Here is a 115,343-nt window from a genome sequence, read left to right on the forward strand (position 1 = left end):
CAGTAGAACCGGCACGTAAGGGTTATGCAGGAACTATGTTTTTGTATAAAGAAGATTTAAAACCCTCTGTTTCATTTCCAACTATCGATGCTCCTGATACTATGGATTCAGAGGGAAGGATTATAACTTTGGAGTTTGAAAATTTTTATTTGACACAGGTTTATACGCCTAACGCAGGTGATGGTTTAAATAGGTTAGAGGAAAGACAAGAATGGGATATTAAATATGCAGACTACTTGGCAAAACTGGATAGGGAAAAGTATGTTATAGCAACAGGTGACTTTAACGTGGCACATAAAGAAATAGATTTAGCCCATCCTAAGAATAATATTCAGTCTGCTGGTTTTACTCAAGAAGAGCGACAGGGTTTTACTAATCTTTTAGCTAGGGGGTTCACAGATACTTTTAGGTACATTCACGGCGATGTTGAAGGGGTGTATTCCTGGTGGGCTCAACGTGCTAAGACGAGTAAAGTAAATAATTCCGGTTGGAGAATTGACTACTGGTTAGTCAGTGACCGGATCGCAGATAAAGTTATAAAATCGGAGATGGTGGATTCAGGACCGAGACAGGACCATGCTCCCATCTTATTGGAAATTGATCTATAGTAGATATAAAGTCAGTTTAAAAAGCAATTTTAGCTAATTATTAAAAAGGAGACTTACTTCTTTAATAAATCGACAAAATTATAGCCTAGTATGATTATATGTAATAGAGTTTAAAATTGAAATTGTATAAGGTCAAGATGCTATATATAAAAGTATTTTGACCTTATTTTGATATAATGGAGTAAATTAGAGCAAGTGGAGGTATCTGCAAATATGAAAAGATATACAGCCTTCTTAAGAGGTATAAACATAAGTGGAAGAAATAAAGTACCAATGGCAGATTTAAAAAAAGAATTTGAAAAACTTGGTTTTAAAGAGGTTAAAACATATTTAAACAGTGGCAATGTTGCTTTTTCAAGTAATGAAAATGATGTTGAGAAGTCTACAAGGCTAATTGAGACAATGATAAAAAGTCAGTTTGGCTTTGATATTCCCGTTTTTATAATATCTAAAGAGAAACTTGAAGATATTTTACTTAATGCACCTGACTGGTGGGGAAATGACAATAAAGAAATCTATGATAATTTAATTTTTATTATGCCACCAGCTACATTTTCTGATGTATATGGTGAAATTGGAGAACCTAAAGAAGGTTTAGAAAAGATTAGTAACTATAAAGAAATTATATTTTGGTCTTTTAATAGAAAAAATTATCAAAAAACAAATTGGTGGTCAAAGACAGCAAGTGCAGAAATAAGTGCTAAATTAACAATAAGAACTGCCAATACAGTTAGGAAGATAGTGGGAATATAATTGTTTGCAAATTTCAGTTTGTAGGTCATAATTGAATTGTTTTCAAGATGTCAAAAATATAAACATTTAAAGGTTGTATAATTATTTAGGATGTGTTCAAATGAAAAATTTTAAAAGAAACAATGCTTATTTTTCTTTATGTGGTCTAAATTGCGGATTGTGTAATATGAGACTTGGTGGATATTGTCCAGGATGTGGTCAAGGGGAACACCACTCGTGTTCTATTGCCAAATGTAGCTTAAATTATGAAGGAATTGAATATTGTTTTCAGTGTGATAATTTTCCTTGTGAAAAATACAAAGACGCAGATAAGTATGATTCATTTATTACACATCTACATCAATTTAAGGATATTAATAAATTTCAAGAAATAGGTGAAGTAGTCTATACCAATGAGCAAATAGAAAAGCTTAAACTGTTAAATTTTCTTCTGGAGAATTACAATGCAGGAAGACAAAAAACTTTTTTTGCTTAGCTGTAAATCTTTTAGAATTAGAAAATATAAAAGAAATAGTGAACCATTTAGAAACAAATGAAGATATCAAAAGGATGGAAATAAAAGGAAAGGCTGTATATGCAGTAAATGAATTTAAAAGAATGGCAGATGATTATGGAATAATCTTGAAATTAAGAAAAAAATAAATGCTCTTATTTATGGATAAGAGCTGAAAATATTTTCTTCAGTACTGATTATAACTTTGCCAGATAGAGTGGATTGTTGAAGATACTGGAATTTAAGGGGTTTGAGATATTTAAGTTGGTGAAGTATGGAATAAAAAGTTATAAGAGATAATTGGCTTAAGTCTATCTTGATATAATTTGTGAATAAATAGAGAAAAAAATTGAGTATATGAAAAGCAATTAATCTAAAATAGGTAATAGTGGTGGTTTTTGATTAAAAGAGATGAACAGGTTTTTTAATAAATTGGACTTATTTTATATGGAATTCAGAAGTAAAATATTTAATCTATACGACTATATTGTGCATAGATAGTCAGATTAGTATATTGGTACTTTGGTAATATCAATTCTGAAAGGGGGTTGTTTTATGGATTCTTTAATTTATATGAATAATGCTATGGCATATATTGAAGAGCATCTTCAAGAAGATATTGACTATAGTCAGGTATCTAAAATAGCATGTTGTTCAGAATATCATTTTAGACGAATGTTTTCTTTCTTGTCAGGGGTAAGCTTGTCTGAATATATTCGCAGAAGAAGGTTGACGCTTTCTGCACTTGATTTAAAAAACAGTAGTGCAAGAATTATAGATATTGCAGTTAAATATGGTTATACTTCAGCAGATTCATTTGCAAGAGCATTTTTTAATATGCATGGCGTACTTCCCTCGGAAGCAAGGAGCGACAATGTAAAGTTAAAAGCATATCCTAAAATAACTTTTCAACTTTCAATTAAAGGAGGGGTAGAATTGAATTACCGAATTTTAGAAAAAGATTCTTTCAATTTAGTTGGATTTAAAAGGAGAGTTCCCATTGTTTTTGAAGGAGTTAATCCTGAAATTGTAAAAATGAATGAACTTTTGACAGTGGAAGCGGTTAAAAAATTAAAGGAAATGTCCAATGTTGAACCATTGGGTATTATTAGCGCTTCTACTAATTTTTCAGAAGAAAGAATGGAAGAAAAAGGAGAGCTGGACCATTACATTGGAGTAGCTACTAGGAATAATGATGTAGCGGATTTTGATGTACTAAAAATTGGTGCCGGCACTTGGGCAGTATTTGAGTCTACAGGACCGTTTCCGGAAACACTGCAAAGTGTTTGGGGTAGAATATATTCTGAATGGCTTCCGGTTTCAGGATACGAGGTAGTTGAAGGCCCGGAGATATTATGGAATGAAAGCACTGATACCTCAAAGTCTGATTATAAAAGCGAGATTTGGATTCCTGTAAAAAAGAAATAGTTTGAATAAACTAGAAAATTTATAATGAACAATTGTGTTCAAATTTGTAAATGCGACTAAGTATAAATTCTTGGTCGTATTTTTATGTAAATGAAAGGGGAGGTATAAATTATTTATAGGGTTCAGAAAATTAAATTGTTGATAGGTTAACTGAGTTTTATTGAATAGATAATTTCATACTTAATAAAATTATATAAATGAATAACCATAAACTTTATATAAAAGGAATCATAATAGTGGTAGGTATTGTTTGTCAGTATTGATATGAAGTTGAAAGAGAAATCTTATGAGAATTATAATATTTAAAAGTTAAAGGGGATTTATATTTAATAAAGTGAAAAATTATGGAAAAGTTGGAAGCTTATCTATAATATATAAGCTTTATTTAAGTACTTTCATAATTATTAACTTATTAATATTAATATGATATTCTATTATATATAATTTAGAATGGGAGATTTTAAAATGGAAGAGAAAGAGTTTGAATTAACTGTTGATGAACTTAAGAAAGATAAAAAGATTCTAAAGCAATTTGAAAAAAACAAATCTAAAGCAGAGGATTTGTTAAAAGATAAAGATAAAATGGATAAATTTTTAGAGCGTTTAGAGAGAAAGTTATCCTCAGTTCCAAAGATAGGTGAATATTTATCGGATATTCCTATTTTTATATCTTTAGTAAGGTCTTATATAAGTGGAGAGTATAGGGTAGTTCCAATGGGTTCTTTAATAGCAGTAGTAAGTGCTTTAATATATTTTCTAAGTCCGGTGGATGTAATTCCGGATATAATTCCCGGAATGGGTTTAGTAGACGATGCAGCAGTTATCAGTCTTGCTTATTTTTTAGTTCATGATGATATAGAGGAGTATAAATTATGGCGAGATAAAAATAAGAATCAAGATAGAGAAAGTAATTAATTTCTCGAAAGTTTTAAAAATAATAGGCATTGGATAAAGAGAGTGGGAAGTCTATATAATTATATATATTTGTACAAAATCATTATAAGTTATACTTATAAAAAAGGAATGCTTTGTTATATAGTTTATATTTAATATGTTTTTAGGAGATAGTTCAAATTTAAGAAATTTAAAATTAATTTTATTGACTTCAACTATATTTGTATCAAAAATTTTTAAATTTAAAAGGCTGTTGACTTTCAATGGTCAACAGCCTTTTAGGTAAACTTATGCTGTTTCTCTTAGTTTAAATTTATTTTTTAATGAGTTAAATATTATCTTAACGAGTAGTCCGTAAAGCGGCGCTGAATAAGATTGTTTAATTGCAGCTTTAATCATACTTGGTATGAATAGATGCTTACCATAAAGTATAGAAATAAAGTATGGTACCATAAAAACCGATGTTGTAAATTGTCCAACAACAATTCCAACAATAATTTTCCATAATTTAAACTCCGGATATTTATCTCCAAGCATTTGGGTAACGATAACCGGAATAGCACCGGTTAATGCCGATGTTAAAATGAATACCGGATTAAATCCTCCAGTTGCAGATGGCCTGACAATGTAGGCCAGTACATCTGTTATTGCACCGATAATAAATCCCATAACCGGTCCCAAAGCGTATCCGGATAGAATTATTGGAAATCCTCCAAAACTTAAAAAACTTCCGATTCTTAGACTGTTTACTATTATGCCAAGTGCAATGAACATTGCAGCATAGGCAATTTGTCTTGTACTAAACTTACTATTTTTTTGCATTAAAAAAACTCCTTTCTTATATGACAATTCTGTCCACAAGGAAGAAGCCTATGGTACAGTGAACGCAATGATAAATCGCAAATATAACTTTTCGTTTTAAGACAACGTCCCATTCTTAAACACTTAACGTTTACCATTTACTCTGTCATATTTTATTTTAACAACAAGTAAATTATAACACAGTATTAAAAACAATTAAGAACTAAAAAAATTCTTTATTTAAATGTTATAATGTATTAAAGGAAAATTACTTTAGAGTGTTCTAAAAATATTTATTGAATTAGGAGGATTAATATGAAGGGTTTTGGTGTTATTAAAACAGGTACTGCAGGTTGGATGGAAAAGGAAAAACCTGTTGCAGGCCCCTTAGATGCAATTGTAAAGCCTGTGGTTTTGGCTCCTTGTACCAGTGATGTTCATAATTACCATGGTGGAGCCGGTCCAAAGGAAAATTTAATTCTAGGGCATGAAGTAGTGGGCGAAGTTGTAGAAGTGGGCGAAATGGTTAAAAGATTTAAGCCGGGAGATACTGTAGTGGTGGCAACGACTACGCCCGATTGGCTGGCACTGGGGGTACAGGAAAAGTATACTGCTCATGACACGGGACCTTTAAAGAGTTTTAAGTTTACATCATCTAGAGATGGAGTATTTTCGGAATATTTTCTTGTAAATCAAGCGGATGCAAATATGGCCTTCCTGCCTGAAAATGTTAAGCCTGAGGCGGGTCTTATGGTTGTGGATATGATGTCAACGGGATTTCACGGAGTTGAATTGGCGGAAATCGGATTTGGAGAAAATGTAGTGGTTATAGGAATTGGACCTGTGGGATTAATGGCGGTAGCAGGTTCAGCACTACGAGGAGCAGGAAAAATTATGGCTGTAGGAACTCGTCCTGATTGTGTTAAAATAGCAAGGGAATATGGAGCTACAGATATAATTAGTTATAAAGAAGGAGACATCTTAGATCAGGTTATGGAACTGACAAAGGGAGAAGGTGCAGATAAGGTAATTATTGCCGGGGGTACTCCTGAATCTTTTACTAAAGCGGTGCAGATGACAAGGGCGGGAGGTATTGTATCTAACTTGGTATTCTGGGATATTAGTGATGTACTGACTATTCCTGCGCCTGTTTGGGGACTTGGAATGAAAAATGTGGACATTAGAGGTGGTTTCTGCCCTGGAGGCGGACTTAGAATGGAAAGACTTTTAAATGTATTGGCAAATGGACGATTGGATAGTACTAAGTTAATTAGTCATCGCTACCATGGATTTGAAAAAATTGAAGATGCCTTTTATTTAATGGATGAAAAGCCAAGAGATTTAATTAAACCTGTAGTATTTGTGGAATAAATTATATTTAAAATATTAACCCCTAAATTTTAGTGAATTTGGGGGTTAATTATAATGTGAAATTTAAAATGTTTCTGGAATTTTTGAAAGTATTAAAAATTTTAAACCGTATAAAGCGGAATAAAATCCTTTTGTTAGATTGTTTTAATTTTTTATAAAAAGCAAAAGTTTTAATTGATTAATTTGATTAAATTGGAGTTTTAATCTATGTTATAATAAAAAATATGAGAAGATAAATGTTGAGTAAATTTATTAGAGTAAATAAAATTAAAAAATTTATTTTAAATAAATAGGGGAGTAAATAATTAAGGTCCTATAAGAAAATTAGAGAGGGAATGTAGTACATTTGAATAGTATGAGTGAATTTTCAAAGATTAAAACGAAATTGCTGGCTGAGCAGGTAGAAGAAGATATATACAACTATATAATTAAAACCGATTTAAATGTAGGAGACAAGCTTCCCAATGAATTTGAGTTGGCGGAGAAATTCGGCGTAGGCAGAAGTACCATAAGAGAGGCAGTGAAGTTACTGGAGTCTGACGGTATACTTGAAGTTCGACGAGGCTCGGGAACTTACGTTGTAAATAAGATGCCCAAGGATATAGATCCCTTAGGTCTTAGTGCAATTGAAGATAAAATGGCACTGGCAATGGACTTGGCAGACCTTAGAATATTATTGGAGCCGGGAATTGCGGAGATGGCTGCTTTAAATGCCACAGAGGAAGATATTAAGGTTTTATATGAGCTTTGTGACATTATTGAAGAGAAAATTGCAAAGGATGAAAACTACATAGAGTATGATATAAAGTTTCACACCTATGTGGCTAAAAGTTCCAAGAATATGGTTGTGGAACAGCTAATTCCAATTATTGACACTGCTGTTATGATGTTTGTAAATGTAACTCATAAACAGCTTACAGAGGAAACTATGATGACCCATAGGGCAGTAGTAGATGCCATTGCGGAAAGGGATATAGTTGGGGCAAAGACTGCAATGATGATGCATATGACCTATAATCGAAATTTAATAAAAAAATTGATGAAGGAAAGTAAAAATCAATAATATAGAAGTCCGTTAATAGGGCTTCTTTTTTTGGAGAAATAAATCATCTGATGTATTGCTATTTATTCAAAGAAATGGTATAGTATTTTACAAAGACATCTGATGACTAGGAAAACGTTATAACAAAAGGGGGTTAATTATGAAACTACACAGTCAAGAGGTAAGAGCTTTAGCTCCGGAAAATGATCCGTTGAAAATGGGAATGGGCTGGACAGTGGAGGACTTGGAGAAACCACAGGTTCTAGTGGAAAGTTCCTTTGGAGACAGTCATCCCGGAAGTGCACATTTAGACCAACTTATTGAGGAAGTTAGAAGGGGAATAGTAGAAGAGGGCGGAAAACCTGCAAGATATTTTGCAACTGACATTTGTGACGGGATAGCGCAGGGCCATGACGGAATAAATTATTCTTTAGTAAGTCGTGAGATGATTGCAAATATGATAGAAATTCATGGAAATTCAACGGGCTTTGATGGGGGAGTGTTTATTGCAAGTTGTGATAAGTCAATGCCCGGGGCACTTATGGGATTGGCAAGATTAAATATGCCGTCAATTGTAGTTGCAGGGGGAGTAATGGATGCGGGACCGGACTTACTTACCTTGGAGCAAATTGGAATGTACTCTGCAATGGAACAAAGAGGAGAGATTACGAAGGAAAAACTTACATATTATAAACACCATGCCTGTCCTTCTTGTGGAGCCTGTTCTTTTATGGGAACGGCTTCAACTATGCAGATTATGGCGGAGGCTTTAGGGCTGGCCCTACCGGGTTCCACACTTATGCCTGCAACTTCTAAAGATTTAAAGGAGCAAGCTTATCTTGCGGGAAAGCAGGCGATGAAGCTTATTGAAATGAATTTAAAGGTATCGGACATTGTAACTATGAGGTCCTTTGAAAATGCAATAATGGTTCATGCGGCTATATCGGGTTCAACAAATTCACTGCTCCATATTCCGGCCATGGCTTATGAAATGGGCTTTGAAATTGATTCGGATACCTTTGATAAAATGCACAGAGGAGCCCATTATCTTTTGGATATTAGACCGGCCGGCAGATGGCCTGCACAGTTTTTCTACTATGCGGGGGGAGTACCTGCAGTTATGGAGGAAATTAAATCTCAATTGCACTTAGATGTTATGACAGTTACAGGAAAGACCTTAGGTGAAAATTTAGAGGACTTAAGGGAGAAGGGATTTTATGAAAAGGCGGAAAAGTATTTGGAGCCTTGGGAGATTAAAAGGACAGATGTAATTAGAACCTTTGACAATCCTATTGGAAAGGATGGAACAGTTGCCATACTAAAGGGTAATTTAGCTCCTGAGGGTTCTGTAGTAAAGCACTCTGCAGTTCCTAAGGAGATGTTTAAGGCGGTATTAAGGGCAAGACCTTTTGACAGTGAGGAAGAGGCTTTATCAGCTGTGTTAAAAAAGGAAATTCAACCGGGAGATGCTGTTTTTATAAGGTATGAAGGACCTAAGGGTTCGGGAATGCCAGAAATGTTTTATACTACAGAGGCCATTTCCTCCGATGAAGAATTAAGCAGGTCTATTGCGTTAATTACCGACGGGAGATTTTCCGGAGCTTCAAAAGGACCGGCAATCGGTCACGTTTCTCCGGAAGCTGCTGATGGAGGACCGATTGCTTTAGTAGAAGAAAATGACTTAATAAAAATAGACATAGAAGAGAGACTTTTGGAAATAGTAGGCGTTAAAGGTGAGGAAATGTCCAAGGAAGAAGTTAGTAAGATACTTGAGGATAGAAGAAAAAATTGGAAACCTAAAGAAGCTAAGTATAAAAAGGGAGTTTTAAAAATTTATGCTGATCATGCAGTTTCACCAATGAAGGGTGGATACATGGTTTAACCTAATAGGACAAGGAGGACAATATGAATATGAATTTAGTTTTAGCAGCGGCTGTTCCGCCGGAACCACTGCAATTAGATCCCACCAGATTGGTTATAGCTGCAGTAATAGGGTTGTTGTTACTGCTGGTACTGATTATAAAGTTTAAAGTTCAGGCAATGATTGCCATATTAATAGGCGCTGTTGCAATTGGATTGGTGGCAGGAATGCCCTTTAAGGAGATTATCAATTCGGTAAATCAAGGTATAGGGGAAACCTTAAAGGGAATTGCACTGCTTGTAGGCTTGGGTTCAATGTTCGGGGCCATACTTGAGGTTTCAGGAGGAGCTCAAACCTTGGCAATTACTATGGTAAATAGATTTGGAGATGAGAAAGCGGCATGGGCCTTGGGAATTACAGGACTTATTATTGCCATACCTGTGTTTTTTGATGCGGGTTTGATAATATTAATACCTTTGGCTTTTTCTCTTGCAAGAAGGACAAAGCGCTCCTCTCTTTACTATGCAATACCTTTATTGGCGGGACTTGCTGTAGGACACGCTTTTATTCCGCCAACGCCCGGACCGGTTTTAGTTGCAAAGATGTTAAATGTGGAGCTGGGATGGGTTATTATGATAGGTGTTCTTTGTGGTACTTTGGCAATGATATTAGCCGGCCCCCTATTCGGTTCCTATGCCGGAAAGAAATACTATGTAGAACCGCCTGAGCAATTGTCAATAGACGATGATTTTGATGAATCAAAATTACCTAAATTCGGTACCATAGTTGGAATTATTATGATTCCGCTTTTACTTATAATTTTAAATTCCATAGCTAAAGTTGTAGAAGCGATGGAGCCTTTACAGGGTGTACTGGGTTTTTTGGGAGAACCCTTTATAGCACTTACAATTGCTGTGTTGGTGGCAATGGTATTACTGGGATATAAACACGGATACTCTAAAGAAGAGCTGGAGGAGGTAATGACAAAATCTCTTGAGCCTACAGGGATGATACTCTTAGTTACTGCTTGCGGTGGCTCTTTAAGATATATATTACAGAACTCGGGAATAGGAACGGTAATAGGCGATGCAGTTGCCTCGGCAAATCTTCCAATAGTAGTGGTGGCTTTTATAATAGCGGCCTTGGTGAGAATTTCCGTAGGTTCGGCAACGGTGGCAATGACAATGGCTGCGGGAATAGTTGCTACAATGCCTATAATAGCAACGCTACCTCCATTGCAGTTGGCTTGTATTACAATGGCAATTGCAGGTGGAGCAACGGCCTTTTCACACTTTAATGACTCGGGATTTTGGCTGGTAAAATCCCTACTTAGAATAGATGAAAAGACCACCTTAAAGACCTGGACAGTAATGGAGACCATAGTGGGAGTTACAGGATTTGTAGTGGCATTAGTACTGTCACTTATATTTTAGGAAAAAATTATTAAATATAGTAAGGATTGTGTACTGTGGTGCATAATCCTTATTTATTTCACCTTAAGTCTTAGTTTAAATACGAAAGTGTTAATATATAATGGAATTAGATAAGATATAAAATAATTTTGCTGGAGGATATAGTGGTAAAATATGAATATAAATTTATTTCCCTAGAAAAAGCTAAGGGATTAAAGGTTAAAAGAGACGAAACTTTTGAAAAATGTAAGGAGATAATTGCTGAGGAAGGGGAAAAGGCTGGAGCTTTAAGGAAATAGCTCTGATTCCCAATGTAAGATTCGGAACCTATATAGTAACAAACTATGAACTGATTTTTGAAAGGGAAATGGGATAATTGAAAAACATATCCCTATTCTTTCAAGTTAAATGTAATATTAAATAAAATTGGAGGCAGTGGGAAAACTGCCTTTATTTTTGTTTAATGTTACTTATATAATTATGGTTAAATATAGATAAATATTTCCGATTTAGAAATATAAAACCAATTAATTAAACTAATAGTTTTTATTTTAGTATAATGGAGGAAAGAAGCGGGAGGTATGTTATGAGAGTATTAATAGTTGAGGATGATATAAATTTAAATAAAGGTATTGGCATAGTATTGGAAGAATTAACAGATGAAATTTGCAGCGCCCATACTTTAGAGGAAGCTAAAGAAATAGTATTAAATGAAGAAATAGACCTAATGGTTCTGGACTTAAATCTTCCCGACGGTGATGGATTGGACTTTATAAAGTATTTAAGGAACAGTTTATATAGTTTTCCCATTATAATTTTAAGCGCAAGAAGTCTTGAATCGGATATGATTTTAGGACTTAAATTGGGAGCTGATGATTATTTAATTAAGCCCTTTAGTTTAATAGTTTTAAAGGAAAAGATAAGGGCTATTATGAAGCGGATAAATAAAGAGGAACATTTTACCTATGAAGATGAGCATTTAAATTTTAATTTTGATAAATTGAAATTCTTCGTAGATGGAAGGGAAGTGGATTTAAGTAAGACGGAAATAAAAATACTGCAGAAGTTAATAGCTAACAGAGATATTATAGTTAAGAGGGAAAATTTAATAGATGCAGTTTGGGGATTGGAGGGAGAGTTTGTAGATACAAATGCTCTGTCTGTAGCTATAAATCGATTAAGAAAAAAGATAGTATACAAGGAAAAAATTCACAATGAATACGGAGTTGGATATATATGGAAATCCTAGTGTTATTTTTAGTAATTATAATTATAGGACTTATTGGATTTATAATAAAAGAAAGAATTGGCATTAGGAAAATTACCGATGGAATGGACAGTATATTTGAATTGAAAAGTGCAAGTGACGTTTTAAATTATGATGAGACTATGCTTTCCAAGTTGGAAGTTAAGGCTTTAAGATTTGTAAAAGACAATTTAGATGTGAAATCAAAGCTAGAAGTGGAACAAGAAATGATTCAATCATTAATTGGAGACATCTCTCATCAAACGAAAACTCCCATTTCAAATATCTCGATTTATACGGAATTGTTAGCCGAAAAATATGATGATGAATATATAGATATTTTAAAATTTGAAATAGAAAAGCTTTCTTTTTTAATCGAGTCCTTAGTAAAGGCATCTCAGCTTGAAGCAAACTTAATTCAATTAAATTTTGAAGAAGTAAATATTAAAGAGATGCTTGAAAATCTGATTAAAAAATCCAAGGCTAATTTGAACGAAAAATCTATAAATATAAAGTACAATACGGCTTTTAAAACTTTAAATATTGATAGAAAGTGGACGGAAGAGGCTGTTTTTAATTTAATAGACAATGGAATTAAGTATTCCAAGGCTGAAAGTGATATTGACATAGTGGTTTCAGATACAACAAATTATCTAAAAATAGATATTGTCTCCACAGGTGATAAGATAGCTGAAGGTGAATACAATAAACTTTTTCAAAGGTTTTATAGAGGGCGTAATGCCGGGTCTAAACAGGGAGTGGGAATAGGACTTTTTTTAAGCCGTAAGATAATAGAGCTTCAAGGGGGCTACATTATAGTAAATTCAAGAGAGCAAAATGTTTTTTCAGTATTTTTACCACTGTAATTCTTTCAACTCTGTAAGTTTTAAGAAAGTATTATGAAACTTTTAGTGACTATACTTATATTAAGAGGTGAAAGAGATGAGAATTTTAGAAGGTAAAAATTTAGTTAGACATTATAATACCGGTGTATTAGTAAAAGCTCTGGACGACGTAAGTATATCCGTAGATAGAGGAGAATTCGTAGCAGTGGTGGGAACGTCGGGAAGTGGAAAAACCACACTCTTGCAATTATTAGGAGGACTGGACAGACCTACCTCGGGAAAAGTATATATAGAGGGAAAGGATATATTTGCTTTAAAGGATGATGAACTTTCCATCTTTCGCAGAAGACATATTGGATTTATTTTTCAGTCTTACAATTTAATTCCCGTACTAAATGTAAGACAGAACATCGTTTTTCCCCTTGCCTTAGATGGAAATGATATAGATGAAGACTTCTTTAAGGATATTGTAAATACATTGGGAATTGAAGATAAATTAGCTTCTATGCCAAATGAACTTTCGGGAGGCCAACAGCAAAGAGTTGCCATAGCTCGAGCAATTGTAACTAAACCTGCTATAATTTTAGCTGATGAGCCTACAGGAAATTTAGACAGCCGAACGACAATGGATGTAATGGGACTGATTAAAGCCAGTAGTAAAAAATATAATCAAACCGTTGTGCTTATTACACACAATGAGTCCATTGCCCAAATGGCGGATCGAATCATCCGAATAGAAGACGGAAAAATATTCGGTGGTGAGCTTTATGATTAAAGTAAAAAATAAAAAGGTCATCAATGAGACGACACTGGCACTATTAAAATACAATAAAAAGCGAAATATTGTGGCGACGATTGCCATCGTCCTTACGGCTTTAATGTTTACCACTATTTTTACCGTTGGTTTCGGACTTAATGAATCCATGGAACTCGAGCGAATGAGAATGGTGGGAGGAGATTTTCATATAGGTTTTAAAGAGCTTACCTTAGAGGAGCTGAACAAACTAAAAGACCATGAATTGGTAGAAGATTATGGCATAAGGGAATTTGTTGGAGTGGGAACCGGCCCGGAATTTTATGGGGAACAGGTGGAAATTTCCTATGGAGATGAAAGTTATTTAGAACATTCCTTTATTGAATTGACAAAAGGAGAGATGCCCAAAGAGCCCAAAGAAATTTTAATAGAAACTCAAGTCTTAGATATGCTTGGGAAACCCCGTGAAATAGGACAGGAGCTCACCCTTAACTATAATATTACAGATGTTAGGGATTGGTCCAATGCAGAAGGAAAAACCGATACATTTACAGTTTCCGGAATTTTTGAAGGGGATGAACTTTCCCAAGCTCATTTTATTTATTTAAGTAAGGAATATGTGGACAGTTTAAGAATACCGGAAAATAATTACTCCTTAAATATAATGACAAAAAACTCCCGTAATTTAGAGGGAAAAGCAGAAACCATTATAAAGGACTCCGGCTATATACCCAGAGATGAGGGTACGGACAGAACAGGAGAGGATATTATAAAATTCGGAAGAAACTGGGCTTATACGGCAATGGAAGTGGAAGGTATGGATTTCAGTGTCGTAATTGCCATGGCAGTTTTGCTGGGAATAATAATTTTGACGGGCTATTTAATTATCTACAACACCTTTAACATATCTTCTCACTTGGACATTAAAATTTATGGTCTGATGAAGGCCATAGGAAGTTCCTATAAACAGTTAAAGGGAATGATACTTAGACAGGCTTTTATAATTTCCCTGTGGAGCATTCCCATAGGCTTGGTAGTGGGCTATCTCTTGGGAAATAAATTACTTCCTGTCGTTACAGAACAGAGTATTATAGGAAGCAATTTTAAGGTTTCAAGTAATCCTTTCATTTTTGTCTTTACAATTTGCATGACCTTGTTTACTGTCTATATTTCAGCTAGTAAACCCGGCAGAAAAGTGGGAAAGGTTTCTCCCTTAGTTGCCATTCATGCAGAGGATATGGATAAAAATATCAAGCGAAATAAAAATAAAACTTTAAATATTCAAAGTCTTGGTAAGGTAAATGCCAAAAGAAATAAATCCAAACTGATTTTAGTGGTACTTTCACTATCTCTTTCTACAGTGATTTTAAACTCTACAATGATACTCTTAAAAAGTCCTGATTTAAATAAATATTTAGAAGATTTTATTAATACAGACTTTGTACTGGCAGAAAAAGCATTTTTTAACTATAGATATTCAACTCCCATTGAGGATGAAGTCATTGAATATATTGAATCCCAACCTTCCTTTAAAGAAGGAGGCTCTATTTACTATAATCCGGGCACAGCTTTGGAGGTAGAGACGGATCAAAGAATGTCTATTTACGGCTTTGATGATGAAATTCTTAAAAAACAGAAACTTTTACTTGGCAATCCCAATGTGGATATAAATAATTTAAAATCTGGAGAAATTATAGTGGGAGTTCTTGGGGAATCAGATTTAGAAAATGTAAAAGCAGGTGTAGGGACAGATAAATATAAACTAAATGATACCATTGAAATAGAAGTGGAAGGAAATATTCATCAATATAGGGTGGTAGGCTTTATTCAAACAGACAATACAAACACTGCAAGATTTTATGGTTTCAGTTTATCTACTAATGAAAGTGGAGAGGAAGTTTCAGTTTCTGACACCATAGTGTTTATGAATATGGAGGAGTTTGGCAAGCTTTACAAAGAACCTAGCAGAATGGTATATCAATTTGATGCCAATGATGTAGATGATATGGCTGAAAAATTAAATAGGTTGACAGAAACTAAACCAACTTATAAATATGATTCCAGAGAAATACAAAAGGACAGTTTGAAAAGCCTTGAAAACTTAGTCTTGCTAGTAGGAGGACTGTTGAGCCTTATTATTGGATTTATTGGGATATTGAATTTCATTAACGTAACAATGACCAATATCATCTCCAGAGAACGAGAACTTTCCCTAATGGAATCCATTGGAATGACAAAGACGGAAGTTATAAAGATGTTAAACTCGGAGTCCTTACACTATGTAATATATACGGGAATCATCGGTACGATTTTTTCCATCGCAGTAGCAGAATTTTTATTGCAGCCCGTAATGGATAATCTGCACTTTACTGTATATAAGTTGTCATTGACAGGAGTGTTTATTGTACTGCCAATATTTCTATTCTTGGCATTAATATTGCCAAAGTTTGTCTACAGTAAACTTAGAAAAAAATAGAAAAGCAAAGTGTCCTTTATTAAATTAAGGGGCACTTTTTAATAGTTTTTAAAAATATAAATGAATTTCATTGATTTTATAATAGTATGTAGGAACAAGTGGGAAAATAAATTAACTTTTTATATTATGATTTAATACTTAAAAATGATATTAAAGGCATTGCTTATACTTGGAAAGTATAGAAAAAGACATGGTAATATGCTAAGATAATTGGGGAGTAATTATTATTCCCGGGAAAATTATTTAGGAGATGTCTTATGAAAAAGAATAAAATGTTTGAGATTGTTTGCTAGCCGGAAGGTTTGCGTAAAACAATCGACAAGCCTTCCAAAAGTTTAGATTTTACTTTTAGGAGGACTTAAATGAAACGAGAAAACAAGAAAAAATCATTTGAAAAAGGTTACTATAAAAAACATGCATGTGATGAAACTTTTAAATGCAAAGTCTGTGGAAGAATAGTAACTCCAATGGGAGCAGGCAGTAAACATAGAAATCACTGTCCAAACTGTCTATCCAGTCAGCATTTAGATAATGAACCCGGCGATAGAGAAGCTAGTTGTGGCGGAGTTATGGAGCCAATAGCAGTCTGGGTCAGAAAAAATGGCGAGTGGGCGATTATTCATCGTTGTCGTATCTGTGGGAAATTAAGCTCAAATAGAATTGCAGCAGATGACAACCCTATGAAATTAATGTCCTTGGCAATGAAACCCATAGGATTTCCACCCTTTCCCTTAGAAAAAATCGAGGAAATGACGGATTTAATGGGTGGAGAAGGAAGATTAAAATAAATAAAGACTGAAAGGACTTGGTGTTAAGTCTGTTATATAAAATATTTAAACCTAGCGAGATACTCGTTAGGTTTTTTATATGTTGATAATTTATTAAGAGTTTGGAAAATTTATTTTCTTTTGTTGGAAGATTATTTCAATAGGAATTTTCCAAGGGAATTACTTCAACATGCGACAGAGAAAGTTAATTTCGGAGGAGAACTTAATTTAAAGAAAATGAGTTTTATAGATAGAAAATTAGTTAAGATGGCGGAAAAGTTAGAAGTGCGGGAAATGGGAATTTCATATAAAAATATTGATAAAATAGCAAGTGAGGTTTTAGATAAATAGAAATAAAATAATACCGACTTATAGAGCTTGTTTATTAATCGGTGAGATAGTATAATATTAATAATTAAGGGAATGAGGTTCTCCCGTGGAAATATCCAAAACTGCTTTTAAGCTGATGACTTCTGTGAAAAAAATTACACAGATGGCGTCAGCTTTTCTGTGTTTGGAGGTAAAATATGTTAGTATCTTTAGCGCTTGTTTTTTTAATGGGACTTTTAATGTCCTCTATCAGTCAATATTTAAAACTGCCGAGAATAGTGGGTATGCTAATTACGGGAATAGTATTAGGGCCCTATATGTTAAACGTATTAGATGAATCCATACTTTTAATTTCATCGGATTTGAGAAAGATGGCACTTGTAATTATATTAATTAAGGCGGGTCTATCTTTAGATATAGGGGCACTTAAAAAAGTGGGACGACCTGCTTTTGCAATGTCATTTATTCCCGCAACCTTTGAAATAATAGCTTATACACTAATAGCACCAAGTGTTTTTAAAATCTCCGCTTTGGAGGGAGCAATAATGGGAACGGTCTTAGGAGCCGTATCGCCGGCAGTTGTAGTTCCTAAAATGGTAGAGCTAATGGAAGATGGTTATGGAAATAAGAAGGGGATACCGCAACTTATATTGGCTGGAGCATCTTTAGATGATATATATGTAATATTATTGTTTACAACTTTTCTTAGAGTGAGTTCGGGAGAGGGCTTTTCAATTTTAAATATGTCTTCACTGCCACTTTCAATAATACTTGGAGTGGGTTTGGGAATATTGGCGGGATGTATTTTATATTATATTTTTGAGTGGAGATATTTTAAACATTCTTATATTAGAAATAGCACAAAGGTAATAATTATTTTGGGAGTTTCATTTTTATTTGTAGCTATGGAAGATTTATTAAAGGATGGTGTTCCTTTCTCCGGCTACTTAGCAGTAATTAGTATGGCTTGTACAATTCAATTTAAAAGTTCGGAAATTGTAAAGAATCGGTTGGGCGAAAAATTTGGGAAACTTTGGATTGCAGCGGAGCTTATATTATTTGTATTAGTGGGAGCAGCAGTTGACATTCGGTATGCAGTGGAAGGAGGCATTTATTCTGTATTTATGATTTTCATAGCCTTATTTTTCCGCTCTCTTGGTGTGAGCTTAGCTTTAGTTGGAACAAAATTAAATGCTAAAGAAAGAATATTTTGTGTAATTGCCTACTTACCAAAGGCAACAGTTCAAGCGGCCATAGGTTCCATACCACTGTCTATGGGATTGGCCTGTGGGAAATTAGTTCTTTCAGTTGCAGTAACGGCAATTTTAATAACAGCACCTTTGGGAGCGTTGGGAATGGAATCATCTTATAAAAAATTACTGGAGAAAGACTAAATATTTATTTTGTTTTTAGCATAGTAACTTAAGGCTGAAAGGATTTACAATAAATATTATTAAAAAATTAATTACTTTAGTTTTAAAAACGAATTGAAAATATATGAAGTTAAAATAATTTTAAAGTAAAAAACTAACCGCAAAGCTATTTATATTAGGAGATAAGAGCTATTATAAAATGTATTTGCGGTTTTTCATATAAGTAAAGTAAAGAGTTTAAGCTTTAATCAGTAATCTATTATACGAAGATTTTTAAAACTTATTGACATTAGATTTTATAAATAGTACACTATAAATAATAGTGATTATCAATTTCGTTTATTTAAATTAATATAAGGAAATTGATGACCATTTTTTTAATGAGAAGGAGGAATGTAGTCAGTAGTTTTATCTAGTAATAATTTTTAATATATAGTCGGTACATAGGAAAATTGATTTATCAATTTAGTTATTTGTTAATAGATTAAGGAGAGGAAATGAAAAATAATAAATTTATTAAAATTACTTTTTTAGTTTTGGCTTTTGCCATGATGTTAACGGGTTGTGCTAAATCAAATAATGGAGATAACAGCGGTGAAGAAGTAAGTGAGGAAAAAGCGACAGAGACAACAGTTGAGATTACAGATGTAGATGGAACTGTAACAGTACCTGTAAATCCAAAAAGAGTTATTTCTTTAGATAATAGAACTTATGAGACATTGTCTGATTGGGGTATAGAATTGGCGGCTGTACCTAAGGAAGTAATGCCTTCAGATTCCCCCTACGTAAAGGATGAAAATGTTCAAGATATAGGGAATCACCGTGAGCCTAATTTGGAAATTATAGCTGCAATAGATCCTGAACTTGTAATAATAGGTCAGAGATTCGGAAGTTTTTATGAAGATATTAAAGCTTTGGTTCCAAATGCAACTATTATTAATTTAAATTTTGATGTTTCAGGAGAAGATGGAGCGCCTGGAGAAAGTTTAGTAGAGGGTCTTAAAAATTCCACTGTTGCCCTAGGCAAAATCTTTGATAAAAATGAAGAGGCTGAAAAGTTAATAGCTGATTTTGAAAAATCCATAGAAGATGCAAAGGTTTCATATAATAGTGAAGAAACAGTTATGAGTATAGTGGTTTCAGGTGGAGAAATAGGTTTTTCAGCTCCTGGAGTTGGACGTGTATGGGGACCTATGTATGAAATCTTCGGTTGGAAGTCAGCTTTGGAAATTGACGGTTCTACTACTGACCATAAAGGTGATGATATTTCAGTGGAGGCTATTGCAGAGAGTAATCCTGATTGGATTTTTGTACTTGACCGTGATGCGGCAACGTCTTCCGGGGAAGATTCAGTTCCTGCTCAAGACGTTGTAGATAATTCCCCTGCCCTTAAAAATACAACAGCTATTTCAAAAGGACAGATAATATATGCACCTAAGGATACTTATACTAATGAATCTATTCAAACTTACATTGAACTATTTGAAAATATGGCTAGCTCTTTAGCTAAGTAAGGAGTATTGGAAAAGTAATGAAAAAAATTACCGGGGCTGAGATTTCTCAGCCCTTATTTAATAAAAATAAAATATGGACTAAACCTTTTATAGTTGCAGTAGTAGTTGTTTTTATTTTAGGGCTGCTATCACTTTTTACGGGAGCTTATGACATACAAGGTAGTGAAGATGGAATGGAGATGTTTTTTATAACAAGAGTTCCAAGGACAGCGGCCTTAATGTTAACGGGTGCGGCAATGTCAATGTCAGGTCTTGTAACTCAGCTTATTACACAAAATCGTCTTGTAGAACCGACTACTACCGGAACTATTGAATGGGCTGGGTTGGGATTGATTTTTATCTATCTTGTATTTCCTGCTCCCTCATTGGTATTGAGAATGACAGGAGCCATAATATTTTCCTTTATAGGAACTATGATTTTCTTTTTATTTTTAAGAAGGGTAAAACTTCGCTCCTCGTTAATAGTACCGATTATAGGTATGATGTTAGGAGCTGTAATTTCAGCTATATCCACATTTATAGGACTTATATTTCAAATGACACAAAATATTGAAACGTGGTTTGTAGGCTCCTTTGCACCTGTTCAAATTGGAAGGTATGAGTATCTGTGGCTAATAGTATTGGCGACTTTTCTTATATTTATATATGCAGATAGGTTGACTTTAGCAGGACTGGGTGAAGATGTGGCAACGAGTCTTGGAGCAAATTATAATAAAATTGTTTTGTTTGGAACAGGTCTTATTTCCTTTACAGTGGGAATAGTTGCCGCAGTAATTGGGAATTTACCTTTTTTAGGCTTAATTGTTCCCAATATTGTATCTATGTATAGGGGAGATGACCTTAGAAGTAACCTGCCTTGGGTATGTGTTTTGGGAATGGGTACTATAACACTTTGCGATATTATTTCCAGAACTATTATTATGCCTTTTGAAGTACCGGTTTCGTTAATACTGGGTACTGTGGGTTCAATTGTATTTATAGTTATTTTAATGAAACAGAGGAGGATGAGATGAATAATTTAGCTTATTGCGAACTGGGAAACATCAAGTCTGACTTAAAAGTTTATAAAAAGGAAAGAAGAACCGGTTCTTTTCGCTCCAAAAGAGAAGAAAGGAGGTATTGGATATTACTTATAGTTTTAATAGCTTTGGGAATTCTCTTTTCCTATGGTCTATTGGTTTATAACAATCCTGTTCCCGTAAATTCGCCTTCTTTTATACCCGTGGTGAAAAGGAGAATGGTTGCTCTTGGTGCCATGGTTATTGCGGCAATCTGTCAAAGTTTAGCTACAATTGCTTTTCAATCCAGTACTAATAACAGAATTATAACACCATCACTTCTAGGTTTTGAAGCACTATACTCAACTATCCATACTGCTACTATGTTTTTTGGAGGCGCAGGAGCATTTTTGGAGTTTAGCGGAACAGGTTCATTTTTATTTCAAATAGTAGCAATGGTTGTAATGTGTTTAATATTATATGGATGGTTGCTTACAGGCAAGTACGGAAATTTACAGTTAATGCTTTTAATAGGAGTAATCTTCGGAACGGGTTTAAAATCTTTGTCATCTTTTATGCGAAGACTTCTTGCACCTTCTGAGTTTGATATATTGCAGGCGAAATTATTTGGCTCGGTAAATAATGCTGATCCCGATTACTTTCCCATTGCAATTCCAATAGTTTTAATTACATCAATATTGTTACTTGCCAATTCAAAGAAATTAAATGTAATATCTCTAGGTCAAAATACCAGTATACCCTTGGGAGTAAATCATAAAGGAGGAGTTATCTATACTCTTATTTTAGTTTCCATTTTAATGTCAATTACGACTGCATTAGTCGGTCCATTAACTTTTTACGGCTTTTTAGTGGCAACTATGACCTATCAGGCAGCGCCTACCTATGACCATAGATACCTTTTTCCAATGGGGCTTGCAATAGGTTTCTTAGTAATAACTGGGGCATATTTCTTTATGTACCACGTATTTAATGCGCAAGGAGTAGTCTCGGTAATTATTGAGATGTTTGGAGGATTGGTCTTTTTAATAGTTATGTTAAGGAAGGGAAGTTTATGATAGCAATAGATAATGCAAGAAAGTCCTACAGTAAAGAAGTTAAAATAGGACCGTTAAATATTGAAATTCCAAATGCAGGTATAACTTCTTTAATTGGGCCCAATGGAGCGGGAAAATCCACAACACTTTTAATGATTGGAAGACTTTTAAATATGGATGGAGGTCAAATTAAAGTAGGTAATATGGACGTTTTGGAATCCAAGTCAGAGGACTTGGCAAAGGTTCTGACTATTTTAAGACAGGAAAACCACTTTGTAACGCGTCTTACAGTTAGACAACTAGTCGGTTTTGGAAGATTTCCCCATTCAAAGGGAAGATTGACAAGAGAAGATGACGTAGTAATTTCCAAGTACATTGACTTTTTAGATTTGACGGAGTTGGAAGACAGATATTTAGATGAACTTTCAGGAGGACAAAGACAAAGAGCTTATGTGGCAATGGTACTGTGTCAGGAAACGGAATATGTGCTTTTAGACGAGCCGCTTAACAACTTGGATGTTGCCCGATCAGTTCAAATGATGTCTCATTTAAGACAGGCTGCCAATGAATTAGGAAGAACGATACTAATGGTTATGCATGACATAAATTTTGCAGCTCAGTACTCTGATAGAATTTGTGCAATGAAAGAGGGTAGAATTGTTGCCTTTGGAACTGTAGAGGAAATTATGAATTCGGAACTTTTGACGGATATTTTTGAAACGGAAATAAAAATTATAAAGGGTCCGCAAGGTCCCTTGGCTGTATTTTAATAAATAGGACCTTAAGAAATTTTAAAATCTTATTTATTATAAATCAAATATGGAGTAGAAAAACTTGCTCTGATATATGAAATTATAAAAGTAAGAATTTCTATTAAATAATAATGGGGATGCAAATCTTCAATTATAATAAAGTATTAAATTCTATAGATAAACCATAAAATCTGAGTAGGGAATTTCCTATTCAGATTTTTAAGTTTATGATTAGTGTATTTAAAATATTATTTTTTGGTTTCCACCAAATTTTATGTTGATAAATTTTTATTCTTTAGAAATTGCATAAAGTTAGAATTTACCCTTTAATGAAAATAAAATAAGTATTGTAAAATATTTCTAAAATAGAAAAGCTCTGGAAACTAATAGGATTTGGACCTCGTAGCTTTAATATTATTTAAATAGTTTTAACAAGTATCCGTACCCCTCAGCTTCCATTTCTTCCCTAGGTATAAATTTAAGAGAAGCGCCGTTTATGCAATACCTCAATCCTCCAAGCTCCTTAGGTCCGTCATTAAATACATGGCCAAGGTGTGAATCACCAAGCTTGGATTTAACTTCGGTTCTGCGGTAGCCGTAACTTAAATCTTCTTTTTCTTCTATTAATTCATCGCTTATAGGCTTTGAAAAACTGGGCCAACCGCAACCTGCATCAAACTTTTCATTAGAGGAGAAAAGAGGCTGACCTGTAGTAATATCTACATAAATTCCCTCTTGGAAACTTTTATCATAGTTGCTGGAAAAAGGTTTTTCTGTAGCTGAATTTTGAGTTACCTCATACTGGAGTATTGAAAGCTCTTTTTGCAAAGTATCATCGTCTTTTTTATAGTAGTCGTCGCTCCAAAGAGGATCTTCTGTAAGGAGATGGTCTCCTTTTTTAGGTAATGAATTAAAGCTTATGTGACAATATCCGCCGGGATTTTTCTCCAAATATTTTTGATGGTATTCCTCAGCAACACTTAAATTTTTTAAAGGTAAAACTTCAGTTACTATTTTGTTATTGTATCTTAACTGTTCCCTTTCAATAAATCTTTCAATAATATCTTTATCTTTTTCGTCAATGTAATAGATACCGCTTCTATACTGGCTGCCAATGTCATTGCCCTGTTTATTAAAGGAAGTGGGGTCAATAATTTTAAAGAAGTATTTTAAGATATGGTTTAAGTCTATTATCTCTGGATTATACTCTATAAATACAGCTTCAACGTGATTGGTATTTTCATTACATACTTGTTCATAACTTGGATTTAAAAAATCTCCGTTACCATATCCTACAAAGGTTCTAACAATTCCGGGCATTTTCATAAAGTAAGCTTCCACTCCCCAAAAACACCCGCCGCCAAGGACGATTCTTTCATTACCATTGGAAACTTCAATATCTGTTCCACTGGAAAGTAATATATCTTTCATACTTACACTCCTAACAATAATTATTTAAACTTGCTCTATATCAAATACCCAAATTATATTAATATATTCTATATTGAAATTGATATTTAACTATTTATTAAAAAAATAAGTTTGTAATATGAAAGAGCTTAGGTATATGGTAAAGTTGTGATAATGAATAAAAAAGAGATTACAATATGGTGCACTTAGTCTATTGTGACAATGTAGGAAAAAAAGGCCAAAGAGTCTTGGATAAAATTTTAAGTGGAAATAAGACCATGGTTGTACGAGGAGCGGCGGGAAGGAAAATACCTCATAGTAGAGTATTTGAGGGAGAAGTCCTTTACTTTATGGAAAAGGGAAGTGCGGAGATTTCTGCCAAAGCGGTTGTAAAAGACGTACAAAACTATGTAGAACTTACAGATGAAGAAATAACAAAAGTCTTGGAAGAAAATCAATCTAAGTTAAATTTATCAGATAAACAAAAAACCAGATGGCATAAAAAATGTCTGTGTTTAGTTGAATTTGAAAATGTAGAGGAAATTACACCCTTGGATTTTGATCATCAGAGAAATATGGATGATTGGTTAATTATAGAAAAAATTGAAGATGTTCTAGTAGGTACAAGTATTCCCTATAACTATGACAAGTCAAAATTTTAGGCGGGGAAAATATGGCAATGTGGAATCCTTGGAGAGGTTGCAGAAGATATAGTGAAGGCTGTAAATATTGCTACATCCACAAGGGAGATATTAAAAGAAATATAAAGACCGATGAAATTATAAAGACTAAGGATTTTTATAAACCCATAGAGAAATTTAAAAACGGAAATTATAAAATTAAATCAGGTACAGTATATTTATGCTTTTCAACTGACTTTTTAATTGAAGATGCGGATAAATGGAGAAGGGAATGTTGGGATATTATTAAAGAGCGTTCAGATTTATCTTTTCTATTTTTAACTAAGAGAATTGACAGATTTTTAAAATGTATTCCCAAGGATTGGGGAGAGGGATATGAGAACGTAACAGTATGTTGTACTGTGGAAAATCAGGAGACTGCTGATTATAGACTGTCCATATTTAAAGAACTTCCCATTAAACACAAATGTATTACAGCTCAACCTTTAATTGAGAAAATAGATATATCTAAATACCTAAAGGGTGTTGAACATGTAGTAGTAGGCGGAGAATCGGATAATAATGCAAGACCTTTAAATTACCAATGGGTTTTGGACATTAGGGAGCAGTGTATTAAAGAAAAAGTCAACTTTGAATTTAGACAGTGCGGTACATATTTTATAAAGGATGGAAGAGGATATAAGTTGCAGACTAAGGATTTAACCTCTCAAGCACGAAAGGCAAATATTAACTACTATATTAAGTAGTAGTTAGAAGTAAATTTAAAGAGTAGGGAAAATTTTTAACTATAAAATTTTAAAAATGGCTAAAGAACATTGGTACAGTATTTTAACCGAGATTTACAAACTTAAACAATAGGCAGGGGAATTATAAAGTGTGAATTAATTGAAGATATAACAAAGCTGCATACTACGAAATTGGGAGTGGAGCGAATAAAAAGAAATCTTTACTTGGAGAATGAAAATATTGTAAATTGGTTTATAGAGCAGATATTAAAAGATGAGGTTGAAATTTCAAGAAAAGGTAAAAACTATTATGTAACTGTTAACAACGCCATAATAACTGTAAATGCAAGTAGCTACACCATTATTACAGCCCATATAATAAAGAGATGAGATATTATTAAACAATTGAGGAGGCTTAATGTATTATCCTATTCAAATACCTTATAAACTTGATGAAAATTTTTTAAAACACATTAAATATAATGAAGAAAAAGTTAAAGAACTATCGAATTTTGTAATTTGCTATTGGGAAATGATTCCCAGAACAAAAGAGAATATTCATATTAACAATATTATTATAACTGACGGCTGTATAGACTTGGTAGTAGATTTTGACAATAAAGTTGTGGGCTTTTCTGGAATGAGCACTACTGATTTTAACTTTACTGTAAGTCTTCCAGGTAGGTTTATGGGACTAAGGTTCTTGCCTGGTGCTTTTTATCAGTTGACGGGAATTTCAGCCTCTATAGCTATGGATAATTTTTTAAATATTCAAGAAGTCTATGAAGATTTTGATTGTCAAAGATTTTTAAATTTAAGTTTTAATGAGGCAAAGACTTACTTACTTGATTTTATAAAAATTAAATTTGAAAGTTTAAATCCAAGCACTTATACGCTTTTATTTAACAAGTTATGTGAAAATCCTCCCTCTACTGCTAGGGAATTACATATGCTATTAAATTTAAGCGCAAGTCAATGTCAAAGGAATTTTATAAAACACTATGGCATTGGACCTAAGAAAGTTCTTTCTATTTTACGATTTCAAAAATGTCTTAGAATTTTAACCTCTACTGAATCAAAACCGATAGATATATTGGAATTGGTTCAATACTACGATCAATCTCATTTTATTAATGACTTTAAAGGAAATATTGGGATCACCCCCTTTGAACTTCTTTCAAAATATAGAGATGACTGATTTTTCCAATACACTTAGTAGTGAATTTGATATTTTATTATTGAGGGGTGATAAAATGTTTAAAAGTATGGTAACTAATTTAATGGTGGAAGATGTTAAAGAGACAATTGATTTTTATGAGGATGTGCTGGGATTTACTCTTATTACTTCCGTTCCCAATAAAAAAGATGGATTCCAATTTGCAATAATGTCAAAGGATGAGTTTAATTTAATGGTACAGGAAAGAACAAATTTTATTGAAGAGTATCCGTCTTTAGGGATAGAGAAAGTTCAGCCTTCTGTCAGTTTGTACATTCAAGTTGACAATTTAGAGGAGCTTTACTTGGAATTAAAGTCCAAGCATAAACTTCTCTTGGATATGCATACTACTTTTTACGGTTTAAAGGAATTTGCCATAGTAGACAATAGTGGATATGTTCTGACCTTTACCGAATTTATTGCTAATTAGCAAAGTGTAGTTTACTTAAGTTAGTGAAAATAAAAATATATCAGTAAATATTTACTGAAAATTAAGGTGGAATTTATGTTAATATGTCAAAGCTGTGGAATGAATATTTCAAGTGATGAGCATAAGGGTGTAAATTCAAATGGATCTCTTTCTTATGAATACTGCGCCTATTGTTATAAAGATGGAAAGTTTAACAATAATTTAACTTTAGAAGAATATGTGGAAATAGGTTTAGAATATTCACCTGAATATCAAAAGGCGAAGACGGAAGCTGAAAGAGAGATAATAAGGGAACAAACGAGAGAATATCTTTCAAAATTAAAAAGATGGAAATAAAGATAAAAGTCCTGCTGAGATTATAGCAGGATTTTATATTATATAGAAAGCTAAATTTTATGTTTACTATAGATGATTTAGAGTATTTTTAATAATTTAATGTCAAATTATAATTGTCATTATATTTAACACGATGCAACACTAGAAATTAAATTTGGCAAATAAATTTTTATCTAAGTGATTGATAATTTCTTTAGTTAAAATTAAATATTCTTAGAACAAGCTAGGATTGTAGCTGTTTTGTTGTGTGATTTTTGCTTGTTTAATTTCAAACCGCCTTTGCTTTTCAAATTCGTTTTTTTGGCGTGATTTTATTTTTCTCTCAATTTTATTTGCTTCATATTGAATTTGTAAAGCCTGTTGAGCCTTTGTTCCAATACCGATTTCTTTCATTTGCTTGCTTATTTCTCTTTGTTTTCTTTTGGGGTTAATGATTTGTTCATCTTTTAGCTCTCCTTTAAAGGTTTTACTAAACTGAAGATTTTTCTAGTTTTTTTATTATAAGATAAAAGAAAGGGAAAGGGAAAATAAATCTTATAAGTTTGGCGGTGGAGTACCTTTTATCTCCCGAGTATCCTTTATAGAAAAGGTTAAGTGGATTTAAAGCTAAGGTATAGTTATAATAATAGACAGGGTAAGCCCTTAATATAAATTAGGAGAATGCTGTTTGAAAAAGAATAAGACATTGGAGATTGTAGTACTCTAGAGGTTGAGATAATTTCAAGAACCTCTAATATATTAAAATCAAATTATTTTAGGAGGACTACAATGAAAAATATAGTACGTTTGGAAAATTGTAATGATTACAGTGAAGTGGAAAATTTAACGAGAGAGGCATTTTGGAATGTCTACCGTCCCGGCTGTACGGAGCATTATATTTTGCACCGTTACAGAAAATTGCCGGAGTTTATTCCACAGCTTAGCTTTTTAATTGAAGATGAAGGAAAAATTGTGGCTCATATTATGTACAGTAAGGGAGAGATAATTTGTGATAATGGTAAAATAATTCCCATAATTATCTTCGGACCTATTTCCGTCTTGCCTGGCTATCAGGGTAGGGGCTATGGAAGTGAGCTGATAAATTACAGTTTGAATAAAGCTAAAGATATGGGCTTCGGAGCTGTTGTAATAACAGGAGATCCAAAGTATTATCAGCGTTTCGGTTTTGAAAATGCAAGGTCAAGGGGTATATATTATTCTGATTTGCCAAGAGATGAGGAGATGCCCTTTCTTATGGTGAAAGAATTAAAAAAGGGATATTTAAAAGAGGTTATAGGAACTTACAAAGACCCCTCAGGTTACCTTGTAGATAATAGTGAAGTTGCTGAATTTGATTTAAAATTTCCCATAAAGGAAAAGTTAAAATTACCGGGACAATTGATTTAAATTTAAGAAGAGCAGTCCTACTTAAAATAGTGGAACTGCTCTTTAAATAAATATTAAAAAGGTTTTGAAGTGATGTAATGTTTATGTAGAGACTAAATAAATATGAACTTTAGATTTTATTAAATTTATTAAAATAAAGACAAAATTGCATAGTAATAAAAACTTTAGGGTATAAAAATTTAGACAAAGTTCACTAAACCTTTTAGAACAATAGAAATAAAAAGGAGGTTTTTATGAAATTTGATGTTTTAAGGAATAAGTATCCGTCAAGGCGTAGTGTAGTATATGGTAGAAAGGGAATGGTCTGTACTTCTCAACCTTTGGCAGCTCAAGCAGGTCTTGATATGTTGAAAAAAGGTGGCAATGCCATAGATGCGGCAATAGCAACGGCAGCAGCTATGACTGTACTTGAGCCTACTTCCAACGGTATAGGGGGAGATGCCTTTGCTTTGGTATGGGTTGACGGAAAGTTACATGGATTAAATGCAAGCGGAGTAACTCCTAAACTTTTAAATGAGGATTTAGTACGCAGTCTTGGATATGATGAAATGCCAAAAAGAGGTTGGCTACCTGTAATGGTACCCGGTGCTCCATCAGCTTGGGCGGAGTTATCTGAAAAATTTGGCAAATTGCCTTTTGAAGTGGTTTTGGAACCGGCAATTGAATATGCAGAGGAAGGATATGCAGTAAGTCCTATAATATCAAAATTGTGGGAAGATGCCTACGTTGAGTTTAAGGCAAGTTTTAAAGGAGATTGTTTTAAACCTTGGTTTGATACATTTGCGCCTAAGGGCAGAGCGCCTGAAGCAGGAGAAGTTTGGTGTTCAAAAGAGCTTGCCAACACTTTAAGAGCTATTGCTAAAACAAAATCTCAAGATTTTTATAAAGGAGGTTTGGCAACTGAAATTGATAAATTTTCCAAGGGAACTAATGGATATTTGCGTAAAGAAGATTTAGAAAACTATTGGTGTGAATGGGTTGAACCTATATGTACAGACTATAGAGGTTATGAGGTTTGGGAAATTCCGCCTAACGGTGATGGAATTGTGGCTTTAATGGCATTAAATATATTAAAGGGTTTTGATTTTACTGAAAGAGATACAGTGGAAACTATACATAAGCAAGTGGAATCAATGAAGTTAGCCTTTGTTGACGGAAAGAAATACGTTTCGGATAAAAATTCCATGAAGGTTACAGTGGACCAATTGCTCTCTGAAGAATATGCTTTGGAGCGAAGAAATTTAATAGGTGATAAGGCATTGATGCCTGAACCGGGAGAGCCTCACAGCGGAGGGACTATATACTTATGTACTGCTGACGGTGAAGGAAATATGGTGTCCTTTATTCAAAGTAATTATTTGGGCTTTGGCTCGGGAGTAGTAGTTCCGGGAACGGGTATAAGTTTACAAAATCGAGGGATTGCCTTTAACTTAAATAAGGGTGATGAAAATTATTTGGAACCCTGTAAGAAGGCCTTCCATACTCTTATTCCCGCATTTTTAACTAAGGATAAAAAGGCAATAGGACCTTTTGGAGTTATGGGTGGCTATATGCAACCGCAAGGGCACCTTCAGGTAGTTTCCAACACTATAGATTTTAATATGAATCCGCAAGAGGCTTTGGATGCTCCAAGATGGCAGTGGATAGGAGGAAAGGAAATTCAAGTGGAAAGGGGATTCTCCTATAGTTTGACAGAGGAATTAGTTAGACGAGGTCATAAGGTAAGTGTACTTCCGGAATCTATATCCTTTGGTAGGGGTCAAATAATATGGAGAGATGAAAATGGAGTTTTAATGGGCGCAACAGAACCGCGAACAGACGGTACAGTTGCTGCCTGGTAATATAAGCGATGGGTTGCCATCGCTTTTTATATTTGTATATTAAAATGCTTTTAGCAATAGTATTAAAACTCCATTTTATAGTTATGAAATTTATAAATATAATGATTAAATTAAAACTTTTAAATTTTTAAGGCCTTTAAATTTTCAATTTAAAAGCTTTTTTCAGTTTAAACTTTTAAAACTGAATGTTTTTGTTTAAAGTTTATTATATTCTTTTAAAACAGCTGAATTTATAACCTTTCGGGGTATGTATTAGATAATATGATACATATGAGGTTTGGATTTAAAAAAATGGGAAGTGGGTTTTGAATAGTATTTCCCGAGAAGTTTGGAAGTTTAAAGGAGGAGAGAAATTTGATAGGTGCAATTATTGGAGATATTGTAGGTTCACGCTTTCAATTTGATAATTTTAAAAATAAGGACTTTGAGTTTTTTACTGAGGAGTGTACAATAACCGATGATAGCATTATGACCTTTGCCGTAGCCAAGACTATTATGGACACTACTAATATGATGAAAATCACTTTAGAGGAAGGGAACAGTGACAGATATTATTTTCTAATTGAAAATATGGTAGTGGAATATATGCAAAACTTTGGTAAAAGGTATCCCTACTATGGCTATGGACAGATGTTTGGAGAATGGCTCTTCAGTGAAAATCCAAAACCTTATAAGAGCTATGGAAATGGAGCGGCAATGAGAATAGTGCCTGCAGGTTTTATTGTAGGCTCCGAAGAGGAAGTGCGTAAGTTATCCGGTGTTATAACCGGTGTAACACACAACCACCCTGAGGGCTTAAAAGGAGCTGAAGCAGTGGTAATGGCAATGTTTTTATCAAGGCAGGGTTGCAGTAAAAGTGAAATAAAATCTAAAATTGAAAAAGATTACTACACTTTAGATTTTTCCCTAGATGAATTAAGAGAAACCTATACCTTTGATTACACCTGTCAAGGAACGGTTCCACCGTCTATAGTGGCCTTTTTAGAGTCCACCTCCTACGAGGATGCAATTAGAAATGCCGTTTCACTGGGAGGCTACAGCGATATTGTAGCAAGTATTACAGGCGGAATTGCGGAGGCTTACTATACAGTTCCCGGAGAATTTAAGGAGGAAGCTTTAACTTACTTAGATGGATATTTAAAAAAGATATATTCTGATTGGACTTCTTTTACAGAAGAAAACTCCGAAGTTTAAGGGTTTGTTGTTTAAGGAAATAATATTAAGTCTTTAGACAATTTAAATCAAAAAAGATTTGGTTAATAAACTTTAAATTAGCAGTTTAAAATTAATTTAGACTGTTAATTTTTTTTGTTGTATAATAAATTGAATGAATATTTAAAATAGAATTATTGGAGCTGATTTTTTGAGTAATAAGAAATATAATGTATACTTATTTTCTTTTGCACTTGCTTTATTAATTACAGTGAGCTCTTTATTTATTAGTAGTTACGGTTATGGGGAAGGATTATTTACAAATTACTTTAAGGAATTTGAAATATTTTTATATAATTTTATACCTATTTTTATTTTAATAGTTATATTTAGCTTTTTATTTAAGTCGCTTCGACTTTCTTTTTTGTTATGGTCTTTGGCCCTAAATATAATGGCCTATATTAACTATATCAAAATAATTTATAGGGAAGAGCCTTTTTTGGCAAGAGATGTAGCTTTAATAAATGAAGCCTATACTATGTCCAAGCAGTATGATTTAAATCTGAACTCGCCTAATTTTATGGTCTTGTTGGGAGTAATTGTACTTACTGTTGTAATTTTTATACTTCTCGGAAGGGCTTCTTTTAATTATGAGCTTAGATTTAGAAAAGCAACTGTATTTACTTTGATTTTAATTTTAATTACCAATATATTTGTATTTGATTTTGAAAAATACCATGCACTGGGCGTTGGAAGTAAGTTGAATATGTGGATTGAAATAGAAAGCTACCAATCAAAGGGTTTTTTATATCCCTTTATCTATTCAATAAAATCTTCAAAGGCCTATAAGTATCCTGAATATAATGAGAAAAAAGCGGAGGAACTTTATAATTCCTATAGTTATGAAAATATTTCCGAAGATAAAAAGGTAAATGTCGTTGTGATTATGTTAGAGTCCTATAAGGATTTTTATAAATTTCAAAATGAATCTTTTGAATTTGAAAGAAATCCCTACGAGTATTTTCAAAAGCTGCAAGGTGAATCTATTGCAGGAAATCTAGTAGTTAACTCCTTTGGCGGGGGGACATTTTTAACTGAGACGAATTTCCTAACGGGCTATAAGCACAATCCTCCTTTTAATAAGGAAACGCAGTCCTATGTAAGGTATTTAAATGAGCAGGGTTATACATGCTACGGTTTTCATCCAAATGTGGGTAGTTTCTACAATCGAAACAACATCTATCCTAAATTGGGATTTCACGGGTTTTATGAATATTACAATGCCTTTCAAAATATTTCAGGTGGATTGGCCATGGACAACTCCTTCTATCCTTTTTTAAATGAAAAGTTTGATGAGGAGACGGCGAAGGGGCCTTACTTTTCCTTTGGAGTAACCTATCAAAATCACGGTCCCTACTCTACAAATGCAGGAGAGGGTACCTATATTAAGTGGAAGGATCACTATGAGGAGAAATGGTACAATTATTTTAACAACTACTTAAGAGGTATTGATGAAGCCACTCAGGCTATGGAGATTTTAGTGGAGCATCTGAGAAGTTCCGATGAGCCGACGGTACTTGTAATGTTTGGCGACCATTGTCCTTCAATGGGAGATAACAAGGTGCTTTTTGATATGTTTAATATAGAGCACAGTCTTGACCAATCTACAGGTATTAGAAATATGTATGAAACACCTTACATTATTTGGGCTAACAATGCGGCAAAGGCAACATTGGAAAATGATTTTGTGGGAGTGGGAAGAGATTTGGAGCCGGCTTTTTTAATGAGTGAGGTATTTAAGTATATTGGCTGGAAGGGAAATCAATACAACCAATTTTTACAGGATTTTACTGAAAGTGTGTCCATTTTAAAGGAAACCTGGTTCGTAATAGATGAAGAGGCGACAAATGCGCCAAGTGAGGAACAGGAAAAGAAAATAGAAGAATTTAAAAATATTGAATATTATACATCTCATATGTTGGATTAAAAATTTAAACCGGCGCTTAGGCGTTGGTTTTTTATTTTACAGTTGAATTTGTGGGACTGGAAATTAACTTTAAAATCAATAAGGCAAAGTATAAGTAAAAGTTATAAACAACTTTAAAATTAAATAAATAAGAAAAGTGGATTTGATTATTTTACATAGTAGAAATATAATAAAATTACAAATTTACAGGGGGTACAGTATGGAAAACAAGATACTTCTTTTGGAAGATGATTTAAGTTTAATAGATGGACTTGAATATTCATTAAGGAAAAATGAATATAGTGTGGATGTTGTGCGCTCAGTAAGCGAGGCTAAAAAGAGTTTGGATTTAAAGGAATATAATTTATTACTTTTGGATATAGGACTTCCTGACGGTACGGGATTTGAAGTATGTGAATATGTTAGAGCAAAGGGAAACAATGTACCGATAATTTTTTTAACTGCTTTTGATGAGGAAATAAATGTAATCAGAGGTTTGGACAGCGGCGGTGATGATTATATTACCAAGCCCTTTAAAATGGGAGAATTATTTTCCAGAATAAGGGCGCTGTTAAGAAGGACAAAGAGTTTAAAGGAAGAGGAAGTTAAAAAGACTGTCCATGGAGATATTACTATAGACTATCTTAATTCGGAGATAAAATTAAAAGATGAGGTACTTGATTTAACAAGTGCGGAATATAAATTGTTAAGTTTGTTGGTTCAAAATTCAGGGCAGACTGTAATGCGTGAGACCATCTTAAATAGACTTTGGGATGAGGGAGGAAACTTTGTAGACGACAATACTCTTTCAGTATATATACGAAGACTTAGAGAAAAGTTGGAAGAAAATCCTTCAAAACCGAGACGTATAATAACCGTAAGAGGTTTCGGATATAGGTATGACGAGGTGGATGAATGAATTATTTAGAAGATGAAAGAGCTAAAAAACTTTTAATTAAAATAGTGGGCATATCCCTACTGTTAATGATATTAACGGTTTTTATTAGTTACGGTATTTCAAACTCTCTAAAGAACTTTTTAATTGAAGATAGAGCTGCAATGGCAGGTTCTCTTTTAGAGCAGGGAGTGTCGGAAGAAATTGTGGCAAAATCCCTAATGAATGATTTGGGAAACAGTGAAGAGGGGATGAAATTACTTAGTAAATTGGGATTAAAGGAAAGTACCAACATTCTTTTTGTAAAGGGACTTTCCAAATTTAATCTTATATTGACAGCTAAGCTTTTAATTGTCGTCCTTATATTTTCTGCCATTATGGGAATTTTTATTACGAGTTTTTTAAAGGAACGGGAAAGGACTTATGAAGATGCCGGTAGAATAATAGGTCAATTTAAAAAAGGAAATTTCGGGGAACATCTGCCTCGTAAGGAAAGAGGGGCACTTTTCCAACTGTTTTCTGAAGTAGATGACCTATCTATGATTTTGAAAACTAAAATTGAAAGGGAAGTAGAGGGAAAAAGATTTATAAGAGATACGGTTTCCGACATTTCTCATCAGCTAAAGACTCCTCTCTCGGCAATTAGCATTTACAATGAAATTATTATAGAAGAAAGGGAAAATCCTGAAAAGGTTGTGGAATTTTCTGAAAAGATAAGGACTTCAATTACAAGAGTTCAGGATTTAATAGTACTCTTGTTAAAGATTACAAGGCTGGATTCGGGGAGTATTGAATTTGAAAAGCAGGAGTACTATATTGGAGATTTAGTAAGTAAGTCTATAGACCAGCTAAGGGATAGGGCGATTAAGGAAGGTAAAAACCTGATTGTCAAGGGAGATGAAAATGAAAAAATAATATGTGATTTGCAGTGGACAAGTGAAGCAATAGGAAATATTGTAAAAAACGCAATAGATTATTCCAAGGGAGGCGATGAAATAAGTATTAGCTGGAGTAAGTCACCGACAGCTACTGAAATAATAATTTCCGATAATGGAAGGGGAATAGGGGAAGAGGATATACACCATATATTTAAAAGATTTTATCGTGGTAAGAACTCTGAAGACTTTCAAAGTGTAGGTTTAGGTTTGCCTCTTGCCAAATCCATAGTGGAAGGTCAGAATGGAATTTTAACAGTTGAAAGTACAATTGGAGCGGGAACTGCTTTTACTTTATCATTCCTTACAAAATTGTAAGGTAAAATTCATCTGGCAGTAAGCTTTAGATGGTACTATTTCTACAGAGGTGAAAATATGGAAATTTTAAAAGTTGAAAATTTATATAAAACCTATGGCAAGGGAGTTAATAAGGTGGAGGCGCTAAAGGACGTATCCTTTGCTGTGGATAAGGGAGAGTTTGTTGCAGTAATAGGAGAGTCGGGTTCAGGTAAGAGTACTCTTTTAAACTGTATAGGAGCTTTAGATAATCCAACATCGGGAAAGATTTATTTAGATGGTGAGGATATATTTGCCTTAAAGGAAAAATCCAGAACTATTTTTAGAAGGAGAAATATAGGTTTTGTATTTCAAAACTTTCAATTGATTTCAGAGTTGACTGTGGAGCAAAATATAATATTTCCCATACTCTTAGATCATAAAAAACCTAAAAGCGAAGATGTAGAGGAGATTTTAGAGGTATTGAATTTAAGAGACAGGAGAAATCATCTTCCAAGTGAACTTTCAGGGGGGCAACAACAAAGAGTAGCTATAGGACGTGCTCTTATTACCAAGCCTATGTTAATATTAGCCGATGAGCCTACGGGAAATTTAGACACCAAGAACAGCAGAGAAGTGGTGGACCTTTTAATTAGAGCTTCAAGGGAATTTCAACAAACTATAGTAATGATAACTCATAATATCAATTTAACTTCTTCTGTAGATAGAGTGCTTAAAATTACAGACGGCACTTTAACTGATTTAGGGGGAAAGACAGATGAAAAGTTATCTTGATTTAGTAAAGATATCCGCCAAAGAAAACAAGCGAAAGTATAGAATGACTATAATCTGTATAGTCCTAGCTGTATTTTTAGTATCTTCCATATTTGGAATGGCTGAAATGGAAATTAGAAGTCAAAAAATGCAAATTACTAAAGACGCAGGAAATTGGCACTACGGCTTTGAAATAAATAGAGAAGATGCTGAAATGATAGGATTAAGACCTGAGATAAAAGTATCGGGATGGTATTCTCAAATAAATGCAAATCAGGGCTATACTCTTAGAGATACAGGTGTTGCAATAGTGGGAATGGATGAAGGACCCTTTAATGAAATTTTCAAAATAGAAATTTTAGAGGGAACTTATCCCAAAGCCGAAAGGGAAATTCTACTGTCTGAAAATGCAAAGAGAGATTTAAAACTTTCACTAGGAGATGAGGTTACTTTAAAATCTCCAAGTGGTGAGGAATTAAATTTTAAGGTTTCAGGATTTTCAGAAGGGAATTCAAGAATATTAGCTGAAGGACATATAGGAGCGTTCTTAACTGACAGCTCCTATGGGAAAAACATTACAGAAGGAAATGATTTCAGCAGTTTCCTAGTTAGATTTTCTCCTTACAGCAATATGTCTAAAATTCTTGGAGAAATAAAGGCGGACTATGGTATTTCTTCAGAACAGGTTATGTCTAATAGCAAGTTACTGGGAGTTTTAGGACAGAGTAGAATGAGCTATATGATGCAACTTTACTATATAGCTTTTATCCTTTTTATATTGGTAATGCTTGCGGGGATATTAATGATAGCCAGCAGTTTAAACTCAAATGTAATACAGAGAGTTGAATTTTTTGGAATGATGCGCTGCTTGGGTGCTACTGAAAAACAGGTTATGAAATTTGTCAGAAGAGAAGCCCTAAGTTGGTGTAAGGTGGGAATTCCCATAGGTATAGCTTTAAGCGTGGTAGTTGTTTGGATATTGTGTGCCATACTTAGATTTGCAAGTCCACATTATTTTGCGGAACTGCCCGTGTTTGGAGTGAGTTTAGTAGGTGTGGTCTTTGGAGCAATCGTGGGAATTTTAACGGTTTTACTGGCTGCTCAGTCCCCTGCTAAAAAGGCCTCAAAGGTATCTCCCTTAGCTGCAGTAAGCGGGAATGCCAACGGAATTAAGGCGGTAAAAAAAGCTGCCAACACCAAAGTTTTAAAGGTGGAATGGGCTTTGGGTATAGAGCATGCAAAATCGAGTAAGAAGAACTTTCTTTTAATGGTTAGTTCCTTTGCCTTAAGTATAGTCTTGTTCTTGGGTTTCTCCGTAATGATTGACTTTATGGACCATGGAGTTCAGCCTCTTCAACCCTATGCTCCGGACTTTACAATAGAAGCGGAGGATATATTAATCAGTAGAGATAAGGCAGAAAAAATCAGGGGAAAAGATGGCGTGAAGTTTAGTTATAAAACTATGACTATGGATTCAATTGAAGGAGAATCTAAGGGAGAAAACTTTAAATTAAATTTAATTTCCCATGATGAAGCTCAATTTAACTGGGCAAAAGAAAACTTGCTGGAAGGCTCTATGGAAGATGTTAAAAAGGGAGAAGGAGTTTTAATAGTAAAAGATTCCCTGTATAATAATTCTGTAGAAATGGGAGATATTATTAATATAAATTTAGAGGGTGAGATTAAAAGTGTAGAAGTAGTGGGAATTTTATCTACTTCACCCTATATGAACCTTGGAAATTTAAATGTAGTTACCTCAGAAGAAACCTTTGAAAACCTAACAGGACAAAGTGATTACAGTACTTTATATCTTCAATTTGAAAAGGACATTACTGAAGAGGACATTGAGGAGATAAAAGCTTTTGCAGGAAGTGAATTTAACTATGGAGATATGAGAATGGGAAATAAGGAAGTAAGGGGAATTTATTATTCCTTTGCCCTCTTTGTCTATGGTTTTATAGCTGTAATAGCTTTAATTACAGTATTTAATATAAGTAACAGCGTATCTATGAGCGTATCTGCAAATATGAAACAGTACGGATTTATGAGAGCCATTGGAATGAACGATGAGCAACTGGTAAAAATGATACTTGCTGAAACGCTGACCTATTCAATAGCGGGAGCAGCAGTGGGATGTTTAATCGGGATTCCTTTAAATAGATTTATTTTCAATGGAATGGTAACTTCCTACTGGGGGGCACAGTGGACAGTGCCGATTTTTGAAATAGTTATTATACTTGTCTTGGTAATAGTGACATCTATAATTGCAGTATACAGTCCGACAAAGCGAATTAAAAATATGTCCATTGTAGAAACTATAAGGTCAAATTAAAAAGCCGGAGTTATAAAGACTCCGGTTTCTCTTATAAAATAATTAAATATTGCTTAGATAACAGTGCAGCTTTATATAAGTCTGTACTTTTTTAATTTAACTAATATTGAATTTCTTTTTTATAAATTCTATAGATAATATCTCTTTTAGCTCCGAATTTTTCCACATCTGTAATCATGGCTTTATTATATTCCCAAATTGTAGAGCCCTCCAGTTGGGAATAATTTTTATTAATAGCATTGGCAAAACACTTAAAATAAATTGCAGCTGAAACGCCTTTTTTTCTATATTCGGGAACTACGAACAAAACAAACATTCTGATTTTTTTAATTTTCTTTCTATAGTAAAGGAATTTAACTAAGCCTGCAAGTCCCATTTTCCCCTTTAATTTAATTAAAATTTCATTGTAATCGGGGAGAGCTATGTTAAAACCTATGGGTTTTTCTTCACTATTTCTAGCGATGCAGATAAAGTCAGTGTCCATAAAGGGTCTTAGCAGTTGAAAAGTTTCGTGAATTTCTTCAAGGCTAAGAGGTTTAAAGTCCTTCCACTCACGAGGAAGTGCAAGGTTTAAAACTTCATATATATCTGATAGATCCTTATCTAAATCTTTTAAATTAATAGTATCAATTCTGTAGTTAAACCTCTTTACAATTTTAGGCAGAATTTCTTTTATCCTGTGAACATTATCTCTTAAATCCTCTTTATCAGCCCTATAGGCATAGCAGTCATAGTATTTTGTAAAACCGTAATCCATCCAATAATCATTGTAGTACTTAAAGTTATATATGTTCATTACAGTGGGAGGGGTATTGAATTTATTTACTACAAATCCCCTGTGGTCTTCGCCGCCCGGTAGGGAAACCGGCCCTTTAATAAAATCCATACCATGCTCCTTACAAAATTCAAGGGCCTTATCTAAAAGTAAATTTGAAACTTCTACATCTTCAATAGATTCAAATTCCGCGATATATCCGTTTTTTTCACTATGGTAGCTATTAAGTTCTATATCTATAAAAACTAAAAGTCTTCCAACTACTTTAAAATCTTTAATAGCTAGAAACAACTTGTGGGGACATGATGAAAGAGAATTATTTTTTCCCTTTAAGTATAAGAGGTAGTCCTTTTTAATGGGAGGAACCCAGTAGGGATTATCTCTATATAGCAAAAAGGGCAATTCTATAAAATCCAAGTAATCACTATGGCTGTTAACTTCTTTAATGGTATAACTGTGTATTTTTATCACCTCACATAATAGTGTAAACAATTGTATTGTAACATAAAAAAATAACAGAATTTATAAGAAAGATAGAAAACTTAATGAAGTCAATATAATTAGACGAAGGGACAGGTTTAAATATTACTAAATCAACGATAATTAATATCAAAATTGATTAAATAAATTTAAAAGGGGGTATAATTTTTTTGGAGGTAGATTATGGAAAATTTAATTGGAAAAAAATTGGAAGAATTTAAAACACCTATGTACCATCAGAATGCCTTTGGAGAATTGGAAACCGAAGACTTAAGAGGGAAATGGTCAGTATTTTTCTTCTACCCAGGAGATTTTACTTTTGTATGTCCTACAGAGTTGGAAGATATAGCTAAAATATATGATAAATTTGAAGAGATTGACTGTGAAATTTATGCAGTTTCAACAGATTCCGAGTTTACTCATAAGGAATGGCATGAATCTTCAGAGGCAGTGGGCAAGGCAAAGTATCCAATGGTGGCAGATAGGAACTTTTACCTATCTAAATTTTTTGGCGTTTTAATTGAGGAAGAGGGACAAGCCTTAAGGGGTACCTTTATAGTAAATCCTGAACTGGAAATAGTTGCCTATGAGGTTCACTCACCTGGTATCGGAAGAAACGCCAAGGAGTTATTAAGAAAAGTACAGGCAGCTCAATTTGTGGCCAAGTTTGGAGATAAGGTATGTCCTGCAGGATGGGAACCGGGAGATGAAGCTTTAACACCGGGAATTGATCTTGTTGGTAAAATTTAAGACATTAAAATAGACCTAAAATTTAGGTCTATATTTTTTTGCCACATTCAGGGCAGTATTTATAATCTTTTTCCAAAGGAGTACCACACTCTGTACAGTATTTTTTAAATTGAAAGCCCGGGCTTGTATTTTCAAAGTCCATATGTTTGTAATCCTCTTCATATATTGGATCTCTGTCTCTTTCTTTTTGAGATTTTTTATTTTTAGAAAATAGAGTGAAGGTATCGTCTTCTTCATCATCTTCTACAATGTCATATTCTGAAAATCTTTTTTTGGATACGGCATTTCTATAATTATAAATGGCTTCGAATATTCCCATTAAAATAAATACTATTCCAAAAAGAGGAAAGGCATAACCTATTAATTTTAAAGTCCCCTCGCTACTGCGTAAGTTGGTAGTCAAACTAAAGGCCAGTACAGTCCAAAATATTCCGAATATTATAGCTGCAATTGATCCTAAAAATCTCAAAAAGGAAGGACCTCTACCTTTTTTAATTTTTTTCATAATCAGCCTCCTTCAAGGACTGAGATAATAATAACAGAAAATTGTGAATATTAAATGAATTATTTAATTGCATTTAAGTAGGCTATAAAGTCCTTTGAGTTTAAAAGCTGAACTTCCTTGGGAAGAGTTTGGGAACTTAAATTTTCAGTATTTATTTCAAAAGCACTTTTTCCATCTTCATATTTTATATTATATTCACCTTCCAGCCCTATAAAGAAATTGGAATAAAGGCCTTGGTAATTTGAATTTGACGGCTGTATCTGAATATAATCATTATCCAGATACTTAGGTACAATTATATAATTTCCCTTTTCCTCTTCACCATAGTTTTGAAATTTAACCAATTTACTGGCAGACTTTAAATCTTCTTCAACAGGTATTATTAAAATTTTTGTTTTATCATCAGAGGATAGGTCGGTGAAAATTTTATTTATAATTCTATCCTCCTCAATTTTTAAATCTTCAACAGTCTTTAATTTACTGTTATACATCAGGGCGCTATTAAGGGCCAGTATGTTTCCCTCCGGTTTAAATAGAAAGTAAAGTTCCAAAAAAGTTCCCTTTCCACTCATAGATAGAGCCTCTAAGTATAGATTATTAGTGGCAATAAAAGTAGACTTGTCGTCGGAAAGATTAAAATGTTCCTGAATTAAGGAAAGATATTCCTCTGTAGCAGGTGAATATTTATTTATATTGTCTGATACAAGATAGGTATCTCCAACTTTTTCCAACAATATGGTCTGATCTGTATAGGATTTTTTCCGTACGCCTGAATTTATTTTTTTATAATTTACTACCATTAAATTATCTTTTTCAGTAATAAGGTTTAAGGTATCAATATTAGGTCTTAGACTTTGGATTTCCTCGGGAAGATTAATGTAGTAATCAGAAACGTATAATTTATTATCAAAACTTCTAATTATGCTATTTTCATCATTAAGCTGCTCTAAAACTTCCTTAGCGCGTTTTGGAGTGAAAGTATTTTGTAGGGCATCTTCATAGGTACTTAGATTTTCAAAAATATTACCTTGTACTCTTGAATATTCGTTACCATTAAAATTCTTTTTATCTTCAAGCTCAAAAGTTACACCTTCACCAAAGATATGTCTTGTTAAATCATAACTTTCAATGGTATCCAGCAACAGCTGTTTGGTTTTTTCATCTGCATTTCCCGTTAAATCTTCACTACCGCCGCATCCTGTTAAAAATAAGGAAAGAGATAGGGTAAGTGTTAGTAGTAATAAAATTTTTCTCATAATTCACTCCTGTGCATCAATAAAATCAACTAATTATAAACTTTAAGATTATCTATTTTGCAGATAGTCTGTAAAGCTTTTTAATTCAATAACTTTCACTTCCTCAGGGAGTTTATAAGCCGACTTAATATCCTGAGTTTTAAAATGGGAACTTACATCTTTTAATACTATATTGTAATTGCCATATAGGGCATTATAAAAATCATTTAAGCAGTAAGTTATTTCTCCGTCTTCAAGATAGGTATTTTCATCTAGGTACTTGGGTATTATGATGTAGCTGTCTTCCCTAAGTTCGGAAGAATTAAAGGAGCCATAGGAGCTGAAGTTAATTCCCGCATCTTCAATTAAATTATCATCACTGTCTTTTACATAGGCTACAAGCAGCAGCACCTGATCATCCTCAGGGTAGAGTTCTGTAAAAACACTATTTAAAACTTTCCCTTCAACTACAGTTAAATCTTCGATTGAAATAATGGGATTGCTTCTTTTACCAATGGTATATTCCTTACTTACCTTGGCAGCCTTTGTAAGTATAAATTCCGAATTTTCATAGACGTATACCCTGTAGAGAAAAAATTCTTTAACACCGTCAAAATTAATGCGATTGCTCTTAGTAATTAAAAAGCTACTGTCTTCGGATAAATTAAAGTGTTCTCTTATAAGTTTGTTATCTTCATAATCGGCAATTATCCCTAGGCTATCAATATTTTTTTGATTAGCTACTAGATATTTTCCACCTTGATTTACAAGGGATAGATATCTGGGCTCAGATACCGAGTCGCTAAAGAAAAACTTTTCAACAGTCCTATAGCTTACAATTAAAAGTTCATTGCTTTTAAATAAGGTGTCAAAAGTATCTAATGCGATTTGAGAAGGAGAGTTATGTTCCTTAAAGAAATTTGAATATTCCTTTTCAACATAGATATAATCTCCAATGGCTTTAAAGTGTTCATTGGGATAGTTTGAGAATGTTAAAATTCTTTCAGCTTCTTCTTTTACAAAAGTATTTTCTACAATGGATTTATAATTTTCATAACTGTTGTAACCGTAGCCCTTTTTGATTCTCACATATTCTTTTCCCTCTAACTCTTTTACATCTGACCTATCAAGTTCAATGGCAGGAGTAAAGGAGTTTATAACTTCATAATTGACAATTAAGTCTTGAATTTCAGTTTTTGTTTCTTCATCCATACTGCCCTTATATTCCGAAATGTCAGTGGAACATCCTGTGAAGATTAAAGTCAGAGTTAAAAACAGTGTGAGTATTGATTTTTTCATAACTTCTCCTATTTATAATTCTTTTCCAAGTACCTATATAGCTCAATGGAGTTAATATTTTTTACTCCCATAGGTAATTCTTGAACTTCTTTAATGGCTGCAGTGGTAAATTCAAATTCAACTTTGGTATCATCGCTATTTAATTTAATAAAAACGGTTCCCTCCTTATTAGTGGGGTTTATAGAAGTCATTGAAATATAGGAGTTTCCACTTTCTGAACTTATAAGTGTGTTGTAGTAATCTAAATATTTCGGAATAAAAACATAGACATCAGCAGGAACGATGACATTTTCCTTATTTTGATTTAGATATACATATTTTAAAGGATCAACTATTTCTTTATACTCAGGGCTGTTAGTATCTAAATGAGAAACTAAGAGCGTGGTATCAGGAAAACTGTTCAACTCCGTAAAAAGAGGATTTATAATCTTATTGTCCTCTATTTCCAGTTGCTCTATTTTTTCATTTTTATTGTCAATACGGCAGATGAATTTTAATTTCAATTCAGAGCCTTCTACTTCAAAGATTTTGTAAATTTTCTGTTGCAGGGCAAAATCAAAAAGACGATTATCTTCAACTATAAGAGTTGTCTTGTCATCTGTAATTTCAAAATATTTTCGGATTTTGCTCAAAGTTTCCGCATTAACAGAAAATAAACCTCGGTCGTATAAATTTTTATCAACTAGGTACTTTCCCTTTTCTTCCACTAATACCAGTGAATTGGATCTGGAGTACTTATCTGATTTTTGATTTGTCTCAGTGGGAATTTTTTCATAGCTTATAACCACTACATTATCTTTTTTTACTATTACTTTAATATTCTCAAAATTTATTTTATATTCCTTATTAAGCTCTTCAACATGGTTCTTATAATTAGAATCCATATAGAGTTTTCCGTTAATTATCTTTAAAGGAGACGTTTGGCTTTTAATATTATTTAATTTTTTGTCATATTCTTCTTTAGTGAGGGTGTTTTTTAACAATTTTCTATATTCCTCATAACTGTTTACGTTATTACCTGAAACGGGAATATAGGTGCTGTGATCCTCACGTATTAAATTATCGGTATCAAAGTCAATATCCTCACTATAAAAGTTTTCGGCTAATTCATAATTTGAAATTAAATTTGTAATTTTCTCCATTTCAGAGCGATTGAAATAGTTATAGAGATTGTCCGGATCTTTAGATTTATTTGAACAAGCCGGTAGGATAATTAGAGAAAAAGATGCTATTAACAAAAATATTTTTTTCATTTTTGCCTCCTAAATAAAAACTTACATAGCTACCTGTTATTCTATTATAAAATGAGAATAAGTGAATGTAAACGTAAGAAGTGATTAAATTAAATATATATCTAGTATTGGTTATTATAACATAGTATTATGGTATAATATTTATGTAAAAGCTATTTAGAATGGAGATTGGAGTTTGGAAAATCAATTAATTGAAAAACCTTTAAAGGATATAGAGCGTTCAATTATAAAAACCTACAGAAAAAACATTTGGGTAAAGTTTATAAGGGCGATTAATGAATTTGAAATGGTGGAAGAGGGAGATAAAATAGCTGTGGCAATTTCAGGAGGTAAAGATTCTCTCACCCTTGCAAAACTGTTTCAGGAACTGCAAAGACATGGTAAGATGAACTTTGAAGTTGAATTCATTGCCATGGATCCGGGCTTTAAAAGGGAGAATAGAAAGCTTTTGGAATATAATTGCAACTATTTAAACATACCTGTTAAAATTCACGATTCAGATGTATTTGAAGTGGCAAATAGAGTTGCAGGAGACAGCCCCTGTTATATGTGTGCAAGAATGAGAAGGGGAAATCTTTATGCAAAGGCACAAGAGCTGGGTTGTAATAAGCTTGCATTGGGACACCATTTTAATGATGTAATTGAAACTATTATGTTAAATATACTTTTTGCCGGAAATTTTAAAACTATGATGCCAAAGCTTCATTCTGATAATTTTAAGGGGTTGGAGCTTATAAGACCGATGTACTATGTGGAAGAGGAGGCCATAATTAGATTTATGAGATCCACAGGTTTAAAGGCCCTTGACTGTGCTTGTACTATTGCTGAAAAAAGAGAGGGCAATATGAGGTTTTATGTCAAGGATTTAATAAGAGAAATTAAAGATTTTCATAACAATGCAGATATTAATATTCTCAGATCTGCTGAAAATATAAATATGGGTGCAATAGTAGGGTGGAAGAACAGAAATGAAAAACATTCATTTTTAGAAAATTACAATCAGGAGGACATAGATAATATATGAAGCTTATTTCATGGAATGTAAACGGACTTAGAGCAGCAGTGAGAAAAGGGTTTGTTGACACTTTCAATGATTTTAATTCAGATATTTTTGCCTTACAGGAAATAAAACTTTCAGAGGGTCAACTGGATCTTAAATTAGACGGATATGAAATGTTCTATAATTATGCTGAAAGAAAAGGATATTCAGGAACGGCGGTTTTCACTAGAGAAAAGCCTTTAAATGTAACCTATGGAATGGGTATAGAGGAACATGACAGCGAAGGTAGAATTATAAATTTAGAGTATGATGATTTTTATTTTATAACCTGTTATACGCCGAACTCCAAGCGTAAGCTGGAAAGGCTTGAATATAGAATGGTATGGGAAGATGATTTTAGAAATTATTTAAACAATTTAAATGGTAAGAAACCAATAATTTTATGCGGAGATTTAAACGTTGCTCATAGGGAGATTGACCTTGCCAATCCTAAGACCAATAGGAAAAGTGCCGGTTTCACCGATGAGGAACGAAATAAATTTACAGAGTTGTTAAATGCGGGTTACGTTGACACCTTTAGACATTTCTATCCTGAACAGCCGGAAGAATATTCATGGTGGAGTAATTTCGCCAACTCAAGGGAGCGAAACATAGGTTGGAGGATTGATTATTTTGTAGTGTCTAATGGAATAACCAAGGATTTAAAAGACGCTAAAATTCATCAATCTGTAATGGGTTCAGATCACTGCCCGGTGGAGTTATTGTTAAAATAGGAGGAAAAATGGAAAACTTATTAACAGAACGAATTAAGGATCACTTATACTACATTGGAGTTAATGACCGTGAGACTCAACTTTTTGAAAATATGTGGCCATTGCCCGACGGTGTAGCATATAATTCATTTTTAATGACTGGAGAAAAAAATATTATAATTGATTTGGTAAAGGTAAATACTGTTAGCAGCTATATAGAAAAAGTTCAGGAGATTTTAAAGGAAGATAGTCTGGATTATATAGTTATAAATCACGTAGAACCTGACCATTCATCGGGGATTTTAAATATTTTAGAACTTTATCCCGATGTAAAATTAATATGTAATAAAAAAACGGTACCCTTTTTAAAAACCTACTATGGAATTGAGGACAATTTAATAGTAGTTTCAGAGGGAGAGACTTTGGAATTAGGTAACAGGAAACTTACTTTCTATATGACTCCAATGGTTCATTGGCCTGAGTCCATGGTTACCTATGAAGAAGAGAGTAAAACTCTATTCTCTCAAGACATATTCGGAGGATTTGGAACCTTAAACGGTGCGATTTTTGACGATCAGGTAAAGTTTGACGACAATTACTATTCCGAAACTACAAGGTACTTTATAAATATAGTTGGGAAATATGCCTCTCAAGCTCTAAAGGCCTTAAACAAGTTAAAGGATTTGGAAATAAGTACTATCTGTCCTGTACACGGTCCTATATGGAGAAAGGAACCTGAGAGAATTGTAAAGCTATACACAGATTTAGCTCAACAAAAAGTAAAGGACGCAGTGCTGATAATATATGGCTCAATGTATGGAAATACGGAGAGAATGGCTGAAGCTGTGGCAAGAGGCGTGGCAAAAGGTGGAATAACCGACATTAGAATTAGAGATGTGGGAAAAACTCCCTTCTCTTACCTATTGGCGGAAGCTTGGGAGACAAAGGGAATAATTTTAGGCTCTTGCTCCTATAACAATAATATATTTCCTCCAATGAGCTTTCTAATGGAAGAGCTAAAACAGCAAAAGATGAAAAACAATATTTGGGGAATTTTCGGTTCCTATTCCTGGAGTGGGGGTGCTCTTAAAAGGTTAAGAGAGTTTACTGAGGGAAATAAATGTGAAGTATTGGAAAGACAACCTGAAATTCAAGGTGCGGCAAATGAAGAGGAACTTAGAGAGTTGATTCAACTTGGAGAAGATATGGCAAGGGCAATTCTTGAAAGTTAATATAGCTTAGGAAAAGATGGGATAATTATCTCATCTTTTTTCTTTATAAATCTTTAACTCTTTGGTAGAATATTGATGAGGTGAAGTTATGAAGAAGACTTTAAGTATATTTTTGGCAGTACTTATGCTCTTGTTTCCTGCAAGTGGTTTTGCAAATTCACAGACAAGTGAAAATGGGGACAAGGAAATAAGGAACCAAAATATATTTGTACCAACTAAGGATGGAGTTCAAAGGGCCACCTATGAAGAAGCCCTGAAAATTGAAGAGTTAAATCAAAAATCTCTTATGGATCTTTGTGAATCCTACTTATTGGGAGATTATAAAAGCGGAAGAATTTTGGAATCCTATAATATAGATGAAATCAGGCCCATTGCTTCAATGTCAAAACTGGTAAGTTTGTTTGTAGTAATGGATAAGATTAAAGACGGAACTATCAGCAAGGATGAAAGTGTAACTATAGATAGTGAAAGCGCAAGCTTGTCGGGCTCCAGCTTTAAACTAAAGGAAAATGATGAATTTCCCCTTTGGGATTTGGTAAAGGCCTCTGTAGTAGTTTCGGGAAACGACGCGATTACAGCTTTGGCAAAACATATTTCAGGTTCTCAGGAGGCATTTGTGGGCTTGATGAACGAAAAGTGTAGGGAGTTGGGATTGGAAAATGCTAAAATGATAAATCCTACAGGACTTACAGATTATTCTTCTACTGTAGAAGATAAATCTTCAAAGGGAGAATATAATGAAATGACCACAAGGGAATTGTTTATACTTACAAGGGAAATTATCAGACAGTATCCGGAACTTTTGGAGATATCTTCAATGGACAAATTAGAAGATGAGGAAAGAGATTTTTCAGAGTACAACACCAATCCTATTTTGGGAATAGTGGAAGGTGTAGATGGTTTAAAAACCGGATATACTAACGCTTCAGGCAGATGTTTAGTTGCTACGGGACAGAGAAAGGGCGTGGAAGGCGTATCTCTTGATACAAGATTAATTGGAATTACAACGGGCTCAAGGGGAGACTGGGAAAGATATGTGGCGGCAAAAAGGCTTTTAAGTGACGGTTTTGAAAAGTATAAATATGTTGTAGTAGGTAACTTAGATAGATCTGTCACAACGGTGAAAGTTGAAAATGCCAGTGAAGTAGATGTTGAAGTATTTGAAAAAGATACCGGTTCAGTTCTTTGGGATGGAGAAAGCGAAATAAAAAAACAAATTACTATAAAACCGAATTTAAAGGCACCTATTCCTGCAGGAGAGGCTGTGGGTTCAATTACTTATAGAATGAATGGGGAACAGATTTTAACCAGTGACTTAATAGTTAAGGAAAAGGTAAATGAAAGAGGTATCTTCTTTAAACTTAGAAGTCTCTATGAGGATATTTTTACTAATATAAAAAATGCAATTTAAAAAAGACCAATATTGTGTAACTAAAATTACATAATATTGGTTTTCTTATTAGAATATAAAAACTAATAGGGTTAATTAATAGGGTTAATATTAAAAAATTTTTATTTATATTTATAGGTAAGAACGGCAATAAATATATTTATTATTAAAAATATGGCTATTGGCAGGAAAAAAATTAATACTTCAATGCCATCTCTGCTTCCCATTGCTACACCAATAAAGGATATTAAGGTGTTAATTATAAATAATACTAAAACATATAAATATAAGGTTATATATTTATATAAAGAAAATGCAATTAGCATAAGAATTAACATTATATACGGTCCCACAATAAATGGACCTGAGGGAAATATTAATTGGATAATTTCTCCCGTTGGGAAAAGCAATAGCCCTAAAAACACAACTGCAATGAGAATTCCATAATAAAATCCGCTCTGTTTAAATATCAAGTAAAACTTTCTTATTTTATTTTCTGTTTTCTTTGAAATTATTTTTTTATTCATAGCTCCTATAACCACACAAGACTGTAATATTTAAAAATTATATGGTTTTTGAACCAACTATATCAATTATACTTCTAAATAATTCTATTGAGTAATATGAAATAGTCCAGCTAAAATATACTCTCTTGAAAGCACGTTTCCTAAAATACTGATTTACTTGTCAATTTATAAATATGAATTCCAAATTATATATTGAGATTCTCTTTCCCTCAGCTTAAATAGTTTGATAGAAAGAATTTAAGTGTAGAAGAGTTTGTTTTATAATTAATATTCTTATAAAGTTGCATTTAAAAGATTATTTTAAGAACTTATTATCAACAAAGGATGACCTTAAGACATGGTTCTTGCACAAAAAACAGTAATCAGTAAAATATTGATTTCTGTTTAGACGCAAAACGAAGGGATACATATTTCATCTTAAGTTCAGCATTTTGTAATTTAAGAGAGAATAATAAAATAGGGCTACTTTGAAGTGCACCCCAAATGTTAGACATTTATGATACCATAAACAAAAACATAAGGGTATTTTTCTATGCATTAAAAAATTGCTATCGGATTGACTTTCCCTTATGTGTTTTCAACTTAATTAAAACGGTGGATCAAGTGATAAATCTCTTTGTCTATTTATCGTGGACTATGAGTTCCAAGATGTCAGGGCGTGAGTAATGACCTGCCGGATCAAAGTCCATGCGACTTAAGATGACTTGTCCCATATCTAAATCTGCATAGATTATCTCTTCTTTGTTCCAAAGTGGTTCAACTACGTACTGGCCAAAAGGATCCACAATACAGCTGCCACCTGGACACAACTCTTCGGGCAACGAGTTTAGTTCATCCTGATAGTTAAATATGTTTGGATACATGGACTTATTCACGTATTGATTACAGCCTATGACATAGCAACGACCTTCAAGAGCAATATGCCTCATGGTAATCTGCCACTCATCCCTATTATCTGCAGTGGGTGCAAGATAAAGGGTAACTCCTCTATCGTATAGGGCTGCTCTGGCTAGAGGCATGTAGTTTTCCCAGCAGATTAGGGTTCCCATAGTTCCAAATTCAGTGTCTAAGGTAGTTATGGAGTTGCTGTGTCCATCTCCCCAGATGAGCCGTTCTGTACCTGTGGGTTTCATTTTACGGTGTTTAGCCACCAGCTGTCCATCAGGAGAAAATATTAAAAAGGAACAGTATAGGGTTGTGTTATGTAGGTCTCTTTCCGAAACTCCTATGCCTACATAGGCGCCAACCTTTTTTACCGCTTCTCCAATCCTATCCGTATCTTGACTGGGTACGAGAAGTGAATTGTCATAGAAGACCTTCCAGTCTTCTCTTCCCTCCATAGTTCTGCTGCCCACTATGTAACCATAGGAGAAACCCCTTGGATAGCAGGGAATATAAGACTCGGGAAATATAATTAGATCCGCTCCACCGCTACCCGCTTCTTCTATTAGTTCAATAGTTTTATCGATAGTGGCTTCTTTATTAAAAAGTATGGGTGACGCCTGTACGACTGCGACTTTACAACTATCTTCTAAGCTCTTCATCATATTACCTCCTCATAACTAAATTTTACCAACTTACATTAATTACATTCTATCAAATAAAAGTGGATTTGAATATAGTATGTTAAAAGCATTCAAAAAATCAAGACTAACATGATTACGATTAGATTTTTGATTAAGCCTTTAAAAATATTCCTATTTATTAAAGTGTTCAAAAATTTTTTTTGCACTTACTTTAGAGTCTTCATTTTCCATAGTCAATTTAAAGTTGGACTTTTTAATACTGTAATTTTGATCATAGTATTTTTTAATTAGGTCTTCAATAACTATATCATATTCATCTTTTTCAATTAGATTTTTATAATTTTCAAATCTTTTATCATTTATATATTTATGAAGTTCGTCAAGGGATTGTAAAATTTCTCTTTGAAAGCCCCCGTCTTCCAAGTGGACGTACTCCTCTTTAATTCTTCGCACTCTCGTTTCAATAGAAGAATTTATCAATACCTGATTTGGAGAAAGGGAGTAGGCGTCATATAAATATTTGGGAAGGGACAATTTTCCTATTTTTATACTTTCGCTTTCTGTAAAAACCAACTTTTCTTTAAAGCTGTATAATTTTTCAAATAGAAGACTTTCAAACATTTTTTGGGAGGGTTGATCCTTTAAACCCACTCCGCCGAATATGGAACCTCTATGAGATGCCAATTTTTCTAAATTTAAAACCTGCGCACCCAGATTTTCCAATTCATCTAAAATTTCAGTTTTTCCAGATCCCGTATATCCGTTTAAGTTAACAAATGTAAATTGCTTAACTAATTTGGGAAGCTCATCTATTATAAAATGTCTATAGCCCTTGTATCCAAAGTTTAACTTATAAACTCTCTCATCTAAACTCTTTAAAAAATTAAAAAGCACAGTGCTTCTGTAGCCTCCTCTTGAACAAAAAAGTACTATGTCTCTTTCATGTCCCAAGTTGGAAACCAGATTAAAGTAGTCATTTAACTTAGACAGGGCATATTGAACTCCCACTGCTTTGGATTTTTCTATTTCTCCTTTTACATAGAGTATGCTTACCTCTTCTCGCTGGCTGTCGTTTAATATGGGCATATTAACGGAGTTTGGAATAGTAAATGCAAAAAACTCCCCTTCACTTCTAAGGTCAATGTATAGGGGATTTTTAAAATTCAACGTTTCTTTATAATCTATTGCTTTAAACATAATTACCTCTTTTCAAAGATATTATACTAAATAGAAAAATATTTTAAAAGGTAGTTAATATCAGATGCAAGTGCTAAAATAGAAATGAGGTGGATTATGAAACTTGATGTTTGTGGAGGCTGTAACGCAAAAATCGGAGCAGGCTCTTTAGATGATATTTTAAAAGGTATGGATATTTTTAAAAGACCCGATATTTTAATTGGGTTTGAAGGTAAGGAAGATGCCTCGGTAATAAAAATTACAGATGATGTGGCAATGGTCTTTACTGTGGATTTCTTTCCTCCAATGGTTGACGATCCCTATGTTTTCGGTCAAATTGCTGCTGCTAATGCTCTTAGTGATTGCTATGCTATGGGAGCGGAGCCGGTGTCCTGTTTAAATATAGTTTGTTTTCCGGAGGAAGAAGATAAAAATATTTTAAAGGAAATACTAAGAGGTGGAGCTGACAAGGTAAAAGAGGCAGGAGCTACTTTAAGCGGAGGTCACTCCATTCATGATCCCAGAATTAAGTACGGTCTATGTGTAGTTGGAAAAGTAAATCCTAAGAATATTTATAGAAATAACACTCCCAGAGTGGGAGATAGGTTAATTCTTACAAAGCCCTTAGGAGTATCTCTTTTGGCCAGCGGTTATTCCGTTGGAGAAGTTACGGAAGAAAACTTTAAAGGGGCTTTAGAGAGTATGGTTAATTTAAATAAATATGCCTTTGAAATTTTAAAAAACTATGATGTAAGTGCTATAACTGACGTTACAGGATTCGGTTTATTGGGTCATTTAAGTGAAATGGCAGGAGAAAGTTTCAGTGCCACGTTGTACTCCGGAGAGATTAATATATTAAAGGGAGCAAAAGAAGCGGCTGAAGATTTTTTATTTACTGCTGGCGGTCAGAGAAATCGAAATGGATATGGAAGTAATATAGAGTTTTTAATAGATGACTTTGCAATGGAAGAAGTGCTTTTTGATCCTCAGACTTCAGGCGGTTTACTATGTGCTGTAAGTGGGGAAGATACAGATAAGCTATTAAAGGAATTAAAGGAAAAGAACATTGACGCATCTGTTATAGGAGAAATAACAAGTAAGAGAAAAAAGACGATTTATGTGAGGTAGATATGAAAATTATTGATGCCAGAGGTTTGGCTTGTCCCAGACCTGTAATTCTATCAAAGAAAGCCATAAGGGACGAAAATTTAACGGAGCTGTTAGTAAAAGTGGACAATGAAATAGCGACGCAAAATCTTTCAAAAATGGGAACACAGTTGGGATTTACAGCAAAGGTAGAAAAAGAATCAGAGGGAAATTATGAAGTAACTTTGTCTAAAAGAGATGAATCTCTATGTGAAATTATGTTTGAAGGGGACAAAAGTGAATATATAGTGGCAATTTCCTCTGATGAAATGGGAAGAGGAGATGAGGTTTTCTCCAAGACTTTACTTGAAGGATTTATTTATGCCCTAAGGGAGCAGGATATACTTCCAAAGTATGTAGTACTTTATAATTTAGGAGTTAAACTAACTACGATAAATAAAAGCACTGTGGAAGATTTAAAGTACTTGGAGGAGCAGGGGACTGAAGTGGTTTCCTGTGGACTTTGTTTAGATAATTACAATTTAAAAGAGGAATTAAAAGTGGGAAGTATTACCAATATGTATAGAATTTGTGAGTTGCTTAGATTGTACAAGGTAGTAAGTCCATGTTAGATTATTATCTTTTTACCTTTGAATCTTCCAATAAAGCTATGGCAGCCAAGTTTGCCATAGGGGATTTAGAAGATATGCGAATTATTCCTTTAATACCGGAAATTTCAGCGGGATGTGGTTTGGCTTTAAAGTATTCCGGAAGTAAGTTAAAGGACGTTGAAAAATCTTTAAGGGAGAAAAAAGTGGAATATAGTGAGATTTACTTAGTTAGTAAGGGTGAAATAGAGAGGTTGAAATGATTTATTTTGACAATAGTGCCACTACGGTGAAAAAACCTGACAGCGTTTCAATGGCAGTTTATAAAGCCATAGCTAGTGGGAATTACGGAAATCCTTCAAGAGGTTCCCATGATTTTTCTCTAAATGCTCTTGAGGGATTATATAAAACCAGAAGTGTTATTGCTGATTTTTTTGGAGTAGAAGATCCCTTAAAAGTAGTATTAGTAAGTAATGTTACAACGGGATTAAATTTGGCTATAAGGGGTCTGTTAAGTGACAGGGATCATGTAATAACCAGCGATGCTGAGCATAACAGCGTTTTAAGACCACTATATCAGCTGGAAAATTTGGGAGCTGAAATTTCTTTTTTACCTCTTGATAAAAGGGGAAATATTGAAATTGAGAAGTTGGAAGAGAGCTTAAGACCAAGTACCAAGGCTGTAGTCATTACTCAAGCTTCAAATGTCTCAGGAATAGCCACTGATTTAGATTATGTATTTGACTTTTGCATAAAAAACAATTTGATTTTAATAGTAGATGGAGCTCAGGGTGCAGGAACTTTAAATTTTAAATTAAGGGGAAGGAAATTTCCCGACATGGTTTACGCATTTACAGGTCATAAGTCACTTTATGGACCTCAAGGTACGGGCGGACTAATATTTGTAGGTGATTTAAGCCCTAAGGCAGTATTTAGCGGTGGAAGTGGAATTGATTCTTTCAATAGAGAACAGCCAAATATGCTTCCTGATATTTTTGAATACGGGACTCAAAATATCCACAGTAATTTGGGACTTTTAGAGGGAATAAAATATTTAAATGATTTAGGGATGGAGAAAGTTGAAGACAAATTACATTCTCTTGCCAATTATTTTTATAATGAGGTATCGAAAAACAAAAATGTGACCCTATATAATGAATTTCATAGAAGCTGTGCTCCCATAGTATCTTTAAATGTTAAAGATTATTCTTCAGGCAAGACATCGGACATACTTTGGAATAAATATAAGGTAGCAACACGAGGAGGTTCCCACTGCGCCCAAAGATATCACGAAAGCATGGGAACTAAGGAAAGGGGAATGGTTAGATTTTCCTTTTCCACCTTTAATACTTTTAAAGAACTGGACTATGTTTTGGAAGTATTGGAGATAATTTAGAAAGGCCTTCAATTCTTAGATATTAGCTAAGGATTGAAGGCTTTTAATATAAGGAAGTTTTATACAGATAAGTATTAAAGAGAGGTTTTAAAATTAATGTTAAGATTTTTATTTTAAAAAGCGAAAAAAGCAGATAGCATATAAATGATGGAGTAAGGAAGAAAATTTTAAAAAATAAATATGTAAGAGATTAAAATTTTTCTTATTTATGGTTTAAGAAAGATTTCATTGATGAGAAAATATGCAAAAATTTAATTGGTAAATAAATTCCATAAAACTTGTAAATGAATTAAATAATGGTGTAAATATATTGCTTAGTTAAAGCCTTTAGTATCTTATTTTGGGTATAAAATAAATAGAATAGTTTTAAGTGTGTTCTTATTTTCATTTTTAATATTTTATGGCAAATTTAAAATATGATTCTCAATCTATTTTTAACTTATGGCTTAAAATGAGTTTTAAATAATTAAGTATTTATATATCTGAAAGATAAAAAATCAATTTAAAATAATTTTGTTGGGATTAATATAAATTTAATATTTGAAACCTTATGTTTTACATAAATTGTAAAGTGTATTTGAGATAGTAGTTTAGTTTCTATTGTGAAGATGGAGGTATAAAAAATGTTGAATTTAAGTTCTAGTGAAAAGTCAAAAGTAATTTCTGCAGTATCAATGGCATCGGTTTCAAATGTTTCAAATTTAACTGCAGATAGAGTTGTTGCATTGACAGGCGGACATGGAATGGTAAATATGGCAATACATACTGTTGCAAATGTAATAACTGAAGAATTGTTAAAGGGAGAAAGCTTGACTATTGAATTTGCAGATGCACGAAGGCTACCTATTGATGATTTAATGGGGAAAGCTATAAGAGTAGCTAAGAAGTCAGGTGCTGACAGTGCAAATGCGGCCTTAATAGTGGCTTGTATTATGTATTTGGCGGGTTCAAAAGCTCAAGTAGGAATACCTGCAGGGAATCGAAAATTAGGTGCTACTGCAAGAATGTTAGCAGGAGCAGATAGGGTAGGGGTTGCCAATGTCCCAACAGCTAAGATGAATAATAAAATCTCAGGTTTTCCTGCAGTTATGGCGATTTATCAAGCGATAATGAGAGGAGAACTTACAAGTTATGATGGTAGAAATGTACCTGAATTTGTAGCGGGGGGTCCACTATATGGCCATAGTGCTCTAGGAGAGGATTATATATGGCCTGAGATGGCTGAAAATGGAGCGAGGATTGGAACTCAAGCTATGTTAGATGCAATGGCGGGAGCTGGAATGAGACCTCATGGTTTTACTGCAGCAGTTCTTGGGGCCGCGGCAATTTTAGAAATAATTCACCCAGATGCTGAAGTTCCTGAGGAAAGTGGAGTATATGGAAGAACGAGTTCTGCCTATTTAGTAGGTAAGGCTGCAGCAACTACGGCGGGATTACCTGAAAAACTACATATGAAGGTGACAGGTGAAGTTTATAATACAGCTCAAGTAATAGGTGATGTAGGACTAATTTTGAAAGATATAGGAGGACCTTCAGTAATAGGAATGATGGCCTTTGATGAAATTTTCGCAGCTTTTAGTGAAATGATTTCAGGCTTTTCAGGTTCACCTATAAATGCGCCTATTGGACACGTGGGAGCCTATGCTGTTATAGGAATGAAAGCTTTATTGGAAAATGAAGGGCAATTTGATAAAGTAGCTGAATTAATTGCAAAGGAACGTGGAGAGACTTCCTTTGATCCCGAAGTGGCTTTAATAAGTATAAATACAATTTGTAGGAAAGCAAATGAGCTACATTCAGGTCCTGTAACTAAGATGCTTATAGAAGCTACAGAGCCGGCAAGAGCAAGTGCCATATATAGACGAGCGGAATTTGTAGTGGACGAACTTAGCTCGGGTAAAGAATTATCAGAAGTAGTTAAAATATTAGAAGATGAACGTATAGCTAATGTGGAAAATAATGCAAACAGGATACTTGGCGCAATGGCAGGGGAAAAAGTAGAGGTAAAGGTTTTAAAAATTGAACCAGGAGCAAGAAGGACTACGAAGGTGGCTAAAAAATATTTAGCCTTTGATCCTCTTGTAGATATAAGTGTAACTATCGGAGATAAAAGTGCCACTTTGGAAAACTTTGTCCATGAATTACTTCCTGAAATTAGTAGGGGAGAAAGAGACGATATTGCTTGGGCTGCTCCCTTTGCAGCAACTGTAGTAAGTGAGTTAATTCTTGCATCAGTATGTATACTAAATATAGTAATACCGGCGGCAATAGCAACGGCATTAGAACTACATTCACCTAAAGATGCCGGTACTATTGCTGAAAAGGCAGCATATATTACAGGGGCAATACCTGGAGGTAAAGCTGCGGCAACTGATGTAGGAAAGTTGGCATTGAGGATAATGAGGTATTAATATAATTGGGACTTAGTCCCAATTATATTAATAAAGGAGTTAAAGATGAATTTATATTCAAAGGAAGGATTGCTTTTATTAGTACAGGTAGATCATTTAAATGGTGAACTTCTAGGTTCGATTATTGAATATTTGTACAAGGCAGGAGCCTTTAATGTTCAATGTATTCAAACCATCACTAAAAAGAACAGACCAGGAATAATTTTTTTAATAGATACTTCACAAAATAATTTAGAAAAAGTTGAAGCAACAATAATAAATGAGATAGGGTCTACTGGATGGCATCTTTTAAATACTGAACATAGACATACTGCAGTGGAAGTAATATCGAGAGAAGTAGTTGTAAAAGTTAATTCTATTGAGTTTCCATTTGAAATTCAAGGGAAAAAAATGAAAGATGGAAAGGCAAATATTAGACCTGAGCATAGTAGTTGTACTATGTTAAAGGATAAAATAGAAAAAATTAGTAAAAAGAACATACCGCTTAAAGAAATTTATGATAAAGTTGGAAGAGTGTTAGATGAAGAGATAAATACACTTTTATTTTAAAGTTAGGAGCTATGAGTTGAGAGGACTTTATTTTCAATGTGATTCAGGAATAAGTGGAGATATGACAGTGGCTGCACTTTTAGATTTAGGCGCTGACCAGAGAATATTGCTGGAGGGACTTAAAAGCTTAAATGTCAAAGGTTTTGAAGTTGAAATTAAGAAAATACAAAAAAACAATATGGTAGTAAGTGACTACAATGTTGTAATTGGCAGAGGAATAGAGCAGAATGCCTTAAAAGTAAATAGAAATATTTATGATATTATCAATATAATAGATAATTCTTCGTTGACTTACAACGCAAAAAACATTGCAAAAAACATATTTAAAATTAAAGCTGCTGCAGGAGCCGAAGCTCATAAAAAATCTGTTGAAGAGTATTATTTTCACGAAGGAGGAGCTTTAGATTCCATTGCGGATATTGTAGCTACTGCAATATGTATAGATGATTTAGAAGTATCTGAATTTATAGTAGGTACAGTAAATGATGGTTATGGAAATATAATTTATAATGGTATTGTGCTACCTGTTCCAGTTCCAGCTACAAGCATAATAGCAAAAGAGCATAATCTTAATTTAAGACAGATAAATATTAAGGGGGAAATGGTTACACCTACGGGAGCTGCAATACTTGCTGGACTTAAAACAAGGGATAGATTACCGAGTGATTATATTGTTATTAAAACAGGATATGGTAACGGGAAGAGAGATTATAAAGGAGGAAGTATATTAAAAATACATCTAATTGAATGGGAAAATGATTGAGGTGAAAGATGAGAGACATTTGCTTGGCAAAGAAAATATTTAAAAATGAGAATCTTTCTTTGGTAGTGGTGAAAAATGGGAAGGTTTTGTTTAAAAGTAAAGACAGGGGAATAAAGCCATTATATCTTGCAGTTACAGAAAGAAGAGAGGTTTTGGAAGGAGCAAGTGTTGTAGATAAAGTAATAGGAAAAGCTGCTGCTATGCTCTGTGTTTATGGGAAATTTCATGAAATTCATACAGAGGTGATTTCTAAAGAGGCTAAAGAGATTTTAAGGGAAAATGAAATAAAACATACATATGAAGAGTTAACTTTTAGGATAATGAATAGATCTGGAGCAGATCTATGTCCTATGGAGAAAATTTCAATGAAGTTAAATGATGTCGAAAAATTATTAAATGAAATTGATATGTTTTTAAAAAATAGTAGTTAATTAAAAACAGGAGGTGTATTATGAATTCAAAAGTATCAACTAGGGAAATGGTGCTGAGTGCAATTTTAATTTCTGTGGGCTTGATACTACCAATAATATTCCACAGTTTTGGAATAGCAGGTCAAATTTTCTTGCCAATGCATATTCCAATATTAATAGGAGCGATGTTGTTACCGCCTGTTCTAGCTTTGACAATAGGTATAATTACTCCTATTTTAAGTAGTCTTTTAACTGGAATGCCTGTATTGTTTCCAATTGCAATTATTATGGTTGCTGAATTAGGTACATATGGTTTTATTGGCTCTGTGATGGTTAGAAAGTTTAATTTATCAAACCTAGTTTCTCTAATTATTGCCATGATTTTGGGTAGGATTTCTGCGGGACTTATGGTTGCCATTCTAGCGAAGTTTTTTTCAATTAATTTGAATCCAATAATCTATGTGAAAACAGCTATTGTAACAGGGATTCCTGGAATTGTATTACAAATTGTAATAGTACCAACACTGGCGTATTCAATAAATCAATTTTATAGATTGGCAGTTCGCAAATAGAGTTAAGATTTAGTTTTTAGAAGGAAGGTGAATTATGACGAGAGTATTAAAATCAGAGGAGTTTGCTGAAAGGTTAAAGGAGAGATTAAAAAGTAGTGTAGAGGAAAAAAATCTTAATCCAATATTATCGGTAATAAGATTTGGAGAAAATCCTGCGGATCTTGCCTATGAAAGGGGTATTAAGAAAAGTGCAGAGAGTATAGGTATTGAGGTTCAAGTTAATGAATTAGCGTTAGATAATGGTGAGGAGGAAGTATTAAGTTTAATTGAAGAATTAAATAATAGAGAAGATGTGGGTGGTATTTTAATATTTAAACCTCTTCCTGAACATTTAGATGAGTATAGGATAAACGAAGCCATAGATCCTTTAAAGGATGTGGACTGTATGACATCTTTAAATAAGTCAAAGGTCTATTCGGGTGATGTTACGGGATTAATACCGCTTGCACCTAAGGCGGCAGTACTTTTACTGGAAGAGTATGGTTATGAATTAAAGGGAAAGAACTGTGTTATTATAAATCACTCAAATGTAGTGGGCAAACCGCTTGCAATGATTCTTTTAGACAGATGGGCAACTGTAACTATATGCCATGTGGAAACCAGAGATTTAAGAGAGCATACGAAAGGTGCCGATTATGTATTTACAGCTATGGGAAGAGCTGAAAGTCTTGATGAAAGTTATTTTAATGAGGACTCTATAATAATTGATATTGGGCTATCTAAAAATGCTGAAGGTAAAATGAGAGGGGACTTAGATGCAAAGAGCGTTGAGGGAAAAGTAAAGGCCTATAGCCCTGTTCCGGGAGGCGTTGGAAAGATGACTAATTTACTCCTTCTGGAAAATGTAATCAATTATTATTTAAGATAGGTCTTAAAGATTTAGTAATAATAATTATTTTTAAATAGTTATTATTATTAGACGTTTAATAGATAGAGCTTTGATATTCTTCTTACAAGAGGAAGTAGTACATAGTATTTAGGAGGTAAAAGAACAATGAAAAAAGTAATGTGTATCCCAAATTATTCAGAAGGTAGAGACCTTGATAAAATTGACAAAATAGTTGAGTGTTTTAGAGCTAAAGAAGGAGTTAAGTTAATTGACTATCAACCGGACAAGGACCACAACAGAACTGTTGTTGAGTTAATAGGTGATCCTGATGCGATTATTGACGCTGTTGTTGAGTCAGTTAAAGTAGCTCAAGAAGTTATTGATATGACTAAACATGAAGGTGGACACCCAAGAATGGGAGCAGTGGACGTTATCCCTTTCGTACCTGTAAAAGATGTTACAACTGAAGATTGTGTAGAGTATGCTAATAGAGTTGGTAAAGCTGTTGGAGAATTAGGAATTCCTGTATATCTATATGAAGATGCTGCTACTACTCCTGAAAGAAAGAACCTTGCGAAAGTTAGAAAAGGACAATATGAAGGATTCTTTGAAAAGATTAAAGAAGCAGAGTGGAAACCAGATTACGGTCCACAAGAAATGAATGCAAAAAGTGGTGTAACTGGAGTTAGTGCGAGATTCCACTTAGTAGCTTTTAACGTTAACTTAAATACTGATAAAGTTGAAATAGCTGATGCAATAGCTAAAAAAGTTCGTCACGTTGGCGGAGGATTAAGATTTGTAAAGGCAATAGGCCTACCTCTTGAAGAAAGAAATCAAGTACAAGTATCTATGAACTTAGTAAACTTTGAAAAAACTGCTGTTTACCAAGCTCTTGAAATGATTAAGTTTGAAGCTCAAAGATATGGTGTATCTGTGTATGGAACTGAATTAATCGGTTTAATTCCGCTACAAGCATTAATTGACTCAGCTCAATACTATATGCAAATTGAAAACTTCGAATACGACCAAGTATTAGAAACACTGTTAATCGGTGAATAATAAAAAATTATAAGGAATAAGGAGAAAAGAAATGGCAGAGTTTAAAACTGATATTGAAATAGCTAATGAAGTTGAGATGGAGCCCATAGTTGAAATTGCTAAAAAATGTGGCTTACATGAAGATGAAATAGAAAATTACGGTAAGTATAAGGCGAAAATTTCCTTTGATGCAATTGAAAGATTAAGTAAAAATGAAGATGGAAAATTGGTACTTGTTACAGCTATAACTCCAACACCAGCTGGAGAAGGAAAGTCAACTGTATCAATTGGACTTACTCAAGGTTTAAATAAAATTGGTAAAAATTCAATAGTTGCTCTTAGAGAGCCATCTCTAGGACCGGTTTTCGGAGTTAAGGGTGGAGCTGCAGGTGGCGGTTATTCACAAGTAGTTCCTATGGAAGATATAAACCTTCACTTCACAGGTGACCTACACGCTATGACAGCTGCTAACAACTTACTTGCAGCATTAGTAGACAACCATATTCACCAAGGAAATGAATTGAGAATTGACTCAAGAAACATTACTTGGAAGAGAGTTCTTGACATGAACGATAGAAGTTTAAGAAATATAGTAATCGGTCTTGGTGGAAAAGCTGAAGGTTTCGTAAGAGAAGACCACTTTATGATTACAGTTGCATCTGAAATTATGGCAGCTCTTTGTCTATCTCATGACCTGGAAGACTTAAAAGCTAGACTTGCTAGAATGATAGTTGCTTATAATTTAGACGGTGAGCCAGTAACAGCAGGAGATTTAAATGCACAAGGTGCAATGGCAATGCTTCTTAAAGATGCTATTAAACCTAACTTAGTTCAAACTTTAGAGCATACTCCGGCTTTAATTCACGGTGGACCATTTGCTAATATAGCTCACGGATGTAACTCATTAGTAGCTACTAAATTAGGTTTAAAAATGGGAGATTACCTAGTAACTGAGGCAGGATTCGGTGCTGACCTTGGAGCTGAAAAATTCCTTGATATCAAATGTAGACTTGGCGGTTTAAATCCTGATGCAGTAGTTATAGTTGCTACTATTAAAGCACTTAAGATGCACGGTGGAGTTGCTAAGACTGACCTTAAAGAGGAAAATGTAGAAGCTCTTGAAGCAGGATTTGCAAACCTTGGAAGACACATTGAAAACCTTAAAAAATTCGGTATGCCAGTAGTTGTAGCAGTTAACAGATTTGCTCAAGATACTGATGCAGAAGTTAATAAATTAATTGAAAAATGTGAAGAGTACGGCGTAGAAGTTTCTCTATGTGAAGTTTGGGCTAAGGGTGGCGAAGGTGCAATTGACCTTGCTAACAAAGTTGTAAACTTAATTGAAACTCAAAAGAGCAATTACAAACCAATTTACGATGTAGAAGATACTATAGAAGGAAAATTAAATACTATAGTTAAAGAAATCTACAGAGGTGGAAAGGTTACAATTACTCCAGCTGCTAGAAGACAAATTAAGAAGTTGGAAGAATTGGGATTGGATAAGATGCCGATTTGTATGGCTAAGACACAATTCTCTTTCTCAGATGATCCAAAATCAGTAGGAGCGCCGGAAGGATTTGAAATTACAATCCAGGACGTAAGAGTTTCTGCAGGAGCAGGTTTTATAGTATGTCAAACATCTAACATTATGATTATGCCGGGACTTCCAAAAGTACCAGCTGCTAATAACATGGATGTTGATGCAGATGGACATATGACAGGATTATTCTAAGGAGGAAATATGTTAAAGGATTTAAGTGTAAAGGATTTTGTAGCTGAAACAGCTTCTGATTCACCGGCACCAGGTGGCGGTTCAGTATCAGCGCTTGGAGCAGCTCAAGCGGCAGCTTTACTTGGAATGGTTGCAAATTTAACTGTTAAAAGTAAAAAATACGAAGAACTTCATGAAGAAATGGCTGAGATAGCAAAAAAATGTAAAAAATATGAAGAAGACTTTGTAGAAGATATAGATAGAGATGCTAACTCATTTAACGGTGTTATGAAAGCATTTAAAATGCCAAAGGAAACAGATGAGGAAAAAGCTGCAAGAAGCGCAAAAATTCAAGAAGAATATAAAAATGCAGCTAACGTTCCACTATCAGTAGGACTTAAGACAATTGAGCTTTTAGATATTGCTGAAGTTCTTGCAGAAAAGGGAAACCCAAATGCAATTACTGACGTGGGAGTTGGAGTATTAAATATTAAACTTGCAGTTACTGGAGCATTTTACAATGTTAAAATCAACTTAGGTTCAATAAAAGATGAAGCTTATGTAGCTGATTTAAAAAATCAAATGAGCGAAGCTCTAGCAACAGTTGATGAAAGAGCGGATAAAATTTTAAAGACTGTTGAATCAATGATTGAATAATTTGTTAGGGACTTGGTATCAAGTCCCTTAATTATTTTGACAATATTTATTTTGGAGATATGAAATGAAAGCTTACTTACTATTAGATTTCGGAAGTACTTATACAAAACTCACTTGTGTAGATGTGGAAGCAGAGGAAATAGTTGCCAGAGAAAAGGTCATAACTACAGTTCAAACGGGTTTAATGGACGGTTTTTACCAAGGACTTGAAAAAATAAAAGAAAAACTTCCAAGGGATATAAAGTTTGAAAAAACCTTGGCCTGTTCCTCCGCGGCAGGTGGTCTTAAAATGGTGGCAGTGGGTCTGGCCAAGGACTTGACTGCTGAGGCGGCAAAACGTGCAGCTTTGGGAGCAGGTGCTCGAATTTTAAAGACCTATAGTTTGGAATTGTCTGATGAGGACATTGAAGAAATGGAAAGCTTAAATTGCGATATAATTCTTCTATCAGGGGGAACGGAAAATGGCAACAAGGTATATATAAGTCACAATGCAAGAAAACTTACACAACTTAAAAGAGAGATTCCAATTGTAGTGGCGGGAAACAGTGCAGTAAATGAAGAAATAGCTAGGTTGTTTGATGAAAATAAAATGGACTATGTAATTACTGAAAATGTAATGCCCAAGGTAAATACCTTAAATGCCGAACCTGCACGTGAGTGTATTAGAAAGATATTTATGGAAAAAATTGCTCTTGCCAGAGGTATTAATACCATAGAGGGTTTTATTGACGGCGTAATTATGCCCACTCCCGGAGCAGTTTTAAAGGGGGCTGAACTTTTATCTCTAGGTACAGAAACAGAAGAAGGTCTTGGAGATTTAATGGTTGTTGATGTGGGAGGAGCAACTACTGACATTCATTCTGTTGGAAAGGGAAGTTCAATAGAAGAAAATGTGAGATTTGAAGGTTTACAGGAACCCTTTGCCAAGAGAACAGTTGAAGGCGACTTAGGGATGAGGTATTCAGCTTTAAGCCTGTATGAATCAGTGGGCGAAGAGAAAATAAAGGCAAATCTTGATGAGGATTATGACATAAAAGGCGAATGTATTAGAAGAAGTCAAGATATAATGATGGTTCCTAAGACACCTTCGGAATTTAAATTTGACGAGGCCTTGGCAAAATGTGCCGTTGAGTTTGCAACTGACAGACATGTGGGACATATGAGGAAGGAATATTCCTATACAAGGTATATTTACTATCAAAGCGGAAAGGACCTTAGAGATTTAAAGACAGTAATTGGCACGGGAGGTGTAATAGTGCACTCAAAAACACCTGAAAATATTTTAAGCTGCACTAACTACAATGAAGACAGACCTTACACACTTTCTCCCGAAAATCCGAATTATTATGTGGATATTGAATATATTCTTTCCGCAATGGGTATTTTAGGTACAGTGAGACCTGATGAGGCTATTAGGATAATGAAGAAGTATTTAAAGAAAGTAGGTTGACATATGAAAGAGAGAACATTTGACTTTGTAAAGGCCGATCCGGCTGGAAATATTACGGGCTTTGTAGTTTGGCCGGTAGATCCCAATCAAAGAGCTGCCTATGCAAATGCGATTATGGAGCAAATAGATTCCAGTATTGAGCAAGTGGGTTTTATTAGTCCAAGTTATGATGGACCGCCTTTGAGAATGGATATGATGGGTTCTGAATTTTGCGGTAATGCAACTAGAAGTTACGGCTTATATGCTGCAAGCTTTGAAGACTTTCAAGGCGAAGGTGAAATAGAGGTTTATGTAAGTGGAGTAAAGGGTCCTATAACTGTAAAGGTGGACAAGGAAAAATCCACTGCCTCTGTGGAAATACCAAAAGCTAAAGCTGTTTCAGAAATAGAGCTTGAAGGAACTGACTATAAAGTAATTGAACTTGAGGGGATAGTTCACACCATAATTGATAATAGAGAAGAAGATGAAAAGTTTGTCAAAGCTGCTTTGGAAAAAATTCAGCAAAAATTTGAAGAAGAGGCCTATGGAGTTTTATTTTTAAATAAAGACACCTTTGAAATGGTTCCCTATGTATATGTAAAGGGTTCAGATACTTTAATCAGAGAAGGCTCTTGCGGTTCGGGAACAGTTGCAACGGCAACTTACCTTACTTTAAATTCCAAGGAAGAAACCTTTGAACAGGAAATTAAACAGCCGAAGGGAAGTATAGTAGCTACGGGAAGAAGAGATGAAGAGGGAGATTTTGTATTTTCCATTGGAGGATATGTAGAGCTATCCGACGTTGAAAAAGTAACAATAAAACTATAATAAAATATTTGGGGTGCTGTAAAGGCTGAGATGACAAAAAGTCAAACCCTTGAACCTGTACAGATAATGCTGGCGTAGGAAAGAACTTTAGTTAAAGCGGGTTGTGTTAAACATAATCCGCTTATTTTTAAACCTGCTTAGTTAAATCTAAGTGGGTATTTTTTTATTAAAAGTTTATAAAATAATGGAGGTTAAAATGAGTAAAGATAATTTAAATTCAATGGGAAATAAAATTAAAAATCGTAGATTAACTGTGGCAAGTTTACTAATTGCTTTGGGATTTGTACTGTCTCCAATTTTAAGAGTACCCGGCATGGCTCCAATGCAACACTTTATAAACGTTATATGCTCAGTTCTTTTAGGGCCTTGGTATTCTCTGGTCTGTGCATTTTTAATCGCCCTACTTAGAATGATGTTACTGGGAGTAAATTTACTTGCCGTAACAGGAGGAATTTTCGGAGCGGTTCTTTCAGGAATTTTTTATAGGAGGACAGGAAAACTTATAGCAGCAACAATCGGAGAAATGATTGGAACTGGCATAATAGGGGCAATAGCCTCTTGGCCTGTTATGAAGTATATTTACGGAGCTCATGAAGTAGTATGGCTAACTTATTTGCCTTCTTTTATAATGGGAACGCTAATAGGCGGAGGGCTGGGATTGTTATTTCTAGTAGCATTAAAGAAGAGAAATTTACTTGAAGATATTCAAAGGAAACTGGGCACCTATAGTGAAAAAAATAATCTCTAAAGTTATAGAGATTATAAAGGTGAAGAATTTAAATTTTGGATTTTAATAGGAAATTAATAACTCTTTTATTAAAATCCCTTGCTTCTTCATAGGCACCATGACCGAGATTATCATAGATAAAAAGTTCGTTATTATTAACTTTTTTAGCTATTTCAAAGGAAGAATTGCTTCCTAAAATTTTGTCCTGTCCTCCGCCTATAATTAAAGTGGGACAGCTTATCCTATGTAGTTCATTATGGGAATTGTGATTTAAACAGGAATTAGCTTGAACTAAAAATCTGTTGAAGTCTTTTGGCTTTTTAAATCTGCCTAAAAGGGGATAGAAAGGTCGTATTTTTCTAAGATAATTTTCCGAATAGGACTTTTCCGAAGTGTCAATTACTATATCCATATAGTTTTCTGCTTCTGCCATTTCCATCCAATTACTAACTACTTGTTTTACAGTTTCATTTTGTTTTGAAAGAGTAACAGCTAATATTAATATCTTAAGTAATTGAGGGTAGTCAATAGCAAGGTATTGTGCAATCATTCCGCCTTGAGAAATTCCCATAATATTTGCCTTAGTAATATTTAAAATCTTCATGGCCTCAGCTTGGTCTTCTGCCATATCTCTTGTAGTATAACCATCTTTTAAAGGAGACTTTCTGCTAAAAATATAAACTTTAAATCTTTTAGCATAGTTTCTATAAGTAAGGGCAAGGGGAAGAGCCATACCTTTAACAGTAATAAATCCGTCGCCTAAACCGGGAAGTATTATTAAAACTTCACTTCCCTTGCCGAAGGAAATATAATCCATATGTCCTTCTGAAAGTTTGAGACTACTATTCTTTGCATTTAACAATTTAATTCTCCTTAACTATTTTTTAAAATTTTTAATTTCAGGAATATTTAATATTTTCTCAAGTAAATTCGTCTTTGTTTTAAAGTAATGATACTTGGTTTCGCCTTTTTTAGAATAAAAATAATTGTAATAATAATTGTATTCCCAATAATCGCTTGAATCTATGGAAAATATATAATTATCATCAATGTTAATCTGGAGTTCGCCGATATTTTCAAGGTAAACTTCACTCATCCAAATAATTTTAGCTTTTGTCATAATGCTCTTAAAGCTTTTAGGGGAATTTTTATCGGTAATTTTTATTGAATTACCATTTGTTTCGGATTAATGAATAGGTATTTAAATATTAATGTGTATTACTTTTTTCATATAATCTATTTGTTAGCCTTACTTAATTATACTTCATAGAAAATATTTGTTAAATATATTAGTGGTTTTATGCTATCATAGTAGTGGGTAATTTTTATAGAAAAGAGATAAAAATGGAGAGATATTCAATAATTAAAGAAAAATTTCCTAGGGAAATAGTGCTTTTAAAGGCGAAACCCTGTAGTTGGGGGAAATGTACTTTTTGTGATTATATTTTAGATAACTCCACAGATGAAGAGGAGATAAATGCCTTAAATGATGAAGTCTTAAAAAGAGTTACAGGAATTTACAAACGACTTGAGGTAATAGATTCAGCTTCTGTATTTGAACTTACTGAGCACACTATGGAAACTATTAGGGAAGTGGTAAGGGAAAAGGGAATTGAGGAATTGGTATTTGAAGCTCATTACCTTTATAAAAACCGACTTGAGGAAATTAGAAATTATTTCAAAGTACCTGTATTTTTTAAAACGGGAATTGAAACCTTTGACAATGACTTTAGAAATAAGGTTTTAAAAAAAGGTGCAGTTTTTAATGATTATAGTGATGTGGAGAAGTATTTTGATTCTCCCTGTATTATGGTGGGAATTAAGGGACAGACCAGGGAAATGATTGACAGAGATATGGATATAGTGCAAAAGCACTTTAAAAGAGCCACTGTTAACATATTTATAAATAACGGTACTGAAATAAAACGAGATGAAGAATTAGTTAAATGGTTTAGTGAAAAATATTATTATCTAAAGGATGACCCTCGAATTGAAATCCTTTTTGAAAATACGGATTTTGGCGTAGGTTAAATTTAAGCTTGTCACTTTTAAAGTGGTAAGCTTTTTTAATTAAATAACTATTGACAAAATGGTCTACTAGCATTAGACTTTAATTAGGTCTACTAATATTAGACTAAAAGGGAGGTTTATATATGGATTATAAAATAGGCGAAATGGAAATGAGGTTTGCGGAACTTATTTGGGAAAATGAACCGGTGGGCTCGGGAGAATTAGTTAAGCTCTGTCAAAGTGAATTTAATTGGAAAAAATCTACTACCTACACTATGTTGAAAAGGTTAATTGAAAAGGGAATATTTAAAAATGAAAAAAGTGTGGTTTCCGCTTTAATCAGTAAAGAAGAATTTAAAGCTAATCAAAGTGAACAGTTTATAGAGGAAACTTTTGAAGGTTCACTTCCTAAGTTTCTTACTGCCTTTACATCTAAAAATAAATTAACGGAAAGAGAAATAGCGGAAATTCAAAAATTTATAGATGAAAGTAGGTCTTAATATGAATTTGGAATACGCATTTTTAAAAGTACTAAGTATGAGTTTTACAGCTTCCTTTGTAATTTTAATTGTTTTATTGGGAAGATTGTTGCTTAAAAAATCGCCTAAAATATTTTCCTATATACTTTGGGCTCCCGTTTTATTTCAACTATTAGTGCCTGTTACATTTAGTAGTTTATTCAGTTTAATTCCAAGGGAAGTAAGCAATGTAGAAAGTAGGGTGGTAGTCTATGAAAAGCCTCCAATAGTAGCAGAGAAAACAGATGTTGTGGAGTCTGTAACTAGGCCTGCAAGTCTGCAAATTAAAGAAGAAAATTCCTTTAATCCAATGCAGTTGTTATTACTTGCGGGAAGTTTAATATGGATTATAGTTTTATTTGGAATGATTTTGAAAATGCTATATTCTCTATGGAAATTAAAGAGAAGATTAGCAGGTTCCATTGGGATAGGGAATAATATTTATATTTCCGATGAAATAGAAAGTCCCTTTGTATTGGGACTTTTTAAACCTAAAGTTTACATTCCTTCCACAGTGGAAAGTGGAGATTATATAATACTTCATGAGCAGGTACACATAGAAAGAGGAGATAATATTATAAAATTTCTAGGGTATATTGCACTTTGTGTTCACTGGTTTAATCCTTTTGTGTGGCTGTCCTTCATCCTTTCTACAAAGGATATGGAAATGTCTTGTGATGAAGCGGTTCTAAGAAAATCAAAAGGGGATATAAGAGCAGATTATTCACAGTCTCTTTTAAATATTTCTCTAGGCAGAAGGTTTAAAGCTGTTAATGCAATTCATTTCAGTGGAAATGATGTTAAAGGCAGGGTGAGGAATATTATGAATTATCGTAGTAATAAAGTTTGGAAGTCTGTTTTATCTCTAATACTTACTCTGGTAATTTTAGTGGGTTGTACTACGGCACCGCCAAAAGAAGAAAAAGAGTTGCCTTTTAAAAATGTAACCCTTTCGGATATTACTGATAAAATGATAGATGACCCAAGTACAAAATGGGTGGATACGCATTTAATCTATGGTGATGAGGATAAAGTTCTTTTAAAAGGAGGATTTGGAGTGTTGGCCTATTCTCTTAAAGAATCTAAAGTAATGGATAGAGTTCCTCGTAGAACATTGGATAACATGTATTATTTAGGACAGATGGGGCAAAAATTAAGAGAAGAGAATCCTGATTATTTGGTTCTTGCTTCTAAATACGGAAATAAACTATATATTCCCGTATTTGAAGACGAGGTATTTAATCTTAAAGAAGGTAAGGCATATATCTACGATATTGCCAAGGGAACTTTTGAAGAGGGAAAGTTTGTCAAAAAAGATTTATTTAATGATTTAGTTGAATTTACATGGGAGGAAAAGAGACTTTATACAAAGGAAAAATCTCCCGATGATTTATGGGAAAATTCAAAGTCTGTGCAGTTAAAAGACAATGTGATATATTCTTTTATTCCCAAAGATTCACCTCCAAGGGAACTGGAAGTTAGAGTTAGAAATAATAAAAGCGGCGAGGAGAAAATCTACAAACCCTTTATAATAAATTAAGTGTCTGGTGAAACAAATAGGGCTAAGAAAGTACAATTTTCAGAAATTTAAATTTACAGTACCATACCAGCTTATATTATGATGATAGAGAAAAATAATATTTGAAAATAGAGACGGAATGTTTGTTTATAATTTTAAAAATCTGAGGTTATAATATGATTGTCATTTGATACACTTAGCAAAATTGATATTAAAAAAGCCCTGTCATAGACGGGGCTTAAATATTTTCCTTTTCCAAGTCAATTAAAGCTTGTTTTACACTAAGGCCTCCTGCAAATCCTGTTAACTTACCGTCACTTCCCACCACTCTGTGGCAGGGAACTACAATGGGTAAATTGTTTTTATGATTTGCAAGTCCTACGGCTCTATAAGCTTTATCGTGACCTATTTCAATAGCTATGTCCCTATAGGTTTTTAATTCTCCATAGGGAATATTTAAAAGGGCCTTGTAGACTTTTTTCTCAAAGGCCGTCCCTCTGATTTCAAAGGGAAAGTCGAAGTGTTTTCGTCTTCCATCCATGTATTCAAGGATTTCCTCATAGGCACTTTTAATTAATTGTGTTTCAAGATAGTCACTGTCTTTTTCACAGTGGCCGAATTCTATTTTTACTATTTTTCCTTCCTCTTCATAAAAGGAAAGAGGGCATATTTTTGTTTCATAGCTATATTTCATAATATCTCCTACTATACGAAGTACTCAGGCTCAGCTCTTCTCTCATACATATCTTCAAGTTCATGAGCATGGTATAAGTAACCTTCATCGTCAAAGTACTTTGCCTTTGTTGGACATTTTTTAATACAAGCACAACACTTCATACAAATGCCGGGTACTTGTGAAACGTCGTCAAAGTCAATTGCAGCCATAGGGCAAAGTTCTGCACAAAGTTTACAGTCAATGCAAAGATCCATATCAGTCTTAGGTTTTACTTTTCTAATGTCTATTCCATTTCCGTTTCTATCTCTAGGAGTGTAGTAAGGTCTGTAGGGTACTTCTCCTACCATTTCAGGTTTACTTAAATCTTCATTTTTAATTTTTGTTGCAACGGCATCGGCAAATTCTCTTACAATTTTAAGATCTTCCGCATCAGGTCTACCCTTTGCCAATATTTCAGAGAAGGAGTGTTCTCCTACAAAGGCACCGCCTGCAATTACGTTAATACCACCTTGTTCCATTAAATCTCTAAATTCAACTAAACAGTCATCTACATTTCTATTTCCAAAAAGTGAAATGCTTACACCAAGGGCACCTTCGCCGTCAATGGTCTTTAAGTAAGGTAATAATAAATTGGGAACTCTTCCCGCAATTGTAGGTACACCGCCAATTACTATGTCTCCCTTTCCAAATTTAGGCATCTTTTCTCTAAATTCTGGAGTTGTGAAATTATAATGGAAAAAGTTATCTATTCCAAGTTTTTTTCCAAGTTCTTTAGCAAATTCCTCCACTACTGTCTTTGTAGTGTCTGTGCCGGTAAAGTAAAATGTACAAATTCTATTGATCATAAAATCCCCCCTTAATTTTATTATAGCAGAGCTATCTCATTTATTCCATTATACGAAAGCTTTATTTTTCTATGGAAAGCTTTTTTTGATTTAATTTATTTTCCGTAAATTCACCAAGTAAAGTGTAGATTACGGCAAAAAGAGGAACGAAAAGCCACATTCCTATTATTCCGAATACAGCGCCTCCTACTATTACTCCAAGCATAGTCCACATTGCAGGAAGTCCTATGGCATCTCCCACTACTTTCGGATAGATTAAATTACCCTCAATCTGTTGAAGTATTACCACCATAATCACATAAATTAAAGCTTGTGTCGGCGATTCAATTAAGATTAGCATAACTCCCAAAGCTCCTGCTATAAAAGCTCCAAATATGGGTATTAAAGCCAGAAAGGCAGTTAATATGGAGATTGTAGCCGCATTTGGAAGTCTGAGTATATTCATAGTTACAAAAGTCATAATACCAAGGATTGTAGCATCAGTTACCTGACTTACTATGGTATTGTAGAAAAACTTGTGTCCCAGGGAAAGTATATGAATAATTGTGTCGCCGTTTTTCTTGCTAAAGAGTGAATAGAGCATTCGCCTAGCCTGATGTCCCAAAGTTTCTTTACTTGCCAATATGTAAATAGAAAATATAAAGGCTACAAACATATTTGCCAAGGAGCTAATCAGTGAAGTTGCCGTACTAATAGCGTTGGTAAAAAAAGTGGAATCCTGCCTTAAGAGAAAATTATTTACATTTTCAAAAATCGTATTCCAACTAAATTGAGAAAGTTGAGCTTCTAGTTCCAAAGCATAGTTTTTTAAAGGTTCAATTGACCTCATCCAATTAAGTAGCTGGTCAAAAAATATTGGAAATTTCTGCTCTAAACTTTGAATGGATTTTATTAGTTGCGGTGCCAATAAAAATATTAAAAAGAGCAGCATAAAAAGCACTATTAGAATTGATAAAAATAAAGCTAAAGGTCTTTTATACTTTTGAAATTTTTGAGATTTGACCTTTGAAAACAGTTTATTTTCCAAAAAATTCATGGGAATTTTCAATACAAAGGCAAGTGCGGCTCCAATTATTAATGGAGATATAATATTAAGTATTCTTTTTATTACATAGAAGACAGTTGATAGGTTTAACAGTAGAAAGTAAAATGAAATGGCTGCCAACATAGTAATTAAAAGATTTTTATTTAAGAAATTCTTTTTTTCACTATCGTTCATAATAACTCCTTTATTAATAGTCGTGATATAGATTGTCAATTATCAATAGTAGACTTAAAAATAATTCTCTTGAATTTTTAACTACATGCTCATATTTAAGAGTATAAACTTTTTTGTTCTTAACTATCTTTCCTCTTATAGAGGCACATTTTACCTTGTTATAGTAAATTTCAAAACTTTGAATGTTAATCATTCCCCTAAGAGATAAATTTCCTGAGGAAAGGTCTATATAAAAATCGGGGATTCTATAACTTTTCCTCTGTTTTAGAGAGTAGTTTTCTTTTCCTATGGTAATTGTGTAAAGCTCATTGGAAATGGGAACTTGAATAAGTTTAAAAATAGAGATTATTTCTCTATTTCCCTCATTAACTGTTATTTTAGATTGATACAAATTTCCCTTCTTGAAAAAATCTAAAAGAGGAGAGTATAAGTCAACGTGAGCTGTCATTGTAAGTTCACAATTTTCATAGATTTCGTATTTAAAATTATCAAGTATGGTATAGTCACAGGATACTGATATTTCCTTCATATTATCACCTGGTTTAATTTTACAATATTGCCACCAATCTTTCAATTGCTCTAATTGATTAAGACTATTTTCTGTTATATAATTACAGGAAACGGTAAAAGAGGTTTTTTAATGTTAGTAGAGAAAGTGTTAAAACTTGGCAATTATGGGAAGCGAAGTACAGATCGCTTAGAAATATCAATAATAACGGCTGTCTTTGGAATTGTGGCCAATGTATTTTTGGCGGCTGTAAAAATTTTACTTTTTATCTTTTCAGGTTCAGTATCAATACTTGCAGATGCCATTAACAACGCAACAGATAGCATATCTTCCATAGTTACTTTAGTAGGGGCAAAGCTGTCGTCAATGCCTGCAGATAAGGAACATCCCTATGGCCACGGCAGAATTGAATATATTTCAGCTTTGGTGGTTTCTGTATTTGTACTTGTTGCGGGAATTGAATTTATACGGACTTCCTATAATAGGATAATATATCCTGTAGAAGTGGAATTTAGTATTTATTCCATAGTACTAATGGTACTTTCTATAGGAGTAAAATTATATATGGCACATTTCTATAGTGAAATTTCGGAAAAGATAAATTCAAGGCCAATAAAGGCTCAATCTAAGGATTCCCTCTCAGATGTATTTGTAACGGGAGTTGTAGTTCTGTCAATAGTGGTAAATAAAATGACCGGACTGTTAATAGATGGGTATGTGGGTATAGTTGTAAGTTTGTTTATAATTTATTCGGGATATGAACTTATAAGTGAGACTTTAAGCGCCTTAATAGGAGAAGCGCCTGAAGAAGGTTTCTTAAAAAAAATTGAAGAAATTGCCTTAAGTGACGATAGGATTTTTGGAGTACATGATATTATAGTTGCCAGATTCGGTCCCCAAAACACCTATGTAAGTTTACACGTTCAAATAGCTTACAATATGACTTTAGTTGAGGCCCATTCCCTAGTTGACAATATTGAAATTGAAATAGAAGAAAAATTAAACTGTATTGCAAGTATTCATATAGACCCCGTGGGAATTTATTCCGATGATGAAAGAAAAATAGTAGGGATTTTAAATAAGGTTATTAGAGAAAATAAAGAGATTAAGTCCTTTCATGATTTAAACTGTGAGGATAAGATAATTAAAGTTGAAGTAGTAGTCAACGGTAACATAGTTAAGACGGAAGAAGAGGAAGATGAGATTTTAAAATTAATTAAAAAGGAATTAAAAAAAGAATTTGATTATGAGTATAATATAATAATAGATAGATATTTTTGAGGTAATTTATGGAAGTTTTAATTATAGGTGCAGGAGAAATGGGACAGGAGATAATCAGGTCCATGTCCATGGAAGATTATAGCATTACAGTAGTAGACAGTGATGAAAAATTTTTGTCGGAAATAGATTCCAATATAAAAATCAAGACTGTACTTGGAAATGGTTTGGACAGAAAACTTTTAAAGAGTTTGGATATTGGAAATTTTGACTTTGTAGTAGCTCTTACAGACTCGGATAAGATAAATATTTTAATTTGCACAATGTCTAAAAATTTAGGTGCAAAGTATACAATTTCTCTTATAAGACAGGCGGACTCCATTGATGAACTATTTTACTTAAGGGATTCTTTGGGAATAGACTACATAGTAAATCCTGATTTGGAAATTGCAAAGTCCATTGAAATAATAATAAAGGATAAATTAGTTTATCAATCAGACAGTTTTGGCAAGGGTAAAATTGAAGTTGCTGGACATTATGTGGACAATGATAAAGAATTTGAAGGTCAAAAATTAAAGGATATAGGAAGTCTTACCACTTTACTGGTAGTTGCCATTCAAAGGGGAAGTGAACTGATAATTCCCAATGGAGATACGGAAATTAAACGAAATGACTTTCTTTATTTAATGGGTCTGTCAAAGGACGTAATGAGTTTTAAAATGAAGTACTTTCGATTTGAGGTTAAAGATGAAAGAGAAAATATTTTAATAGTAGGCGGCGGAGGTACTTCTAAAAAGTTAGTGGAGATGATTGACGACTACGATATTACCATTGTGGAGAAAAATGCGGAAAAAGTGGAGGACCTTAGAAATAAGTATCCTGATATATTTGTTATTAAAAGGGAATTTAAAGGTCTGGACTTTTTTGATAAACCTGAAATAGAAAATGTTAATATATTTTTGGCGTTGACGGAAAATGATGAATTAAATATAGTTTTGGGAATGATGGCTAGAGAAAGCGGGATAGCTCAAGTTATTATAAAACTTACAACTATGAACTATGCTAAAATAGTAGACAGTTTAAATTTAACAGCGGTTTTAAATCCGTTAACAGTTACTTCAAATCGAATTATAAAGAGACTTAGGTCTGATAGAACGGTATCAATACAGCTTGCCTTTAATGGAGAAGCGGAGATATCGGAAATTAAGCTGGATGATAAAAGCGAGTTAATAGGAAAGACGATTGAAGAGATTTCACTTCCAAAGGGAATATTAATAGGAGGTATTATGAGAGAGGACAATGCTGCCATAGTTCCAAGGGGGAACAGCAGAATTGAAAAAGGTGATACTCTTATAATATTTTATAAAAGTGAAAACCGAAAGCAATTGGAAAGATTCATTGCTCCAAATATAAGCAAGGGATTTTTAGATAGATTTTTTAATTAAGAGGATACTATGAAAGAAATTTTAAAAAATGATTGGCAGGAGCTTTTAAAAGATGAATTTGAAAAGCCCTACTATTTAAATTTAAGGGAACTTCTAATAGAGGAGTATAAGAACTATGAGGTATTTCCAAAGGCGGAAGATATTTTTAATGCCTTTAACTATACTCCCTATAGTAATTTAAAGGTGGTAATTTTAGGGCAGGATCCCTACCACAATTTTGGACAGGCACACGGTCTTGCTTTTTCAGTAAAAGAGGGAGTGAAAATTCCCCCTTCTCTTGTAAATATATACAAGGAATTAAAAGAGGACTTAGGACTTGAAATTCCAAGTACGGGATACTTGATTAACTGGTCTAAACAGGGAATTATGCTTTTAAATACAACTCTTACTGTAAGAGCTCATTCGCCTATGAGTCATTCTAAAATCGGATGGGAGCTTTTTACAGACAGGGTAATTGAAGTAATAGACAGTGGAAGTAGGCCTGTAGTATTTATTCTTTGGGGGAACCATGCAAAGTCTAAAATGAAGTTAATTAAAAATGAGAAACACTTGGTTATTACAGGGGCACATCCAAGTCCCCTATCTGCCAACAGAGGTTTTTTCGGTTCAAGACCTTTTTCAAAGGCAAATACATTTTTGGAAAGTAACAATATAGAACCGCCGAATTGGAGGGTATAATGGAGTATTTAAAATCAGATTTTGTGGAAATTAAAAAAGAATATGCTGGAGAAGTACCTATGTATGTAGTTACTCCAAAACTAAATGTGGAGAAACACAAGACCATATTTTTCTACCACGGTTGGAGCAGCAATGCACTAAGCCAGATTTTCAGAGCTAATATATTGGCAAGTTATGGTTACCAGGTGATTTTACCGGAGGCAAGATTTCACGGTGAAAGAGGAGAGCTGGACTATGACTTGGAAGAAGTTACAAGAGCTCATATGATGCAGGTGATAATGCATAATATTGAAGAATTTCCAAGTATCTATAAATACAGTGTTGAAAATTTAAATGTAGATGAGGAAAATGTAGCAGTTTCAGGTCATTCCATGGGGGCGATTACTGCAGGAGGTCTTTTCACTTTTAAGACTTCTTTAAAGACGGCAGTGCTTTTTAACGGAACTATGAATTGGGAACACATAGTTGATGCGCTTATGGAAGGGGAAGATGAAATAAGCTATGAAAGAATGAGAATAAATGAATTTATGATTCAAATGAATCCTCAAATCCATTTAGAAGATTTAAAGGACAGAGCGCTGGGACTTTTTAACGGTGCAGAAGACGACGTAATGCCGCCAATATCTCAAGAGGAATTTTATGAAAAAGCAGTGGAGAAGTATGGGGATAAAGAGCTTATTAAATTTGAAAAGTTTGACCGTACTTACCACCAACTTACTACACAAATGTTGGAAAGTTCAATAATATTTTTAAAGGAAGTAGCAAAGTTTTAAGAGCGTCCTATAAACGAACCCTTAAACTCACATAGGGATTAAGGGTTCGTTTATAGGCCTTTTTTAAATTCCTTTTTTATATAGGGCAAAGGAGTATATCATAGGTAGAGATACTAAGAGTAAGGTAAAAAATAAAGGGAGATGGGCAAGAGGAGTTTCTGTTAAAAAGAAACCTGTGATTATAAAAAGAAATCCTCCTGCTATCCAAAGTTTTGATGCAAATCTATGGGTTTTATTCCAGTTTTCTTCACTGTTTAAAGTCCAGGGGATTTTAATTCCCACTGTGTAATTTTGTTTTGTCTTAGGCATATAGTTTCCTATTGCAATAAATATAAATCCAACTATTAAATTAACTGAAATACCAACAAAATCTGAGCTATATCCAAGGGCAACGGCATAGGTTGAAATCATTACTATTATGGAAGTAAGAGGAATTGCCCAAAATATAATTTTTAACATCTTATCACTTATGTTTTTTCGCTTTGGGTCCTGTAATGTAAAAAACAGGGTGAACAGGTGAATGGTGGTTAAAAATAAAGGCAGTCCAAGTATGGTAAAAGCTTTGCTGCTCCAGCCGTCAGGATTGTTATTTATATCAAAATGTGTGGCAATGGTGTCGGGAAGTTTATTCCAAAGTAACAATCCTATAAACAGAGGTATGAGGCAAAGGAAAGTTGTGAGGAGTACTGTCTTTTTATATTTTTTCATCTTCATCATCTCCTTTTAAATCTGAAAGCCATAGCATAATTTCCTCTACTACAGAGGTATTTAATTCATAGTAAATAAAGTTTTTATACTTAGTTTCTCTTAGCAAATCGGCTTTTTTTAAAATGTTTAAATGGTAGGAGATAGTGGGGGCTGTAATATTAAAGTTTTCCACAATTTCTCCTGCTGTCAGTCTTCCGTCTTTAAGTAAAGTCAGTATTTCTCTTCTTACAGGGTCAGACAATGCTTTAAAAGTTTCTGCAAATCCCATAATTACCTCCAAATCTGTTTAGATAAACATCTAAATAGATTATATATGACTTCATTCTTGTAGTCAATTCTATTTTGAAATTTATCTAATTAGTTATGACTTGAAAGTTTGAGGAGCTATATTATAAAATGGATTAAATAAGGAGTTACTATGAAATTTAAAAATATATACTTTAAAGAAGTCTTTTTAAATTTTCTATTCTATTGTGTCATAGGATGGATTTATGAAGTGTTTTTAGAAGTGGTGGTATATCGTTGGGGATTTTCAAATAGAGGTGTCCTTTTCGGTCCCTACCTACCCATATATGGTACGGGAGCCATGATTTTTCTAATTTTGCTTTCAAATTTAAAGAGTAGAAAAATTACAATTGGAAGAATAAATTTAAGTCCTTTTCTAGTTTTTTTGGGAATAGTATTTATAACTACTTTACTGGAGTTAGCGGGTAGTTATGTAATGGAATATACAAAGGGCGATTGGCTTTGGAATTATGAAGATTACTTTCTGAATTTTCAGGGGAGAGTGGCTTTAAATCCCAGCATTAGATTTGGGCTGGGTGGAATGGTAATAATGTATGGTTTACAACCTCTTTTTGAAAAGTGGATTTCAAAATTAAATCCTAAAGTTATAAATATTCTCTTTATAGTTTTATTTGCCCTTTTTCTATTAGATGTGGCAATTTATTTTTTAAAATAAAAAGTAGGCATTTAAATGTCTACTTTTTGTAATTTAATAAGTATAGTTTTTTATTTTTTCTTTTGAGTTTTATTTACAATGTCATCTATTTCCTTTGAGATGTCCTCAACGGATTTAGAAGCATCTATTATAAAATCGGCATAGGATGAAAAATCTTGAGCGGCCTTAATTCTCTCCTCTATTTTTTCGGAGCTATCGCCTCGCTCTTTCATCCTCTCAACCATAGTATCCACATTGGACTTTAGATAGATACATATGGCATTTTTAAATTCCGACTTTATTTTTTTCACCCCATTTAAATCTACAACAACAACTGCGTTATTTTCGGAATCTATGTACTTTTTAAATTCTGCCTTAGGCGTTCCGTAGTAATTATTGGAATAGTGAGTAGTTTCTAAAAAGAAATCCTGCTTTTTAAGTTTTAAAAATTCAGGAACACTTAGAAAGTGGTAGTCCAAACCATTTACTTCGCCCTCTCTTTTCTTTCTAGTAGTATATGTAATAATTTTAAAAAAATTATCTTTTTTTCTAAGTAAGTTTGCTTGAGTGGTTTTTCCTGTACCGGAAGCTCCAACTATTAAATAAATCATAGGTCCTCCATTTACTAATTGTGTAAATAAATTATATTGCAGTTAATAATTAATTTTAGTGGGAATAATATTCTAATTATGAAATTTTATAGGGAATAAATACACAGAATTTTAAAATATTCTAATGTTTTTAATTCAAGCTATTTCGATTTGTTAAACTAATTTCTTATTATAGGTTTACATTTTTTACATACTGTACACTTAACAATTTCTTTATTGCCTATGTCCAGTCCTCAGCATCACATTCAATGAAAATTCCATATACTATTCACTTTAAAAAAAGCATCTTCTAAAAATATTTTTATTTATGTTTTGTCTAATATTAAGTTGTCTTTAGGTAGGTAAAGTTAAAATACGTTTGTTTTCTTTAATGAAGTATTATTATACCACTATCAGCTTGAAGAAAACAATATTATTTGGCGGAGCATAGTGGCAATATGAAACTTAAGAATTTTAGGTGTTGGAATGTTTCTAAGTGTTGTAATAGTTAATTTCGAGGAAGTAATTGTACTAGGACATACAGATTATAGTAAAATATTTTATTAAAAAAGGAAGGCTCAACCTTCCTATAACAATGTACTAAATAATTTTTGAGTGTATTCATGGTGTTCACTTTCAAAAAATTCTCCGGCATTGAATATTTCCACCATTTCGCCCTTGTACATAACGCCCACTCTGTCGCATAAATATTCTATTACATTTAGGTCATGGGATATAAAGAGACAGGTGAACTGTCTTTTCTCCTGCAGTTTGCGAATTAAGTTTAGGATTGCAGATTGAACGGATACGTCCAAAGCGCTTACTCCCTCATCGATAATTACAAATTCAGGGTTCACTATTAGGGCGGAGGCTATGGAAACTCTCTGTCTTTGACCTCCGGAAAGGTCTTCTGGATATTGATCCATTAAGGAGGGGTCAATTTCAACTTCATATAGGATTTCCTCGGCCATTTTCCTTCTACTTGCCTTATCTCCTATTTTATGAATCATTAAAATTTCCTCTATGGACCATCCGATTTTACGTTTAGGATCTAGAGCGGAATAGGGATTTTGAAATATTATTTGAACTTGTTTGCGCCATTTTTTTTCTTCTTCTCTGGTAAAGGTGGAGATATCTCTGCCCTTAAAGTAAATCTTACCTTGGGACATGGACTTAAGTCCTATAATTAAATGACCGAGAGTGGTTTTTCCACTTCCGCTTTCACCTACAAGTCCGAAAATCTCCCCCTTATTAATACTGAAGGAAACGTCATTTACTGCAATAAATTCCTTGGGCTTTTCAAAAATACTTTTACTTTTACCCTTATATTTTTTTGAAACATTTTCCAATCTAATAATTTCTTCCATAGTCTTCCTCTTATTAGTTGTCATATAGATGACAACAGACTTTTTGATTTCCAAAATCCGATGTTTTGGGAAAAACTTCCCTGCAAATTTTCATACGGGACTCGCATCTTTTATAAAAGGGACAACCTATTTCAATCCTATCTTTAAGGGGAGTAACCTGTCCCGGTATGTTGTAAAGGGGTTGGCCCCTTTTTTTGTAGTCGGGAATTGCCTTGAGCAGTCCCTTTGTATAGGGATGTTTAGGTGTATTTATAATTGCATTAATGTCGCCCTCTTCGATTATCCTTCCCGCATACATTACCATAATCCGTTTACATATCTTACTTACAAGTTTTAAGTCATGGGATATAAATAAGACAGCTCCTCTATATAAGTCCTCAATGTCCTTAAAGAGTTTTAAAATTTGAGTTTGGATAGTGGCGTCAATGGCAGTGGTGGGTTCGTCGGCAATTAAAACTCTTGGATTCGCCACTAAAGCCATAGCTATCATAATTCTCTGTTGCATTCCTCCTGAAAGTTCGTGGGGATACCATTCATAAATCTCCTCAGTATTTCTAAGCCCTACTTTTTTCATTGTATCTACTACTATTTCTTTACGCCTTTCCTTGGAAAAATCAAAGTGGATTTCCAACACTTCTTCTATCTGTCTTCCCACCTTCATCAGGGGATTTAGCGAATTCATAGGTTCTTGAAATATCATTGAGATTTTTCTTCCTCTCAGCTGCTGCCATTTTTCAGGGGAGGAGTGGATGATTTCTTCTTCCATTAATTCAATGGAGCCGCTTTTTATAATGGCTTTGGGATGTTGAAGTCCCATAATAGTTTGAGCCGCCACACTTTTCCCGCAGCCTGACTCTCCAACCAGACCTACAAAATCATGTTCATGTAGCTCAAAGTTCATATCTATTACGGCCTTTTTGTCACCTGTATCAAAGGGAAAGGCCACACTTAAATTTTCAACTTTTAATAAATTTTTCATTTTCCAGCTCTTTTTATTCTCCTATCTCTTAATCCGTCAGCTAGCAGCGTAAAGCCAAAGACCATTAAGGTCAAAGTAAGGCCTGTAAATATAAAGTACCAGGGAGCTTTGTAAAAATAGGCTTGGGATTCCTTTAGCATCCTACCCCAACTGGGGTTAGGGGGCTGAACTCCAAGGCCTAAATAACTGAGTCCGGCTTCGCTGATAATAGTCGTTGATAGTGAAAGTGTAACTGCCACTATCAGTTGTTCAAGTATATTTGGAATAATGTGAAACAGAGCAATGTGAAGTCCCTTTGCACCCTTGGCATTTGAGGCTTTTACATAGTCCATTTTTTTTATCTGCAAAAATCCGCTTCTGGATACTCTGGAGAAGTAGGGAATACCCATTACTCCAAGAGCTATTATAGTATTTTTGACTCCGGGGCCTGATATTGAAACGAGCATAATTGCAAATAAAATTCCGGGGATGGACATTAGTGCATCTATAAAACGCATTAGCACTTCATCTACATATCTGCCCATATATCCGCTAATACCACCAATTAAAAGTCCAAAGAACAGAGATAGAAAAACCGCTCCAAAGGATACTATAAAGGTGGTCTTACTTCCTTCCATTATTCTGGAAAATATATCTCTTCCGAAGTTATCCGTTCCAAAAATATGTTTTGAGGAAGGAGGCATAAACTTAATGGAAGAGTTTATTTCATTTGGGTCATAGGGAGTATAGAAAAGACTTATTAAAAACATAATTAAAAAGAATATTATTATCCCTATTCCTATTTTCATAGATCTTTTTCTTACTTCCATCAATCGCCACTCCTAATTCTAGGGTCAATTACTTGGTACAGTATGTCTATGGCAAAATTTATAAATATAACCATTGTGGCTATAATTAAAACCACTGACTGTATAAGTACGAAGTCCCTACTTGATACTGATTGTACTATTAAACTTCCAAGTCCCGGAAGTGCAAATACATTTTCAATTATTATACTTCCGCCAATACTGGAGGTAAATATAATGCCTAAAATGGTTAGAACAGGTATAAGCGCATTTCTTAAAACGTGTCTATAGAGTATGGTGCTTTGCTTTTGCCCTTTAACCAAGGCAGTTCTCACATAGTCCATTCTCATCTGTTCTAAAATTGAAGTTCTTAAATACCTTACAACTACGGCTATATTTGAAATGGATATGGAAAAAGCAGGTAGAAAGAAAGAATATAGTCTACTAAAGAAATTTCCATCCATTACATTGTAACCGAAAGTGGGAAACCATTTTAATTTCAGGGAAAATACCAACATTAATAAAAAGGATATCCAAAAAGATGGAATGGAGATTCCCAGTTGGGTAATAGTTCCCACAACTCGTCCATACCATTTGCTATCCCTAGATGCCACCCATATTCCAAGAGGTATTCCCAAAATCAGGGTAATAGCCAGAGAATATAGAGTTAAAAACAATGTTACGGGAAATCTGGAAGCAAATAAATCCGCTACAGGGACTTGGTACTTAATACTCTTTCCCATATCGCCATGAAGTAAGTTTACCAGCCAAGAGCCGTACCTTTCAATCATGGGTTTATCTACGCCAAGTTCCTTTTCCAAAAGCTGTATCTGATATTTGTCAGCTTCTGTTCCCAACATGATTTCTGCCGGATTGCCCGGCAGAACTTGAAATATTAAAAATATCATAATACTTACAAGGAAAAGTGTAAGTATTATGGAAATAAATTTTCTAATTAAAAATCTCATAACCTACTCAATCTTATTTTTCTAAATATACGTCTTCTAAATTCATCTTCTGTATCGGATACATTTCAAGACCTTCTATACCGGGTCTTAAAGCTGTTATTGAATCAGGGTCCTGAATAAATACACTTGCGTTGTCCTCTACTAAAATTTTTTGTGCTTCCTTATAGTGTGCAATTTGCTCTTCTTCACTAATTGCAGTTGAGGCTTTTTCAATTGCCTCATCATATTTTGGATTGTTAAAGTTAATGTAATTGGAACTATAATCGCTTACATATCTTACTAGAATTTGATTTGGATCTAGGTATCCTATAAAGCCCACTATTGTAGCTTCAAAATCCCTGTCATTATAAACTTTACTTAGCCATGTGGAAAACTCAATTGGTTCAATAGTAACTCTTACATTTACTTTAGAAAGCTGACTTTCAAGTAATTCCGCCGTATCCATATGGTATTGATAGTCGCTTGGAACAGTTACATTTAAGTCAAATCCGTTTTCATAACCGGCTTCAGCCAAAAGAGCCTTTGCTTTTTCAACATCATAGGTGTAGTATTCCGACAGGTCTTCGTAGTATTTTGGAAGAGCGGGACTGAAACTGGAGCATATTTTAGTGGCTTTATTTTCGCCGACTGTACTTACAATTTCATCTCTATCTACTGCATAATTTAAAGCCTCACGAACTTTGGGATCTTTTAAAGGACCGAAATCATTATTTAATCCAAAGGCCTGTACAAGGTTTTGCGGTCCTGAAATTAAAGTTACATCTCCCAGTTGATTAGCTTCGTTGGGAGAAATTCTAGGAACTATGTCAACTTCACCTGACTGCATTGCCATAATTACAGTCTGTCTGTCCTTAATTCTAATTATATTTAGGTTTTTAAACTTAGCCACATGGTCTTTTCTATGGTAGTCATCAAATCTTTCCAATTTCAGCTGTTCTCCGGGAGTTCTGGATACGAATTTAAAAGGTCCCGTTCCTATGGGAAACTGTTCATTTTCAGTGTAGTCCTTTTGAACAATGGGTTTTAAAGTCAGGTAAATAAATTCATTTTTTCTCTCTTTTAATTGAACTTCCACTTCATAGTCGGAAAGTGCTTTTACGTCCTTAATAATTTCAAACTTTGAGTTTTTAGGTTCGCCGGAACTTAATCCTGCCAACTCACTATAGGTATATACCACATCCTCGGCGTTAAAATCCTCTCCATTGTGAAATTTTACGCCTTCTTTTAATTTAAAGGTATAGGTTGTGCCGTCATCGCTTATGTCGTAACTTTCAGCTAAGTCCGGAACTAAATTTCCCTCTACATCGCTGTCAAAAAGTCCATCAAATACGTTGTCCATAATGGTTTCAGTATCTCCTGCAGTCATTTTAAAAGGATCCATGCTGTCAAGTTCAGTAAAGATAGCTACTTTTAAAGTATCTTCTGCGTCTTGTGTCGTACTTTTATCTTCACCATTACCACATGCTATTAAACTAAGGGATAGGGTGAAAACAATTGCAAATAATACAAACTTTTTTTTCATAAAACAACTCCTTATAATTATAGAAACTCAAAGTAATAAGAGTATACCATTAAAATAATTTAAAGTATATCTGAGAAGAGGTAAATAATATTTTTCACACTTTGAGTTTAAAACATACAACTATATTATACTAGGTTAATAAAGCAAAACAATTTTAAATTTGAGAGTATAAAAGGAAGTACAATTTTAAATTTAAGCACAAAAATATATTGGGTTTACAAAAATTATCAGTTAAAAATAATTAGTTAATAGTATATAATTTATTATTGGAGGAGATTATGAATAGAAAAAAAATTAGTGTTTTATTAATGAGTATGCTGTTAATTTTATTGACAGCTTGTGGTAATAAAGAAGAAGTTGTGGAAAAAAGTGTGGAGCCTACAAGTATTAGCATTGGGGCCTTAAAGGGGCCGACGGCTATGGGGCTTGTAAAACTTTTCAATGATTCTGACAAGGGTGTGGAGCAGGGAAATAACTATAAATATAAAATTGCAGCCTCACCTGATGAAATAGTTGCAGGATTGTCAAAGGGAGAATTTGACGTAGCTGCCATACCTGCAAATTTAGCCTCAATATTGTATAATAAGACAGAGGGGAAATTATTAAAGGTATCCAATCTTAATACTCTGGGAGTGCTTTACATTGCCTCCAAGGAGGATATTGACACTTTAGAGGATTTAAAGTCAAAGACTGTAATAATGAGCGGAAAAGGTTCAACTCCGGAATTTGCCTTTAAGGAAATTCTTTTAAAAAAGGGTATAGATCCGGAAAGGGATTTAAAGATTGAATACAGGTCTCAGCATGAAGAGGTTTTGGCTGAACTTATTAAAGACGATTCAGTGGTGGCGCTGTTGCCTCAACCTTTCTTAACTGTTGCGGAGACAAAAGTAGAGGGACTAAAAGTAAACTTTTCTTTAAACGACCTTTGGGAGGACTTTAGCGGAGAGCCTTTAATAACTGGAGTATTAGTAGTTAGAAATGAATTTTTAGAAGAAAACAAGGAAAACTTCGACTTGTTTTTAGAAGAATATAAAGCTTCAGTGGACTTTGTAAATGAGAATATTGAGGAAGCGGCTGTTTTAGTGGGCAATTATGACATAGTTCCGGAAGAAGTGGCTAAAATAGCAATACCCAAGTGTAATATAGTATATGTTGAGGGCGATGAGTTAAAGGCAGCTCTAACAACTTACTTGGAAGTCTTATCTCAGTCGGATAAAGCCTCGGTGGGAGGAGAGCTACCTGATGAAAACTTTTACTATAAAAGATAATGTAAAGAAGTTTTTAACAGTTCTATTTTGGATTTTAATATGGCAAGTAGTTAGCCTGTTTACAGAGGAGATACTTTTTGTATCTCCTTTTAAGGTGCTGCCAAAAATTTTTGAAAACTTGGGAGATTTAAACTTTTATCAAAATCTGCTAAGTACGGTTTTAAAGGTGTCTTGGGGTTTTATTTTAGGACTTATAGCGGCACTTTTTTTGGGTGGATTGTCCTATAGGTTTAAAGTTTTCCAAGAGTTGATTTCACCTTTAATTTTATTTTTAAAATCGGTGCCGGTAGTAAGCTTTATAATGTTGGCTTGGTTGTTTTTAAGTCCTCAAGGCATCCCTGTTTTAATTTCCTTTATTATCGTAGTACCCATTGTGTATTTAAATTTCTATGAGGGGCTTTCAAGAGTGGATAAAAGCTATTTGAATATGGCAGAGGTATTTAATGTGGGATTGTGGAAAAAAGTGGAGTACATTTATCTTCCATCAGTTAGGGGATACCTACTAAGTGCAGTGGAGCTTAGTATTGGGATGGCGTGGAAGTCGGGACTTGCGGCGGAAGTTATAACTTTTCCCGAATTTGGTTTGGGAGCATTAATTTATAACAGTAAGCTTTACTTGGACACTGTTAATTTATTTGCCTATACAATAATGGCGGTGGTAAGTTGTTACATACTTGAAAAAGGAGTTCTTTACATAATCAGGAGGATTTTAAAATGAATATAGCAGTTAAAAATTTAAAAAAATCCTTTGATGGTCAGCTTTTATTTGAAAATTTAAGTTTTGAATTAAAAGATGGAGATGTCCTTGGAATATTGGGCAAGTCCGGCAAGGGCAAGACCACTTTAATAAATATTTTACTTGGATTGGAAAAAAGTGACGAGGGAGAAGTTACATATAGTGAAGAACCTTGCTTTTCTGTGGTATTTCAGGAAAATTTACTTTTTGAAGAAAAGACAGTCTATGAGAATGTAAAATTTGTATGTGATTCCAAAGAGATGATTTTAAAACTGTTAAATGAAATCGGATTGGGAGATTACCTTAATTCCAAGGTATCTATTTTATCGGGGGGAATGAAAAGAAAATTATCATTAGTTAGAGCAGCGGCAAAAGAGGGTAATATTTTTATAACGGATGAAGCAATTCGAGAGGTGGATTCCGTCAATAAAAATAAGATGGTGGAATTTTTAATGGAGCATAGAGGAAACAATCCTCTAATATATATTACTCACGATGAGGAAGATTTAAAGTTAATAGGTGCAAATAAGATAATAAGATTAAAGGATTGAGGGGATAGTGATGAGTTTTTCAGATAGCAGGCCAATCGGTATATTTGACAGTGGAGTGGGAGGTTTAAGTGTACTTAAGGAACTAAGAGAACTTCTTCCAAAGGAGAATTACATATACATAGGAGATACGCTTAGGATGCCCTATGGAGATAGAGAACCTTCCGAGATTAAAGATTATACTATTGAATGTTTTGAAAAATTAAAAGCTGAAAATGTAAAGGCGGCTGTTTTGGCTTGTAGTACTTCTACAAGTTACAGCCTAGATGAATTAAAAGAAAAATTTGACTTTCCCATAATAGGAGTAATAGGTGCAGGTGCTCTTGAAACTATTATGAGTACTGAAAATAAAAATGTGTTACTACTTGATACTAATGCAACAGTTAAAAGCGGTATTTATGAAAAAACTATAGCGAAGATAGATTCTAAGATAAATTTAATATCTCAAGGCTGTCCCGATTTGGTAAAAGCTGTGGAAGAAGGTTACGGAGAAAGTGTGGTGGGCTTTAGTATAGCAAAAAAATACATTGATATCTACGATGACTTTGACTATGATACTTTAATTTTAGGTTGTACTCACTTCGGACTGGTGGAAGAAAATATTGAAAACATACTGAAAGAAGTGGGGAAGAATGCTAAAATAGTAAATCCTGCTTATTCTACAGCCGTTCAACTCTCTAGAATACTTGAAGAGTTTAGAATTTTAAATTCAGAAGGGGAGAGTAAGGTGAAATACTTTGTATCGGGAGATGGGGAGAACTTTAAAAATATGATTGTGGATTTTTTAAAGGAGCCTAGAGATAGTATTAATATTGAAAAGCTGGAAGTGACTGTTTAATAGGAATTGAGCTTAAGTACGGGGCTAAAATTTTAAATACAGGCTTTAATATAAAATAAAGTTTAAAGGAACTGTTTAAGTTATTTGTAATTTACCAGAGTAAAGAAGATGTTTTACTCTGGTTTTGCTTTATTATCAGAATGATTTAAAAATATGTTTTTGAATGATATTAATATTTGGTTTCATAAAAATAAATTTTTATTTTCACAAATCATCATATTTTAGAAATGCAAAATAAATTGCAAATGAATTTCAGTATATTAGAATTAACTGCAACTAGATAATACACTTATTGTATTTTCAGCATTACGAACTATGTACAAGAGGAAAATAAGTTGGCATTGAATTTGCATTATAGATATATAGGAGGTGAAAAAATTGAAAATAGCAATAGTAGGAAAATATCCGCCCAAGGCTGTAGATTTGATTTTAGAAAATATGAAAAATAGAGAAAATATTAAAGTGGAAATAGTATCTACAGAAGACGAATATAAAACTTTGACAGATGCGGATTGCATTATTCTGAGAATTTTTAAAATAACAAAAGATGATTTAGATAGGATTGAGAATTTAAAATTCATTCAAAAATGGGGGGTGGGATTTGATTCAATAGATGTAGATTATGCGAGGGAAAAAGGCATTGATGTAAGTAATGTACCTGGATCAAATGCAGATTTTGTATCTGAATTAGCTGTTTTATTAATGTTATCATTATATAGGAAACTGACACTACATGATCAAGAAATTAGAAAGGGAATATGGGGCAAGGAGAGGCATGTAGATGAGACGTTTTCTTTAAAAAATAAAACAGTTGGCTTAATTGGTTTGGGAAATATTGGGAAAGAAGTTGCAAAAAAAGTAAAAGTTTTTGGAGCAAAGGTTCAGTATTATGATATAGAAAGAATTAGTATTGGAGAAGAAAACAATTTAGATATTTGTTTTAAAAGTTTTGAAACTTTAATAGAAACGTCAGATGTAATTAGTTTGCATTTACCTTTAAATAAAAATACCAAAAATATAATAAGTAAAAAAGAAATTAGTAGAATGAAGAAGGAAGCCGTAATAATTAATACTGCAAGAGGAGGTTTAATAGATCAGGGTGAATTAATAAAAGCACTTAATGAAAATAGAATTTTAGGAGCTGGATTAGATTGTTTTTCAAAAGAACCTCTTTTAAAAAATGATCCGATATTAAAAGCTAAAAATACTGTATTAACACCTCATGTTGGTGGGACATCAATGGATTTATTGGATATCATGATTCCTGAGATAATAAATAATGTTAATAATTTTATTGATAATGATGAACTAAATTATATCGTAAACTAGAAGGAGAGTAGACTTATGGAGGTAAATAATAGAATTTTTTTAAAAAGATATATGTTAGAAGAGAAAATTTTACGAGAATATGAAAATATACCTACTGCTAATATTGGAGATGCGATGTTTAGATTATCCAATATGGATTCAAGAATAAAATTAATATCCACTCCGAATAAAATAGTAGTAGGAAGAGCGATTACAGTAAAAGCAAGATCTGGAGATAATTTAATGTTGCATAAAGCATTAGATATAGGTGGACCAGATGATTTTATAGTTGTATCTAATGATGGAGGAAGTGAAAGAGCTTTAATGGGAGAGATTATGGCTATATATGCAGAAAAGGTCAGAAATATCTCAGGAATTATTATTGATGGTCCAATTAGAGATGTAGATGAATTATCAAAAATGGGGATGGCTATTTATGCAACAGGAATTACGCCGAAAGGTCCTTATAAGGAAGGTCCTGGGGAAATTAATACTCCTATAACCTGTGGAGAACAAGTGGTTTTACCTGGGGATTTAATAGTAGCAGATAGTGATGGAGTTGCTGTAATACATTATAAAGATGTAAAGCAAATTTTAGATAAAATTAAAGAATTTCAAAAAAATGATTTCAAAAAAGTTCAATTAGCTAAAGAAGGAAAATCAGATAGAAAATGGGTAGATAAAAAATTATTTGAAAAAAAAGTTGAATTTTTAGAGAAAGTTTATTAATTAGAAATAGGAGGAAGCTTTATGAAAAAGAAATTATCAATTATAATTATGTGTTTGGCATTCTTATTAATAGGATGTAGTAGTAATAATTCCAAAGAAAACATTTCGAAAGAGGAAATTAATTGGCCTGAAAAAACAGTTGAAATAACGTTACCATATAATGCTGGAGGGGATACAGATTTATATTGTAGAACGGCAGCTAAGTACTTGGAGGAAGAGTTGGGACAAACGTTTGTAATAGTAAATAAGGCTGGAGGAAGTGGTATAGTTGCTTCGAAAGAAATAATGGCATCCAAACCAGATGGATACAAGATGTTATTTAACCATACTGCAGCATTAGTACAGGAGACGACGGGACTAGCTGATTTTTCTTATACAGATGATTTTGCTAATGCTGGTACAATAATTGAAGATAGTACATACACTTTAGTGGCAAGAGCTGATTCTGGCTGGAACACTTTAGAAGAAATGGTAGAGGAAGCTAAAGAATCTCCTAAAAAAATCAGCTATTCAATAGTTCATGGTTCTGTAACTCATTATGTAGCAGAGCAAATTGAAAAGTCTGCAGGAATTGAATTGAATAAATTGGATGTAGGATCTTCTTCTGCAGATAGAACTGCTGCATTTTTAGGAGGTCAAGTAGATCTACTGGTTGTAAACTATATAAATATTGCAGATTATATAGAAGCTGGAACAGTAGTCCCTTTAGCTATTTTATCAACGGAACGAATTCCTACAATTCCTGATGTTCCTACTGCTGTTGAACAGGGATATGAAGTAGTTTCAAGAAAATTGTATGAATTTAAATTTCCAAAAGATACTGATCAACAAATTGTAGATACATTCACAGCAGCTTTAGAAAAAATTTCTAAAAATGAAGAGTTTCAAAAAGAAGTAGAAAAATTTCATGGACAAGCGTTTTATAGGAGCCCTGAACTAACTTCTAAAGAAGATAAAGAACAAGTTGAAGACTTAAGTAAAGTTATGGGAGAGAGTTAATTATTGTTAGAAACTTTTAGGAGTGATATTATGACAAAAAAATTAAAAGAGTATTTAACCTCTGTCATCTTTTTAATATTTGGGATATTTTTAATATTTTTTTCTGGTAAAATGGATATTTTCATAGAAAATGATGTAGGTCCAAGTTTTATGCCTAAACTTGTGGGAATAACTTTGACTATTCTATCTATAGCAAAGTTTATTTTGGCAGTAAATAGAAAAGATAAAGAGATGTTTAGTGATTTATTAATAGATAGGGGAGGAATATATTCTATTGTTCTAGTATTTGTATATTTTTTAATTTTAGAGAAAGTAGGTTTTATTTTAAGTACGATACTATATTTATTTATTCAAATAGAGATTTTAAATAAATATGATGAGCAAAATATTAAAGTAAAGATACTAGTTTCTTTGTTTGTTCCTATAATAATATATTTTTTATTTACCAGAGCGTTTCAATTGATGCTACCTGCTGGTATGTTAGGTTAGGAGGAGGTTATATAATGATCATTGAGGGCATCTTAGCGGTAATAACTTCACCAGTTTGCTTGATATTAGTTTTTTTAGGTGTAGTAGTAGGAATAGTTTTTGGATCTATACCAGGACTTTCTGCTACGATGGCTCTGGTTTTATTTTTACCAATGTCTTTTGGAATGGATCCAATAAATGGGATTTCTCTTTTAATTGGACTATATATAGGAGGAATTTCAGGAGGGCTCATATCGGCGATACTTTTAAAAATACCAGGAACACCGTCTTCAATAGCTACTGTTTTTGATGGAGGGCCGATGGCTGATAGGGGCGAGGCTGGAAGAGCATTAGGAATAGGAATTTTATATTCGTTCATTGGTGGCATCATAAGTGTTATAGCATTAATATTTATTTCGCCATATCTGGCAAATATAGCGTTAAAATTCACCCCGTTTGAATATTTTGCAATAGCTTTTTTTTCTCTTACAATAATAGCGAGTTTATCAGGAGATTCTCTTATAAACGGTGTATTAAGTGGGCTGTCGGGGATGGCATTTGCTTTTGTAGGAATGGCACCACTAGATAGCTATACTAGATTTACCTTTGGAAATTATCAATTATTATCTGGATTTGATATAGTAATTATACTATTAGGTATATTTGCGGTTAAAGATATATTGGAGGTAGGATTTAATAGAAAAAAAATAAAAGCTGAGGGAATCAAAAAAACGTATAAAATGAAGGGGTTTGGGATTAGTCTAGAAGAGTTTAAAGAGCAATTTGGAAACATGATTAGATCAGCGTTAATTGGATTAGGAATAGGAATTTTACCAGGTATAGGGGGTTCAACTTCTAGTATTCTTGCATATTCGGCGGCAAAAAACACTTCTAAATATCCCGAAAAATTCGGAACTGGAGCAATTGATGGTGTAATAGCTTCGGAAACTTCTAATAACGCAACTACTGGAGGAGCGTTAATACCTTTGTTAACTATGGGTATTCCAGGAAACACTGTAACAGCTGTCTTACTTGGTGGTCTAATGATACATGGTATATCCCCAGGACCTTTAATTTTTGAAAAAAATGGTGTATTTATGTATGCAATTTTTACATCTTTAATAATAGCAAATATATATATGATAATTGTAGAATTTTTAGGGATAAATTGGTTTGTGAAGTTGTTAGATATTCCGAAAACTATATTACTGCCAATAGTAATGGTGACTTGTACTGTTGGAGCTTTTGCAGTAAATAATAGAATGTTTGATGTTTGGGGTATGTTGCTATTTGGTTTGATAGGATTACTATTTAAAATATTAGATATACCTACAACTCCTTTTATTATAGGTTTTATTCTATCGCCAATGGCAGAAGAAAATTTAAGGAGAGCATTATTAATGAGTAATAATAGTATAATACCTTTTTTCACCAGACCTATTTCATTGGTATTTATAGTGTTGGGTTTTTTCTCTATAGCAATTTCAATCAGGAGAGCTCTTAAGAATAAAGAATTTAAAGAATTGTAATCTATGTATTATAAATAGCGTGGAATTTGCAATTTAAAATAATGTTTTCGATTATAAAAAGTTAGACTCTTATGAAGTGACCTATATAAGTGGAGTAAATAAAAAAGCACCTTGTATTGAAATTTATTGTAAAATAAAATCAATGGAGGTGCTTTTTGTATGAAAAGAACTGTGCATGGCTATGAAACTAAAATGAAAGTTATTGAAATGAAGTTAAGTGGATATTCTAATAGACAAGTCAAAAATGAGTTAGGACTTAAAAGTAAATCTCAAGTACAAACCTAGTGGATATCGCGGTGGTGAGCTACATAGATTAATCGACTCATTGGCAAGTAATATTCCTATGGTAAAGGTCCGAAGGTTTTAATCCTGAAGAGACTATGAAGCTTAGAATAAAATCTTTAGAGCAACAAGTAGAACTTCTAAAAAAGTTCAAAGAGATGGAAAGGAACGGCTTCGGAAATAATAGTTAATCTAGTTAATGAATTTAAAGGAATAATTATAGTTAAATATACTTTAGCGCTATTTAATATAGCTAAATCCACATATAACAGACAGAAAAAAATTACAGCAATGATTAATTAAACTAAAAAGATAAATAAATATACTGCTCAAAGAATTATGCAAAAATTCAATTGCCAATGTTGAGTTAAGATTAATAAGAACTAAAAGTATATTCATCATCCAATTGTCGTTGATAATTTACTTAATAGGGATTTTAAAGCTAGTAGACCACTTAAAAAATTAACAATAAACATTACTTATCTACCATTTGGGACTAGTATGCAATATTTATCTTCTATAATAGATTTGTATAATGGCGAGATTATTGCTTATGTATTTTATATTCAGATCAAGGGGAGTATATACATAAAAGAATATCAATTACCGGTAAAGAATAAGAATATTATCATGAGTATATCTAGAAAAGACACATCAGCAAATAGAATTATTTCACTCTGTCATAAAGTCTGAAATATTCTATCAAAAACCAGAACTTAAAAGTCTTAATTTTATTTTATTACAAATTGTATTAGACAATATCAAATATTATAATGAAGTTTGAATATAAGAAAAATTATATTGTTTATCTTAATCTAGAAACCGAAACACAAAATTATTTACACTCCCAACTTCGTCCTTATTAACAGCTTAATTATTTGTCCAACTTTTTGGGGTCAGTACACTAATTTACATGCTTTTTTATTTAAGTCTCATTTTAATAGGTCAGTCCCGTCTTTATCTGATTTTTTATGTTAGCAGAACTATTAATTCTAAGTCTAATTTTTAGTTTATATTTAGATTAATTGTTTTAGGTATAGAATTGTTAATGATAAAATTGATAGAAAGTGATAAAAAGTATTTATATAAAAAACTATAGTCTTTAAGGAAGGTGTTGAAAGAGTTGTTAGATAAAAAAATAATTATATTTTCTACAACAAGTGCATTAACTGAAAGAATAAATACAGTGTTAGACTCAATTAAGAAAACTGTACCTATTTATGAAGCTACAATGAAAGAAGCCTATGAAATATCGAGAAAAATGATAAATAGTGGGACTGAAGTAATAATTTGTCGAGGTGGAACATCAGAATATTTAAGAGAACGAGTTGATATTCCTGTTGTAGATATTAGACATGGATTTCTAGATATATATAGAGCAGTTCAATCCTTAGAAGATAGAAGTGAGGAAGTTGGAATAATAGGATTTAAAAATTTATGTGAAGCAGGACAACTCTATAATAGAATTACTAATAAAAAGTTAGGTATATACAATATTAATAGAGAAGAAGATGTAGAAGAAGCTTTAATAAAAGCTGTTTCTGAGGGGAAAAAATATTTTGTGGGAGGATTTTTATTAGAAAAAGAATGTGAAAAAAGAGGTTTGACTTACATTCCTGGGGAAGCTGACGAACTATCAATTTTAAGTGCGGTAAAAGAAGCAGAGCATAATTTAAAGATTGAGGAAGAGAGAAAGACAAATTATGAAATTATTAGTGTAATATTAGAGAATATTTCTGAGGGTATAATAGCTTTTGATAGATTAGGGAATATTTATAAGATAAACAAACACATGAAAAAAATATTAGGTGAAGAAAAAGAAAAAAAAATCAGTGAAATTTTTCAAATAAAAAAGCATTTGAAAAAGAGAAAACATTCATTTAATAATATTGTGAATTATAAAAAAACAACATTGCTATATAATGTGGTACCTATTGAAATTAATCAATCGTTGAATTATATTTTAATATCTGTTCAGGAAATAAATGCGATAAAAATTGCAGAACAAAAGATTCGAGAAGAATATATAAAAAGAGGTTATTATGCAAAGCATAGTTTTAGTGATTTGTGGGGTGAAAGTGACTCTTTAGCTGAAATAATAAATAGAGCTAAAAAATACTCAAATACTGATAGTACTATATTAATAAGAGGAGAAACAGGAACTGGTAAAGAAATTTTCGCTCAAAGTATACATAATTATGGATATAGGAAAAAAGGTCCGTTTGTTGCAATTAACTGTGCAGCATTACCGCAAAATATTTTGGAAAGTGAACTATTTGGATATGTAAAGGGTGCTTTCACAGGTGCTGTTGATGAAGGGAAAAAAGGGATCTTTGAAATTGCAGATGGAGGTACAGTTTTTTTAGATGAAATAAGTGAATTGCCAATAGAGGTCCAAGGTAAATTATTAAGAGTCATTCAAGAAAAAGAAATTTGTAGATTAGGAGACAATAAAATTAGAAAAATTGATGTTAGGATAATAGTTGCATTGAATCAAGATTTAGTTAAACTTGTTGAAGAGAAAAAATTTAGAGAAGATTTGTATTATAGAATTTGTGTTTTAGAGTTGATAATTCCTCCGTTAAGAAAAAGAGATAATGATGTTTTAATTATTTTTGAAAAAGGTATTAATAATTTAAAGAATAGAAAGATTCATATTCTTGATGAGGTAAAAGATTACTTAAGAGGTTATAGTTGGCCGGGTAATGTAAGAGAAGTTTTAAATATAGTTGAGAGATTAGGTATTGAGATGGGAGATTTAAAAGAAGAGGTAACTTTGTGTGATATTAAAAAAGCTTTAACTTACAAAGAAAATATAAGTAGAGATTTGAATCAGAAAAAGCATTATAGGGAAATTAATCCTGAAATAGTAGATGAAAAGGAAAGAATATTATTTTTGCTAGAAAAAAATGAAGGAGATAGAACTAAAACTGCTTCAGATATGAATATAAGTAATACAACGCTGTGGAGAAAAATGAAAAAACATAATATATAAATTTTAAATTCAGAAGGGGAGAGTAAGGTGAAATACTTTGTATCGGGAGATGGGGAGAACTTTAAAAATATGATTGTGGATTTTTTAAAGGAGCCTAGAGATAGTATTAATATTGAAAAGCTGGAAGTGACTGTTTAATAGGAATTGAGCTTAAGTACGGGGCTAAAATTTTAAATACAGGCTTTAATATAAAATAAATGGGTATTTATTTAACATAAGGTATTAAATAGTTAAAGGAGTGTAAATATGGCAAAAGATTACCATGAACCGGAAGTTGAACTAGATGAAAAGGTTCGAGATCAAGTACGTGCAATAAACAGCTTAAAAGAAGAGATTGAGGCTGTGGATTGGTATATGCAAAGAGTTGCAGTAGCTTCAGACCAGGAATTAAAAGATATTATGTGGCATAATGCCGTTGAAGAAATGGAACATGCTATGATGACTTTAGAATGGCTTAGACGAAATATGGACGGCTGGGATGAGCAAATGAGAACTTACTTATTTACAGAAAAACCAATTCTAGAAGTTGAAGAAGAGGCAGAGGCTGAAGAAGATTCTGATGATTCCGGAACTCTTGGAATAGGAGAACTTTAGTAAAGGAGAAGTGCAATGGATGTATTGAAAAGAAATATAGCTCCCTTATCTACTGAAGCATGGTCGGAAATAGATAAGAGGGCAAAGGAAGTTATAAGAAGTATTCTTTCGGCTAGAAGAGTATTAGAAGTAAACGGACCTAAGGGATGGGATTATACTTCAATTCAAATTGGAAGGTTAAAAGATTTAGACGTTATTGAAAGAGAACATTCAGTAAGGACCGGAATTTTTGAAACTCAAAATTTAGTTGAGGCTAGAATCAGTTTTGATTTAAATAAATGGGAACTGGATAACGTTCAAAGAGGAGCTAAGGACGTAGATCTTACAAACCTTGAAAAAGCTTGTGAAGAACTTGCTAAATTTGAAGAAGACGCTATTTATAACGGATATGAAAAGGGAAATATAAAAGGTCTTAGTCAAGTTGCAGGTCATAAACTTAAATTCGGAAAAGAAGGCAATGAAATTTTAAAAGCGGTGGGAGATGGGAAATATAAATTATTTAACTCCTATGTTGAGGAACCTTTTGATTTAATAGTATCCCCTGAAGCTTACAATGCCATAAACATAGTATATGATGGCGTTTATTTAATGGATAGCATTGAAGATATTATAGGCGGTAAAATTATTAGATCTAAAGTTTTAAAAGGAGCGCTTTTAATTCCTCATAGAGATGAAGATTTGGAATTTACCGTAGGTCAGGATTTTGCCATCGGATTTGAAAGAGAGTTGGACAAGAGAGTTAGATTGTTTGTAACAGAGTCCTTTACTTTTAGAGTTTTAGATGAAAATAAAATAGTTTACTATTCAATGTAAAATAGTTTAAGAGGATGCCTGCGCATCCTCTTTTTTTATAACAAAGTTCCGTATTTTTTAATATAGATTTTTTTCATAACAGTTACCAGTACCATGTAGGAGAATATTATTACAGCAAGGTATAGAAAGTAAACCTTTGGAAGTGGTAATAAATCCAACATAGCTCCTACAGGGGTGAAAGGAATTACAGTTAAAGCTATAATTCCCAAAGCTCCCAGAATTGTTACGAAAGCAGAGGCATTACTTTGAATGAACGGAATTTTTTGAGTTCGTATCATGTGTATTACCAAAGTCTGGCTCCACATAGACTCTATAAACCAACCTGCTTGAAACATTGCCTCATAGGCGCTTTTCATATTTAAGCCCTGAAAAATTCCACTTTGTATAATGGCACTGTCGCTAATTCCTGAATATAGGACTCCCTTTGAAATAAAGGCAGGACAGATTATAAAGTACATTACCAAGTAGGTAATCCAGTCAAATATTGAACTTGTAGGTCCAATCCAAACCATAAAGGATTCAATTGATTCGGTATCCCAATTACGAGGAGTCTTAACGAATTCCTCATCTACATTGTCCCAAGGAATTGCAATACATGACAGGTCATAGATTAAGTTTAAAAATATCAACTGTATGCTGGTCATTGGTAGAAAAGGTAAAAGAGCACTGGCAGCTAAAACTGAGAACATATTTCCGAAGTTGGAAGATATGGTCATTTTAATGTACTTAATCATATTGGCATAGGTCTTTCTACCTTCAATAATTCCCTCTTCCAAGACCATTAAACTTTTTTCCAACAGAATTATATCTGCCGATTCTTTGGCAATGTCCACTGCGCTGTCTACGCTTATTCCAATGTCGGAAGTTTTAAGAGCCGAGGCATCGTTAATACCGTCGCCTAAAAATCCTACTACATGGCCGTTGTCCTTTAATATGGATACTATTTCGGCTTTTTGGTCCGGAGAAATTTTAGCAAAGACACTGGCGCTTTCAATTAATTCAGTAAGTTCAACTTTATCTAAACTTTCCAAATCCCTACCTAAAACTATTTTTTCAGTAGGTATACCCACTTCTTTACAGACATATCGTGCAACTTTTTCATTGTCCCCTGTAATTACCTTAGTAGTAACTCCATATTCCCTTAAAGCTTTTATAGCTTCTTTTGCACTTTCCTTAGGAGGATCTAAAAAAGCCAAGTAACCAAGTAAAACCATATCATCTTCATCTTTTACGCCGAAAGCTCCAACAGGGGAGGGATTTGTCTTTTGAGCAAGGGCAATTACCCTCATTCCCTTGTCATTTAAATTATCCACCACTTTCAATATGTTTTCTTTAATTTCTCTGGTAATGGGTTTTACTACTCCATTGTAATCGGCATAGGAGCATATGGACAACATTTCCTCTACAGCGCCCTTGGTAATCATTTGAGTTTTTTTATTTTTATCTTCTACAACTACGCTTAGACGGCGCCTTGAAAAATCAAAGGGAATTTCATCTACTTTTACATATGCCTCCGATAGGTCTATTAAACTCCTATCCTTTGATTCCTGTTCCTCAGTTCTCTTTATAATTGCTCTGTCCATTAGATTCTTATAGCCTGTTTGAAAGTAGCTATTTAAATAGGCGTGACGTAAGATTCTGGAACTGCTTTTGCCTTCAATATCCAAATAATATTCCAAGACTACATCATCTTCAGTAATAGTTCCCGTCTTATCAGTACACAGTACATCCATAGCTCCGAAACTTTGAATGGAGTTTAAGTTTTTAACTACTGTTTTTTTCTGAGACATTGAAACGGCACCTTTTGCAAGACAAGTGGTTACTATCATAGGCAGCATTTCAGGTGTAAGTCCAACTGCAATGGAAATTGCAAATAAAAAGGCTTGAATCCAATTTCCCTTTGTAAATCCGTTTATAAAAAATACTATGGGAACCATTATGGCCATAAATTTAATCAAAAGACGAGAAACGTCATTTACACCCTTTGTAAAACTGGTTTCAGGCTCTTCCTTAGTAATGGTTTTGGCAATGGAGCCGAAAAGAGTATTATTTCCGGTAGATACCACTATTGCCTTTGCAGTACCACTTATTACATTACTTCCCATAAAGGCAAAGATTGGATAATCTGTAATTGTACTGTAGTTATCTTCTGTCAGGGCAGCTGTTTTTTCAATTGGTTCACTTTCTCCTGTAAGGGAGGACTGACTGATAAATAAGTCCTTTGCCTCAAGAATTCTAATATCTGCTGGAACCATATCACCTGTACTAAGTTGAATGATGTCTCCTACAACTAAGTCCTCTAAAGGAATTTCAAAGGGACTATTTTTTTCGCTTCTAAAAACTGTACAAGTTGTAGTAATCATTTCCAAAAGTTTTTCTGCAGCATTTCCTGAGCGTGTTTCCTGAATAAATTGAAGTACTCCTGAAAATATAACCATAGTTAAGATTATAATAATAGTGGCATAGTTTAAATCTTCCAATGTATTAGTTTTAATAGGTATTACCACATCAGTTATTACCGATACTATAGCTAGAAATAAAAGTATAAGTGTAAAGGGATTAATAAAAGCTTCGGCAAGTCTTTTAATTAAGGACTTCTTTTCGCCGTGTTCCACTACGTTGTCGCCATATTCCCTTCTGTTTTTTAAAATCTGTTCTTCTTTAAGTCCTTTTTCATTTGTACTGTATTTTTCCAATAATTGTTCTATACTCAATTTTGAGATGTCTTTTAAAATCCTATTGGAATTTAAACTGTCAAAACCTTGAACTACATCTCTAGTTAAATTGTTTTTACCTTTGCCTATATTGTATTTGTTTTTCATTTTCATCCCTCCTAATAATGATTTGCATGACAAAAAAAGCTTTGCAAGACAAAACTTAACTTTCAAAACTAAATTAATTTAGAAAACTAAACAAACCATTATTAAGGGTGAATTTATAATTGAAAAGATAAAGAAGTAAAATCAATGGAATTCACAGCTGCATAATAAGAGTTATATTTAGTTTTTTTAATTAATAAAGTATAAAGCGGAATACAACCTCCAGAATCCATAATCTCACCCCTTAAATTAAAAAACCACCTACCTAAGGTAAGTGGACACAAGTAAAATTTATATACATATGCCGTTTGAGCTTTGACTTTATAGGGCAATGAAACTGTATTATGCCATACCTTCATGATATGGCCTGTTCAAACCAGCGATTAATGTCTCCATTAAGTTGCGGCAACAGTCCGTATCCCTATAGTAGCCTCACCTACCGGAATAATAAAAGCATACTACCTATTGGAGACTTTGTCAAGTTTTAGGATTAATCAAAGAAAATTCCATAAAAACTTTAAGAAATGGCTAAATTGTGATAGAATAACTCTAATAGTCCTTTGGGCTATAATAAAAAATTATGAAAAGGAGGCCAATTATGAGTCAAAAAGTAAAAGCTTCAACTCTACCAGGGTTTTTGGAGTTGCTACCACAGGATCAAATAATGTTTAATGAAATGATGGATACAATTAGAAGGAACTTTGAAAAACACGGTTTCTTACCTATTGATACTCCAGCAATTGAAAGATCGGAAGTACTTTTAGCTAAAGGTGGTGGAAATACTGAGAAGCAAATGTACAGATTCAAAAAGGGAGATACGGATATGTCTCTTCGTTTTGATTTAACGGTACCGTTAGCGAGGTATACCGTGGAACATTTTAATGAGCTTTCTTTTCCGTTTAGAAGATATCACATAGGTAAGGTTTACAGAGGTGAAAAGGCACAGAGAGGTCGTTTTAGAGAATTCTACCAATGTGATATAGACACTATTGGAAACGGTTCAATTGACATTGCAAATGACGCGGAATTTCCAGTTGTAATATATCACACATTTAAGGAATTGGGATTTGAAGACTTTACAATTAGAATAAATAACAGAAGATTATTAAAGGGTTTTTATGAGTCCTTAGGTATTTCCGATTCAGTGGAAGTTTTAAGAATCGTAGACAAAATAGATAAGATAGGCAAGGAAAATGTTAAGTCAGAACTTATGGAGTTGGGCTTAAACGAAGATCAAGCTGATAGAATTGTGGAATTCACTTTAATTGAAGGAAGCACAGAAGAAATATTTAAAGCTCTAGAGGATTTAAATATTGAAAATGAAATATTTAACATAGGTTTTAATGAATTAAAACAAGTTATGAATTACATTGAGGAGTATGACGTTCCAAGTAAGAATTGTGTAGTGGATTTAAAAATTGCAAGAGGATTGGACTACTATACGGGAACAGTTTATGAAACTTCTCTTGATAATTATCCAAATGTAGGTTCTGTATGCTCCGGTGGAAGGTATGATGACTTAGCAAGTCACTACACTGACAAAAAATTGCCGGGAGTTGGGCTTTCAATAGGTTTATCCAGATTGTTCTATCAATTAAATGAAGCAAAGATTATTCAGGCTAAGAAGAAGAGTTTGGTGGACTTAATAGTAATTCCAATGGACGGCTTTATAGATGCCGGAATAAGATTGGTTTCTAAATTTAGAAACAGTGGAATTGATACCATTGTCTATACGGAAGAGGGGAAACTGGGCAAGAAGTTTAAATATGCCGACGCTCTTAATATTCCATATGTAGTGGTAATTGGAGAAAATGAAGTAAAAACTGAAAGATATACTCTTAGAAATATGGAAACAGGAGATCAAGATGAACTTACTGTTGAGGAAATAGTTGAAAGATTAAAATAATTCGCTTTATAAGAGTAAAACATAGGTAACAAGGGTATATAAGTAGTGTATGAACAGGACACTATCAAATAAAATCATATTTGATAGTGTCCTTTTTACATAGATTAATAGAGAAAAGAAAGGAGATACCATGTCAGATAAAAAGATAAACGAGTTATTAAAACTCACTGCAAATCAAGTAAGAGAGGGAAAGTATAATAAGGCGATTTTAGCTCTGGGTTCCTGTGAAGCTCATGGCGAACATTTGGCAGAGGGAACGGATACTTTAGTATCCTATATGTTATCTTGCAAAGTGGCGGAGGAAGTGGAAAATCTACTGGTACTGCCTCCCGTAACTGTGGGTTACAGCAGACACTATGAGAGGTTTCCCTTTACTTTAAGTTTAAGTTATAACACTTTAATTTCTGTAATTTATGACATATTGGAGTCAACTGTAAAAAATGGAATAGATAGAATTTTTATTATGAATGGGCATGATGGAAATATTGCGCCAATAGAAGTAGCTTCAAGAAGTTTAAAGGAAAAATATCCTAATGTAAAAATAGCTACACTTGCTGCATGGTGGGTTACTGCGGGAGAAATACTTCCGAGGGGAACTTTTGAGGTTATGGATGGACAAGGTCATGCAGGAGAGGGAGAAAGTTCAATAGCTTATTATCTCTACCCTCAATGGTGTGAACCTGAATTGGCAGAAGCGGTGGTTCCGGATAACCTTCCTGAACATATAGAGATAAAGTGGGACTTTAGTGAGATTACAGACAAGGGCTTAACGGGAGATGCTACTAAGGCAACGCCGGAAAAGGGAGAAAAAATTGCGAAGGCGCTTACTGAATTAGTGGTAAAGACCCTTAGAGATTTAGATGAGAAAAATTGGAGCTACAATACTACAAATATGAATTGGAAAAGCCAAGGTGAAAGAAGGAGTAAAGAAGATGTAAACTAAGGAGGTAGGAATGACAGCTAAGTTAAAAGTATACCTAAATAAAATAAAACACAATATAGAAACTGTAGAGAAACTTTGTGGTGAAAGGGAGGTTGAAATAACAGCTGTCACTAAGATGTTCGGTTCAGATGAAACAATTTTAAAGGCCTTTCTTGAAAGCGGAATTTCAAAAATCGGAGATGCTGAAATTTCCAATTTCAAATCTCTACAGCACCTAGATGTTGAAAAGTGGGCGATTAGAATTCCCGGATTTAGTGAAGTGGAAGATATGGTCAAATATTGTGATGTTTCTTTAAATTCGGAATTGGATATTATAAAAGAAATTGAGAAGGCATCAAAAGTTCAGGGGAAAGTTCATAAAATTATATTGATGAAGGAACTGGGAGATCTTAGAGAGGGTATTTTAAGCAGAGATGAGTTTCTTAGAATTGCAGACTATGTCTTAGACAGCAAGTATGTTGAACTTTATGGTTTGGGAACTAATTTAACCTGTTTTTCCTTTGTTCAGCCCAGTGTGGATAAAATGTTGGAACTGGTGGAACTTTCCAAAGAGATATTTGGAAATAAAGAGGTACTAATAAGCGGCGGGAACTCCTCAACTATAGATTTAATGAGATGTGGAGATCTGCCCTTGGAAGTTAATAATCTAAGACTTGGAGAATCCCTCCTCTTTGGAAGAGAGGGTTCCTTTGAAAGATACGTAAAGGGAACTTATGACGATACATTTTTATTGGAAGTGGAAATTTTGGAAATTAAAGACAAGCCCTCAAAGCCCTGGGGAGAAGTGGGCTTGGACTCCTACGGCCACAAACACAGCTTCAAAGACAGCGGAGTGAGAAGGAGAGCAGTATGCGGCGTTGGGAAAAAGTCCATTGACGTGGAGGCTACCTATGCTCTTGATGAGAATATTGAGATAGTAGGTGCAAGTTCAGATCACTTGGTACTGGATATAAGTGATTCGGAAAAGAATTACAAGGTAGGAGATGTTGTTGACTTGAAGCTGGAGTATTTTTCCGCCCTAATGGCAATGCAGTCTGATTATGTAAAAAAAGAATACATATATTAATATACACTTGTAATCTTTGAATTTAAGCTTATTTAAAAAAATTTTTAAATTGTGTATAATAGTAATAGCAGGGAAATTACTAATAAGGAGAGATAAATTGGAGTTTGGTATTGACAGATTAAGGGAACTTAATCAGGAGTTTAGCAAGGACCGGGCAAATCGAATTGCACAAAATGCTGCTATGGCTAACGGAATAGAAAAAGCGGCAATAAATTTAAGTTTAAAAGAGGAGCAGAGACATAACTTTAATATTTCCTTGGAGCAAAAGGGAGTTACAGATCAAAAGAGATCAGGAAGATGTTGGATATTTTCAGCTCTCAATATGATGAGATATGAAGTGGCTAAAAACTTAAACTTAGACAACTTTGAATTTTCTCAAGTCTATCCCTTATTCTTTGACAAATTGGAAAAGAGTAACTATTTTTTAAACAGTATTTTAAAAACTTTAGATGAGAGTACGGATTCCAGACTTTTAGCCCATATTTTAAAAGATCCGATAAGTGACGGAGGTCAATGGGATATGTTTGTAGGGCTTGTAAATAAGTACGGGCTCGTTCCTAAAGAAATTATGGATGAAAATGAAAATTCCTCCAACACTAGAAAGTTAAATGAATACCTGACGAAATTACTTAGAGGATATGCAGTAAAACTTAGAAGAGCGCATAAAAATGGGCGAACAGCTGAGGAATTGGAAGAAATGGTGGAGGGATATATGAAGGAGGTCCACAGAGTACTTTCCATATCTCTTGGAACGCCACCGGAAACTTTTGACTTTGAATTTAAGGATAAAGAGGGAAACTATGTCAATGAAAAAAATATAACGCCTCTTAAATTTTATGAGAAGTATATAAATATTAACTTGGAAAAATATATTTCCATAATAAATGCGCCTACTGCAGATAAGCCCTATAATGAAACTTTTACAGTGGACTTTTTGGGATGTGTAATAGAGGAAAAGGAAATAAAGTATATAAATCTTCCAATAGAGGAGTTAAAAAAAGCTGCCATAAGCCAGTTAAAAGACGGGAAGCCCGTTTGGTTTGGATGTGATGTGGGACAGTTTTTTAACAGAAGCGGCTCTATTTTAGATATTGAATCGGTAAAGATAGATGATTTACTGGATGTTGAATTTGATATGACCAAGGAAGAAAGACTGGACTACGGTGAATCTTTAATGACTCACGCCATGGTATTTATGGGTGTTGAACTTGATAATGAGGGAAGACCTTTAAGGTGGAGAGTGGAGAATTCATGGGGTAAGGACAGTGGTAAAGACGGATATCTTGTAATGAGTGACAGTTGGTTTAATGAATATATGTACCAAGTTGTAATCGATAAAAAGTATCTGTCTCAAAGAATTTTAAAGGATTGGGAAAAGGAACCTATAAGATTAAAACCATGGGATCCTATGGGTTCCCTAGCTTAGGAGGTACTATGTATTTATTTAATAGAAAAATTTTTAAAAAAGAAAATTATGATGAGGCCTTGGAACTTATAAAAAAACTTGTAGATGAGTCTCAAAAAGAAGAGGGCTGTATAATCTATGACGTATACAGAGATTGCGACAATGAATTGGGACTTTGTATCTATGAGGAGTGGGAAGGACAGGAGTACTTGTCAGCGCATCAGGAAAGTGCACATTTTAAAGAGCTGGTTCCTAAAATAGGGGCTTTGGCAGAGGAGAAGAGCCCGGTATATAAATTTGAAAAACTGTAAATAGAACACTTTAAACATAAATTGTTTAAAGTGTTTTTTTATTTTATAATAAATAGAGGGCGGTGGTAAAATGAAAAAATTAATACTTTTTATAGCAATTGCTTTAATTGGAGTGGGAATTTACAATGGAGAATTTGCCGACGTTTTAAGTAAGGCAACGAGAATTTGCATGGAGTGTATTGGAATTGGTTAATATATTTAAAAAATCCAACAGACATTTAATCCAAGCTTTGGGAGCAGTGGCCTTTAATGGAAACTTAAGAGGATTTTTAGAAGGAAAAATCTACACCGGTCCCACAAAGGGGATTTGCGTTCCGGTACTTAACTGTTATTCCTGTCCCGGAGCTCTAGGCGCTTGTCCTATAGGTTCGCTGCAGGCAGTTCTTGGCTCGGGAGAAAAGCTGGGATTTTATGTAATAGGTTTGCTAGTACTTTTTGGAATTACTTTGGGAAGATTTTTCTGCGGTTTCCTCTGTCCCTTTGGATTTATTCAGGACTTACTTTATAAGATAAAGGTGAGAAAATTAAAAGTTCCTTCCAAAATTCACAAGGCACTTAAATTATTAAAGTATTTAATATTGTTTGTTGTAGTAATGGCACTTCCATTCATAGTGGCTGCCGGCAAAGGGTATGCAGATCCCTATTTTTGTAAGTACATCTGTCCGGCGGGAATAATTGAAGGAGCGCTACCTTTACTTTTTAAAAATGAAATTTTAAGAAGTGCTATTGGAGCGTTATTTAATTGGAAAGTCCTATTAACTCTTTTATTTATAATAAGTTCCATTTTTATATATAGGCCTTTTTGTAAATATATCTGTCCTCTTGGGGCCTTGTATGGGCTTTTTAATCCAATTTCCTTTTATAAATTGGAAGTGGATGAGGATAAGTGTATAAAATGTAATAAATGCACAAGAGCTTGTAAAATGCATATAGAACCTTATAAGGACCCAAATAGTAGAGAGTGTATAAGGTGTTTGGATTGCAAGGAAGTATGTCCCACAGGAGCTATTGAAAACAGGATAGTGTTTGGAAAAGAAAAATCTAAGTTAGGAAATATGGAAAAATAAAATAGGCAACTAGGCCTATTTTATTTTTTAATTTGGAAGTTCTATGGTGATTTTAAGTCCGGGATTATTATAGGAGAAATTTATTTTTCCACCGTGAATACTAACTATTTTTTTAGCTATTAAAATTCCAAAACCATCACTGTCGTAGGCGACTTTATTCTGTAGTTTTTCAACTGTTTTTTCATCAATACTCCCGTTGTCTTCAACAGTAATTGAAAAAGCAGTCTTAAGTTTATTTAAAGTAACTTCAACATCACATTTATCGTTGTGTTTAACACTGTTTAAAATAAGATTTCTAAAAAGTCTTTCCAATAGAGTTTTATTGCCAAAATAGGAATAAGAGTCTTTTCCTACATTTAATTTAAAACTGTAGCCTTCATATACGTTCATAATATCCACTATTACTTTTCGAAGCAGCACATCTAAATAAAATGTTTCTCTTTCCACTTCATCTTTTAAATTTAAAGAATATGTTAAATTTAAGTTTGAAAGTATATCTTGAATTAAGAGGACATTATCTTCAATAATTTCAAACTTGTCATCATCATATTTATTATTTAAAGCTTGGGAAGTTCCTAAAATTACAGTTAAGGGGGTTCTAATATCATGACTTACTCCCCTTATCCATCTTTCGCTTTCAATTTTGTTTCTTTCAATGATTTCTGAAGTTTTATTTAAAGCCTCTTTAATTTCAAGGAGATTTCCCCTTTCTTCAAGTTCAATACTTTTATTTTCAGAAAGATTTCTAAGGCTGTCAGTTATAGGAGTGATTTCATTTAAAAGTTTTTTCTTGGAGTAGAAGAACATAATAAAGATAGCTATTAAATCAATTAAAATTATGCCTATAAATCCTAGGAATATATATTTAAAGGAAAAATAATTATAGTAGTTAGAAGGAAATTTATCGTAGCTTCCCCTGGGAAAACCTAAAACCAAAACTTTGTCATCTTCAATAAAACTAAAAACAGGATAATCATCTAAGTACCAACGAGTGAACTTTACTACATCAGTAAGGGTATATTTTTTATTTAAAGTTTCAGGTAAGTTGTAGCTTTTAAAAATTTCGCCGTTACTTTGCAATACCATTGCCCAAGTGTTATTGGCCTTTAATAAATTCTTAGACTTAATGGAAAAGTCGGAAGAATCATTTATTTCGGTTTTTAAATTGTAATATATATTTTGGGGTGTGTTTTTTACAACGCTGTCAAGAGGATCTGTATATAGGATAAAAATAAAAAGGAAAAAGTTTAAAAATAGCAATCCTAAAAGCAATCCGAAAAATTTCAATAAATTTCTTGAAAAATATTTTACAATACTCATAAATTCACCCTTAATTTATATCCAAGTCCCTTATAGGTAACAAGGCTTTTTGGTTTTGAGGGATTTTTTTCAATTTTTTCTCTTATTTTTCTAATATGAGCCATTAGAGAATTTTCGTATCCGAAATATTCCTCTCCCCAAACGGAATTGAGAATTCCGTCAATAGTTACAATTTTATTTTTATTTTCATATAGGAGCCTTAAAATTTTATATTCCTTTGCAGTAAGTTCAAACTCTACTCCCTCTTTGATTACAATTGCTTTTTCAAAGTCGATTTTTGAATCTTCTAAGTTGAGAATTTTTCTGTCAGTACCATAAGTTCTGTTTAAAATAGCTTTAATCCTCAAAACTAACTCCTTAGCTAAAAAAGGTTTTACCATATAATCATCAGCACCAAGATTAAAGCCCTCATATTGATTTTCCATATCTGCCAAAGCGGATAGAAATAATACGGGAATATTACTGGTTTTTCTAATATAATTTATAATTTCAAAACCTGAACCGTCGGGAAGTAATATGTCCAAAATAGCCATGTGGGGTTGGTGTTGCTTAAATTCTTCAATGGCATTTGTTTTATTTTTGGCAAAGTATAGATTTTGAAAACCTTCTGCTCTTAATGTATCTTCAATTAAATTTAAAATTTGAACTTCATCGTCAACTATTAGAATTTTTTTATTTAATATTTCCATAATACACCTCGGATAAAGTATACCATTTTCCGTAAGTTTAATATAAGAATTGGAAAGATTTAAGGTGAATTTAAGGTTGAGTAAATGTAGATTTAAGAATGATTTTTTAAACTGTAATCAAGGAGGAATGATTATGAATATAGTGGAACTTAAAAATGTAAAGAAAATCTACGGAAATTCAACTGTGGTAAATATTGAAAACTTAAGAATTAAAGAGGGTGAAATCTATGGACTAATTGGTCCAAACGGAGCGGGAAAGTCCACAATAATGAAGATGATATGCTCTATTTCAAAGGTCAGTGAGGGAGAAATTTATATATTAAATCAAAAGTTCCAATCAAAAAGTAGAATTGAGATTTTAAAGAATATGGGCTCTTTAATAGAGGGACCTTCCTATTATGAAAATTTAACGGGAAGGGAAAATATGCAAATAGTAAGGGATTTAAAAAATCTAAATGATGAAAAGATTGATGAGGCAATCACTATTGTAGGCCTTAAAAATCAAATGAGCAAAAAAGTTAAAAACTATTCTCTTGGAATGAAACAGAGATTGGGAATTGCAATGGCAATAGCAGGTCTTCCTAAACTTTTAATTTTAGATGAACCTACAAACGGACTTGATCCTCAGGGTATGGATGAAATAAGGGAACTGATAAAAAGCCTGCCATTAAAATATGGAATAAGTGTAATGATTTCCTCCCATATCTTAGATGAAGTTGAAAAAATGGTTGATAATATCGGAATAATAAATAAAGGAGAACTTTTATATAACGGCTCCGTTGAAAGTTTTAAAGTTCAACATGGAGCTCAACTTGCCCTTAGAACTTCCAATAATAAAGAGGCTCTTTTTATTCTAAGTGAGTATAATGGAATAATTGAAGAGAACATTTTAAAAATCCCCATTGTGGAAGATGTGGAAGTGGGAGAAGTGGTTAACAGGTTGGTAAGGGAGAAAATAGAAGTCTATAGAGTTTATGAATCGGTAAAATCCTTAGAGAAGCTCTTTATTGAACTTACTGGAAAGGGAAGTTTGTAGGTGAAGTTATGGACATTAATATTTATAAAATTGAAAAGAAGAAATACAAGGGTTCAAATTTGGCGCTGATGCTTTTGTTTTTTATTGTCCTTAACCTTGGATTAATAGGTACTTTAATATTTAGCCGTGAGTTTCAAAGCACTATGAACTTCACAGGATATTCATGGCTTAATATTATGGACAGTTATTTTATGTACAAGGTGATATTAAATCCCATACTACTAAGCGTACTTGTAAGTAAGTCTGTGGATATGGAAAATCAGGGTAATATGTGGAAATATTTAAAAAGCTGTGGAGTGGATTTTAAGAAAATATACAAGGTGAAATTTCAATACATTTTTAGGCTATATTTTATTTATCAGTGCCTTGAATGGTTGATGATAATAATTTTATCAAAAAGTATCGGTTTAAGAGAAACTATGCCTATTTACAGAATGAGTATTTACTTTGTAAAGCAGCTGTCTATATCGTATTTATTAATGGCGATTCACTACTTGGCAGCTATAAAGTGGGAAAATCAATTAGTTACAATATCAATATCTTTAATAGGTACGGTGGTGGGAGTTATATCAATGTTTCTGCCAATTGTTTTTTCCAACTTAGTTCCCTATAGCTGGTATGTAACTATGATTTCACTTCAATATAATTATGTGGCAAGAAATGAATACTATATATCCATTAGAGATGTAAATTATTTCCCTCTGCTTATAGCTGTGGTTTTAGGTACAGTATTTTATAAATTGGGAGAGAAATACTTTAAGGAGGCGGAAGGATGAGAGTACTAAGTGCAGAATTTAAAAAGTTAAAGGGCTCCAAAATAGTGATTCCAATGTTATTACTTCCCTTGTTTTCAGTAATATTTGGCAGTATTAATTACTATGGGAATTTAGAGGTTCTTCAAAGTGAATGGGTCAGCCTTTGGACTCAGACCTACTTATTTTACGGATTTATATTTTTCCCTGTACTAAGTGCAGTTTACTGCGCTTACTCATGGAATGGAGAACACAGACACAATAATTTCAAGTTGCTTTTAACAGCTCCTGTAAGTCATTCAAAATTATTGTTGTCAAAAATAAGCGTGGTGTTTTTCTTAAATCTATTTACTCAGCTTTACTTTATAGCTTTATTTTTAATTGCAGGCAGTACCTTTAATTTTAAAAGTGAATTTCCGGCGGACTTTATATACTGGTTAATTGTAGCCACCATATTTTCTCTGGTTAATATTTCAGTTCAAAACTTTTTATCTTTAAAAATAAAATCCTTTGCAATTCCTGTGGGACTTTCATTATTAATTGCGATGGTATCGCTATTGGGGTCGATGGCAAGTTATTCATCTGAAAGTTTAAAATTTTTAGAATATTGTTTTCCAAGTGCAAGTTTAACAGTTGCAATGAATCATTATCCGAAAATCCTTTATACTTTTAAGGAATTTATAGTAATGGGAATTCTTAGCCTAATTGTATTTATAATTTTCTATGGCCTTCAAAAAAGAGAGCTTATGAGAAAATTAAATTAAAAAATTGCCTTATTTGGGTAGTAATATATAGAGGTGAGGTTATGAACGAAACTATAAAAACTCAATTAAATCACAGAACAGTTAGAAAATTTAAAAATGAAGGGGTAGATGAGAAAACTTTAAAAACTTTATTTGATGTATTTAATCAAAGCGCCAGTTCTACAGGTATGCAACAAAGTAGCATAATAAGGGTGACGGATAAAGACTTAAGACATGAAATAATGAAAGTTTCCACACAAACTTATTTGGAAGAGTGTCCTGAATTTTTTGTATTTATAGTAGACGTCTATAGGAATTATAAAATTGCTTTGGAAAAAGGATTTAAGGAAGATAGCTATAGAGATATGGATAGATTTTTCCAAGGCTTTACCGATGGAGTAATAGGCGCTCAAAATATGATGGTGGCTCTTGAAAGTTTGGGGTTGGGTGGAGTGTATTTCGGCTCCATATTAAACGACTATGATAGAATTTGCGAACTGTTAAAATTGCCGGAACTTACCTTTCCAATAGTGGGTGTGGGATTTGGATATCCGGCACAGGAACCTCAATTAAAACCTAAAATGTCAATGGATTTAAAACTATTTGAGAATGAATACAAGATATTTGACAGTTACTTGGAAGTAATAAAAGAGTATGATGATGAAATGATTAACTACTATGATACAAGAGATGAGGGAAGAAGATCCGATTGTTTCTCTGACCAGGTGGTAAAGAGATTTGAACAGGTTGTAGAAAAACGAAGAGACGTTGTAAATTCAATTAGAAAACAGGGTTTTAATATTTAATAGACAAAGTAAAAATTGGGAATTTATACTTCTCTAATAATAAAAGTGCACTGAGTTAAATTACAACTTTAACTTAGCGCACTTTTTAAATTCTATAAATTTA

Annotated in this window: 117 protein-coding genes, 1 pseudogene and 4 riboswitches (2 of these 122 cut by a window edge); of the genes and pseudogenes, 89 read left to right on the top strand and 29 right to left on the bottom strand. The window is 33.3% G+C overall.

Going from position 1 to position 115,343, the window contains the following annotated elements:
- The 6 genes from EF514_RS01595 to EF514_RS01615 form a co-directional block, all read left to right on the top strand.
- On the top strand, positions 1-608 hold the 3' portion of the coding sequence (locus EF514_RS01595) for an exodeoxyribonuclease III (RefSeq protein ID WP_127723154.1). 220 nt of this gene lie to the left of the window's left edge; only the last 608 of its 828 coding nucleotides appear in the window; its start codon lies off the left edge, out of view; its stop codon occupies positions 606-608.
- Positions 609-821: 213 nt separating this feature from the next.
- Positions 822-1,361, top strand: a complete 540-nt coding sequence (locus EF514_RS01600; protein ID WP_127723156.1) for a DUF1697 domain-containing protein — start codon at positions 822-824, stop codon at positions 1,359-1,361.
- A gap of 100 nt (positions 1,362-1,461) precedes the next feature.
- Positions 1,462-1,836: a DUF3795 domain-containing protein gene (locus EF514_RS01605; RefSeq protein WP_205666355.1), complete on the top strand. Its 375-nt coding sequence runs from the start codon at positions 1,462-1,464 to the stop codon at positions 1,834-1,836.
- Between the two features lie 38 nt (positions 1,837-1,874).
- Positions 1,875-2,003 carry a hypothetical protein gene (locus tag EF514_RS10950; RefSeq protein ID WP_276317150.1) on the top strand — a complete coding sequence of 43 codons (129 nt, stop codon included), beginning with the start codon at positions 1,875-1,877 and terminating at the stop codon, positions 2,001-2,003.
- Between the two features lie 406 nt (positions 2,004-2,409).
- A complete protein-coding gene (locus EF514_RS01610) occupies positions 2,410-3,282 on the top strand; it encodes an AraC family transcriptional regulator (RefSeq protein ID WP_127723158.1) in 873 nt (290 codons plus the stop codon).
- A 465-nt stretch (positions 3,283-3,747) separates the two neighbouring features.
- Entirely contained in the window at positions 3,748-4,197 is a 450-nt protein-coding gene (locus EF514_RS01615) for a YkvA family protein (RefSeq protein WP_127723160.1), read from the top strand.
- 267 nt (positions 4,198-4,464) lie between these two features.
- On the opposite strand, the gene EF514_RS01620 is transcribed toward EF514_RS01615, so the two are convergent.
- A complete protein-coding gene (locus EF514_RS01620; RefSeq protein WP_127723162.1) occupies positions 4,465-4,998 on the bottom strand; it encodes a folate family ECF transporter S component in 534 nt (177 codons plus the stop codon).
- 54 nt (positions 4,999-5,052) lie between these two features.
- Positions 5,053-5,145, bottom strand: a riboswitch (THF riboswitch).
- A 147-nt stretch (positions 5,146-5,292) separates the two neighbouring features.
- Here EF514_RS01620 and EF514_RS01625 point away from each other — a divergent pair.
- From EF514_RS01625 to EF514_RS01695, 16 genes are all read left to right on the top strand, one after another.
- Positions 5,293-6,348: a zinc-binding dehydrogenase gene (locus EF514_RS01625; protein ID WP_127723164.1), complete on the top strand. Its 1,056-nt coding sequence runs from the start codon at positions 5,293-5,295 to the stop codon at positions 6,346-6,348.
- A 355-nt stretch (positions 6,349-6,703) separates the two neighbouring features.
- On the top strand, positions 6,704-7,411 hold the full coding sequence (locus EF514_RS01630) for a FadR/GntR family transcriptional regulator (RefSeq protein ID WP_127723166.1): 708 nt from the start codon (positions 6,704-6,706) through the stop codon (positions 7,409-7,411).
- Between the two features lie 139 nt (positions 7,412-7,550).
- Positions 7,551-9,272 (top strand): dihydroxy-acid dehydratase, encoded by a 1,722-nt coding sequence (gene ilvD, locus EF514_RS01635; protein WP_127723168.1) that lies wholly within the window; start codon positions 7,551-7,553, stop codon positions 9,270-9,272.
- 23 nt (positions 9,273-9,295) lie between these two features.
- Positions 9,296-10,684 (top strand): GntP family permease, encoded by a 1,389-nt coding sequence (locus tag EF514_RS01640; RefSeq protein WP_205666356.1) that lies wholly within the window; start codon positions 9,296-9,298, stop codon positions 10,682-10,684.
- A gap of 143 nt (positions 10,685-10,827) precedes the next feature.
- Positions 10,828-10,962: a hypothetical protein gene (locus EF514_RS10955; RefSeq protein WP_276317151.1), complete on the top strand. Its 135-nt coding sequence runs from the start codon at positions 10,828-10,830 to the stop codon at positions 10,960-10,962.
- A 287-nt stretch (positions 10,963-11,249) separates the two neighbouring features.
- Positions 11,250-11,912, top strand: coding sequence for a response regulator transcription factor (locus EF514_RS01645; protein WP_164845522.1), 663 nt, complete (start codon positions 11,250-11,252; stop codon positions 11,910-11,912).
- A complete protein-coding gene (locus EF514_RS01650; protein ID WP_127723172.1) occupies positions 11,900-12,775 on the top strand; it encodes a sensor histidine kinase in 876 nt (291 codons plus the stop codon). The genes EF514_RS01645 and EF514_RS01650 overlap by 13 nt, the downstream gene beginning before the upstream one ends.
- A 76-nt stretch (positions 12,776-12,851) precedes the next feature.
- On the top strand, positions 12,852-13,529 hold the full coding sequence (locus EF514_RS01655; protein WP_127723174.1) for an ABC transporter ATP-binding protein: 678 nt from the start codon (positions 12,852-12,854) through the stop codon (positions 13,527-13,529).
- Entirely contained in the window at positions 13,522-15,984 is a 2,463-nt protein-coding gene (locus EF514_RS01660) for an ABC transporter permease (RefSeq protein WP_127723176.1), read from the top strand. The genes EF514_RS01655 and EF514_RS01660 overlap by 8 nt, the downstream gene beginning before the upstream one ends.
- A 362-nt stretch (positions 15,985-16,346) precedes the next feature.
- The gene (locus EF514_RS01665) at positions 16,347-16,772 is read left to right on the top strand and encodes an RNHCP domain-containing protein (protein ID WP_127723178.1); all 426 of its coding nucleotides are present in this window, start codon (positions 16,347-16,349) and stop codon (positions 16,770-16,772) included.
- A gap of 123 nt (positions 16,773-16,895) precedes the next feature.
- Positions 16,896-17,102: a hypothetical protein gene (locus tag EF514_RS01670; RefSeq protein WP_164845523.1), complete on the top strand. Its 207-nt coding sequence runs from the start codon at positions 16,896-16,898 to the stop codon at positions 17,100-17,102.
- A 59-nt stretch (positions 17,103-17,161) separates the two neighbouring features.
- A riboswitch (Fluoride riboswitch) is annotated at positions 17,162-17,234 on the top strand.
- A 44-nt stretch (positions 17,235-17,278) separates the two neighbouring features.
- Positions 17,279-18,475 (top strand): cation:proton antiporter, encoded by a 1,197-nt coding sequence (locus tag EF514_RS01675; protein ID WP_127723182.1) that lies wholly within the window; start codon positions 17,279-17,281, stop codon positions 18,473-18,475.
- A 476-nt stretch (positions 18,476-18,951) separates the two neighbouring features.
- Positions 18,952-19,968 carry a siderophore ABC transporter substrate-binding protein gene (locus EF514_RS01680; protein WP_127723183.1) on the top strand — a complete coding sequence of 339 codons (1,017 nt, stop codon included), beginning with the start codon at positions 18,952-18,954 and terminating at the stop codon, positions 19,966-19,968.
- A gap of 17 nt (positions 19,969-19,985) precedes the next feature.
- A complete protein-coding gene (locus tag EF514_RS01685; protein ID WP_127723184.1) occupies positions 19,986-20,981 on the top strand; it encodes an ABC transporter permease in 996 nt (331 codons plus the stop codon).
- Positions 20,978-22,042, top strand: coding sequence for an iron chelate uptake ABC transporter family permease subunit (locus EF514_RS01690; protein WP_127723185.1), 1,065 nt, complete (start codon positions 20,978-20,980; stop codon positions 22,040-22,042). Before EF514_RS01685 ends, EF514_RS01690 begins: the two co-directional genes overlap by 4 nt.
- Positions 22,039-22,791 carry an iron ABC transporter ATP-binding protein gene (locus EF514_RS01695; protein WP_127723186.1) on the top strand — a complete coding sequence of 251 codons (753 nt, stop codon included), beginning with the start codon at positions 22,039-22,041 and terminating at the stop codon, positions 22,789-22,791. Before EF514_RS01690 ends, EF514_RS01695 begins: the two co-directional genes overlap by 4 nt.
- Positions 22,792-23,187: 396 nt before the next feature.
- On the opposite strand, the gene msrB is transcribed toward EF514_RS01695, so the two are convergent.
- A complete protein-coding gene (gene msrB / locus EF514_RS01700) occupies positions 23,188-24,204 on the bottom strand; it encodes a peptide-methionine (R)-S-oxide reductase MsrB (protein WP_127723187.1) in 1,017 nt (338 codons plus the stop codon).
- Positions 24,205-24,380: 176 nt separating this feature from the next.
- Here msrB and EF514_RS01705 point away from each other — a divergent pair, with 176 nt between their 5' ends.
- From EF514_RS01705 to EF514_RS01730, 6 genes are all read left to right on the top strand, one after another.
- Positions 24,381-24,845: an IolE/MocC family protein gene (locus tag EF514_RS01705; protein ID WP_127723188.1), complete on the top strand. Its 465-nt coding sequence runs from the start codon at positions 24,381-24,383 to the stop codon at positions 24,843-24,845.
- A gap of 11 nt (positions 24,846-24,856) precedes the next feature.
- Positions 24,857-25,570, top strand: a complete 714-nt coding sequence (locus tag EF514_RS01710) for a DUF5131 family protein (RefSeq protein WP_127723189.1) — start codon at positions 24,857-24,859, stop codon at positions 25,568-25,570.
- A 156-nt stretch (positions 25,571-25,726) separates the two neighbouring features.
- Positions 25,727-25,939, top strand: coding sequence for a DUF3781 domain-containing protein (locus tag EF514_RS01715; protein WP_476726856.1), 213 nt, complete (start codon positions 25,727-25,729; stop codon positions 25,937-25,939).
- Between the two features lie 28 nt (positions 25,940-25,967).
- Positions 25,968-26,747, top strand: coding sequence for a DUF6597 domain-containing transcriptional factor (locus tag EF514_RS01720; protein WP_127723192.1), 780 nt, complete (start codon positions 25,968-25,970; stop codon positions 26,745-26,747).
- 55 nt (positions 26,748-26,802) lie between these two features.
- Complete coding sequence (locus EF514_RS01725; protein WP_127723194.1) at positions 26,803-27,195, top strand: VOC family protein; 393 nt, start codon at positions 26,803-26,805, stop codon at positions 27,193-27,195.
- A gap of 75 nt (positions 27,196-27,270) precedes the next feature.
- Positions 27,271-27,531: a zinc ribbon domain-containing protein gene (locus tag EF514_RS01730; RefSeq protein ID WP_127723196.1), complete on the top strand. Its 261-nt coding sequence runs from the start codon at positions 27,271-27,273 to the stop codon at positions 27,529-27,531.
- 213 nt (positions 27,532-27,744) lie between these two features.
- Here the strand turns inward: EF514_RS01730 and EF514_RS01735 are convergent.
- Positions 27,745-28,002 (bottom strand): annotated as a pseudogene (locus EF514_RS01735) (YjdF family protein); the annotation flags it as partial.
- A gap of 297 nt (positions 28,003-28,299) precedes the next feature.
- Here EF514_RS01735 and EF514_RS01740 point away from each other — a divergent pair.
- From EF514_RS01740 to EF514_RS01775, 8 genes are all read left to right on the top strand, one after another.
- The gene (locus EF514_RS01740; RefSeq protein WP_127723200.1) at positions 28,300-28,917 is read left to right on the top strand and encodes a GNAT family N-acetyltransferase; all 618 of its coding nucleotides are present in this window, start codon (positions 28,300-28,302) and stop codon (positions 28,915-28,917) included.
- 233 nt (positions 28,918-29,150) lie between these two features.
- Positions 29,151-30,758, top strand: a complete 1,608-nt coding sequence (locus tag EF514_RS01745) for a gamma-glutamyltransferase family protein (RefSeq protein WP_127723202.1) — start codon at positions 29,151-29,153, stop codon at positions 30,756-30,758.
- A 354-nt stretch (positions 30,759-31,112) separates the two neighbouring features.
- Entirely contained in the window at positions 31,113-31,952 is an 840-nt protein-coding gene (locus EF514_RS01750) for an ADP-ribosylglycohydrolase family protein (RefSeq protein WP_127723204.1), read from the top strand.
- 169 nt (positions 31,953-32,121) lie between these two features.
- Entirely contained in the window at positions 32,122-33,897 is a 1,776-nt protein-coding gene (locus EF514_RS01755) for an LTA synthase family protein (RefSeq protein ID WP_127723206.1), read from the top strand.
- A 199-nt stretch (positions 33,898-34,096) separates the two neighbouring features.
- A complete protein-coding gene (locus tag EF514_RS01760; protein ID WP_127723208.1) occupies positions 34,097-34,795 on the top strand; it encodes a response regulator transcription factor in 699 nt (232 codons plus the stop codon).
- A complete protein-coding gene (locus EF514_RS01765; protein ID WP_127723210.1) occupies positions 34,792-36,024 on the top strand; it encodes a sensor histidine kinase in 1,233 nt (410 codons plus the stop codon). The genes EF514_RS01760 and EF514_RS01765 overlap by 4 nt, the downstream gene beginning before the upstream one ends.
- A 57-nt stretch (positions 36,025-36,081) precedes the next feature.
- Positions 36,082-36,777, top strand: a complete 696-nt coding sequence (locus EF514_RS01770; protein ID WP_127723212.1) for an ABC transporter ATP-binding protein — start codon at positions 36,082-36,084, stop codon at positions 36,775-36,777.
- Positions 36,761-39,088, top strand: coding sequence for an ABC transporter permease (locus EF514_RS01775; protein ID WP_127723214.1), 2,328 nt, complete (start codon positions 36,761-36,763; stop codon positions 39,086-39,088). The genes EF514_RS01770 and EF514_RS01775 overlap by 17 nt, the downstream gene beginning before the upstream one ends.
- 100 nt (positions 39,089-39,188) lie before the next feature.
- On the opposite strand, the gene EF514_RS01780 is transcribed toward EF514_RS01775, so the two are convergent.
- A complete protein-coding gene (locus EF514_RS01780) occupies positions 39,189-40,334 on the bottom strand; it encodes a GNAT family N-acetyltransferase (protein ID WP_240648981.1) in 1,146 nt (381 codons plus the stop codon).
- 192 nt (positions 40,335-40,526) lie between these two features.
- On the opposite strand from EF514_RS01780, the gene EF514_RS01785 reads away from it, so the two are divergent.
- Complete coding sequence (locus tag EF514_RS01785) at positions 40,527-41,093, top strand: redoxin domain-containing protein (RefSeq protein WP_127723216.1); 567 nt, start codon at positions 40,527-40,529, stop codon at positions 41,091-41,093.
- A 28-nt stretch (positions 41,094-41,121) separates the two neighbouring features.
- Here EF514_RS01785 and EF514_RS01790 read toward each other — a convergent pair whose 3' ends face one another.
- Genes EF514_RS01790 through EF514_RS01805 form a run of 4 tightly spaced genes read right to left on the bottom strand, consistent with a single transcriptional unit; the run spans position 41,122 to position 45,385 of the window.
- Complete coding sequence (locus tag EF514_RS01790) at positions 41,122-41,598, bottom strand: zinc ribbon domain-containing protein (RefSeq protein ID WP_127723218.1); 477 nt, start codon at positions 41,596-41,598, stop codon at positions 41,122-41,124.
- A 59-nt stretch (positions 41,599-41,657) separates the two neighbouring features.
- Positions 41,658-42,854 (bottom strand): hypothetical protein, encoded by a 1,197-nt coding sequence (locus tag EF514_RS01795; protein WP_127723220.1) that lies wholly within the window; start codon positions 42,852-42,854, stop codon positions 41,658-41,660.
- Positions 42,855-42,902: 48 nt separating this feature from the next.
- On the bottom strand, positions 42,903-44,132 hold the full coding sequence (locus EF514_RS01800; RefSeq protein WP_127723222.1) for a hypothetical protein: 1,230 nt from the start codon (positions 44,130-44,132) through the stop codon (positions 42,903-42,905).
- A gap of 8 nt (positions 44,133-44,140) precedes the next feature.
- The gene (locus EF514_RS01805; RefSeq protein ID WP_127723224.1) at positions 44,141-45,385 is read right to left on the bottom strand and encodes a hypothetical protein; all 1,245 of its coding nucleotides are present in this window, start codon (positions 45,383-45,385) and stop codon (positions 44,141-44,143) included.
- 175 nt (positions 45,386-45,560) lie between these two features.
- On the opposite strand from EF514_RS01805, the gene EF514_RS01810 reads away from it, so the two are divergent.
- The 4 genes from EF514_RS01810 to EF514_RS01825 all read left to right on the top strand — a co-directional run bounded on the left by EF514_RS01810 (position 45,561) and on the right by EF514_RS01825 (position 49,780).
- The gene (locus EF514_RS01810) at positions 45,561-46,409 is read left to right on the top strand and encodes a tRNA 2-thiocytidine biosynthesis TtcA family protein (RefSeq protein WP_240648982.1); all 849 of its coding nucleotides are present in this window, start codon (positions 45,561-45,563) and stop codon (positions 46,407-46,409) included.
- The gene (locus EF514_RS01815) at positions 46,406-47,158 is read left to right on the top strand and encodes an exodeoxyribonuclease III (protein ID WP_127723226.1); all 753 of its coding nucleotides are present in this window, start codon (positions 46,406-46,408) and stop codon (positions 47,156-47,158) included. Before EF514_RS01810 ends, EF514_RS01815 begins: the two co-directional genes overlap by 4 nt.
- A gap of 8 nt (positions 47,159-47,166) precedes the next feature.
- Positions 47,167-48,369, top strand: coding sequence for an FprA family A-type flavoprotein (locus EF514_RS01820; RefSeq protein ID WP_127723228.1), 1,203 nt, complete (start codon positions 47,167-47,169; stop codon positions 48,367-48,369).
- Positions 48,370-48,457: 88 nt separating this feature from the next.
- Positions 48,458-49,780, top strand: a complete 1,323-nt coding sequence (locus EF514_RS01825; RefSeq protein ID WP_127723230.1) for a D-alanyl-D-alanine carboxypeptidase family protein — start codon at positions 48,458-48,460, stop codon at positions 49,778-49,780.
- A 101-nt stretch (positions 49,781-49,881) separates the two neighbouring features.
- Here the strand turns inward: EF514_RS01825 and EF514_RS01830 are convergent, their stop codons facing one another.
- The 3 genes from EF514_RS01830 to mnmH form a co-directional block, all read right to left on the bottom strand.
- Entirely contained in the window at positions 49,882-50,286 is a 405-nt protein-coding gene (locus EF514_RS01830; protein ID WP_127723232.1) for a hypothetical protein, read from the bottom strand.
- Positions 50,287-50,906: 620 nt separating this feature from the next.
- Positions 50,907-51,830, bottom strand: a complete 924-nt coding sequence (locus EF514_RS01835; protein WP_127723234.1) for a carbon-nitrogen hydrolase family protein — start codon at positions 51,828-51,830, stop codon at positions 50,907-50,909.
- Positions 51,831-51,983: 153 nt separating this feature from the next.
- Complete coding sequence (gene mnmH, locus EF514_RS01840; RefSeq protein WP_127723236.1) at positions 51,984-53,009, bottom strand: tRNA 2-selenouridine(34) synthase MnmH; 1,026 nt, start codon at positions 53,007-53,009, stop codon at positions 51,984-51,986.
- A gap of 96 nt (positions 53,010-53,105) precedes the next feature.
- Here mnmH and selD point away from each other — a divergent pair, with 96 nt between their 5' ends.
- The 16 genes from selD to thiW all read left to right on the top strand — a co-directional run bounded on the left by selD (position 53,106) and on the right by thiW (position 68,023).
- The gene (selD, locus tag EF514_RS01845; RefSeq protein WP_127723238.1) at positions 53,106-54,116 is read left to right on the top strand and encodes a selenide, water dikinase SelD; all 1,011 of its coding nucleotides are present in this window, start codon (positions 53,106-53,108) and stop codon (positions 54,114-54,116) included.
- Between the two features lie 2 nt (positions 54,117-54,118).
- Positions 54,119-54,706, top strand: coding sequence for a sulfurtransferase-like selenium metabolism protein YedF (gene yedF, locus EF514_RS01850; RefSeq protein ID WP_127723240.1), 588 nt, complete (start codon positions 54,119-54,121; stop codon positions 54,704-54,706).
- The gene (locus tag EF514_RS01855) at positions 54,700-54,945 is read left to right on the top strand and encodes a putative Se/S carrier protein (protein WP_127723242.1); all 246 of its coding nucleotides are present in this window, start codon (positions 54,700-54,702) and stop codon (positions 54,943-54,945) included. Before yedF ends, EF514_RS01855 begins: the two co-directional genes overlap by 7 nt.
- Positions 54,942-56,078, top strand: a complete 1,137-nt coding sequence (locus tag EF514_RS01860) for an aminotransferase class V-fold PLP-dependent enzyme (RefSeq protein ID WP_127723244.1) — start codon at positions 54,942-54,944, stop codon at positions 56,076-56,078. Before EF514_RS01855 ends, EF514_RS01860 begins: the two co-directional genes overlap by 4 nt.
- 623 nt (positions 56,079-56,701) lie before the next feature.
- Complete coding sequence (locus EF514_RS01865; RefSeq protein ID WP_127723246.1) at positions 56,702-58,489, top strand: hypothetical protein; 1,788 nt, start codon at positions 56,702-56,704, stop codon at positions 58,487-58,489.
- Positions 58,490-58,534: 45 nt separating this feature from the next.
- Positions 58,535-59,038, top strand: a complete 504-nt coding sequence (larC2, locus tag EF514_RS01870) for a nickel pincer cofactor biosynthesis protein LarC2 (protein ID WP_127723248.1) — start codon at positions 58,535-58,537, stop codon at positions 59,036-59,038.
- A gap of 16 nt (positions 59,039-59,054) precedes the next feature.
- Positions 59,055-59,801, top strand: coding sequence for a nickel pincer cofactor biosynthesis protein LarC (larC, locus tag EF514_RS01875; protein WP_127723250.1), 747 nt, complete (start codon positions 59,055-59,057; stop codon positions 59,799-59,801).
- An 8-nt stretch (positions 59,802-59,809) separates the two neighbouring features.
- Positions 59,810-60,232 (top strand): DUF1893 domain-containing protein, encoded by a 423-nt coding sequence (locus EF514_RS01880; RefSeq protein ID WP_127723252.1) that lies wholly within the window; start codon positions 59,810-59,812, stop codon positions 60,230-60,232.
- 20 nt (positions 60,233-60,252) lie between these two features.
- A complete protein-coding gene (locus tag EF514_RS01885) occupies positions 60,253-60,783 on the top strand; it encodes an ECF transporter S component (protein ID WP_127723254.1) in 531 nt (176 codons plus the stop codon).
- 34 nt (positions 60,784-60,817) lie between these two features.
- On the top strand, positions 60,818-61,651 hold the full coding sequence (locus EF514_RS01890) for a bifunctional 5,10-methylenetetrahydrofolate dehydrogenase/5,10-methenyltetrahydrofolate cyclohydrolase (RefSeq protein WP_127723256.1): 834 nt from the start codon (positions 60,818-60,820) through the stop codon (positions 61,649-61,651).
- 126 nt (positions 61,652-61,777) lie between these two features.
- Positions 61,778-62,671 carry a glutamate formimidoyltransferase gene (ftcD, locus tag EF514_RS01895; protein WP_127723258.1) on the top strand — a complete coding sequence of 298 codons (894 nt, stop codon included), beginning with the start codon at positions 61,778-61,780 and terminating at the stop codon, positions 62,669-62,671.
- A gap of 31 nt (positions 62,672-62,702) precedes the next feature.
- Positions 62,703-64,382 carry a formate--tetrahydrofolate ligase gene (locus EF514_RS01900; protein WP_127723260.1) on the top strand — a complete coding sequence of 560 codons (1,680 nt, stop codon included), beginning with the start codon at positions 62,703-62,705 and terminating at the stop codon, positions 64,380-64,382.
- A gap of 9 nt (positions 64,383-64,391) precedes the next feature.
- Complete coding sequence (locus EF514_RS01905; RefSeq protein WP_127723262.1) at positions 64,392-65,018, top strand: cyclodeaminase/cyclohydrolase family protein; 627 nt, start codon at positions 64,392-64,394, stop codon at positions 65,016-65,018.
- Between the two features lie 64 nt (positions 65,019-65,082).
- A complete protein-coding gene (gene glmL, locus EF514_RS01910; RefSeq protein WP_127723264.1) occupies positions 65,083-66,468 on the top strand; it encodes a methylaspartate mutase accessory protein GlmL in 1,386 nt (461 codons plus the stop codon).
- 3 nt (positions 66,469-66,471) lie between these two features.
- Positions 66,472-67,275, top strand: coding sequence for a histidine racemase CntK family protein (locus tag EF514_RS01915; RefSeq protein WP_127723266.1), 804 nt, complete (start codon positions 66,472-66,474; stop codon positions 67,273-67,275).
- Positions 67,275-67,373: riboswitch (TPP riboswitch) on the top strand. Its footprint overlaps the gene before it by 1 nt.
- Before the next feature lie 98 nt (positions 67,374-67,471).
- The gene (thiW, locus tag EF514_RS01920; RefSeq protein ID WP_240648983.1) at positions 67,472-68,023 is read left to right on the top strand and encodes an energy coupling factor transporter S component ThiW; all 552 of its coding nucleotides are present in this window, start codon (positions 67,472-67,474) and stop codon (positions 68,021-68,023) included.
- Positions 68,024-68,051: 28 nt separating this feature from the next.
- Here thiW and EF514_RS01925 read toward each other — a convergent pair whose 3' ends face one another.
- Both EF514_RS01925 and EF514_RS01930 read right to left on the bottom strand, forming a co-directional pair.
- Positions 68,052-68,864 (bottom strand): alpha/beta fold hydrolase, encoded by an 813-nt coding sequence (locus tag EF514_RS01925; RefSeq protein ID WP_240648984.1) that lies wholly within the window; start codon positions 68,862-68,864, stop codon positions 68,052-68,054.
- Positions 68,865-68,879: 15 nt separating this feature from the next.
- Positions 68,880-69,122, bottom strand: a complete 243-nt coding sequence (locus EF514_RS01930) for a hypothetical protein (protein WP_127723268.1) — start codon at positions 69,120-69,122, stop codon at positions 68,880-68,882.
- A 224-nt stretch (positions 69,123-69,346) separates the two neighbouring features.
- On the opposite strand from EF514_RS01930, the gene EF514_RS01935 reads away from it, so the two are divergent.
- The 3 genes from EF514_RS01935 (at position 69,347) to EF514_RS01945 (ending at position 72,070) form a co-directional block, all read left to right on the top strand.
- On the top strand, positions 69,347-70,033 hold the full coding sequence (locus tag EF514_RS01935) for a radical SAM protein (RefSeq protein ID WP_127723270.1): 687 nt from the start codon (positions 69,347-69,349) through the stop codon (positions 70,031-70,033).
- Positions 70,034-70,155: 122 nt separating this feature from the next.
- The gene (locus tag EF514_RS01940) at positions 70,156-70,512 is read left to right on the top strand and encodes a BlaI/MecI/CopY family transcriptional regulator (RefSeq protein WP_127723272.1); all 357 of its coding nucleotides are present in this window, start codon (positions 70,156-70,158) and stop codon (positions 70,510-70,512) included.
- The gene (locus tag EF514_RS01945; protein ID WP_127723274.1) at positions 70,496-72,070 is read left to right on the top strand and encodes a M56 family metallopeptidase; all 1,575 of its coding nucleotides are present in this window, start codon (positions 70,496-70,498) and stop codon (positions 72,068-72,070) included. The genes EF514_RS01940 and EF514_RS01945 overlap by 17 nt, the downstream gene beginning before the upstream one ends.
- Before the next feature lie 217 nt (positions 72,071-72,287).
- Here EF514_RS01945 and EF514_RS01950 read toward each other — a convergent pair whose 3' ends face one another.
- The 4 genes from EF514_RS01950 to EF514_RS01965 all read right to left on the bottom strand — a co-directional run bounded on the left by EF514_RS01950 (position 72,288) and on the right by EF514_RS01965 (position 75,318).
- Positions 72,288-72,743 carry a methylated-DNA--[protein]-cysteine S-methyltransferase gene (locus tag EF514_RS01950; protein ID WP_127723276.1) on the bottom strand — a complete coding sequence of 152 codons (456 nt, stop codon included), beginning with the start codon at positions 72,741-72,743 and terminating at the stop codon, positions 72,288-72,290.
- Positions 72,744-72,754: 11 nt separating this feature from the next.
- A complete protein-coding gene (locus tag EF514_RS01955; RefSeq protein WP_127723278.1) occupies positions 72,755-73,570 on the bottom strand; it encodes a 4Fe-4S binding protein in 816 nt (271 codons plus the stop codon).
- Between the two features lie 61 nt (positions 73,571-73,631).
- On the bottom strand, positions 73,632-74,789 hold the full coding sequence (locus tag EF514_RS01960) for an AI-2E family transporter (protein WP_127723280.1): 1,158 nt from the start codon (positions 74,787-74,789) through the stop codon (positions 73,632-73,634).
- A 13-nt stretch (positions 74,790-74,802) separates the two neighbouring features.
- Positions 74,803-75,318, bottom strand: coding sequence for a hypothetical protein (locus EF514_RS01965; protein ID WP_127723282.1), 516 nt, complete (start codon positions 75,316-75,318; stop codon positions 74,803-74,805).
- Positions 75,319-75,429: 111 nt separating this feature from the next.
- Between EF514_RS01965 and EF514_RS01970 the strand changes: the two genes are divergently transcribed.
- From EF514_RS01970 to EF514_RS01985, 4 genes are read left to right on the top strand one after another with little or no spacing between them, the layout of a single operon-like run.
- A complete protein-coding gene (locus EF514_RS01970) occupies positions 75,430-76,578 on the top strand; it encodes a cation diffusion facilitator family transporter (RefSeq protein WP_127723284.1) in 1,149 nt (382 codons plus the stop codon).
- Positions 76,579-76,586: 8 nt separating this feature from the next.
- Positions 76,587-77,960 (top strand): Trk system potassium transporter TrkA, encoded by a 1,374-nt coding sequence (trkA, locus tag EF514_RS01975; RefSeq protein WP_127723286.1) that lies wholly within the window; start codon positions 76,587-76,589, stop codon positions 77,958-77,960.
- 9 nt (positions 77,961-77,969) lie between these two features.
- On the top strand, positions 77,970-78,638 hold the full coding sequence (locus EF514_RS01980; protein WP_127723288.1) for a uracil-DNA glycosylase: 669 nt from the start codon (positions 77,970-77,972) through the stop codon (positions 78,636-78,638).
- Positions 78,638-79,411, top strand: coding sequence for a prolyl oligopeptidase family serine peptidase (locus EF514_RS01985; protein ID WP_127723290.1), 774 nt, complete (start codon positions 78,638-78,640; stop codon positions 79,409-79,411). Before EF514_RS01980 ends, EF514_RS01985 begins: the two co-directional genes overlap by 1 nt.
- Before the next feature lie 63 nt (positions 79,412-79,474).
- On the opposite strand, the gene EF514_RS01990 is transcribed toward EF514_RS01985, so the two are convergent.
- Together EF514_RS01990 and EF514_RS01995 are read right to left on the bottom strand one after the other, a co-directional pair.
- Entirely contained in the window at positions 79,475-80,119 is a 645-nt protein-coding gene (locus tag EF514_RS01990; protein ID WP_127723292.1) for an SdpI family protein, read from the bottom strand.
- Positions 80,106-80,387, bottom strand: coding sequence for an autorepressor SdpR family transcription factor (locus EF514_RS01995; RefSeq protein WP_127723294.1), 282 nt, complete (start codon positions 80,385-80,387; stop codon positions 80,106-80,108). Before EF514_RS01995 ends, EF514_RS01990 begins: the two co-directional genes overlap by 14 nt.
- A gap of 150 nt (positions 80,388-80,537) precedes the next feature.
- Here EF514_RS01995 and EF514_RS02000 point away from each other — a divergent pair, with 150 nt between their 5' ends.
- Positions 80,538-81,080 carry a putative ABC transporter permease gene (locus EF514_RS02000; RefSeq protein ID WP_127723296.1) on the top strand — a complete coding sequence of 181 codons (543 nt, stop codon included), beginning with the start codon at positions 80,538-80,540 and terminating at the stop codon, positions 81,078-81,080.
- Between the two features lie 50 nt (positions 81,081-81,130).
- Here the strand turns inward: EF514_RS02000 and EF514_RS02005 are convergent, their stop codons facing one another.
- The 6 genes from EF514_RS02005 to EF514_RS02030 all read right to left on the bottom strand — a co-directional run bounded on the left by EF514_RS02005 (position 81,131) and on the right by EF514_RS02030 (position 87,270).
- On the bottom strand, positions 81,131-81,670 hold the full coding sequence (locus tag EF514_RS02005; protein ID WP_127723298.1) for a guanylate kinase: 540 nt from the start codon (positions 81,668-81,670) through the stop codon (positions 81,131-81,133).
- 566 nt (positions 81,671-82,236) lie between these two features.
- On the bottom strand, positions 82,237-83,016 hold the full coding sequence (locus EF514_RS02010) for an ABC transporter ATP-binding protein (RefSeq protein WP_127723300.1): 780 nt from the start codon (positions 83,014-83,016) through the stop codon (positions 82,237-82,239).
- A 13-nt stretch (positions 83,017-83,029) separates the two neighbouring features.
- Positions 83,030-83,995 carry an ABC transporter ATP-binding protein gene (locus EF514_RS02015; protein ID WP_127723302.1) on the bottom strand — a complete coding sequence of 322 codons (966 nt, stop codon included), beginning with the start codon at positions 83,993-83,995 and terminating at the stop codon, positions 83,030-83,032.
- The gene (locus tag EF514_RS02020) at positions 83,992-84,804 is read right to left on the bottom strand and encodes an ABC transporter permease (protein WP_127723304.1); all 813 of its coding nucleotides are present in this window, start codon (positions 84,802-84,804) and stop codon (positions 83,992-83,994) included. Before EF514_RS02020 ends, EF514_RS02015 begins: the two co-directional genes overlap by 4 nt.
- Positions 84,804-85,748: an ABC transporter permease gene (locus EF514_RS02025; protein WP_127723306.1), complete on the bottom strand. Its 945-nt coding sequence runs from the start codon at positions 85,746-85,748 to the stop codon at positions 84,804-84,806. The genes EF514_RS02020 and EF514_RS02025 overlap by 1 nt, the downstream gene beginning before the upstream one ends.
- 13 nt (positions 85,749-85,761) lie before the next feature.
- Positions 85,762-87,270, bottom strand: coding sequence for an ABC transporter substrate-binding protein (locus tag EF514_RS02030; RefSeq protein ID WP_127723308.1), 1,509 nt, complete (start codon positions 87,268-87,270; stop codon positions 85,762-85,764).
- Between the two features lie 278 nt (positions 87,271-87,548).
- On the opposite strand from EF514_RS02030, the gene EF514_RS02035 reads away from it, so the two are divergent.
- The 13 genes from EF514_RS02035 (at position 87,549) to EF514_RS02090 (ending at position 100,377) form a co-directional block, all read left to right on the top strand.
- Positions 87,549-88,538 (top strand): ABC transporter substrate-binding protein, encoded by a 990-nt coding sequence (locus EF514_RS02035; protein WP_127723310.1) that lies wholly within the window; start codon positions 87,549-87,551, stop codon positions 88,536-88,538.
- Positions 88,513-89,256, top strand: coding sequence for an ABC transporter permease (locus EF514_RS02040; protein ID WP_127723312.1), 744 nt, complete (start codon positions 88,513-88,515; stop codon positions 89,254-89,256). Before EF514_RS02035 ends, EF514_RS02040 begins: the two co-directional genes overlap by 26 nt.
- Positions 89,253-89,825 (top strand): ATP-binding cassette domain-containing protein, encoded by a 573-nt coding sequence (locus EF514_RS02045; RefSeq protein WP_127723314.1) that lies wholly within the window; start codon positions 89,253-89,255, stop codon positions 89,823-89,825. Before EF514_RS02040 ends, EF514_RS02045 begins: the two co-directional genes overlap by 4 nt.
- 10 nt (positions 89,826-89,835) lie before the next feature.
- Complete coding sequence (gene murI, locus EF514_RS02050; RefSeq protein WP_127723316.1) at positions 89,836-90,660, top strand: glutamate racemase; 825 nt, start codon at positions 89,836-89,838, stop codon at positions 90,658-90,660.
- Positions 90,661-91,038: 378 nt separating this feature from the next.
- Complete coding sequence (locus EF514_RS02055) at positions 91,039-91,989, top strand: NAD(P)-dependent oxidoreductase (protein ID WP_164845524.1); 951 nt, start codon at positions 91,039-91,041, stop codon at positions 91,987-91,989.
- A 15-nt stretch (positions 91,990-92,004) separates the two neighbouring features.
- Positions 92,005-92,697, top strand: coding sequence for an RraA family protein (locus EF514_RS02060; RefSeq protein ID WP_127723320.1), 693 nt, complete (start codon positions 92,005-92,007; stop codon positions 92,695-92,697).
- 21 nt (positions 92,698-92,718) lie between these two features.
- Positions 92,719-93,696: a tripartite tricarboxylate transporter substrate binding protein gene (locus EF514_RS02065; RefSeq protein WP_127723322.1), complete on the top strand. Its 978-nt coding sequence runs from the start codon at positions 92,719-92,721 to the stop codon at positions 93,694-93,696.
- A gap of 30 nt (positions 93,697-93,726) precedes the next feature.
- Positions 93,727-94,185, top strand: a complete 459-nt coding sequence (locus EF514_RS02070) for a tripartite tricarboxylate transporter TctB family protein (protein WP_127723324.1) — start codon at positions 93,727-93,729, stop codon at positions 94,183-94,185.
- Positions 94,186-94,199: 14 nt separating this feature from the next.
- The gene (locus EF514_RS02075; RefSeq protein WP_127723326.1) at positions 94,200-95,693 is read left to right on the top strand and encodes a tripartite tricarboxylate transporter permease; all 1,494 of its coding nucleotides are present in this window, start codon (positions 94,200-94,202) and stop codon (positions 95,691-95,693) included.
- Positions 95,694-95,852: 159 nt separating this feature from the next.
- The gene (locus tag EF514_RS10960) at positions 95,853-95,978 is read left to right on the top strand and encodes a hypothetical protein (RefSeq protein ID WP_276317155.1); all 126 of its coding nucleotides are present in this window, start codon (positions 95,853-95,855) and stop codon (positions 95,976-95,978) included.
- Between the two features lie 1,120 nt (positions 95,979-97,098).
- Positions 97,099-98,970, top strand: coding sequence for a sigma-54-dependent Fis family transcriptional regulator (locus EF514_RS02080; protein ID WP_127723328.1), 1,872 nt, complete (start codon positions 97,099-97,101; stop codon positions 98,968-98,970).
- A gap of 246 nt (positions 98,971-99,216) precedes the next feature.
- The gene (locus tag EF514_RS02085) at positions 99,217-99,564 is read left to right on the top strand and encodes an encapsulin-associated ferritin-like protein (RefSeq protein WP_127723330.1); all 348 of its coding nucleotides are present in this window, start codon (positions 99,217-99,219) and stop codon (positions 99,562-99,564) included.
- Between the two features lie 15 nt (positions 99,565-99,579).
- A complete protein-coding gene (locus tag EF514_RS02090) occupies positions 99,580-100,377 on the top strand; it encodes a family 1 encapsulin nanocompartment shell protein (protein WP_127723332.1) in 798 nt (265 codons plus the stop codon).
- 35 nt (positions 100,378-100,412) lie between these two features.
- On the opposite strand, the gene mgtA is transcribed toward EF514_RS02090, so the two are convergent.
- Positions 100,413-103,199, bottom strand: coding sequence for a magnesium-translocating P-type ATPase (gene mgtA, locus EF514_RS02095; RefSeq protein WP_127723334.1), 2,787 nt, complete (start codon positions 103,197-103,199; stop codon positions 100,413-100,415).
- 293 nt (positions 103,200-103,492) lie between these two features.
- Positions 103,493-103,647, bottom strand: a riboswitch (M-box (ykoK) riboswitch).
- A gap of 147 nt (positions 103,648-103,794) precedes the next feature.
- Here mgtA and hisS point away from each other — a divergent pair.
- The 7 genes from hisS to EF514_RS02125 all read left to right on the top strand — a co-directional run bounded on the left by hisS (position 103,795) and on the right by EF514_RS02125 (position 109,894).
- Positions 103,795-105,102: a histidine--tRNA ligase gene (gene hisS, locus EF514_RS02100; protein ID WP_127723336.1), complete on the top strand. Its 1,308-nt coding sequence runs from the start codon at positions 103,795-103,797 to the stop codon at positions 105,100-105,102.
- 130 nt (positions 105,103-105,232) lie between these two features.
- A complete protein-coding gene (locus tag EF514_RS02105) occupies positions 105,233-106,045 on the top strand; it encodes a creatininase family protein (protein ID WP_127723338.1) in 813 nt (270 codons plus the stop codon).
- Between the two features lie 10 nt (positions 106,046-106,055).
- Positions 106,056-107,111, top strand: a complete 1,056-nt coding sequence (locus tag EF514_RS02110) for an alanine/ornithine racemase family PLP-dependent enzyme (RefSeq protein WP_127723340.1) — start codon at positions 106,056-106,058, stop codon at positions 107,109-107,111.
- 97 nt (positions 107,112-107,208) lie between these two features.
- The gene (locus EF514_RS02115; RefSeq protein WP_127723342.1) at positions 107,209-108,537 is read left to right on the top strand and encodes a C1 family peptidase; all 1,329 of its coding nucleotides are present in this window, start codon (positions 107,209-107,211) and stop codon (positions 108,535-108,537) included.
- 8 nt (positions 108,538-108,545) lie between these two features.
- The gene (locus EF514_RS02120) at positions 108,546-108,827 is read left to right on the top strand and encodes a putative quinol monooxygenase (protein WP_127723344.1); all 282 of its coding nucleotides are present in this window, start codon (positions 108,546-108,548) and stop codon (positions 108,825-108,827) included.
- A gap of 70 nt (positions 108,828-108,897) precedes the next feature.
- On the top strand, positions 108,898-109,020 hold the full coding sequence (locus tag EF514_RS10965; RefSeq protein WP_276317157.1) for a CD1871A family CXXC motif-containing protein: 123 nt from the start codon (positions 108,898-108,900) through the stop codon (positions 109,018-109,020).
- Positions 109,013-109,894 carry a 4Fe-4S binding protein gene (locus EF514_RS02125; protein WP_127723500.1) on the top strand — a complete coding sequence of 294 codons (882 nt, stop codon included), beginning with the start codon at positions 109,013-109,015 and terminating at the stop codon, positions 109,892-109,894. The genes EF514_RS10965 and EF514_RS02125 overlap by 8 nt, the downstream gene beginning before the upstream one ends.
- 27 nt (positions 109,895-109,921) lie before the next feature.
- Here the strand turns inward: EF514_RS02125 and EF514_RS02130 are convergent, their stop codons facing one another.
- Positions 109,922-111,214: a sensor histidine kinase gene (locus EF514_RS02130; protein ID WP_127723346.1), complete on the bottom strand. Its 1,293-nt coding sequence runs from the start codon at positions 111,212-111,214 to the stop codon at positions 109,922-109,924.
- A complete protein-coding gene (locus tag EF514_RS02135; protein ID WP_127723348.1) occupies positions 111,211-111,903 on the bottom strand; it encodes a response regulator transcription factor in 693 nt (230 codons plus the stop codon). The genes EF514_RS02130 and EF514_RS02135 overlap by 4 nt, the downstream gene beginning before the upstream one ends.
- Positions 111,904-112,036: 133 nt before the next feature.
- Between EF514_RS02135 and EF514_RS02140 the strand changes: the two genes are divergently transcribed.
- From EF514_RS02140 to EF514_RS02155, 4 genes are read left to right on the top strand one after another with little or no spacing between them, the layout of a single operon-like run.
- On the top strand, positions 112,037-112,939 hold the full coding sequence (locus EF514_RS02140) for an ABC transporter ATP-binding protein (protein WP_127723350.1): 903 nt from the start codon (positions 112,037-112,039) through the stop codon (positions 112,937-112,939).
- An 8-nt stretch (positions 112,940-112,947) separates the two neighbouring features.
- Entirely contained in the window at positions 112,948-113,715 is a 768-nt protein-coding gene (locus EF514_RS02145) for an ABC transporter permease (protein ID WP_127723352.1), read from the top strand.
- Positions 113,712-114,455, top strand: a complete 744-nt coding sequence (locus EF514_RS02150) for an ABC transporter permease (RefSeq protein WP_127723354.1) — start codon at positions 113,712-113,714, stop codon at positions 114,453-114,455. The genes EF514_RS02145 and EF514_RS02150 overlap by 4 nt, the downstream gene beginning before the upstream one ends.
- Positions 114,456-114,496: 41 nt before the next feature.
- On the top strand, positions 114,497-115,240 hold the full coding sequence (locus EF514_RS02155; RefSeq protein WP_127723356.1) for an NADPH-dependent oxidoreductase: 744 nt from the start codon (positions 114,497-114,499) through the stop codon (positions 115,238-115,240).
- 92 nt (positions 115,241-115,332) lie between these two features.
- On the opposite strand, the gene EF514_RS02160 is transcribed toward EF514_RS02155, so the two are convergent.
- Positions 115,333-115,343: the final stretch of a hypothetical protein gene (locus tag EF514_RS02160; protein WP_127723358.1), read on the bottom strand. It continues 703 nt past the right edge of the window; the window shows 11 of its 714 coding nt (coding positions 704-714); its start codon lies off the right edge, out of view; its stop codon occupies positions 115,333-115,335.

It is taken from the genome of Anaerosphaera multitolerans (assembly GCF_004006535.1).
GTDB lineage: Bacteria > Bacillota > Clostridia > Tissierellales > Peptoniphilaceae > Anaerosphaera > Anaerosphaera multitolerans.

Coding starts and splice junctions, on each gene's coding strand:
- EF514_RS01650 (WP_127723172.1), top strand. CDS start 11,900: ATGGAAATCCTAGTGTTATTTTTAGTAATTATAATTATAGGACTTATT.
- EF514_RS01690 (WP_127723185.1), top strand. CDS start 20,978: ATGAATAATTTAGCTTATTGCGAACTGGGAAACATCAAGTCTGACTTA.
- EF514_RS01675 (WP_127723182.1), top strand. CDS start 17,279: ATGTTAGTATCTTTAGCGCTTGTTTTTTTAATGGGACTTTTAATGTCC.
- EF514_RS01820 (WP_127723228.1), top strand. CDS start 47,167: ATGGAAAACTTATTAACAGAACGAATTAAGGATCACTTATACTACATT.
- EF514_RS01945 (WP_127723274.1), top strand. CDS start 70,496: ATGAAAGTAGGTCTTAATATGAATTTGGAATACGCATTTTTAAAAGTA.
- EF514_RS01630 (WP_127723166.1), top strand. CDS start 6,704: ATGAGTGAATTTTCAAAGATTAAAACGAAATTGCTGGCTGAGCAGGTA.
- EF514_RS01950 (WP_127723276.1), bottom strand. CDS start 72,743: ATGAAATATAGCTATGAAACAAAAATATGCCCTCTTTCCTTTTATGAA.
- EF514_RS02030 (WP_127723308.1), bottom strand. CDS start 87,270: ATGAAAAAAAAGTTTGTATTATTTGCAATTGTTTTCACCCTATCCCTT.
- EF514_RS02015 (WP_127723302.1), bottom strand. CDS start 83,995: ATGAAAAATTTATTAAAAGTTGAAAATTTAAGTGTGGCCTTTCCCTTT.
- EF514_RS01710 (WP_127723189.1), top strand. CDS start 24,857: ATGGCAATGTGGAATCCTTGGAGAGGTTGCAGAAGATATAGTGAAGGC.
- EF514_RS01730 (WP_127723196.1), top strand. CDS start 27,271: ATGTTAATATGTCAAAGCTGTGGAATGAATATTTCAAGTGATGAGCAT.
- EF514_RS01605 (WP_205666355.1), top strand. CDS start 1,462: ATGAAAAATTTTAAAAGAAACAATGCTTATTTTTCTTTATGTGGTCTA.
- EF514_RS01695 (WP_127723186.1), top strand. CDS start 22,039: ATGATAGCAATAGATAATGCAAGAAAGTCCTACAGTAAAGAAGTTAAA.
- msrB (WP_127723187.1), bottom strand. CDS start 24,204: ATGAAAGATATATTACTTTCCAGTGGAACAGATATTGAAGTTTCCAAT.
- EF514_RS02085 (WP_127723330.1), top strand. CDS start 99,217: ATGGCAAAAGATTACCATGAACCGGAAGTTGAACTAGATGAAAAGGTT.
- EF514_RS02045 (WP_127723314.1), top strand. CDS start 89,253: ATGAATATAGCAGTTAAAAATTTAAAAAAATCCTTTGATGGTCAGCTT.
- EF514_RS01805 (WP_127723224.1), bottom strand. CDS start 45,385: ATGAAAAAAATATTTTTGTTAATAGCATCTTTTTCTCTAATTATCCTA.
- EF514_RS02020 (WP_127723304.1), bottom strand. CDS start 84,804: ATGGAAGTAAGAAAAAGATCTATGAAAATAGGAATAGGGATAATAATA.
- EF514_RS01980 (WP_127723288.1), top strand. CDS start 77,970: ATGAAAGAAATTTTAAAAAATGATTGGCAGGAGCTTTTAAAAGATGAA.
- EF514_RS01760 (WP_127723208.1), top strand. CDS start 34,097: ATGGAAAACAAGATACTTCTTTTGGAAGATGATTTAAGTTTAATAGAT.
- EF514_RS02075 (WP_127723326.1), top strand. CDS start 94,200: ATGATCATTGAGGGCATCTTAGCGGTAATAACTTCACCAGTTTGCTTG.
- EF514_RS01985 (WP_127723290.1), top strand. CDS start 78,638: ATGGAGTATTTAAAATCAGATTTTGTGGAAATTAAAAAAGAATATGCT.
- EF514_RS01620 (WP_127723162.1), bottom strand. CDS start 4,998: ATGCAAAAAAATAGTAAGTTTAGTACAAGACAAATTGCCTATGCTGCA.
- EF514_RS02140 (WP_127723350.1), top strand. CDS start 112,037: ATGAATATAGTGGAACTTAAAAATGTAAAGAAAATCTACGGAAATTCA.
- EF514_RS01725 (WP_127723194.1), top strand. CDS start 26,803: ATGTTTAAAAGTATGGTAACTAATTTAATGGTGGAAGATGTTAAAGAG.
- ilvD (WP_127723168.1), top strand. CDS start 7,551: ATGAAACTACACAGTCAAGAGGTAAGAGCTTTAGCTCCGGAAAATGAT.
- EF514_RS02035 (WP_127723310.1), top strand. CDS start 87,549: ATGAATAGAAAAAAAATTAGTGTTTTATTAATGAGTATGCTGTTAATT.
- EF514_RS01825 (WP_127723230.1), top strand. CDS start 48,458: ATGAAGAAGACTTTAAGTATATTTTTGGCAGTACTTATGCTCTTGTTT.
- EF514_RS01885 (WP_127723254.1), top strand. CDS start 60,253: ATGAATTCAAAAGTATCAACTAGGGAAATGGTGCTGAGTGCAATTTTA.
- EF514_RS02025 (WP_127723306.1), bottom strand. CDS start 85,748: ATGAGATTTTTAATTAGAAAATTTATTTCCATAATACTTACACTTTTC.
- EF514_RS01740 (WP_127723200.1), top strand. CDS start 28,300: ATGAAAAATATAGTACGTTTGGAAAATTGTAATGATTACAGTGAAGTG.
- EF514_RS01855 (WP_127723242.1), top strand. CDS start 54,700: ATGTTAGATTATTATCTTTTTACCTTTGAATCTTCCAATAAAGCTATG.
- EF514_RS01795 (WP_127723220.1), bottom strand. CDS start 42,854: ATGAGAAAAATTTTATTACTACTAACACTTACCCTATCTCTTTCCTTA.
- EF514_RS02155 (WP_127723356.1), top strand. CDS start 114,497: ATGAACGAAACTATAAAAACTCAATTAAATCACAGAACAGTTAGAAAA.
- mgtA (WP_127723334.1), bottom strand. CDS start 103,199: ATGAAAAACAAATACAATATAGGCAAAGGTAAAAACAATTTAACTAGA.
- EF514_RS01770 (WP_127723212.1), top strand. CDS start 36,082: ATGGAAATTTTAAAAGTTGAAAATTTATATAAAACCTATGGCAAGGGA.
- EF514_RS01900 (WP_127723260.1), top strand. CDS start 62,703: ATGGCAGAGTTTAAAACTGATATTGAAATAGCTAATGAAGTTGAGATG.
- EF514_RS01800 (WP_127723222.1), bottom strand. CDS start 44,132: ATGAAAAAATCAATACTCACACTGTTTTTAACTCTGACTTTAATCTTC.
- EF514_RS01720 (WP_127723192.1), top strand. CDS start 25,968: ATGTATTATCCTATTCAAATACCTTATAAACTTGATGAAAATTTTTTA.
- EF514_RS01915 (WP_127723266.1), top strand. CDS start 66,472: ATGAAAGAGAGAACATTTGACTTTGTAAAGGCCGATCCGGCTGGAAAT.
- EF514_RS02010 (WP_127723300.1), bottom strand. CDS start 83,016: ATGGAAGAAATTATTAGATTGGAAAATGTTTCAAAAAAATATAAGGGT.
- EF514_RS01775 (WP_127723214.1), top strand. CDS start 36,761: ATGAAAAGTTATCTTGATTTAGTAAAGATATCCGCCAAAGAAAACAAG.
- EF514_RS01880 (WP_127723252.1), top strand. CDS start 59,810: ATGAGAGACATTTGCTTGGCAAAGAAAATATTTAAAAATGAGAATCTT.
- EF514_RS02150 (WP_127723354.1), top strand. CDS start 113,712: ATGAGAGTACTAAGTGCAGAATTTAAAAAGTTAAAGGGCTCCAAAATA.
- EF514_RS01815 (WP_127723226.1), top strand. CDS start 46,406: ATGAAGCTTATTTCATGGAATGTAAACGGACTTAGAGCAGCAGTGAGA.
- hisS (WP_127723336.1), top strand. CDS start 103,795: ATGAGTCAAAAAGTAAAAGCTTCAACTCTACCAGGGTTTTTGGAGTTG.
- EF514_RS01930 (WP_127723268.1), bottom strand. CDS start 69,122: ATGACAAAAGCTAAAATTATTTGGATGAGTGAAGTTTACCTTGAAAAT.
- EF514_RS01955 (WP_127723278.1), bottom strand. CDS start 73,570: ATGATCAATAGAATTTGTACATTTTACTTTACCGGCACAGACACTACA.
- EF514_RS01655 (WP_127723174.1), top strand. CDS start 12,852: ATGAGAATTTTAGAAGGTAAAAATTTAGTTAGACATTATAATACCGGT.
- EF514_RS01680 (WP_127723183.1), top strand. CDS start 18,952: ATGAAAAATAATAAATTTATTAAAATTACTTTTTTAGTTTTGGCTTTT.
- EF514_RS01685 (WP_127723184.1), top strand. CDS start 19,986: ATGAAAAAAATTACCGGGGCTGAGATTTCTCAGCCCTTATTTAATAAA.
- EF514_RS01860 (WP_127723244.1), top strand. CDS start 54,942: ATGATTTATTTTGACAATAGTGCCACTACGGTGAAAAAACCTGACAGC.
- EF514_RS02105 (WP_127723338.1), top strand. CDS start 105,233: ATGTCAGATAAAAAGATAAACGAGTTATTAAAACTCACTGCAAATCAA.
- trkA (WP_127723286.1), top strand. CDS start 76,587: ATGGAAGTTTTAATTATAGGTGCAGGAGAAATGGGACAGGAGATAATC.
- EF514_RS10960 (WP_276317155.1), top strand. CDS start 95,853: ATGAAAAGAACTGTGCATGGCTATGAAACTAAAATGAAAGTTATTGAA.
- EF514_RS01940 (WP_127723272.1), top strand. CDS start 70,156: ATGGATTATAAAATAGGCGAAATGGAAATGAGGTTTGCGGAACTTATT.
- EF514_RS01705 (WP_127723188.1), top strand. CDS start 24,381: ATGGTGCACTTAGTCTATTGTGACAATGTAGGAAAAAAAGGCCAAAGA.
- EF514_RS02060 (WP_127723320.1), top strand. CDS start 92,005: ATGGAGGTAAATAATAGAATTTTTTTAAAAAGATATATGTTAGAAGAG.
- larC2 (WP_127723248.1), top strand. CDS start 58,535: ATGAATTTATATTCAAAGGAAGGATTGCTTTTATTAGTACAGGTAGAT.
- murI (WP_127723316.1), top strand. CDS start 89,836: ATGAGTTTTTCAGATAGCAGGCCAATCGGTATATTTGACAGTGGAGTG.
- EF514_RS01660 (WP_127723176.1), top strand. CDS start 13,522: ATGATTAAAGTAAAAAATAAAAAGGTCATCAATGAGACGACACTGGCA.
- selD (WP_127723238.1), top strand. CDS start 53,106: ATGAAACTTGATGTTTGTGGAGGCTGTAACGCAAAAATCGGAGCAGGC.
- glmL (WP_127723264.1), top strand. CDS start 65,083: ATGAAAGCTTACTTACTATTAGATTTCGGAAGTACTTATACAAAACTC.
- EF514_RS01905 (WP_127723262.1), top strand. CDS start 64,392: ATGTTAAAGGATTTAAGTGTAAAGGATTTTGTAGCTGAAACAGCTTCT.
- EF514_RS02145 (WP_127723352.1), top strand. CDS start 112,948: ATGGACATTAATATTTATAAAATTGAAAAGAAGAAATACAAGGGTTCA.
- EF514_RS01835 (WP_127723234.1), bottom strand. CDS start 51,830: ATGAAGAGCTTAGAAGATAGTTGTAAAGTCGCAGTCGTACAGGCGTCA.
- EF514_RS01990 (WP_127723292.1), bottom strand. CDS start 80,119: ATGAAAAAATATAAAAAGACAGTACTCCTCACAACTTTCCTTTGCCTC.
- EF514_RS01615 (WP_127723160.1), top strand. CDS start 3,748: ATGGAAGAGAAAGAGTTTGAATTAACTGTTGATGAACTTAAGAAAGAT.
- EF514_RS01965 (WP_127723282.1), bottom strand. CDS start 75,318: ATGAAGGAAATATCAGTATCCTGTGACTATACCATACTTGATAATTTT.
- EF514_RS02040 (WP_127723312.1), top strand. CDS start 88,513: ATGAAAACTTTTACTATAAAAGATAATGTAAAGAAGTTTTTAACAGTT.
- EF514_RS01645 (WP_164845522.1), top strand. CDS start 11,250: ATGAGAGTATTAATAGTTGAGGATGATATAAATTTAAATAAAGGTATT.
- EF514_RS02000 (WP_127723296.1), top strand. CDS start 80,538: ATGAAATTTAAAAATATATACTTTAAAGAAGTCTTTTTAAATTTTCTA.
- EF514_RS01865 (WP_127723246.1), top strand. CDS start 56,702: ATGTTGAATTTAAGTTCTAGTGAAAAGTCAAAAGTAATTTCTGCAGTA.
- EF514_RS01610 (WP_127723158.1), top strand. CDS start 2,410: ATGGATTCTTTAATTTATATGAATAATGCTATGGCATATATTGAAGAG.
- EF514_RS01970 (WP_127723284.1), top strand. CDS start 75,430: ATGTTAGTAGAGAAAGTGTTAAAACTTGGCAATTATGGGAAGCGAAGT.
- EF514_RS01960 (WP_127723280.1), bottom strand. CDS start 74,789: ATGAACGATAGTGAAAAAAAGAATTTCTTAAATAAAAATCTTTTAATT.
- EF514_RS01790 (WP_127723218.1), bottom strand. CDS start 41,598: ATGAAAAAAATTAAAAAAGGTAGAGGTCCTTCCTTTTTGAGATTTTTA.
- EF514_RS01995 (WP_127723294.1), bottom strand. CDS start 80,387: ATGGGATTTGCAGAAACTTTTAAAGCATTGTCTGACCCTGTAAGAAGA.
- ftcD (WP_127723258.1), top strand. CDS start 61,778: ATGAAAAAAGTAATGTGTATCCCAAATTATTCAGAAGGTAGAGACCTT.
- EF514_RS01600 (WP_127723156.1), top strand. CDS start 822: ATGAAAAGATATACAGCCTTCTTAAGAGGTATAAACATAAGTGGAAGA.
- EF514_RS02070 (WP_127723324.1), top strand. CDS start 93,727: ATGACAAAAAAATTAAAAGAGTATTTAACCTCTGTCATCTTTTTAATA.
- EF514_RS02005 (WP_127723298.1), bottom strand. CDS start 81,670: ATGATTTATTTAATAGTTGGAGCTTCCGGTACAGGAAAAACCACTCAA.
- EF514_RS10965 (WP_276317157.1), top strand. CDS start 108,898: ATGAAAAAATTAATACTTTTTATAGCAATTGCTTTAATTGGAGTGGGA.
- EF514_RS01665 (WP_127723178.1), top strand. CDS start 16,347: ATGAAACGAGAAAACAAGAAAAAATCATTTGAAAAAGGTTACTATAAA.
- EF514_RS01625 (WP_127723164.1), top strand. CDS start 5,293: ATGAAGGGTTTTGGTGTTATTAAAACAGGTACTGCAGGTTGGATGGAA.
- mnmH (WP_127723236.1), bottom strand. CDS start 53,009: ATGTTTAAAGCAATAGATTATAAAGAAACGTTGAATTTTAAAAATCCC.
- thiW (WP_240648983.1), top strand. CDS start 67,472: ATGAGTAAAGATAATTTAAATTCAATGGGAAATAAAATTAAAAATCGT.
- EF514_RS02130 (WP_127723346.1), bottom strand. CDS start 111,214: ATGAGTATTGTAAAATATTTTTCAAGAAATTTATTGAAATTTTTCGGA.
- EF514_RS01765 (WP_127723210.1), top strand. CDS start 34,792: ATGAATTATTTAGAAGATGAAAGAGCTAAAAAACTTTTAATTAAAATA.
- EF514_RS02120 (WP_127723344.1), top strand. CDS start 108,546: ATGTATTTATTTAATAGAAAAATTTTTAAAAAAGAAAATTATGATGAG.
- EF514_RS02090 (WP_127723332.1), top strand. CDS start 99,580: ATGGATGTATTGAAAAGAAATATAGCTCCCTTATCTACTGAAGCATGG.
- EF514_RS02135 (WP_127723348.1), bottom strand. CDS start 111,903: ATGGAAATATTAAATAAAAAAATTCTAATAGTTGACGATGAAGTTCAA.
- yedF (WP_127723240.1), top strand. CDS start 54,119: ATGAAAATTATTGATGCCAGAGGTTTGGCTTGTCCCAGACCTGTAATT.
- EF514_RS01640 (WP_205666356.1), top strand. CDS start 9,296: ATGAATATGAATTTAGTTTTAGCAGCGGCTGTTCCGCCGGAACCACTG.
- EF514_RS02110 (WP_127723340.1), top strand. CDS start 106,056: ATGACAGCTAAGTTAAAAGTATACCTAAATAAAATAAAACACAATATA.
- EF514_RS01745 (WP_127723202.1), top strand. CDS start 29,151: ATGAAATTTGATGTTTTAAGGAATAAGTATCCGTCAAGGCGTAGTGTA.
- EF514_RS01935 (WP_127723270.1), top strand. CDS start 69,347: ATGGAGAGATATTCAATAATTAAAGAAAAATTTCCTAGGGAAATAGTG.
- EF514_RS01890 (WP_127723256.1), top strand. CDS start 60,818: ATGACGAGAGTATTAAAATCAGAGGAGTTTGCTGAAAGGTTAAAGGAG.
- EF514_RS01830 (WP_127723232.1), bottom strand. CDS start 50,286: ATGAATAAAAAAATAATTTCAAAGAAAACAGAAAATAAAATAAGAAAG.
- EF514_RS02065 (WP_127723322.1), top strand. CDS start 92,719: ATGAAAAAGAAATTATCAATTATAATTATGTGTTTGGCATTCTTATTA.
- EF514_RS01785 (WP_127723216.1), top strand. CDS start 40,527: ATGGAAAATTTAATTGGAAAAAAATTGGAAGAATTTAAAACACCTATG.